Source organism: Arthrobacter sp. 05L417, assembly GCF_056397865.1.
Window position 1 is genome coordinate 169,340 of record NZ_JBFTOG010000002.1, and the last position, 113,799, is coordinate 283,138.

Sequence of the window (113,799 nt, forward strand, 5' to 3'; positions counted from 1 at the left end):
TGACCGAGCAGGTCTCCTACGTCAACGCACCCGTCATCGCCGAGCAGCGCGGCATCAACACCCGCCTGATCACGACGCCGGAAGCCGAGGACTACCGCAACGTCCTGACCATCCGCGGGGCCCTTAGCGACGGCTCCCAGATTTCCGTAGCCGGCACGCTCACCGGGCCCAAGCAGGTCCAGAAGCTCGTGGGCGTCAACGGCTACGATGTCGAAATCCCGATCAGCGAGCACTTGGTGGTTGTTTCCTACGCGGACCGTCCCGGTGTCATCGGCACCATCGGCCACATCCTGGGCATGAACAACATCAATATCGGCGGCATGCAGGTGGCCCGCCAGAGCGAAGGCGGCCAGGTCCTGGCGCTGCTCACGATCGACACTTCGGTGCCGCAGCAGGTCCTTGAAGCCATCAAGGCCGGCATCGGTGCCGACATGGTTCGTGAAGTCGACCTGGAGGACTAGCATCCGAACCGTTTGAGCTAGAAACGTGTGCCGCAGTTCACATCGGCCACATATTATTGGCCGGTCTGCCTACAATGGCTTGGTCCGAAATTCGGAACCGGCGGCAGGCCGGCCAATATCTTTTGCACGCACCCGGTGGATTCCTATTGCCTCGGCATGGTTCCAGGGACAGCAGTGTGCACACCCGCAATCCAGGACTCAGGGAGCCCTATGAACGCCGTCCAGAGGTTCATCCGAAGCCGCGTGCTTCTGTTGACCGCGGCCATTTTGATCGTCGCCATGTGTTTGTCCGTATTCATCCAGAGCCAGTCGCAGGCCGCGCTGAACCGGACAGTGGATGAGAACTCACGCGGCCTGTACGACATCCTGGTCCAGGCCAAGTCCGCGGACACCAAGGACGGCGGGGCGCTCCTCCAGCCGGACATCGCGAACGGCCAGGGCGGCATCAGCTTCCCGCAACTCGAGAAGATCCGTGGGCTGGGCGGTACGTCCGTCGCGGCGCCGATCAGCCTCGTTTCCCGGGTGACGCAGAACCTGGAAACCCCGCGGCTTGATGCCATGGATTACCTTGGCTACAACGCGGGGCTGGCTGGTGGGGCCACCGCTGGAGATCCGACCGGAACTGACTCGAAGAACTGGCCCGCGCCAGAGTCCGTCCTTCCCGCGCAGCCCAAAAAGTACCGCCTGACGGCCACTGCAGTGAGCTCCGATGGAGTGTCCCAGCAAACCCTCTTCCAGACCAGCGCTGAAGGCACGCTCGGCAAGGGGCAGGTCATAGAGCAGCAGACTGCCGGGGGCAAGAGCATCCGCATCGCCGGCCCGGCAGGGGAGACCGGCATCAAGTTCCCTGCGCCTGCCGGTGGTTCGGAACACAACCTCTTCAACCTTTCGGTGGCCCTGCCCATGGCTCCCCAGGTCACAGAGTCTGTCGTCGCCGTCGATCCGACAGCTGAACGCGCCCTCTTGGGCTCGGCCGGAGACTTCCTTGCACCGCTGCAAAAGGCTCCGCCGGCCGACACCCGCAACGCCGGTGCCATCGGTCGCTACTTCGAACAACTCTTCGCCAAGAGCCCTACGCAACAGGAACTCGAACAGGGCCCGGATTTCATGGGCGTCAAGCTCAAATACTGGGCACCCCTCATGACCCAGTACCAACAGGCAAAGCTGTCCGGCCAGATCACCGATGCCTCGCAGGCCATTCCTTTGATCGTCCGGCAGGGAACCTCATTGGATCTGAAGTATTCGGTCAAGATCCAGGAAATCGATGATTCGGGCAAGGTCGTCAACGACGTCGGCACTGTCTCGCGTTCCTTGGACAAGGACTACCTGCCGTTCGTGTCAAAGTCGCCCTTCGCCCTCGAATGGCCCGGATCCACGGACCACAGCCAGTTGCTCGGCAACACGGGCAACTTCAGCCAAGGCCTGTACCAGCCGGCCCAGTGGAGCACCGACTTCGCCGCGGCACCCAAGTACAAGGACGGCGAAACCTCCGCGAATGGAGCCGTCGGCAAGTCCGCCACACCGGGGGACTGGGTGACGGTCAACAAGCTTCCCGAGAAATCGGCTTTCGGGGCGATGGTGGACCAGAGCCAGCGCAAGCCGGTCGACGAGCGCTCGTACCGGGAGAACCTTGCCACGGGATCGAAGCCCGCTACCCCACTGCCGATGGTCTACGGGACATTTGATCCCGCCCAGGTCCAGAAAGCGGCGGGCGACGTCAACAAGCTGCCCTTGGGCGGTTATGACCCGGCCCCGATGACGCTCCAGAAGGACGCTTCGGGCAATGACACCGCGGCCAAGGGCCTCAAGCCCTCGCTGAGCGCCACGGGCTTGGTCAGCCAGTCTGCCGGTGCAATTACCGACTACTACGGCCTTGCCGCAGCGCGCGGTTACGATTCCAACGCCAACGTGATCGATGCCATCCGGGTCCGCGCCAGCGCGCCAGGCAACTGGAAGCAAGCCCAACCGGAGGTCGACAAGCTCGCGGCCCAGATCCGCGACATGGGGCTCGAAGCCACAGTGGTGGCCGGCTCCGCGCGTGAAGACGCCAACATCTTCGTGCCCGGATACTCGAAGGACGACGCCGGCAAGGAATCCGCGCTGGGCACCGTCCAGCAGTCCTGGGTTCGGCAGGATGCCGCCGATGCCGTTTCCGGCTCCCTGACAGGCACCAACATCACCCTCCTCTTCCTGACGCTGTGCGGGGCCACACTCCTGACCGGCGCTTCCACCGTCAGCTATATCCGCCAGCGACGCAGCGAGGCGGGGATCCTCCGCGCCATGGGCTGGACCCAAAGGAAGATCCGCAGTTGGGTCCTTGAGGAGTTCGGTATCGGTGCGGGGATCGTTGCCGTGGCAGGCATTGCGCTGAGCCTCCTGAGCTGGAACCTGGCTACGGTCATTGTTTCCGCATCCGTGCTGTTCATCTACTGCGCTGCCGCCTACATAGCGGCCCAGCAATTGCGGCACCGGGACGTCGTCGACCAGGAACCCCAACACGATGAACGCCTGATCGCGGTGGATTCGCCGCTGACGTTCGCGTACCGCCAACTGGTCACGCACCGTTTCAGCTCAGTGGCGCTGGCCGTGGCCGTGGGCGTCTTCGGGGCGGCCGTTGGTGCCCTGATCGCCTTGCTCATCGACATCCCGCGCGCGGCTGGAGCGAGTGCCCTCAGCGGGCTCGCCTCCGCCACCATCGCGCTGCCAAGCGTCATCCTGGCGGTCTCCGGGGTGCTCGTGGGCCTCGTGCTGACCTTGGTCACCGGTCGCTTCGAACTCCAGGCCAGGCGCGAGCAGCTCGGCACGCTGCGGGCCATGGGCTGGAACCCGGACATGCTGGGGCAGGTCAGATTCTTCGAAAATGCCTTGGTCGGAGCCGTGGCCCTGATCCTGGGCGTCCTGGGGGCGCTGGGCCTGGGCCTGTTGCTCGCTCCTTATGCCGCACTTTGGGCCGCCTTGGCCGGAGTGTTGGCCGTAATTTGCTGGATTCCCATTGCAACGAAAGTGGTCAAATGACTGACAATCTCGAACCCGATCTGACCGCGACCACGGAATCCACCGACGAGTCGTTCCAGACCCGCGCCAACACCATCGTCCGGGCAGCGGACCACGGTATGCCCCTCCAGTTGAGCAACATCACCATCCGCTACGGCGGTGACAAGGGTGGCGCAGAGCCCGTGACCGTCGTCGAGGATTTCAACCTGACCCTGCACGCCGGTGAGATGCACTGCGTCGCCGGGCGAAGCGGCTCAGGCAAGACCAGCATCCTGACGGTGGGCGCGGGACTCACGCTTCCGACGTCGGGCCGTGTCCTCTGGGAGGGCGACTCCCTCGAGAAAATGGGCGACGACGAAATCGCCGACCGCCGCCGCGCGCTGATCGGGTATGTGGACCAGGGCGGTGCCTTGATCGACGGCATGAGCGCCTTGGAGAACGTGCTGTTGCCGGCTGTTCCCGACGGCGAAGTGGAGCAGCGCACTGAAATGGCGAAGGACCTGCTGGACCTGGTGGGGCTGGGCCGGCGCATGCGCCACCGTCCGGCGCAGCTTTCCGGCGGTGAGCGCCAGCGTGTCGCCATCGCCCGCGCCCTGATCCTGGGCACCCGTGTCCTCGTGGTGGATGAGCCAACGGCCAGCCTCGACCGCACCTCGGCAAACCGCATCATCAGCATCCTGAAGGACACCACCAGTGACGGGATTGCCGTGTTGGTGGCCTCGCACGACCACGAGCTTGTCAGGCTCAGCGATACGCTGACTGAATTGAACTAGTCCCCACCGCCACCCTCGCCTCGCAAGTCCCCAGCCGCCCCCTAGCTTCGCAAGCTCAGCCAGGGAACCCGGCGGCTGTGGGCCCACAGCCAGGGAACCCGGCGGCTGTGGGCCCACGGCCAGGGAACCCTGGCGGCGTGGGCCCCGCCGATGCCTCCGGACCGGCCGTCATATGCGGCCGGTCCGGTCTTTCCATCTCCAAGAGAAGGTAACTTCGTAGAGTGACGTCTCCAGATAAACCCCCGTTCTACATCACCACCGCCATTACGTACCCGAACGGCGAGCCGCATATCGGGCATGCCTACGAGTACATCGCCACCGACGCGATGGCCCGGTTCAAGCGCCTCGACGGCTACGACGTGATGTTCCTGACCGGTACGGACGAGCACGGCATGAAGATTGCCCAGGCCGCGGAGAAGGAAGGCATCACGCCCAAGGAACTCGTGGACCGGAATGCCGAAATCTACAAGGCGGCCCACGCTGCCTTGGGCATCTCGTACGACCGCTTCATCCGCACCACTGACGCTGATCACTACGCCGCTTCGCAGGCCATCTGGAGGAAGATGGAAGCCAAGGGGGACATCTACCTGTCCAAGTACGAGGGCTGGTACTCGGTCCGCGACGAGGCTTACTACACCGAGGACGAGACCGTACTGAAGGACGACGGCGTCCGCTACTCGCGCGGTACCGACACCGAAGTGACTTGGACCGCGGAGGAGAGCTACTTCTTCCGCTTGTCCGCCTACCAGGACAAGTTGCTCGCCTTGTACGAGGAGCAGCCGGAATTCGGCGCCCCCCAGTACCGCTTCAACGAGGTCATCAGCTTCGTCAAGCAGGGCCTGCAGGACTTGTCCATCAGCCGGACGACGTTCGACTGGGGCGTTCCGGTGCCGGGGAACGACAAGCACGTCATGTACGTGTGGGTTGACGCCCTGACCAATTACCTGACGGGGGTCGGCTACCCGGATGCCGATTCGGAGGCCTTCCGTAAGTTCTGGCCCGCGGACGTCCACGTCATCGGCAAGGACATCTCCCGGTTCCATGCGATCTTCTGGCCCGCTTTCCTGATGAGCGCCGGCCTGGAATTGCCCAAGCGCGTCATGATCCACGGCTTCCTGACCAACAATGGGGTCAAGATGTCAAAGTCCCTCGGCAACGTGGTGGCTCCCAAGGATTTCGTCGAGCAGTACGGCCTGGACCAGGTGCGTTTCTTCTTCCTCCGCGAAGTGCCCTTCGGCGCCGACGGCAGCTACAACCACGAGGCGATCGTGGGCCGCATGAACGCAGACCTCGCCAACAACTTCGGCAACCTGGCACAGCGTTCGCTGTCCATGGTGGCCAAGAACTGCGAAGGCAAGGTGCCGGTCCCCGGCGAATTCTCAGCCGAGGACTCCGCGCTACTGGCCCAGGCCGGCGAACTGCTGGACGTGGCCCGCGCCGCTTTCGAGAAGCAGGAATTCAGCCGTGCCCTCGAGGCGATCTGGGCCGTGCTGGGTGACACCAACGCGTACTTCGCCGAGCAGGCCCCGTGGGTGCTGCGCAAGACCGACGTCGAGCGCATGAACACCGTCCTCTACGTCACGCTGGAGGTTGTCCGGATCGTGGCGATCCTCGCCCAGCCGGTCATGCCGACGTCGGCCGCCAAGCTGCTTGAGGTGCTGGGACAGCCGGAAGGCGAGGCCCGCCAGTTCGCGGCCATCGCCACTCCGATCGTCCCCGGCACGGAGCTCCCGGCCCCGGCCCCGGTCTTTCCGCGTTACGAGGAGCCCGCCGAGTCCTAGACGCTCGCTCACTTACACCGCCTTTTTGGCCAACGCCCGCTCACTTTTGCGGTGCGTGACACCCCCTCACCCCGCCGGGTGAGGGGGTGTTCCTTTTACCGTCCCACGACCGGTCGGTGTCCGGAGGCGGGTTCGGCCGGTCACATGAGTTCCAAGTGGTGCCCTCCCGCCAGCGAGTGGAGATCCATCCGGAGCAGGTAGCGGCCGGTACAAGGCTCACAGCTTGCCGCCTGCAAACGCGTACCTGCCACTCGCGTTAATCAGGAGATGGAAACCTAGCCTGAAAGGCAAGCGAACTGATGACACTTTCTGGGGAGTAACTGTCAAGATTCATCTCGCTGGTTGAGGTCTCCCGTACTTGTCTTTCCTGGGTCTCGAAGACGGTTACTCCGCAAAGTCTGGTCAGCTCGAACCTGATTGTGGTTGGAGGGACCGAAATGAAACGAACTATTGCCACCATGGGGGTTGTGGGCCTGGGATTGCTAGGTGCCACAGTGTCGGCGAATGCCGCACCCTCGGACAAGATCGCCATCTGCCACGCCACCCATTCGGCGTCGCACCCTTATGTAGCAGTGACCCTCAGCTTGTCGGCGCTGTCCGGTCATATCGCAGACACCGCCGACATCATTCCCGCAAACGCCGGCAGCTTTATGCCCAACGGGCAAAACCTCACTCCGGAGAACATCGCCATCCTTAACGCTGGCTGCGTCGTGGCGGGTCCGCCGGTGGCTAGCCCGCCGGTGACCACCCCGCCGACCGACCCGGTGACGAGCCCGCCGACGGACCCGGTGACGAGCCCGCCGACGGACCCGGTGACGAGCCCGCCGACGGACCCGGTGACGAGCCCGCCGACGGACCCGGTGACGAGCCCGCCGGTGGAGCAGGTGGGGCCCGTGACACCGCCGGTCGTCACGCCTGTGGTTCCACCCGTCGCTGTGCCGGCAGCGCCTGTGCCTGCAGCCGTCACTCCGGTCACGGCCGCAACCGCACCGGACCCCGCAGTGACCAACGTGGGCTACAACGTCCAGACGGCCGTTGGCGGGAAGGCGGATGCAGGTATCCCCGGATGGCTTGCCGGCCTGACTGCTCTCTTCAGCGCAGTGGCCGCGTTTGTCGTCGTGAGGAGCGGGGTTCGGGCCCGCAAGGCAGACCGCTAGGCAAACCCGGCTGGGTGCCGCAATCTGATGGGCGGCACCCAGCCACTTGCTCCACTATCTCCAGGAGTGATCATGGCCAGTCACCGCTACACGCGGCAGTCCCGCGCAGTCGGTATCCGTGGCCTGCTCATTAGTTTCAGGGATCTTCTGGTGTTGGCGGTCTGCGTCGGGGGGCTGCTTGCGTCCTGGCTGGTCTACGGCGTCTCCGGCCCCGGGAACCCGGCCGCGTTCGGCGCGGGGCCAACGGCAGGGACGTCCCTCGTAGCCGCGCCGGCCGTCCCCTCGGCTTCGCCCCGGAGTTCCGCGCCCGATTCCGTTCCGGGGAGCCGGGCGCCTTCGTCGCCTGCTCCTGCGAACAAGCCCGGGGGGAACAGGGCGGCAGTTGGCGCTCCTGCGACTGCGCCGGGAACGCCGCCTCTTCCTGCGGCGTCGGCCCCATTGCAGATTACGTACCCGGCCGTCGGCCTGGATGTGGCGGTTCACCCGCTGCGACCGGACCCCGCTGGCGGGCAGAGCATTGAGCCGCCGGAGACGATGGATGCATATTGGCTCAGTACGTTCGGAACCCCCGGAGCGGGCTCGACGAATACCACCTACGTGATCGGGCACAGTTGGGAGGGCCTCGATGCGCCCTTCAACCATCTCAGCTATGCGGCGGCCCCCGGGGATGAGCTCAAAGTCGTCACGGCAAGGGGAACGATGACATACAAAGTCGAATCCGTTACGACGTACACAAAATCGACTTTGAAAGACAGTCCCGTCTGGGCGGCGGTGCCCAACCGACTGGTCCTGATCAGTTGCTACACCCAGGATCTCTGGGGCAAAAATGTCGCCGTGGTCGCTTCACCTGTTTCCGGCAAGTAACTGCCCGCGGAGGGAAGACCCTCGACCGCTCAAATGGTGAGACGATTTTGACCAGAATGTGGATGCATTGGCAGTCTGAAAACATGAGCGCAACGCACCCCGCCGCAACGATCAACCTGGCTGTCATCCCCGGCGACGGCATTGGCCCCGAAGTCATTGCCGAAGCCCTCAAGGTCCTGGAAAAGATTGTCGCCGAAGAAGGCGTCACCCTGGAGCAGACCGAATACAAGCTCGGGGCCCAGCACTGGCTTGAAACCGGCGAAACACTCCCGGACGAGGTCCTGGCCGATCTGCGTACCCGCGATGCCATCCTGTTCGGCGCCGTCGGTGCGGCGCCGGGAGACACCCGCATTCCGTCAGGCATCATCGAACGCGAAATGCTGCTCAAGCTCCGCTTCAGCCTTGACCACTTCGTGAACCTACGGCCCTCGCGGCTTTACGGCACGGTAGGCAGCCCGCTGGCCAACCCCGGCACCATCGATTTCATCGTGGTCCGCGAAGGCACCGAGGGTCCGTACGTCGGCAACGGCGGTACGCTCCGCGGAGGGACCCCCCATGAAGTTGCCACCGAGGTGTCGCTCAACACGGCCCACGGCGTCGAGCGCGTTGTCCGTGACGCGTTCCGCCGCGCCAGCGAGCGTCCCCGCAAGCATGTCACCCTCGTCCACAAGCACAATGTCCTGGTCTTCGCAGGCCACTTGTGGAAGCGCACTGTCGAGGCCGTGGCCAAGGAATTCCCCGAGGTCACCCATGATTACCTGCACATCGACGCTGCCACCATCTTCATGGTGACCGACCCCTCCCGCTTCGACGTGATTGTCACCGACAACCTCTTCGGCGACATCATCACTGACCTCGCCGCGGCCATCACCGGCGGCATCGGTCTCGCGGCCTCGGGCAACATCAACATGGACCGCACCGCCCCCTCCATGTTCGAACCCGTCCACGGCTCCGCCCCGGACATCGCCGGACAGCAGAAAGCGGATCCAACTGCCGCCATCCTGTCCGCGGCCCTGCTGCTTGACCACCTCGGCTACACGACCGCCGCCCGCAGGATCGAAGCCGCCGTCGTCGCCGATATCGAAAGCCGCAATGGCGAGAGCCGCAGTACCGCGGCCATCGGCGACGCCATCGCTGCCGCACTTTAGGGCCTGTGCTGGCACTTTAGGGCCTGTGCCCGGGCGTAAGCTTTACTTGAATTATTTACTGCTGCCGTGGTCCGTCGCTGAACCATATCCTCCAAGAGATGGTTCGCTCTGCCAGGTAGCCGACTGGAGGAAACATGACTCAGACTGCCCACGGCGTCGAATTCAGCCAGCAGCTCTCGGAGACCCCGAAGTCTGCTGAGGAGCGTGCAGCTATCCTGGCAAACCCGGGATTTGGCGACTACTTCACCGACAACACCGTCATTGTCGACTACAGCGTTGACACAGAGGGCAAGGGCGGTTGGCACAGTGCCCGCGTCGAGGCCTACGGACCGATTTCCCTGGATCCTTCGGCGGCAGTGCTGCACTACGGCCAGGAGATCTTCGAAGGCCTCAAGGCATACCGCCACGCTGACGGCTCCGTTTGGACATTCCGTCCCGAGGCCAACGCCGCCCGCCTGAACAAGTCGGCCCGCCGCTTGGCCCTCCCGGAACTGCCCGAGGAGTACTTCCTCGGCGCCATCCGCGAACTCGTGCAGGCAGACAAGGAATGGGTTCCGTCCGGCGACGGCGAAGCCCTGTACTTGCGCCCGTTCATGATCGCCACGGAGGCGTTCCTGGGTGTCCGCGCAGCCCGCGAGGTCTCCTTCCGGGTCATCGCTTCTCCGGCAGGCAACTACTTCGGCGGCGAACTCAAGCCGGTATCCATCTGGATCTCCCGTGAATACGCGCGCGCCGGCCGAGGCGGAACAGGTGCGGCAAAGTGCGGCGGAAACTACGCAGCTTCCTTGATTGCCCAGATGGAAGCCGAGGAGAACGGCTGCAAGCAGGTCCTCTTCCTGGACCACTTCAACGACGACGCCGTCGAGGAACTCGGGGGCATGAACGTCTTCTTCGTCATGAAGGACGGCTCACTCGCCACTCCGGCGCTTACCGGAACCATCCTTGAAGGCGTGACCCGTTCTTCCGTCATCCAGGTGGCGAAGGACATGGGCCGCGAGGTTTCCGAGCGCAAGATCACCCTCGCCGAGTGGCGCGACGGCGTGGCCTCCGGCGAAATCGCCGAGGTCTTTGCCTGCGGAACCGCGGCCGTCATCACGCCCATCGGAGTACTCAAGGACAAGACCGAGTTCATCGGCTCCGAGGACGCCAAGGCAGGCAAAACCACCATGGCCATCCGCGAGCAGTTGCTCGGCATCCAGACCGGAACGGTCGAGGACAAGCACGGCTGGCTCACCCGCCTGGCCTAAGTCCCCACCGCCTCCCAAGCCTCGCAAGCTCGGCTCGGGTCCCTCGCCGGCGTGGGCCCTACCGGCTCCCAAGCCTCGCAAGCTCGGCTCGGGTCCCTCGCCGGCGTGGGCCCTGTCTTTGAGAGCGCCCGACGGCGGCCTCCCACTTTGGTGGGCGGGTCGCCGTCGCTGTTTAACCCGCGAACTCAACCCGCGAGCGGGGTGTTACCGGGGCTGGCTTGCCGGACCCGCGGTTCGATGAGCGCTTCCATCTTGGCCTGCAGATACTGCTGGCCCGCGACGGACGGGTGATCGCCATCTGGACCAATGAGGTCCGCGGCGTCGTCCATGATCCAGCCGAGGTCGATCGGATCAACGAAGTCGGCGCCCGCTTTCTGGGCAGCGGCCTTGTCCTGATCGCGGATGTTGAGCCTTTCCGCCTCGGGCGTGCTCGTGTACGACGGCGGCCCGACCACCACGATGTCGGCGTCGGGCGCGCGGGACTTGACTGAGGCAAACGCCCGTGCGGCCGCAAGCTCGGTTTCTCCGGGAGTGGTGCCCATGTCATTTTCGGAACCAAAGAACAGCACCAAGCGCGTCCCGTCCGTTACCGACGTTTCCACTTGGGAACCGAAAGTCGATCCGTTGTCGCCGACGCTGACATAGCCGCTGCCATCATGCGCGGCATTGACGATGGTCGCGTGGAACTGTTGAAAACCGGGATCGTTCTCCACCAGATTGGGCCAGGCATCGGCAGGGGAGGTGCCGTGTCCCGTGCTGAGGGAGTCTCCGATGATCACCACGGCGGGCTGGACCGGTCCCGCGGCCCGTGCTCCAGTGTCGGAGGAAGAGGCGCTGAGGACGGCAAGGACGGAAAGGCAAACGGTGGCGATCGCCGTCGTCGTCCGGAGAAGTCCATTTCCCCGGGTTTGACTCCGCAGCAATCCGATCACTCCTCCGCAACTGTCCACATGCATCCGTCCCAGTGCCTTGGCACCATGCTACGTCGTGCGCCCTCTTTGACTCTTGGCATCCGGCGTCCGTTCCCGGGTCCGGCCCCTTGGCGTGTGCCAAGATGGAGACGTGAATCCGGTCAATGACGCCTCTTTCCAGAACACCAGCCCCTTCACCCGCTCGCGGCTCGCGCCCAATCCGGGTCCGATGAGCCTCGACGGCACCAACTCGTACGTCATTGCCGCCCCGGACGCTGCTGGAGTTGTCGTCGTCGATCCCGGGCCGCGCGACGAATCGCACCTCGCGGCCTTGGCCACGAGCGGAACGGTGGAGCTCGTTCTCATCACCCATCGGCACAAGGACCACACCGAGGCCTCTGCGCGCTTCCACGAACTCACCGGCGCGCCCGTCCGCGCGGCGGATCCGGCGCACTGCCACGGCGGCGAACCGTTGCGCGGTGGCGAGGTCATCGAGGCTGCAGGCGTTGAGATCCGCGTGCTTGCCACGCCGGGCCATACCTCGGACTCAGTCTGCTTCCACCTTCCGGGCGACGGACCGGATGGCTCGGTGCTGACGGGCGATACCATCCTGGGGCGGGGCACCACCGTCCTGGACTATCCCGACGGAAGGCTGGGGGACTACCTTTCCAGCCTCGACACGCTCGAAAGCCTTGGTCCGGCAACGCTGTTGCCCGCGCACGGACCCGTCCTGCCGGCTGTGGACGCCGTGTGCCGCGAGTACAGGGCTCACCGGGAGATGCGGCTGGACCAGATCCGTGAAGCCTTGGCGCGGCTCGGCGCCCAGGCCGAGGTCCAGGCTGTCACCGATGCGGTGTATCCCGACGTCGATCCTTCCGTGCGGTGGGCAGCTGAAACTTCGGTGGCGGCCCAATTGGATTATCTGCGCGGCTAGCGGTCTCGTCCGGAGCGCGCGTAGTGCCCGCCGGCGGACGGTACGCTAGACCCCATGCGTATCGCCCGGTTTGTTGTTGATTCTGATCCCGTCTACGGCGTCGTCGAAGGTGAGCCCGGCAGTGAAGTCATCACTGTCATCCATGGCGATCCCTTCTTCAACGGCGTCGAGCGGACCTCGGTCCGCCACAAGCTGGAAGACGTGCGCCTGCTGGCACCGATCATTCCCCGCAGCAAGGTCATCGGCGTGGGACGGAACTTCGCCGAGCACGCCCGGGAACTCGGTAATGAGGTCCCACAGCATCCCCTGCTGTTCCTGAAGCCGAACACCGCCGTCGTCGGCCCCAACGATCCGATCGTGTTGCCTGAGTTCTCGGAGGAAGTTTCCTTTGAAGCGGAACTCTGCGTTGTGATTGGCCGTATTTGCAAGGACGTGCCCGAAGACCGCGTGGACGATGTCATTTTCGGTTACACCTGCGGAAACGACCTCACGGCCCGCGACGTCCAAAAGACGGACCTGCAGTGGGCGCGTGCCAAGGGTTTTGACACCTCCGCGCCGCTCGGCCCGTGGATCGAGACGGAACTCGACCCCGAGGACCTGGCTATCAAGGGCTGGCTCAATGGTGAACTCCGCCAGGACGGCAGCACGAACCAGATGATTCGCAGCGTGCGCGAGCTGGTATCGATCGTTTCGCAGGCGTTCACCCTGCTTCCTGGTGATGTCATCATGACCGGAACTCCGGCCGGCGTCGGCCTGGTCCAGGAGGGCGACCGCTACGAGATCGAGATCGAAGGCATCGGCCGCTTGTCCAACCCGGTAGTCCGCCGGTAGAGGTCTGGCGGTCCGCCCCGCGGGCCGCTTCCGGTCAAGCGGCACTGGCCGTTTCGTCTAGCGCCACGCGGTAAAGTTGGAACCACTATGACTACTGTTGCTGCGTCGAACTCTGCCGCCATTCCTGCCGTGACCGCCGAAACCCCGGTCCGCGTCCGGTTCTGCCCCTCACCCACGGGAACTCCGCACGTTGGGTTGATCCGTACGGCCCTCTTCAACTGGGCCTATGCGCGGCACACCGGTGGCAAGCTGATTTTCCGGATCGAGGACACCGACTCGGCCCGCGACAGCGAGGAAAGCTACCACCAACTGCTTGACGCGCTGAAGTGGCTCGGGATCGACTGGGACGAGGGCGTCGAGGTTGGCGGGCCGCACGAACCGTACCGCCAGTCGCAGCGCAGCGACATGTACCAGGACGTCATCGCCAAGCTCAAGGCCGGCGGTCACATCTACGAGTCGTACTCCACTCCGGAGGAGATCGAGGCGCGGCACCGCGCCGCCGGCCGGGACCCCAAGCTCGGTTACGACGGCTTTGACCGCCACGTCACCGAAGAGCAGCTCGCCCAGTACAAGGCCGAGGGCCGCAATGCGGTGTTGCGCCTGCGCATGCCGGACGAAGACCTGACCTTCAACGACCTCGTGCGGGGGGAGATCACGTTCAAGGCGGGATCCGTGCCCGACTTCGCCGTGGTCCGTGCCAACGGCGCCCCGCTGTACACACTGGTGAACCCCGTTGACGACGCACTCATGGGTATCACGCACGTCCTTCGCGGCGAAGACCTGCTCAGCTCCACTCCGCGGCAGATCGCCCTTTACCGCGCCCTGTACGCGATCGGCGTGGCCGAGTACATGCCGGAGTTCGGCCACCTTCCCTACGTCATGGGCCAGGGCAACAAGAAGCTTTCCAAGCGCGATCCGGAATCCAGCCTGTTCCTGCACCGTGAACGCGGCTTCATCCGTGAGGGTTTGCTCAATTACCTGTCCCTCCTGGGCTGGTCCCTGAGCGCCGATGAGGACATCTTCAGCGTGGAGCAGCTCGTTGCGAACTTCGATATCCACGATGTCCTGGGCAACCCTGCGCGCTTCGATATCAAGAAGGCCGAAGCCATCAACGGAACGCACGTGCGGATGCTCACGCCGGAGGATTTCCGTCAGCGGCTCGTTCCCTACCTGCGTGCTGCCGGCTTCGTGGGGGAGATCCTGACTCCGCGCCAGGAAGAGATCCTTGCCGAGGCCGCACCGCTGGTCCAGGAACGGATCGCCCTGCTGGGCGAGGCTCCGGAGATGCTTGCCTTCCTGTTCAAGAACGACGACGCGATCGACGTCGCCGACGACGCCCGCAAGGGTCTCCCGGAGAACCTGGGCGAGGTGCTGGACGCTGCGCTGGCAGCGCTGGAACCGCTCTCGGACTGGACGGCAGAAAGCATCCAGACAGCGCTCAAGCAGGCCTTGGTGGAGGATCTCGGCATCAAGCCGCGCCTTGCGTTCGGCCCCGTGCGGACGGCAATCTCCGGCCGCCGCATCTCGCCGCCGTTGTTCGAATCGATGGTCATCCTGGGCAAGGACTCCTCGCTCACCCGCTTGCGCTCTTTCTGCGGCTAGTTCAGGCACGCCGTGATCAACGCACTTCATGAGTCATTCGGCACGGTCCGGGGTGTCCTGTTCGACATCGACGACACCCTGGTGGACCTTGAGTACGCCATGACCACGGCTTTGCGTGACGTGAGCGAACACCTCCTGCCCGGCCTGGACCAGGCCGGGTGGGAGAAGTTCGGACGGATCTTCACGCACGAAACCACGCATTTCTATGACCGGTACCTCGCCGGTGAATTGACGTTCAACGAGCAGCGCCTCCTGCGTGGCCGCGCGGCCCTGGGGCATTTCGGCGTGGAACTCGGGGGAGAGGACTCCCATACCTGGCTCAATGACTATTCGCGCCTGCAGCCCAGTTATGTCAGGGCCTTCAGCGATGTCCTGCCCGTCCTCGACGCCCTGGACGCCGCGGGCATCCCGTATGGCGCCGTGAGCAACAATGTCCATGACTACCAGCGGGTGAAGCTCGACAGTGCTGGACTCGCACGGGTCTCGGTCCTCGTCGGCACGGACACCGTGGGCGTGCCCAAGCCGGACCCCGCCATTTACCTGGAAGGGGTCCGCCGCCTGGGCACTACTCCGGCTGAGACCCTTTTCGTGGGAGACAACCGCCTTCTCGATGCCGACGGCGCTAACGCCGCCGGGTTGCTGGGCGTCTGGCTGAACCGCGCCGGCGAGCTCGCCTCCGACTTTTCCGGCCGCCAAATAGACTCCTTGACGCGACTGCTCGCCTGAGCCGCAGCTACGCCTCCAGCCGGAACTTCCGCAGGAAAAAGAACGCTCCGACGGAACCGGCGCCAAGGACGCCCACAATTCCGATCGCCGTGCCGGTATCCGACTTTTCGGTTATGCTCGACGGCGACACCGCCGCAGCACCCTGATGCAGTTCCGCGGTGCCCGCGGCGATTCGCGCATTTCCGTCCGCGAGTTTGTCGGCACCGGTGGACAACTGGGCCGAGCCGGCGGCCAGTTTGGCATTTCCATCGGACAACTTGGAGGCACCGGCCGCCAATGCAGTGGAACCGTCCAAGAGGCCGGGGGAGGAAGGATCAGCGGGGCTGCCCTTGATTCCCGTCATCAACGAGTCCGTGCCCGCCGCCAAGCGCGACGTTCCGTCTGTCATGCTGGCAGTGGCCTTGAGGAGACCTGGGTGCTCAGGGTCGCCCGGTACGCCGTCCATGCCCACGCGGATCTTTGCTGTTCCATCGGCGAGCATTTGGGTTCCCAGAACCACGCCCGGGGACGCTGGATCCTGGCTGTTGAGTTTCTGGGCGAGAGTGGCGAAACCTGCCGTCAGCTTCCCGGTGCCTGCAGCCAGCTTCCCGGTGCCATCGGCGAGCCGTTCGGTGCCGCCGTGCAGTTGCGCCGCTCCGGCCGAAAGCTGGCCCGCCCCGGCTTGCAATTGCGAGGCTCCGGCGTCGAGGCGATGCGCGCCGTCGTTGAGGGCATTGATCTGCGCCTTCAGCGCCGCCAGGGGCACCACGCCCTGGACGCCATTGGCGGCGTCGGCGAGCTGCTGGAGCCCTTGGGCCAACGCAGCCGAGCCTGTTCCTTTGGTGGGATCGTCTCCGGCTCCCGGATACCCCTTGAGCTGATCGGTGCCTGCCGCGAGCCTGGCGGCGCCCGCGTCGAGTTGCGCAGCACCGGCGTCGAGCTGGGCGGCTCCGTTGTTGAGCTGGTTCGCGCCGTTGTTTAGTTGGGTGGCGCCGTCGCCGAGATTGTTTTCGGCGTCTCCGCCCGGCGTCGGAGTCAGTGCTGCGGAAAGTTGCAGGGCACCTGCCGCGAGCTTCTGCGCGCCGTCGTCCACTTTGTAGACTCCCGGCGCAAGCTTGGCGTTGACGTCATTCTGGATCTTCACGGCCCCCGTAGCGAGTTTGTCGGCGCCGTCCTTCAACTGCTGGGCGCCCGGGGCAAGTTTGCCCTGGATTCCGTTTTGGACCTTTGACGCGCCATCAGCCAGCTTGGCCGCGCCCGTCCCGGCTTCAGCGGCTCCGCCTGCAAGCCTCGCCGCGCCGTCCCTGAGCTGGCCCGCGCCCGCAGATGCCTGACCTGCGCCGTCATCCAGTTGCGCCGACCCTGCCGCGATCTTCCCAATGACCAAGGTGTAGAAACCGAGGAGCGCGATCAGCAGGAGTGCGAGTACGGCAATAGCGATTATCTGGGCACGGCTTCGTGTACTGGTCGAAATGGCAGGGTTCGGTGTCATGGGCAATTCCTCTCGATGACTTCCCGGCAGCGGCGCTGCTGCCAGGGATCCCCCCATGTGACGCAGCTAAGAGGCGACTTGGCCTGCAGCTGCGCCACGAAACAAGTGCGTGACGTTGGTTACCGATTGGTAACTTACCGAGAGTAAAGCTAAGGCCCTGCCGATTGCAAGGGTTTTTTTGTCCACGCCGGCCGATCGCCGGGGGTGCCGGCCAGGGCGATGAGGGCGTGCGCGGCCGATTTGTGTGCATCGAAAGTCTCGGGTAAAGTAATTACTCGTGCTGAGGGGCACGGAGCGAAGGTTTAGGCCTTCGAATCCGGCCTAAAAGTGCCAATGGGATATGGTGTAATTGGCAACACTACGGTTTCTGGTACCGTCATTCTAGGTTCGAGTCCTGGTATCCCAGCTCTGAATAATCCGCATATATGTGCGGGAATTTGGAGTTTCGAAACGGTTCGCCGATTTGAAACAATGCTGAATGTATGAAATACTCATTCAGCTTGAATGCCGGAAGCGGTATTCAATAAAGCAGTAAAACAAAGTACAAGGCCCCATCGTATAGCGGCCTAGTACGCCGCCCTCTCACGGCGGTAACGCGGGTTCGAATCCCGCTGGGGTCACAAAATGAATCCCCCGGAACCATCAGGTTCCGGGGGATTTTTCTTTCCCAAGGTGCGGGTGAGACGTCGGACCCCGTACCTTTCTCCCCTTGTTTGCCGCGCGAAAGCCCAGGAATGACGCGACTTGCCGTGTCGCAGGCGGTTCCCCGTGTCAAAAGGGGGGAGAACGGTACCGGGGCAGCTCAGGTGGTCTTCTGGAGGGCTTCTGCGGCGTCCCTGACCTTGATGAGCGTGCGCAGGTTCCGTGTGGTGGTGCTCGCCTTGTAGCGGGTCTTTGCGGAGAGCTTGCTGAAGGGGCTGTCCAACGTGCCTCCCGCCGGGGCGAGCCATGCCGAGGCCTCGGGACCCAGCCGGACGTGCTCGACGCCGCCCTGCCCTGGGGGGCCGAGGGCTGTGCCGGCGTCGAATAGCTCGTCCAACATGGCAGTGTCCGAGGCGAGGGTGATGTAGCTGTGCGTGGTTTTGTCGTCGGCGGGATAGGGGCAGGCTTCCACCAGTTCGGCAACGCGTTCCGCGGTCAGGACCACCACCCAGGCGTCATAGCCAAATGCTTCCCTTAAGCATTTCTCGAACTGCTCCTTGACTCCCGCCGAATCGAGCTCGCTTTGGAGCACCACGTTGCCACTGGCCAGCAGGGTTTTGACGTCGGTGAAGGGGTACGCCTTGAGGGCTGCTTTAAGGTCGGCCATCTTGATGTTGATCCCGCCCACGTTGATCCCGCGCAGGAATACGGCAAAGCTGTTCATGCGCCCACCCTACATGCGCCCGTCTACAGGAGGGGTGCCACTGCTAAGCAGGCGGGAAATGGGAAGCGCCTAGTCGTTGTTCTTGCGCAGGGCCTCGGTCAGTACCCGGGCGGCGTTGCAGACGACTTCGGCGTGGAGGCGTCCTGGCTGGCGGGTCAGGCGCTCAATGGGGCCCGAGATGGACACCGCAGCAATGACCCGGCCGGAAGGGCCGCGCACGGGTGCGGAAACCGAGGCGACTCCAGGCTCGCGTTCGCCGAGGCTCTGGGCCCAGCCCCGGCGTCGTACTCCTGCCAGGACCGTCGGCGTGAAGCGGGCGTTCTGAAGTCCGTCCAGGAGGCGGTCGTGGTCTTCCCACGCCAGCAGGATCTGGGCGGCGGAGCCGGCCTTCATGGAAAGCTGGGTGCCCACGGGAATGGTGTCGCGCAGGCCGATCGGGCGTTCGGCCGAGGCAACGCAGACGCGCCAGTCGCCCTGGCGCCGGAAGATTTGGGCGCTCTCTCCGGTGGCGTCGCGCAACTGGATCAAGACCGGGCCCGCAGAAGCGATAAGGCGGTCTTCGCCGGCCGCCGAAGCAAGCTCGACAAGGCGGCTGCCGAGGACAAAGCGGCCTTGGATGTCGCGGCTCACGAGGCGGTGATGGACGAGCGCCAGCGCCAGCCGGTGAACGGTGGGACGGGCCAGCCCTGTTGCTGCCACAAGTTGGGCCAAGGTGGTTGGCCCCGCCTCAAGTGCGTCGAGCACTTGGGCCGCTTTATCGATGACGCCGACTCCACTAGAATTGTCCATGTAATGATATTGCCGTCTCAATATCTGAGATGCAAGTTGTTTCACTGGCGCAGTTTGGATCGCTGATGTTCAGTGGAAGTAGTCAAGCCAACCGCAGTGAAGGGAGCAGGCCGTGGGAAAGACACTGGCCGAGAAAGTTTGGGATGCGCACGTGGTGCGCAAGGGCGAAGGCGAAGGAGCCAACGCCCAGCCCGATCTTCTGTTCATCGACCTGCACCTCGTGCACGAGGTGACCTCGCCGCAGGCCTTTGAGGGCTTGCGCCTGGCCGGACGCCCCTTGCGCCGTCCCGACCTCACCATCGCCACGGAGGACCACAACACGCCGACGCTGGACATCGACAAACCGATTGCCGATCTGACCAGCCGCACGCAGATCCAGACCCTGCGCAACAACTGCAAGGAGTTCGGAGTCCGCCTGCACTCGCTCGGCGACGCCGAGCAAGGCATTGTGCACGTCGTCGGCCCGCAGCTGGGCCTCACCCAGCCCGGCATGACGGTGGTCTGCGGCGATTCCCACACCTCCACGCACGGAGCGTTCGGCGCGCTGGCCATGGGCATTGGCACGTCCGAGGTGGAGCACGTCATGGCCACCCAGACGCTGTCCCTCAAGCCTTTCAAGACCATGGCCATCAACGTTGAAGGCACCTTGCGCCCGGGCGTTTCGGCAAAGGACATCATCCTGGCTGTCATCGCCAAGATCGGTACCGGCGGCGGCCAGGGCTACGTCCTGGAGTACCGTGGCTCGGCCATCCGGGCGCTCTCCATGGATGCCCGCATGACCATCTGCAACATGTCCATCGAAGCCGGTGCCCGCGCCGGCTTGGTGGCTCCGGACCAGACGACCTACGACTACATGTACGGCCGCCCGCACGCCCCGCAGGGCGAGGAGTGGGACGCCGCCGTCGAATACTGGAACACGCTGCACACCGACGACGACGCCGCTTTCGACGTCGAGGTTGATCTCGACGCCGATACCTTGGAGCCGTTCGTGACCTGGGGGACCAACCCCGGCCAGGGCATTTCGCTCAACGAAGCGGTACCGTTCCCCGGGGACTTCGGTGACGAGAACGCCAAGCTGGCTGCCGAGCGCGCACTGCAGTACATGGGCCTCGAAGCCGGCACGCCCATGAAGGACATCCGGGTGGACACGGTCTTCCTCGGATCCTGCACCAACTCCCGCATCGAGGACCTCCGTGCCGCCGCCGATGTCATCCGAGGGCGCGAAAAGGACCCCAAGGTCCGGATGCTCGTGGTCCCCGGCTCGGCACGCGTCCGCCTTGAGGCCGAAGCCGAGGGCCTGGACAAGGTGTTCAAGGAATTCGGCGCTGAATGGCGTTTCGCCGGCTGCTCCATGTGCCTGGGCATGAACCCGGACCAGCTGGAACCGGGGGAGCGCTGCGCATCCACCTCGAACCGCAACTTCGAGGGTCGCCAGGGCAAGGGCGGCCGCACCCACTTGGTGTCGCCGGTAGTCGCTGCAGCCACGGCGGTACGCGGAACGCTGAGCTCGCCTTCGGACCTGGAGCCTGCCTCTGTTTCCGCATCCACCACCACCGACGCCGCCTAGGAGGATCCCCATGGAAAAGTTCACCACCCACACCGGCATCGGTGTCCCGCTGCGCCAGAGCAATGTAGACACGGACCAGATCATTCCGGCGGTCTACCTGAAGCGGATTACCCGCACCGGTTTTGAAGACGCCCTGTTCGCCGCATGGCGCAAGGACGCATCCTTCATCCTGAACCAAGAGCCCTTCAGCGCCGGCTCCGTACTTGTAGCAGGACCCGATTTTGGTACCGGTTCCTCCCGCGAGCACGCAGTCTGGGCATTGAAGGACTACGGGTTCAAGGCCGTACTCTCCTCCCGGTTCGCCGATATTTTCCGCGGCAACTCGGGAAAGCAAGGCCTCCTGGCGGCCGAGCTTGCCCAGGACGACATCGAGCTCATCTGGAAAGTGCTCGAAAACGCGCCCGGCACCGAAGTCAAAGTGGACCTCGTGTCCAAGACCGTTGAGTGCGGTAACGTCGTGGCACCCTTCGAGATCGATGACTACACCCGTTGGCGCCTCCTGGAAGGCCTGGATGACATCGGCCTGACGCTCCAGCACGAGGAAGACATCACGGCCTACGAGGCCACAAGGCCTTCATTCAAGCCGAAAACCTTGCCGGCGCGCACCCAGTAGGGCGGCGGCACACGGCCGGAGGCTGCCTGAGTAGCTTCTGCACCTTGAAAGGACCGGCGCACCCGATGGAACGGGTGCGCCGGTCCTTTTCGTGTGCGTGCCCGTTTCGCAGGATGTGGTCATGGCCTGATCCCGGCGTTGTGCGCCCTCCATGGTCGTCGTTGGGGTTGGAATGAGGGGTTATCCATGGATCGGGAACTAACGCGGGGTCACTTACGGCCCATGCCGGGCGGCAACATGGGCCGTAAGTGACCCCGCGTCGCTGAAAGCCAGCCTTCGCCGCGCCCCGGCATTTCGAATCGGTAACGCCAGCTTTTATGCTTAGCTGGAGCCTTCGTAAGTGTGGGGGCATCAACTCGTGAGGAAACCGGTATAGATGAGTAGTGTTCTGACAATCCGCGGCGGCGTCCCTTTGACCGGCCGCGTCACCGTCAGAGGTGCCAAGAACCTTGTTCCCAAGGCCATGGTGGCTTCCCTCCTCGGCAACGAACCTTCGGTGTTGCGGAACGTCCCGGAAATCAAGGACGTGGAGGTGGTCACCAGCCTGTTGCAGCTCCATGGCGTGACTGTCGAGAAGGATCCCGTCACCGGCGATCTCACCCTGGATCCCAAGAATGCGAAGACGGCATCCAGCACGGCGATCGATGCCCACGCCGGGGACTCCCGTATCCCGATCCTGCTGTGCGGTCCGTTGATCCATGCCATCGGCGAAGCCTTCATTCCCGATCTTGGCGGCTGCAAGATCGGCGACCGGCCGATCGACTACCACTTGAACGTGCTCCGCCAGTTTGGCGCCGTCGTCGAAAAGCGCCCGGGCGGCATCCACATCTCCGCTCCCAAGGGACTCCACGGCGCGAAGATCTCGCTTCCGTACCCGTCGGTGGGAGCCACCGAGCAAGTCCTGCTGAGCGCCACGCGCGCCGAGGGCATCACCGAACTCAGCGGTGCCGCCACCGAACCCGAAATCATCGACCTCATCGCTGTGCTGCAGAAGATGGGTGCCATCATCAGCGTCCAGACCGATCGCACCATCCGGATCGAGGGCGTCCGGGACTTGGGTGGCTACGACCACCGCGCACTGGCGGACCGCAATGAATCGGCGTCGTGGGCTTCGGCCGCCTTGGTGACCCGCGGGGACATCTTCGTAGAGGGCGCTTCCCAGCGGGACATGATGACTTTCCTCAACACCTACCGCAAGGTGGGCGGCGGCATGGATATCCGCGAGGACGGTATCCGTTTCTACCACCCCGGCGGAAAGCTGAGCCCGCTCGTCCTTGAAACGGATGTGCACCCGGGCTTCATGACAGATTGGCAACAGCCTTTGGTGGTCGCCCTGACGCAGGCTGAAGGCGTGTCGATCGTCCACGAAACCGTGTACGAGAACCGCTTCGGCTTCACCGATGCCCTGACCCGCATGGGCGCAACCATCCAGGTCCACCGCGAATGCCTCGGAAGCGTGCCATGCCGCTTCGGCCAGCGCAATTTCCTGCATTCCGCCGTCGTCTCAGGACCCACCCCGCTGAGGGGCACTGACATCGACATTCCCGACCTCCGTGGCGGATTCAGCCACCTTATTGCGGCGCTCGCCGCGACCGGCACATCCAGGGTGACCGGGATCGACATCATCAACCGCGGCTACGAGCGCTTCACTGAAAAGCTCGCCGGCCTGGGCGCCGATTTCGACCTCACCGAATCCAAGTAACGGGGGAACACCTTGAAGGAATCGGCCCAGAGCCGTGCCATGTTCGCTGTTCTTGCGGGAGTGGCGCGACCGCTCATGAACATCCTCATGGCAAAGAAGTGGGAGGGGACCGAAAAGCTCCCCGCGGGTGGCTTCATTGCTGCTCCGAACCACTGCACCGAGATCGACCCCATTGTCGTGGGCCACATGCTCTACAACATGAAACGTCCTCCGCACTTCCTAGCGAAAGCGGGCCTCTTCAAGGCCCCCGTCCTGGGTAGCCTGTTGCGCGCCACGAACCAGATTCCAGTGGAGCGCTCGACGACGGGGGCGAACCGCTCGTTGCAAGCCGCCCAGGAAGTGGTGGATGCCGGGGGCGCCATCATCATCTATCCGGAGGGCACCCTGACCCGCGATCCGGATTTGTGGCCGATGAAGGGCCACACGGGAGCCGCGCGCCTGGCAATCCAGACCGGAGCTCCCGTGGTTCCCATTGCCCATTGGGGTGCCCAGGAGGTGTTCCCCCGCTATGCCAAACGCCTGCATGTCTTCCCACGCAAGACATCCCGCATCCTGGTAGGCGAACCCGTGGACCTCAGTGCTTTCCAAGGCCGGCCGCTGGACCGGGCCACCCTGGTTGAGGCGACGGACATCATCATGGACGCCATCACGGAGCTTCTTGCTACCTTGCGAGGGGAAGAACCGCCCAAGGAACGCTGGGACCCTGTTGCCCACAACCAGTCGAAGCACGGTCGCTTCCAAGCGACTGAAGAAACGTCCGGCACCAATGGCACGGACGGACAGCAGTGACCTCGGGGGACGAACTTGTGGCCGACACAGCTGTTGTCGCCGTACTTGGCGCGGGATCCTGGGGCACGACGTTCGCAAAGGTCCTGGCGGATGCTGCAATCGCCACCGGTGCGGAGCGCAGTATCCGCATTTGGGGCCGTCGGGACGAAGTGGTCGCCCAGATCAACGCGGAGCACCGCAACCCCCAGTACTTGAAGGACATCGCGCTGCCCGATTCCATCACGGCCTCGACAGATGTGGCCGAGGTCCTTGCGGGCGCCGGAATCGTGATCCTCGCCGTGCCGGCGCAGTCCCTTCGGCTTCAACTGCGCAAATGGAAACCGCTCGTGGCCCCGGGCGCCGTGGTCGTTTCCCTCATGAAGGGCCTTGAACTCGGTACGGATTCCCGCATGAGCCAGGTCATCTCCGAGGAACTCGATATTCCGCAGGAACGCGTGGCCGTTGTTTCGGGACCCAACCTGGCAATGGAGATCGCGCGCCAGGAACCGACGGCTTCCGTGGTGGCATGCAGCGACGAAGCCACCGCCGCATCGTTCGCGCTCTACTGCACCGCACCGTACTTCCGCCCCTACACGAGCAACGACGTGGTCGGCGTCGAAATCGGGGGAATCGTGAAAAACGTGATTGCCCTTGCAGTCGGAATCTGCGAGGGCAAGCAAATGGGCGACAACACCAAAGCATCGGTGATCACGCGCGGGCTTGCGGAGACCTCGCGGCTGGCCCTTGCTTTGGGTGGCGAAGCGCGCACGATGGCGGGTCTTGCCGGACTGGGAGACCTCGTGGCCACCTGTTCTTCGCCCCTGTCCCGGAACCACACCGCGGGGCGGTTGCTCGGCGAAGGCTTGACCCTTGAACAGGTCACCGAGCACATGACGCAGACGGCGGAAGGCATCAAATCCGGGTACGCTGTCTACGAACTAGCCGGAAAACTCGGTGTCGACATGCCGATCACCGCGGCCGTGGTAGCCGTCCTCGAAGGCAAACTGTCCGTTGATGAACTTGGGCCCAGACTCCTGGCCCGCTCCCTGAAGTCCGAAGGCGATTACTGACTGTGACCGAAGAATCCCTGTCCGCCGGAACTGCTGAGTCCGCCGGAACTGCCGAGTCCGCGAAGCCGGCCGAACATCGGCGCCCGCGCGTCGCCGTGCTCTTTGGCGGCCGATCCAGCGAGCACGCGGTCAGCTGCGTGACGGCGGCCGGCGTCATGGGCGCCATCGACAAGAGCAAGTACGACGTCGTCCCCATCGGGATTGCCAAGTCTGGCCAGTGGGTGATCCCGTCCGCTGACATCAGCCAATGGTCGCTGAGCGCCTCGGCCTTGCCTGAGGTGGCGCCTTCCGGGAAGACCGTAACCCTCGCTGAGGTGGGGGGAGCCCACCAGCTGATCGTCACGGCACCGAATGCGGTGCCCGAGGAACTGGGCTCCGTGGACGTCGTGTTTCCGCTCCTGCACGGCCCTTGGGGCGAAGACGGCACCATCCAGGGCCTACTGGAGCTCTCGGACACCCGCTATGTGGGAGCCGGGGTCCTCGCATCCGCCGTCGGCATGGACAAGCATTACATGAAGGTTGTTTTCGAGGCCGCCGGGCTCACCGTGGGACCGTATGTCGCCGTCACTGATCGTGAATGGATCAACGACGCCGAAGCCGTGCGCAAGCGCGTGGACCGCCTCGGCTTTCCTGTCTTCGTGAAGCCCGCCCGCGCCGGTTCCTCAATGGGGATTTCCAAAGTGGATTCGATGGATGACTTGGACGCGGCGATCGAAGAAGCACGACAGCACGACCTCAAACTGGTGATCGAAGCGGGCATTGTCGGCCGCGAAATCGAGTGCGCCGTCCTTGAAGGACGTGGCGCTGCGGCGCCGCGAACCTCCATGCCGGGGGAAATCGCCGTTGCTCCAGGCGAACACGAATTCTACGACTTCAATGCCAAATATGTGGAGGACGGCGCGGCAGCCCTTAGCTGCCCGGCCGACATTCCGGACGAGGCCATTGCGCGCGTCCGTGAGCTCGCGGCGGCTGCGTTTGATGCGGTCGGTGCCGAAGGCCTCAGCCGCGTGGACTTTTTCTACACTCCGGACGGCGAACTCATCATCAACGAGATCAACACGATGCCGGGCTTCACCCCGAAGAGCATGTATCCGCAAATGTGGGCGGCTTCCGGACTGGGTTACGCCGAGTTGATCGACGAGCTCATCTACCTGGCGCTCAACCGCAAAACCGGCCTGCGCTGACAGCCGGCTGGGGTTGACGACGTCCCCGCGCTGATAATCGGCCTGGGCTGCCTTCGCTACTTGCCCGGGGTGCTCGTCGGCAGGTTCTGCAGCAGCTCAGGCTGACCGATGCACTTGCGTACCGCCTTGATTTTCGCCGCGGCTGGCGCCAGATCGGCAAGGACCGTGGCGGAGCTGATCTTGTTCGGGTCCATGAGGATTTCGGTCGCGGGCTCGCGACCGTAGGTGGTCAGGGTCCAGACCGGGTCGCCTTCCTTGATGACCCAGTCGACGTCGTTGACAGTGACGCAGCGGTCCGTGGTGGGGCCCGGCACGTTGACGCCGCAACGCAGAATCAGGACAGACGGATCGCCCCACGCCGCCGTGGCCTGGCTGTTGGTCTTCCGCAGGGCGGCGTCGCCGATGGTGTCCGGGAGCGACACCATCATGGGTGCGCAAGCGGCGTTCGCGGCATCAGCGGCGGGCTTGACGTCGACGACGGGGGAGCAGGCCGCGAGCGTAAGAACCGAAACCGCGGCGGCCGTCAGGGAGCAAAGGGCGCGGACGTACACAGCGGCTTTCGTTTGTTGCATTGATCAAGCCTATCTCGGCTGCGGCAATCCGAGGATCGGGGAAGCGGGCGCCAAGGGACAGCCTTTGTTGTCGGCGGTTCGCGATAGCGTAGAGCTGTGTCCATTGAACAACAGACTGTCGGCGAGCTCTCCGAAGGCGAGCTCCTCGCGCGCATCTTTCCGCGCCTGAACCACAGCAACAGCGTGCTGCTCGGGCCGGGGGACGACGCCGCCGTCGTCGCCGCCCCTGATGGCCGGACCCTCATTTCCATCGACACCCAGACCCAGGACCAGGACTTTCGCCTGGAGTGGAACAACGGATACCGGACTACGGGGTATGACGTCGGCTGGAAATCGGCGGCTCAGAATCTCAGCGACATCAACGCAATGGGTGGTACCGCCGTCTCCCTCGTCGTCAGCTTGACCATGCCGCCCGGCACCCCGGTGCCGTGGGTTGAGGACTTCGCGGATGGCCTGACAGCCGGCATCGTCGGCTTGGGGGCTGGCGATTGTTCAGTTGCCGGGGGAGACCTGGGCCGTGGCCGCGAAATCGCGGTGACCGTCGCCGTCGTCGGGACAATGCATGGGCTTCCTGCTGTCTTGCGCTCCGGGGCTTGTCCTGGGGACACCTTGGCCCTTGCCGGAACTGTTGGCCGCGCCGCCGCGGGACTGGCGCTCCTTGAAAGCACCATACCCGTGGGCAATCTGAACCCTGCCCAGCGCGCACTCATGGACAGCCAGTGCCGGCCGCAGCCGCCTCTCGCCGCAGGACCGCAAGGAGCCAAGGCAGGAGCGACTGCCATGATGGACGTCTCCGACGGGCTGTTGCGCGACGGCGCCCGCCTCGCCGAAGCCAGTGGCGTCGCACTCGACCTCGATCCCATCGCGCTCAAGGCCCTCGCCACACCCTTGGAAGCTGCCTCGGCTCCTCTGGGCCTCGATCCCATGGACTGGATCCTGGGTGGGGGAGAGGACCATGGCCTGCTGGCGACATTTCCAGCAAATGTTCAGCTACCTTCCGGCTTCACTGCGATAGGCTCGATCCAGGCCGTTGCCGAAGGACAGCACAGCGGCGTCCGGATAGCGGGAATGCCCGCTGACACCGTGGGATGGGATCACTTTGCAGACTAAGATTGCCGCCAATACGCACGCCATGAAGCGGTGGCTGGGCAAAGCGGAGACGACGCTCGGGAACCACAGCGACCGTCTCAACGCCATCAACATCTTCCCGGTGGCCGACGGCGACACCGGCACCAACCTCTACCTCACCGTCCGCGCCGCCGCGGCAGCATTCGCCAGCGGTTCCACTGCGGATGAACCGGCAAACGACGTCGGTGCTGTCCTGGCCGCGGCCGGACGGGCGGCCATGGAGCAGGCCCGGGGTAACTCCGGGACACTCTTTGCCGTCTTTTTGTGCGCACTGGCTGAGCCGCTGGGCGGGCACACGCGCCTTAGCGCGCCGCTGCTTGCCGCAGCCCTGAACCGGGCCCAGATCCGGGCTTGGTCGGCCTTGAGCGAGCCGGTGCCCGGCACCATGCTCTCCGTTCTCGAAGCTGCCGCAAGGGCAGCGGGTGAGTGCGATACTGCGCACAACGGCGATGACAGCAACCAGGCCTTGGGCCTGGCGCTCGATGCCGCCGTCAATGCCGCGCTGGATGCCGTGGTGCAAACCGAGGACCAACTTGCCCCGCTGCACGCCGCCCATGTTGTGGACGCGGGCGGGGTAGGCATGTTGTTGATCCTGGACTGCCTGCGTTCGGCTGTGCTCGGCGAAGAACTCCAGGATGAGCTCCTGGACGGGCTGCACGGCTATGACCTGCAGGATCCGCATATCCACGCCGGAATGCCCGACGACGACGGCGTCGAGGTCATGTGCACTATCAGCCTTTCACCGCTGGCAGCTGCCACGCTCCGTCAGCGCTTGGACGAACTCGGCGACTCCGTGATCATGAGCCAGGTAGGCAGCGCGAGCCACGTGGGCAGCCCGGCAGGACCGGACGACGCCGGGTACGACGATGATGACGACGAGGACGCCGCAGAAGTGAGCTACCGCTGGCGCGTGCACGTTCACGTTCCGGAAGCTGAACCCGCCGTCGCTGTCATCCGCTCACTCGGGGACCCCACCGACATTTCCGTCAGCCAACTGTCGATGCCGCGCGACCCAGGCCTTCCGGCAGGCCAGCACGGGCATGAATACTGAGCTTCAGCTTCCCCTTGAGCGGAGGATCGGCAAACGCTCCGCTTCCGTCATCGAGAAGCACCTTGGCCTGGACACTGTCGGGGAGCTGCTGAACTACTTTCCCCGCCGTTACTTGAGCCGTGGGGAGCTGACGCCCATGAGCAAACTGCCGTTGGATGAAGAGGCCACCCTCATCGCCAGGGTCCTGTCCAATTCAACCCGGCAAATGCGGGCAAGGCGGGGATCGTTGACGGACGTCGTGGTCACGGACGAGGCCAGCGGTGAGCAGATTCCGGGAACGTTAAAAATCAGTTTCTTCAACGGCTTCCGCGCCCGCAGCGAACTCCAGCCGGGGCGCCGGGTGATGTTCTCCGGGAAGGTCAGCCGCTACGGCGGATCCTTGGGCATGACCAATCCGGACTTCATGCTGCTCGACGAGGACCCGGAGCTGGCCGGTTCCGTCGATCCGGAAAAGCTCGCGGCCATGCCCATTCCCGTGTACCCGGCCACCGCGAAGCTCACCAGTTGGTCCATCCACAAGGTCATCACCACGCTCCTGGACACCATCGATGTGGACAGCATCGAGGATCCGCTGCCTGCCGACATCGCGTCCCGGGAGAAATTCCTGGGAGTAGGGGATGCGTACCGGCTGATCCATTCTCCGGAAACGGCGGCGGACTGGCAGCGCGCCCGTGACCGGTTCCGCTACCAGGAAGCACTGGTTCTGCAGACTGCGCTGGCGCGGCGCCGGGCCCAGTTGGCTGCCGAGGAGGCCACCGCCCGTCGGCCCCTGCCCGAAGGGCTCCTTGCTTCCTTCGACCGGCAACTGCCATTCACGCTGACGGCAGGCCAAGCCGCGGTCGGTAAGACGCTCTCCCACGAGCTGGCACAGGACTCGCCGATGAACCGCTTGCTGCAGGGCGAGGTCGGTTCCGGAAAAACGATCGTAGCCTTGCGGGCCATGCTGCAAGTGGTGGATGCCGGCGGGCAGGCTGCACTGCTTGCACCCACGGAGGTCCTCGCGGCACAGCACTTCGATTCCATTCGGAGGACCCTGGGCCCACTGGCCCGCGACGGTTTGTTCGGGGGCGCCGGGATGCTGGGCGGGGCCGGATTGCTGGACAGCGGCCCCGGATCGGTCCAAGTCGCCTTGCTGACAGGCTCCATGCCAGCGGCCGCCCGCAAGCAAGCCATGCTGGACGCGGCCTCGGGCAACGCCGGGATCGTGATCGGCACCCATGCGCTGCTGAGTGACAAAACATCGTTCCAGGACCTGGGGCTGATCGTGGTGGACGAGCAGCACCGCTTTGGAGTGGAACAGCGCGACGCCCTGCGTGCCAAGGCCAACCGGCCGCCCCACCTCTTGGTGATGACCGCCACTCCGATTCCGCGCACCGTTGCCATGACCGTCTTCGGCGACCTCGAAACGTCCGTGCTGGACGAACTCCCTGCCGGCCGGGCGCCCATCTCCACCCACGTCGTCGGGCTCGCAGAAAATCCGGGCTGGGCGGCGAGGATCTGGAGACGCTCGCGGGAAGAGATCGACGCCGGCCACCAGGTGTACGTCGTCTGTCCCAAGATCGGAGACGACGACGACGGCGACTTCAGCCCGGGCGAAGCAGAGCCAAGCGACGCCGAACTTTCGGAAGAGGGCCCCGCGCGCGAGCTCGCCTCGGTGACAGCCGTCGTCGAAACGCTCAGCCAAGAGCCCGCCCTGCGCGGTGTCCGGGTGGAGCCCCTCCACGGACGGCAGGATCCGGCGCTCAAGTCCGAAACCATGGCCTCGTTCACCGCCAACGAGACCCAGTTGCTGGTGTCCACCACGGTCATTGAGGTGGGCGTGGACGTCCATAACGCCACGCTGATGGTGATCCTCGATGCTGACCGCTTCGGTATTTCGCAACTTCACCAGCTGCGCGGGAGGGTGGGCCGCGGCGGTCTCCCGGGGACGTGCCTTCTGGTCACGACGCTCGAACCCGGCCATCCAAGCCGCAGGCGCCTCGATGCCGTTGCTTCCACAACCGACGGCTTCGAGCTTTCCCAGGAAGACCTGAAGCTACGCCGCGAAGGCGACATCCTGGGCGCCTCCCAATCCGGCGGGCGCTCCACCCTTAAGCTGTTGCGGGTCCTGGAGCATGAGGACGTGATTGCCCGTGCCCGAACCGATGCCCAGTGGCTCGTGGCGAACGACCCCCTGCTGGAGGGCCAACAGGCCCTGGCCGCGGCAATTGACGAATATCTGAACCCCGAAAAGGAGGCGTTCCTTGAACGCGGCTGAGGAATCCACGCCGGAAGGCGCGCCCGTGTGCGGCGCCCCGGGAGTTGGCCGGTGAGCCGGATCATTGCCGGCATGGTCGGCGGCAATCCGCTGGTCAGCGTCCCGGGAAACACCACCAGGCCCACGACGGACCGCGTCAAGGAAGCCTTGTTCTCGCGGCTCGAAGCCCTCGACGCGATCGACGACGCCCGGGTTTTGGATCTTTATGCGGGTTCGGGCTCGCTAGGCATCGAAGGTGCCAGCCGGGGCGCGCGCTCGGCCGAACTCGTGGAGTTCGATGCGCGCGCCTCCGAGGTCTGCCAACGAAACGCAGACATGGCCAACCAAGTGCTCGGACGCAGGATCGTCTCGGTCCATCGTTCCAAAGTGGAGTCCTTCCTGGAACGCGCGGCGGATGAGGTCCTCTGGGACCTGGTGTTCCTGGATCCGCCGTACCCTTTGGATGAGCCTTCCCTCAAGGCTGTCCTGGCCAAGCTTGCCTTCCACCTCGATGAAGGCGCCGTGGTGGTCGTCGAGCGATCCTCACGGTCACCGGAACCGGACTGGCCGGACACCCTCGAACGGTTTGCCGACAAGAAATACGGCGAAACCAAGCTCTGGTTCGCCGAACCCGTCTAGCGCATGCTCGGCGACGCTGCGCTAGCCCGATAACCGGCGCTAGCCCGAAATCCGGTCCAGCTCCACTCCGCTCAGTACAGCCGCCGGATGCGGCCCCCGGGCCAGGAGTTCCGCTGTCCAGCCGGCTGGCCACGGCCGGCGCGTCCCCACCAGGATGATGTTGCCGGGGTACCGGCCGGCGAACATGCCGCTCTCGGCGAAGGCGGCAACGTCGGGCATCGCCCGGCGCATCGCGGCGACCTGGCTGCGCACCAGGGTCAAGGCCGCTTCGTCGCCGACATTGACGATGAGCACCCCGTCGGGCCGGAGCCGCGCCGCGGCCTCCTCATAGAACTCCTGGCAGGCGATATGCGCCGGAGCCTCGGGACCGGAGAAGATGTCCAGGATCACGACGTCGAACTCGAGTCGCGCGGGCAGTTCGGCGAGGGTTTCGCGAGCGTCGCCGATATGGGTCTCCAAGCGGGTGCCGTGCGGCATGGGCAACTTCTGCAGCACGAAATCGAGCAATTCACGTTCGAGCTCGACGGCGTGCTGTTCCGAACCGGGCCTCGTCGCCTCGATGTAGCGGGCCAGGGTCAAGGCCCCCGCGCCAAGATGAAGGGCAGTGATGGCCTGTCCGCCTGGCGCGGCCAGATCCACCACATGGCCGATCCGCCGCAGGTACTCGTAGAAGATTTCCGCAGGTTCCGCGAGATTGACATGGGATTGCTCGGCGCCGCCGATGCGCAGGATGTAGGCACCGTCGATCAGCGCGTCGGCCTCGATTGCTGCATGCTGCCCGGTGGTCCGCAGGAAGCGCCGTCCCTCGTGACTTTGGCCGGTGGACACAGTCAGAGCTTGTCCCGCAGGGTGGCCAGCCTGGCGGCCGCATCTTCCAATACTTCGGTCTTCTTGCAGAACGCGAATCGGAGAAGGCTGCGCGTCCTTTCCGCGCCTTCCGGGTGGCAAAACACCGGGACGGGGATGGCAGCCACTCCTACGAGCCCCGGCAGTCTTCGTGCCAGGTCCACGGAGTCGCTGATGCCGAGGGGCGCGGTGTCCACATTGATGAAGTATGTTCCCTGCGGCGTGTAGACATCGAAGCCGGCGGCCCGCAGTCCCTCAGCGAGGATGTCCCGCTTGTGCTGGAGAGCGGACGCGATGCCGGCGTAGAACTCATCGGGCAGGGCGAGGCCTACGGCGATTGCACTTTGGAAGGGAGTGCCGGAGCTGTAGCTGAGGAATTGCTTGACGGTTCGGATCGCCGCCACGAGGTGGGCCGGTCCGCTGAGCCAGCCGATCTTCCATCCGGTGAACGAAAACGTCTTGCCGGCCGAGGAAATCGTGACACTTCGTTCGGCTGCTCCGGGGATGCTGGCGATCGGAAGGTGCCGCACCCCGAAGGTGAGGTGCTCGTAGACCTCATCGCTGAGGATCACGGCATCGTATTTCCGGGCGAGTTCGACGATTCGTACCAACACCTCGCGAGGGAACACCGCGCCCGTGGGATTGTGCGGGTTGTTGAGGAGCACAAGCTTCGTGCGCTCGCTGAATGCCGATTCCATGGCGTCCACGTCCGGAAGGAAGTCCGGCGCCAGCAAAGGAGCGGTCACATGCTTGGCCCCGGCGAGTCCAATGATGGCGCCGTAAGAGTCATAGAAAGGCTCGAAGGTCAGCACCTCGTCGCCCGGTTCGATGAACGCGAGCAATGAGGCGGCGATGGCTTCAGTGGCCCCGGTGGTCACAATGACCTCGGTCTGCGGGTCCGGGGTCAGTCCGTAGAAGCGTTCCTGGTGCGCGGCGATGGCTTCGCGAAGTTCAGGGATGCCTTTGCCTGGTGCGTACTGGTTGGCTCCCGCCGTAATGGCTGCTTGGGCTGCTGCCTTGATTTCCGCAGGCCCGTCCTCATCCGGGAATCCCTGGCCCAGGTTGATGGCGCCGGTGGATATTGCCAGGGTGGTCATCTCTTCGAAGATGGTCACTCCGAGGCTGCCGTCGGCCGAAAGCAGGTTTGCTCCGCTGGCGGCTCGTTGCCAAGGGGCGACGGACGTGTTCTCGCTGAGAGAGGCCGGGCTCGTCACTGTGGGGTTGCCTTCCTGGGTGCTGGCATCCGGCTCGTCCGGCCCGCCGTTTCAGCCATGGTATCGCCATAGTGCCTGCGGCCCCGGATGGGGTAGGTTCGAACCATGAGACGCGCAGTGTGCCCTGGCTCCTTCGACCCCATCCACAACGGACATTTGGAAGTCATCGCAAGGGCCGCCGGCTTGTTCGACGAAGTCGTCGTCGCGGTGTCCACCAACTACGCGAAGAAGTACCGCTTCAGCCTGGAAGAACGCATGGACATGGCGCGGGAGACCCTGGCTTCGTTGCGGGGCATCATCGTGGAGCCGATGGGTGAGGGACTGCTCGCCGAATACTGCAGGCACCGGGGAATTTCGGCGATCGTGAAGGGCCTGCGTTCGTCTTCCGATTTTGACTACGAACTTCCCATGGCCACCATGAACCGCCAATTGTCCGGCGTCGAGACTGTCTTTCTTCCGGCGGAGGCCCATTACCTGCATTTGTCCTCCACGCTGATCAAGGAAATTTCCCTCCTTGGCGGCGATGTCTCCGATTTCGTGCCCAAATCGGTGCTCAAAAGGCTCCTGGCTGGCGGGTCGGCAGCGGAGTAGCCCCGCAACGGGTAAGCTGGATCGGTACCTCGGGCAGAACGCGTTGCAATTGACCCGGTTTGAGTCCGTTCACGCGTTCAGGCTAAGATGGTACGTCGGTCATATGTTCTACAGGAGTTCTCATTAAGCGAGATGCAAGTTCGCCTTTGACGCTGGACGTCAAGGACCTCGGACGTAGTCCAGGAAGCATGCGGACGCTCACGGAACATGTACCCGCGCCAAGTGACCTTGGCGTGGCACTCATTGGCGTTCAGGAAGGCTCGGATATCGAGCTCGACTTGAGGCTTGAGGCCGTACACGAAGGAATTCTGGTATCTGGAACCGTATTCGCTGAAGTCAAGGGCGAATGCGGACGATGCCTGGATCCCCTTGCGTATGACCTTGAGGTCAATGTGCAAGAACTTTTCTTCTATGAGGGCGTCGAGCTTTCGGACGAAGAAGACGATGAAGAGCAACGTCGAGTCGAGCACGATCTAATCGATCTTGAACCGGTGTTGCGGGACGCGGTTGTAACCATGCTGCCGTTCCAGCCGGTGTGCCGGGAAGACTGCCAGGGCCTCTGCTCAATATGCGGAGTGCGTCTGGAAGACGAGCCGGGGCACCACCACGAGGACCTGGATCCTCGCTGGGCTGCCCTAGCTGAACTGGCTAAGACCGACCGGCAAACTGATTAGTAAGTGCTGACTAAAAGAGAAATGAGATAGCCGTGGCTGTTCCCAAGCGGAAAATGTCTCGCGCAAATACACGCGCCCGCCGTGCCCAGTGGAAGGCAACTGCCCCCAACCTGGTCAAGACCATCGAAAACGGCCAGGTTGTTTACAGCCTGCCGCACCAGGCAAAGGTCGTAACCGACTCCGCCGGGACTGCGCTGTTCCTTGAATACAAGGGCCGCAAGGTCGCAGACGTCTAAATCCGCCACAAGGCTGACAAGGATGTCTTCAACTGAAGAGCTTCTGAAGCGTCTCGGTGTCTCCATTGACGCCGAGACGCTTCGTCTTGCTCTGACACATCGTTCATACGCGTATGAAAATGGCGGGATTCCCACCAATGAGCGCCTCGAATTCCTGGGCGACTCCATTCTGGGCTTTTCCGTGACCGATTCGCTGTACCGCGACAACCCGGCACTGCCGGAAGGCGAACTCGCCAAGCGGCGCTCCGCCGTCGTCAGCACCCGCGCCTTGGCGGGTATCGGCCGGGACCTCGGCATCGGAGAATTCATCTACCTCGGGCAGGGCGAAAGACTCACCGACGGCAAGAACAAATCTTCAATTCTCGCTGACACCATGGAAGCGCTCATTGGCGCCACCTATCTTTCCAACGACATGGAGACCGCCCGGCAACTGGTCATGCGGCTCGTTGGTCCGTTGCTGAAGGACGCCGCAGCCCTTGGGGCCGGCACCGACTGGAAGACCAGCATGCAGGAGCTTGCCGCGAGCCGTCAGCTCGGGTCCATCTACTATGCCGTCGAAGGCTCCGGTCCGGACCATGCACGCACCTTTGAGGCAGTGCTCCAGATCGGCGGCACCGCCTACGGCAAAGGCTCGGGCCACTCCAAGAAGGAAGCCGAGCAGGAAGCCGCCGCGGATGCGTGGCGCACGCTGAACAGCAAAGTCACGCTGAACAGCAAAGCCGACGCTCCAGCCGATCCTGCGCACAGCGCCTGAGTCCGCATGCCGGAACTGCCCGAAGTCGAAGTGGTCCGCCGTGGCCTGGCACGTTGGGTACGAGGCCGGACCATCACGTCCGTGGACGTCCTGGACCCCCGCTCTATCCGCCGCCATTCGCTAGGCACGGAAGACTTTATCGGCAACCTTGAGAACTCCACGGTTTTGGACGTCGTCCGCCGGGGTAAGTTCCTGTGGATGCCCCTGCGGACCGAGGAATCCCGCAGCGCCGCTGGCACCGCCGGCGACGTGTCCGCCGAGGCGATGCCCGGCGTCGCGCTGATGGCGCACCTGGGCATGAGCGGGCAACTCCTCATGCAAGACCCCGGGGTTCCCGATGAGAAGCATCTCAAAGTCCGCCTCCGGCTCAGCAGTTCCGACGGCATGCCCGAACAGCTGCGGTTTGTGGACCAACGGATCTTCGGCGGACTGTTTGTCACCTCCCTTGTACCGACGCCCGATGGCGGGCCCGGGGGCCAAGGCGAGACACCCCTCCCGGAAATTGCCGAAGAAGCCTCCCACATTGCCCGTGATCCGCTGGATCCGCACTTTTCCTTTGACGACTTTTACCGCAAGATCAAGGCCCGCAAGACCGGGCTCAAGCGTGCCCTGTTGGATCAGGGAGTTATTTCGGGGATAGGCAACATCTACGCCGATGAGGCCCTTTGGCGGGCCAAACTCCACTATGCCAAGCCGACAGACACCCTTAAGCGGTCAGATGCCGTGAGGCTCGTCGGTGCCGCCAAGGAAGTCATGAGCGACGCCCTGGCGGCTGGTGGGACGAGCTTTGATTCGCTTTACGTCAATGTCAACGGAGCGTCGGGCTACTTCGACCGTTTTTTGCATTCATACGGAAGGGCTGGTCAGCCCTGCGAACGCTGTGGCACGCCCGTCATACGCGAACCATTCATGAACCGTTCGTCGTATCTCTGCCCCAAGTGTCAGCCGAAGCCTAGAAGGAGATCACCACGAGGCTGAACGCGCGGCCGCGTCGGAGTTGCTGGATTCCACCATGCTCCCGTGGCCGCTTACCAGCACGGTCCCGGTCCGGTCTAAATGAAGTAGTCCGGCGTCAGGAAGCTTCAGTCAGGGTATGCCCGTGTCGGTCAATCCCAGGTCTGGCCGCACCAGCAGCTGCCGTCCTTGTGCTCCTGGATGACCAGAACCCGTTCCTCACCAAGCAAGATGATGTCTTCGTAGCTGAGCATAAATCCAGTTCAGCATCAGCAGCCGTTAGCCGATAGGGGACCCTTGGCATATGTGGAAAACCCGACGGGACTGCCGTGAACTAGGCAGTTGCTTCAATGAGCTCGGGTCCGTTGTTCCGGACGTAGTTCAACGCCATAGGAACTGAAGTGACCTCAAGTGCCTCCCAGACCGAGACCGCTGCACCGGTTGTAGACAAGACGGCCTCTGGAACCAGAATCCCTGAAGCGGGGAGGACCCGGACGGGTGCCATGGTCTCGCTCGCCGAAGTCTCAGTCGCCCGTGCGGTTTTGCCGCGTCGTCTCGGCGGACACTTCTGTGCCTGCGGAGAGTGAGAGTAAGGAGCCCGCCAGCGGATGCGACGACTGCAACTGACAACGCGATCCAGAGTTCGGTCATTGCGACAGCCTAACGTGATTTTCCGGTCGCTGTCCTGCGGTTCAAGCCAAGCAACTCATACAGGCTTAACCCGTTCAAACCCAGTCAAACCCTCAGAAGACGTGCAGTTGAAGCTAGGATGGCTCTTGTTCGTCGTTGCCAATCCCGACTGGAGGCTCCACCGTGGCCGAACCATGGCTGTCCGCCGATGGCATTGCCGCGCATCTGGGGATCACAAAAGACACGGTCTATACGTGGATCACCGATAAACGCATGCCAGCCCACAAGGTCGGCAGACTCTGGAAGTTCCAGGCAAGCGAGGTAGACGAGTGGGTCCGCAGCGGAGGCTCTGCAGCTTCGAGCGATGACGAGACGCCGAGCTGACGGCCGCACCTGAAGGAATACCTCTCGGCCAACGCCGAAACTACTTGCCTGAAAAACTGAAAGGGGGGCTACACATGATCGAGCAGCATGCCGAGGCGCAGCGCTATGCACTCTCATTCACCAGTGGTGCCCTCCTCATGCGTGAGGCGGCGATCATTGCGCCCATTTACTTGCATGAACGCGACTGGGCAAGAGTTCGAACGGTGGTCGCGGGGGAGAACTTGCTTCAGGCTCGTACAGTTGCCTCTGGGCTCAGGCTTGCGCGTGAGGTTATCCAACGGCTCACCGTGCTGACCGACGACGAAATCAAACTACTCAACGAGGCGACCTCGACCGAGCGCGGACACTTGATGTGGGCGGCGGCATGCCGTCGATATGACCTGATTGGTGAGTTCGCTGAGGAGATCGTTCGCGAGCGGTTCCTCTTGCTTACGCCGTCGCTCGATCTCGACGATTTCGACAGCTTCGTGCGTGGCAAGTCTTTGTGGCACACCGAGCTGTCTGAACTTACGGACTCCACGCGGCGCAAGCTGCGTTCAAACTTGTTCCGGATGCTTAACGAGGCAGGGTTGCTTTCCAACAGCGGGCAAATACAGCAGGCCATGATGTCTCAACGGGTCGCAAACACTTTGGCAGCGCGGACTCCGAATGACCTGCGATTCTTCCCAACCACCCATAATGCTGCGGGGAGGGCCCAGCCGTGACACAGACCGACCTTTCTAAAGAGGAAGAGCACTTGTTCGCCGTTCTTAGCGGCAGGCGGTTTCTCCAGATGGAGGGCCTGAGCAACGAGGTGCCGTTCTTCATTTACCCCTACGACCCTGAGGATGCACTCGCGGTCACGGGGTCGAAGAAGCGCATCAAGAACCGCCTGGCCAACAAGGGCATCGTGGTCCGAGAGGTCAACCTCTACGACCTGTCAGTGGAGATTCTCAAGGAACGCGGAGTCTGGGATCGATTGATAGCGCTCGAACCCGAACAGGAAAAGGCCGACTTCCGTGAGTTGCTCCAGGGGATGCTCGACCCGCAACTCCACATTGCGTCCGCGATCAGGGCAAAGCTCGCCGAGGGTGACTTCGACATCTTCTTCCTCACCGGCATCGGCGAAGTCTTTCCGTATGTCCGTTCGCACAACGTGCTGAACAATCTGCAGAGTGTTGTCACAGGCAAGCCGATGCTCATGTTTTTCCCCGGCCGCTACGAACAGTCCGCCACGCTCGGATCATCACTCGTACTGTTCGGACGACTCCAAGACGACCAGTACTACCGAGCCAAGAACATCTTGGAACAGGAGGTTTAACTCGATGAATCTACATGCGATCTTCGCCAAGGACGTTCAGCGCCCGATAGAAGGTGTCATCAAGGCTGACGACACCGCGCATTTGGGCACCGAGGTCGACGAATACGTCCTGACCAACGAGGCGGCAAAAGGCCTGGAACTGCTGCTTGAGGCCTACACGAACTACACCAACGCCAACGGCGTGTGGATCTCGGGCTTCTTCGGTTCCGGTAAGTCGCACCTGCTGAAGCTGCTCGCACACCTCCTCGGTGACGTGGACGACCAGGACTTCCCGCGAGCCCGCGTCTCCGAGAGCTTCCGCTCCAAGGCACAGGACGCGTTCCTCCCGGCCCTGCTGACCAAGGCCGAGAGGATCCCGGCTAAGAGCCTGCTGTTCAACATCGACCAGAAGGCCACCCTCATCACGAAGGATCAGACCGACGCCTTGCTGAAGGTGTTCGTCAAGGTCTTCGACGAGAGCCGCGGCTACTACGGCAGCCAGGGGCACGTCGCCCGGTTCGAGCGCGACCTGGACAACCGTGGCCAGTATGAAGCCTTCAAGGACGCATACTCCCGTATCTCCGGGCGCAGCTGGACGCAGGGACGTGAAGAGGGCGTCCTCGAGGAGGTCAACGTGGCCAAGGCGTACGCCGAGATCAGCGGCCACACAGACAGTACGCCCACGAACATCCTCACGAAGTACCGCAACGAGTATTCAGTCTCAATCGAGGACTTCGCCGACGAGGTGATGGCCTGGCTGGACAAGCAGGAAGACGACTTCCGGCTGAACTTCTACGTCGATGAAGTAGGCCAGTTCATCGGGTCGAACACGCACCTGATGCTCAATCTCCAGACAATCGCCGAGTCGCTGAACACCAAATGCCAGGGCCGTGCGTGGGTGTTCGTGACTTCCCAGGAGGACATGGACAAGGTCGTCGGTGACCGCACGAAGCAGCAAGGCAACGACTTCTCCAAGATTCAGGCCCGGTTCGCCACCCGTGTGAAGCTCACCAGCGCCGATGTGGAAGAGGTCATCCGTAAGCGACTGCTGGAGAAGAACGAGGCGGGCGAGGCCGCGCTGAATTCGATTTATTCAGAGCAGCACGCCAACTTCAAGACCCTGTTCGACTTCGTGGACGGGGCGAAGACGTACCGTAACTACACTGACGAGGCACACTTTGTGGGCACGTACCCGTTCGTCAGCTACCAGTTCCCGCTGTTCCAGGCGGCGATCGAAGGCATCTCCGACCACAATGTGTTCGAGGGCCGCAACAGCTCAGTTGGTGAACGCTCGATGCTCGGCGTCGTGCAGCAGGTCGCCAAGGACATCGGCGACGTCGAGGTTGGCAGGCTGGCGACCTTCGACCACATGTTCGCGGGCATCCGCGCCTCGCTGAAGTCTGCCGCGCAGCGTTCGATCGACGTGGCAGAGCGCAACCTGGACAACGAACTGGCCGTGCGGCTGCTCAAGGCGCTGTTCCTGGTGAAGTACGTCGAGGGCTTCCACGCCACCCCGCGCAACCTGACCGTACTGGTTTACGACCGTTTCGGGCTTGACCTGCCGGCCCTGGCCAAACAGGTGCAGGATGCACTGACGCTGCTGGAGACTCAGACTTACGTGCAGCGCAACGGCAACGTCTACGAATACCTGACCAACGAAGAACAGGTCATCGAGGAGGAGATCAAGAACGTCGACATCGATGCCTCGGATGTCAGCGGCCGGCTCTTCAAGATCATCTCCGGTGACGTGGTCCGCACGAGCAAGCTGCGGTACACCAAGAACGGACAGGATTTCGCCTTCGGGTACAAGCTTGACGATCAGGTGTACGGCCAGCAGCGCGAACTGACCATGCACTTCATCACGCCGGAGTACCCATTCGGCCCTGAAGAAACCCGGATGCACAGTGCCGGCAAGGACGAGCTTCGGGTCATCCTGGAGCCCGATGAGCGTGCCCTTTCGGACTTGCGCCTGCTGATTAAGACAGAGAAGTACACCAAGCGCAAGCAGACGACTTCGCTATCCGCAATTGAGGACCAGATCCTGCGCTCGAAGGCGACGCAGAACGTCGAACGCGAGAAGGAACTTATCGAGCGCATCCGCCGGGCAGTTGGCAAGGCGGACCTCGTGATCAACGCCGCCGGCGTAACCTCATCCTCCCAGGACGCCATCACGCGCGTCACCGATGGCTTCCAAGACCTCATCAGCCGCACTTACACCCAGCTCAGCCTGCTCGGCGGTGTTGCGTACAGTGAGCAGCAGGTTGTTACGTTCGCCAACCCCAACCAGTCAGGCATGATCGACGATTCGTCGCTGTCGATGCTTGCTGTACCAGGTGACGAGGTGCTTTCGTTCCTACTTCAACGCGACCGGCTCGGCGAGCAGGTAACGGTCAAGACGATCGTGGATTCATTCCAGGCCAAACCCTACGGATGGGATCTCGCCTCGATAGAGGTCGTCATCGCCTGGCTCGTTGGCAACTCGAAGATCACTGTCACCGTCGATGGAAACATACTTAAGCGGACCGAGGTAGCTGCCGTTCTGCGCAATACGCAGAAGCACTCGCATTCCGTGCTCGCCCCGCAGAAGCTCTTTGACGAGCGCAAGGTAGCGACGTTCCGCAAATTCTGCACCGACTTCTTCGACGAGGCCACCCCACCAAAGGACCCGCTGGAACTGGCACGGCACGGCAGCGAAAAGCTCGGGGCAAAGCTCGACGAGCTAAGGGCGCTGGTGATCGGATCGAAATACCCGTTCGTTGAGCAACTGGCTGCCCCCATTGCCCTGCTCGAACAGGCTGTGGGCAAATCCGACGAGTGGTACCTGACTGATTTCAGTCTTGGCGACGAATTGCTCGACGCCAAAGAGAACGTCATCGACCCTATTCAGTCGTTCCTGGGCGGCGGCCAGAAAGTTATCTACGACGACGCCACAAGGCTGCTCTCGGCTAATACAAATAACCTTGGGTATTTGCCTGCAGGAAGCGACGCAGACGTTAGACGACTCTTGGACGACCCGAACGCTTTCCGGGGCAATCGCATGACCCAGCTCAAGCAGGCAGCAGACGCCCTTGGCTCGAAGGTCGAGGATACGCTCGCCGCCCATCGCAGCACGGCCATCCAGGACATCGAGGGACGCAAGTCCGAGGTACTCGGCAGCGCCTATTACGGTAATGCCACGGAGGAAGCGCAGCAGCGGGTCATCCGTACAATCGACCAGATCATCGCCCGCTTAGGCAGTGAGCGCCAGATCGCGCTCATCCGCGAGCAGGGTAATGGTTTTGAGGAGCGGACCTATCCCGAGCTGCTCGACCAGCTCGCATCCTCTCCCCGGGCTACGGCCGGCACGGACAGCCCGGAGCCCACACCAAAGCAGACCGTCTCGGTCAAGAGGATCACCGTGCCCGGAGCCCACGGTGTGCTCGAGAACGTGGATGACGTCGACCGCTACCTCGATGCGCTCCGCGGTGCACTGCTGAACACGCTCAACGACGGAAAGAGAATCGCGCTCTGATGGAAACCGCACCGCTGAAATCGTTCGCCACATGGGCTCGCATTGCACTCATCCGCGAAGTGTCAGCCCGCATCTCCGTCGTTCTGGCATCGGAGGAGCTGCGGCAGGAGCAGCCCAACGCCGTCGCCGCCCTGAACAAGGCCGTCAACGCTGCTGGCGGCAGCGACAAGGGCCGCGACACAGTCGCGGACAAGGTCGCCTACACCTGGTTCAACCGCATCATCGCGCTGCGGTTCATGGACGCCAAAGCCTACACCGGCATCGGTGTCGTCTCCCCTGAACGGGGCCGCGAAGGAGGCCAGCCCGAGATTCTCGCAGAAGCCAAGCGCGGGAACATCGACGGTGCAGTCGTCACCAATAAGCGAACGATCGAGACCGTTACGAGCCTACTTAACGGTACGCGCCGCAGCAACGACCCACAGGGCGAGGCATACGCGCTCCTTCTCGCGGAGTACTGCCGCCATTGGAACCGCTCAATGCCATTTATGTTCGAGCGTGAAGGTGACTACACCGAACTACTTATTCCCGGGAACCTGCTCGCCGACGACTCCGTACTGGCCCGCGCCGCGAGGGTGCTCACTGAGGACGTCTGCCAGGATGTCGAAGTCATCGGCTGGCTGTACCAGTTCTATATTTCGGCCCGCAAGGATGAGGTCTTTGCCGGCTTTAAGAAGAATAAGAAAGCAACGGCGAAGGAGATTCCTGCGGCAACGCAGCTGTTCACGCCGCACTGGATTGTGAAGTACCTGGTGGAGAATTCGCTGGGCAGGTTGTGGCTGCTAAACAACCCTGGCTCCCGCTTGGCGGAACAGATGGAATATTACATTGCTCCGTTAGAGCCTGAGACGGACTTCTTGAAGATCAGAGGCCCAGAGGAATTGAGGGTTCTGGATCCGGCGTGCGGGTCTGGGCATATGCTCACTTATGCGTTTGATCTGTTGTATCTCATGTACGAAGAGTCAGGCTACGCACGTTCGGATATCCCGGGTCTGATCCTGCAGCACAACCTGTTCGGGGCGGAGATTGACCCGCGGGCAGGTGCGTTGGCGGCGTTCGCTTTGGTGATGAAGGCCCGCGGGGTGCAGAGATCCTTCTTGAGCCCGGGGAAGGGCACGGAGCCGAATGTCTGTGTCCTAGAGCCGGTGCGTTTCTCGCTTGATGAGCTGGAGACTTTGGTGTCCCGGGGTGGGGACAAACACGCCGAGAAGGCATTCTGGCAAGCTTTTGAGGACGCGGACACGTTCGGGTCCCTGATCCGCCCGAACCAGGGACTCATTGAACCGATGCGGAAGCATCTGGAGTCTATGGATGGGGCAGAAACCTTGTTCGGCGGGGATGTCTTGAACCGTGCCCGGACAGTGGTTCGGCAATCGGAGTACCTCTCGAACCGATACCAGGTGCTGGTCGCAAACCCGCCTTATATGGGGTCCGGCAACATGGGAGCAAAACTCGCCGAGTTCGCAAAACGCGAATACCCAACCTCCAAATTCGATCTCTTTGCCATGTTCATGGAACGTTCTCCAGCGCTACTCGACAAGTCCGGATATGCTGGTCTAGTAACCATGGAGTCATGGATGTATTTGACGTCATTCAGGGCGCTACGTGCTTCTATCCTGCTTAACAAGAGTTTCTGTTCAGTTACGCACATGCCGTATTCGGGCAAGGGCGGGACCCCAATGGGTATAAATTTTGGGACAGTTGCGTTTATTCTCAGAAACTACTTGGATCCCGATGCGATGGCAGATTATCAATGTATTCGGTACTTCGAAACTGATGACCTAGGTGTGCCACTATCTTTCCCCGTTGCAAATGACCGCCGCGCTGTTCGTAAAACCGCAGATTTTCAAGTAATTCCTAATCAACCCATCGCTTATTGGGCTGGGCCGGCAACGTTGAAGTCATTTCGACTTGCGTCGACTTCCATTGCTTCAATGGCTAATTCTGAAGGGAAAAACGTCACAACTGATAACGCCCGTTTTGCGCGTTTTCATTGGGAGGTTCAGCGAAGATATATCGGATCCTTTGACAAAAAGTGGCTACCGTGTGCTTTCGGTGGAGATTATCGAAAATGGTACGGAAACGTGCTAAACGTCATCGACTGGTCTACAGAAAGTCGTGAGTTTTACAGAACTGCGCCAGCCGGTAGGATTATCCGCCCTGAATTTTGGGGCTTGCCGGGCGTTACTTGGTCAAAAATCAGTTCTGGGAAGCCAAGCTTTCGACTGCTGCCCAAGGAGTATATGTACCAAGAAGTTGCCTTGCTGCAGACAGATGAACGTCATACCAGCTTGGTGCTCGGAATTCTAAACTCATCGGTTGGTAGTCACTATCTTTCGCTGCTAAGTCCCACTCTAAATACCCAGAATGAAGACGTCATATCGATACCAATTCTAAATCCGGAATTGCTAAGTCTGAGCGTCCCGCATGTGGTGCAGGAGCTCGTTGCAATATCCCGTGCGGATTGGGATCAGCGCGAGTTATCCATGGATTTTAAGATCCAGCCACTAGTAGCAGCAGCGAATGGTTCGACTTGCCTGAAAGACGCCTCCAATTTACTGGCGGAAGAACGAGAGCACTATGTCCAAAGAATGTTGACTCTCGAGACACAGCTAAACGCGACCCTCGTCGACGCGTATGGATTAGATGACGAAGTTTCCACTGCTGTTGCTCGGGCCGAGATTTCGCTAATGGCGAATGTTTCGGCGTTGGGCGGCGATACAGCGTTGCTGGGATCGCAGTCGCGTGGAATGATCGCGGACTTAATGTCGTATGCAGTCGGGTGCATGTTTGGCCGCTACAGTCTGGACACCCCGGGCCTAGTATTGGCAGATCAGGGTAATTCGTTGGCGGAGTATTTGGTGAAAGTGCCGTCGCCGTCTTTCATGCCGGATCAAGATGGTGTCCTTCCGGTTCTGTCAGACGCCTGGTTTGAAGATGACATCGCGGAACAGTTCCGAGCATTTCTCAAGGTTGCGTTTGGCGAGGATCGATTTGAGGAGAACCTGCGCTTCGTCGAGGAGACACTAGGCAAGGAGATCCGGAAGTACTTTGTACAGGACTTCTATAAAGACCATGTCCAGCGGTACAAGAAGCGTCCGATCTACTGGCTGTTCTCCAGTCCCAAGGGGTCATTCAACGCGCTGATCTACATGCACCGCTACACACCGTCGACCGCCTCAACCGTGCTCAACGAGTACCTTCGCGAGTTCAAAGCAAAGCTGGATGCCAGCCGCCAGCACCATGAGCGCCTCGCTGCAGGCACAGGGGCACCACGGGAGCAGGCCGCAGCCCAGAAAGAGGTCGACCGTCTGCGCAAGATATTGCTCGAACTCGATGAGTACGAGCACGACGTGCTGTACCCACTGGCGTCCCAGCAGGTGCAGATCGACCTCGACGACGGCGTGAAGGCGAACTACCCGAAGCTCGGTGCCGCCTTGAAGAAGATCCCCGGACTAGAGGCCGGCGATGAGTGAGACATCCGCCGTCAGGCCCCACCTGGAGCGTCGCTTTGAGACGCAGCGTGTGGTGTTCTGGCACGACCCCGAGGGTGAGTACGCCGCCGACCTCGACACGCTCGGCCTGGAGGGCGTGCAGACGGTGCGCGTCAATAATGACGAGTATGCGGTCAAGAACAAGCTGCTGCACCAGGAGCCCAAGTCGAAGTTCCTTGTCTACCGCTCGGGTCCCGTTCCGACGGGGATCGGCAATTGGCTGCTGGACCTGGAGCTGGCCTACGGAGTGTTCAAAGCAGACCGGACTTCGCTGGTCCAGCAGGAACTCGGGCTCACCGGCGACGATATTGGCGAAGTCGTGTGGGCGCATGAGAGTTTCTTTCGCGTAGCCAAGCGCGTCCAAGGCCTGAAGAGGCTATTGGACGCCGGCGACGACGCCCGGCTGCTGCAAGCCAAGATGTCAGCGGTTCTGCTCGGTCAAAGCGAGCACAGCCTGCTGGAGATCACGCGCACCCTGCTGATCGAGAACGCCGGCGGTGCGGACGCCAAGTACGGTGCCCTTGCCGAGCACTGCCTGGACGAGTTCTACTGGCAAGGCGTGGCGTCGATCTACGGCTACATGTCGCCGAGCCCAAGCATCGCCGATTTCGTTCTGTGGATGTTCCGGCAGGCCAACGCCGGCTTCAAGTCTGAACGACCGGGCGGCTTGCGCAACATCCAGCTGGACTTCGGGAGCCTTCGTTACGACCGGCGGAGTCAGGAGGCATTGACGAAGCTCGCAAGGCGCGCAGCACGAGATCTGGACTTTGCCGGCACCATCGAGGACTCAAGCTTCCGCGACCTGCTGGGCAACGACCTTTTCGAGGAGACCGACCGCAAGATCATCAGCGACCTGGCACGCGCGGTCGCTGAGCGGACAGTCACGGGCCGTGAGGTCACAGAGGTGATTCGCAGCCGTCAGAACAGCATCTGGATCGACGGGTACCGGAAGCTGTACACAGCGATCAGCTGCGCATCGGAACTCCTGACCGCGCTTAGCGCACTTAACCTGTCGATACAGTCGCTCGATGAGGGCCTGGAGCGATACGGCAGTGACTGGTTCCGCATTGATCAGCTCTACCGGCAGTTTACATTTGCAGCCCGCACAGCAGAGTTCCCTGGTCCTCTGGAGGGCCTGCGCATCCAAGTAGAGAAGTTCTACGCCAACAAGTTTCTCTACGAGCTCGGTAACGCATGGCAACAGCAGGTCGATGGTGTTGACCAATGGCGTTCCACATTGCTCCGGCCCCAAACCACGTTCTTCACCGACCATGTTGCACCCATCACGAAGGACGGCCGGCGCAAGGCCGTCGTCATCATCTCGGACGCCCTGCGCTATGAGATCGCTGACGAACTTGGCTCACGCATCCGCCAGGAAGACCGCTACGACGCGGAACTGAAAGCCATGCTCGGCGTGCTGCCCAGCTACACCCAGCTCGGCATGGCAGCACTGCTGCCACACAGCACGATCGGACACTCCAAGGACGGCGATCCCGTCCTGGCCGACGGTCAGCGTACAGACGGCACTGCGAACCGCAGCAAGATCCTCGAAGCCGTTGACGGGAAAGCGATTCAGGCCGAGAACGTCTTCTCCCTGACTCGGGACGAGCTGCGGGAGCTGTACCAGCAACATCAGGTGCTGTATGTCTATCACAACCGCATTGACGCGACGGGTGACAAGGCGGGGACCGAGCGTCAGGTCTTTGAGGCCGCCGAGGACACGCTTCGCGAACTGATTGATCTGGTCAAGCGATTGACCAACGCGAACGCGACGAACATCCTCATCACGGCGGACCACGGCTTCCTGTTCCAGGACACGGCACTCGAGGACGCCTTCTATCTATCAACGCTGCCGCAAGGTGACGACGTCAAGGTGATCAACCGCCGTTACGTCCTCGGTCACGGCTTGAAGGAAGTCCCCGCGTTCAAGACTTTCACGTCAGCTCAACTCGGCCTCGACGGAGACCTGGACGTGCAGATACCAAAGTCGATCCATCGGCTGCGGCTTCCAGGCGCAGGTTCGCGATTCGTCCACGGCGGTGCAGCCTTGCAGGAGATCGTCGTCCCGGTGTTGGCGGTCAACAAGAAGCGCAAGAGCGATGTGCGAACGGTAAACGTCAAGATCATGCCCGAGTCGGACAAGATCACGACAGGCCAGCTGGTCATCAAGTTGTTTCAGGCCGAGCCGGTGAGCGAGAAGGTTCGCCCCCTGGTGCTGCGCGCAGGGTTGTATGTCGGCGAGATTCTTATATCGAACCAGCTCTCGCTCACGTTCGACCAGGATTCGGCAGACCAGCGTGACCGCTACCAGAACGCGCACATGCTGCTCAGCCAGGACGCAAACGACTACAACAACCGTCCGGTTGAGTTCCGGCTTGAGGAACTCATCCCGGGCACCAATCAATGGCGCGGTTACGCCAAGGCGATCTACACGCTGAAGCGCTCGTTCGCCTCGGACTTCGATTTCTAAGGAGAGAGCGATTATGAGCGAAGTGAGCGAGGTCAATCCAGAGATCACCGCTGGGGTCACCACATCAGCAGATGCCATCCCGTTGCAGAGCGACCTGGACCGAAAGATCAACCAGCTCTTCCCCGGCGTTGTAGTCCGCAAGGACCTGGTAAAGGCGGTCAAGGGCAACGCCATCGTGCCCTCCTTCGTGCTGGAGTACCTGCTCGGCCAGTACGCGGCATCCGACGACGAAGCCACCATCCAAGCAGGCATCGATTCGGTGCGAAAAATTCTCGCCGACCACTACGTGAACCGAAACCAGTCAGAACTGGTGAAGTCCACGATCAAGGAGCGCGGACGCCATCGCATCATTGACAAAGTGACCGTCACGCTGAACGAGAAGGATGATGTCTACCAGGCAGAGTTCGCCAACCTTGGCATCAAGGGAGTGCTCGTCGAATCCGCGACGATCAAGGCTCACCCGAAGCTGCTTGTCGGTGGTGTTTGGTGCATCTGCGACATCGAGTACTTCCACAGTGATGACGCCCGCGTGGTGCCGTGGATACTGGGGTCAATCAAGCCCATCCAGTTGTCGAAGTTCGACTTCGAGGGTTATCTCGCGACGCGGACCGAGTTCACAACCGGCGAGTGGACTGATCTGCTCGTGCAGTCCATCGGGTTCAATCCCGAACTGTTCGGACGCCGTGCAAAGCTCATCCAGCTCGTGCGGCTCATCCCTTTCGTCGAGCGAAACTACAACCTCGTCGAACTCGGACCCAAAGGTACCGGTAAGTCGCACATTTTCTCGGAGTTCTCACCCCACGGCATGCTTATCTCGGGTGGCGAAGTCACCGTTCCGAAGCTCTTCGTCAACAACTCCAACGGCCGCATAGGGCTGGTCGGCTACTGGGATGTCGTCGCGTTCGACGAGTTCGCGGGTAAGAAGAAGCGCACCGACAAGGCGCTCGTGGACATCATGAAGAACTACATGGCGAACAAATCGTTTTCCCGCGGCGTCGAGACGCTCGGCGCGGAGGCGTCCATGGTGTTCGTCGGCAACACTTCGCACACCGTGCCCTACATGCTCAAACACTCCGACCTGTTCGACGAACTTCCCGAAAGCTACCATGACTCGGCGTACCTTGACCGCCTGCACCACTACATCCCGGGATGGGAGGTCGACACCATCCGCGGCGAGATGTTCTCCAACGGGTATGGGTTCGTTGTCGACTACATCGCCGAGGTGCTCAAGTCGATGCGTTCGGCGGACTACTCCGACCGCTACCAGTCGCACTTCACACTCTCATCGGACATTTCGACGCGAGATCGCGACGGCATCCACAAGACCTTCTCCGGGCTGATGAAAATCCTTTACCCGCACGGAGAAGCCTCGGCCGACGAGATCGAAGAGATCCTGCAGTTCGCCATCGAGGGCCGCAAGCGCGTCAAAGACCAGATCATCCGCATCGACTCAACGATGGCAAATGTAAAGTTCGGCTACCTCGACAAGGCCGGTACCTGGCACCCAGTCTCCACGCTTGAAGAGGATGAGTATCCCGCGTACTACTACCGTGAGCGTCGTGTAAGCACTGATGCAGAGGAGGCAACGGGCGATCCAACTGGACACGCCGCGACTGCGGAAGACGGTCAACCAATTGCGCCAGAGAATCTCACCGTAAAACCGCTGTTTGAGGGCCACCAGGAGTTCCAGGAGAACCAGCGCGGAGTCTCCTATGAAAATCTCTTGGTCCCGTACTTGCGCGGAGCCTCGCAGATCACCATAACTGACCCTTACATCCGGCAGTTCCACCAGGCCCGCAATCTCATGGAACTCATCGAGTGCATCGCTGCCACCAAGGATGCTGCGGACGAAGTGAATGTGCGGCTCGTTACTTCCGAGAACACCGAGGGACAAGACAAGCTCCGCAAGCAGTACGAACTACTACTGAAGGTCAAGCAAGGAGCCTCTGTCGCCGGCATAAACGTCGACATCGTCTTCGACGGAGCTATCCATGATCGGTCCATCCTCACCGACACTGGATGGAGGATCCTGCTCGGCCGCGGATTGGACATCTTTCAATACATCACGGGCGACGCCTTCGAACTTGCCACTAGGCTTCAGGAATATCGCCAAGTCAAGGCGTTTGGCATAACTTACATCCGAGATGAAGCGTGAGAAGACCCCGTTACTAATATTCCCGGCAGACCTACTCGGGCCTTGTAGCTGAGTTTTTCTCGCTCAGGACTCTTGGACTGCGACGCGATGACGTCCCGGATGAAATGCACCGTCACGAACACGAACACCAAGACCCTTGCCCGGACTGGCTCGACTGGCCGGAACAGGCAAACCTGCTGCTGGCCATCGACAGATGGGGCTATCTGGACCAGTACCAATCGATGCACCCCTCATCGCTCTTACGCCTGACCGAGTGGCCCAGGTCCTGCGGGGCGCGGACGCGGTCGTCTACGCCGCCGGGGCGAGCAGCGCGCCGACGGAGGTCGCCCGGGTCGTTGACGGCGAGGGCGTCGCCTTCACTGCCCGTGCCGCGCTGCTCGCCGCGTGTCCAGGTTCCTACTGGTCTCGGCGTTCCCCGACGCTTGGCGCGATCAGGGCATGCCGGCCTCCTTTGAGGAGTACATGAAGATCAAGAAGGCGGCCGACGTCGCCCTCGCCGCGACCAGACTCGACTGGGTTATCGTGCGGCCGGGCACCCTCACCCCCGGCCCCGGCACCGGTCGGGCGGCCCTCGGCCCGGCGATCGCCTACGGGGACGTGTCCCGCGCCGACGTCGCCGCCGTGCCGGCCGAACTGGTGCACCGGCCCGAGGTCTCGCGGCGGATCCTCGAGCTGACCGAAGGCCCCATACGGATCACCGATGCGGTCGACGCCGCGACCCGTATCTAGGAAGGAAGACTCCCGATGACTGACATGATGCGCGCCCCTGATCGCCGGACGCGGACCCGAACATAGGCTCCTCCGACACTCGACTCAAAGTGGAACTCATGGAGATGCGCGGCGAGTTATACGATGTTCACTTGGGGGTGATCTGAGATGGCGATCGACGTCCTTTTGGATGGAGAGGCCGTCCCGATTGACGAGGCGGTTTTCCGGACGCTTCTCGACAATTCTGTGGCGGGAACCTATAAGGACTATGAGAATGCGCTAGACTCACGCCGAATCAAGTTCTCCGACCTCGTGCGGCTTGCGGACAAAGGCGACATCCCATACTCACTGTTCTTCGCTCCGCTTGCGCTGGTGCAGGAGCAAGTGAAGAAGAAGACCGAGAAGTTACTCGCGGGACTTAGCAAAGACACATTCTCGATAGGGTCCCGCGCCAAGGTGGAGCTGCGGGACGTCGAACTGATCGTCAAGGACCTGATCCGAAAACAGCAACTCGTCCGGAAGCACGATAACTCGCTCCAGCGGAACAAGATTGTAGGCCTGCTCCGTGATGACCGGTCATCGGTCGAAGCCGACGCAGCACGGCTTATGGCGGCCATCGGCCTTTCTCACGAGGCAGTCCGTGCTTGCAAAAGCAAGGAGAAGGCGCTCGATCTCATGATCGACGGTCTCGAAGCCAACCAGGTCTTGGTGTCGCGAAGTGTCCAGCACTACATGCCGCAGCGCCTGACGCACGTCAAGTTCAGTGGCATGACGATCCGAGACAACAAGGTCCCGTTTATCTTTCTGGCAGGAGGAGACCACGGTGACGACCAGGAGCCTGATGGTCGGACCCTCTTTACTCTTGCGCTGATGACGGTGCTGGTAGCCCGAAGAATATTTGCTCCAATGACCTGGGACGGCGGCAACGCTCAGACGGATCCCGGGCGGGAGTACGATATCGCTGGTGCGATGCTGATGCCGCGCGAGCGGTTTGAGGCGATTGGACCCAGGTCGCTCGACGAGATGAGGATCGCGTCGGACGAGTTCAAGGTCACTCCCAGCGCCGTCGCAGTACGCGCGATGAGGCTGGGAAGGATCACTGCTGAGACAGCGACCGGCTACCTTGCGCAGTTGCGAGAGGAGTTTCGGAGCCTCCCGAAGGGCGGTCCTCGAAATCGGATTCTCCCAGAGAACGCTGTTCGCAAGTACAACGGGAAGGAGCTCAGTTTGCGAATGCTGCACGCGCTCGATAATCAGAGCATCTCACCAGGTGAGTTCTGCCGTGCAGTTTGCTTGAACCACCTCAAGCCATCCCAGATCGACGATCTCAGGCGGGCTCTCGGATGAGCGATTTCGGGCGACGCTACGTTGTCGACACGAACGCTCTCAGTCAGCTTGGGAGGCAGCGACGAGCGAGCGAGTATTTTCTGGAGAGTGCCGTCATCCCAGAGGCTGTGCTACGTGAGGCCAATGGTTTTCCAGACGTCCAATCTCTGCGCGACAACGTCCATCCGACGACGCCAAGGGTGCTTCAACTCCTGGTCGAAGTAATGGCCACAGTGCCGGACACTGACACGCGACTGGTCAACCTCTACGCCAACCTGGGCAACGCCGACCCGCTGGTCATCGCATGCGCTTTGGAGGGCCGAGAGCACGACAGCCAGTACCTCATGGCACCGGAGTGGTTCGTCGTCTCCGGCGACGAGGCAGTCCGCAACAAGGCAGAGGAGTTCGGACTGAAGGTGCTCAGCAACTCTCAGTTCGCAGCGCTCATCGACGGGGCTGGGGCCGAACAGGAAGGGTCTGGCAGCGGTGGCTGACAGATTGCAATCAGCTGCGGGATGGTTAAGGCGATGAGTCGTCCTGGCGGTGTGAGGAGGCTGGTGGGGCTTGTCCGCCCCAACCCACTGCGGACCTCCGGATCTGGCTGGATAGAAGATGTCATTGCCGACGACGAGTCAAACTAGCATCATGACAGATTCCTCCGCCAGCGGCTCAATGTTCGCTCGTCTTCTCGAACAACAGTTGACGGCTCTTGAACGGCTCTATGAAGCGTCCGAATCATTGGAAGAAGCACTCGAGAACATTACCCGGCAACGTGATGAAGCAATCGAGGAACTTCGGGGCATAGTTGCGCATCTGGATGCGTTCGATGTCATAGCGAACCTGTACTTGGTGTCGCTGCCTACCGACATTGACTCCTACGTTGAAAGTCAGCATGAGTCCTTGCCGAGCCTGACGGAGCTCGCAGCATTGCTGCTTGTCGAGCGCGGGCCGCGAGTTGTGGGTGATGTGACGCAGACTGCGGGCCAGGAGCTGGAAGATTTACATGGAAAGCTAAGAGCTCTTTTGGATCTTGAAGCCATACGCTTGCACGTTGAATTGCAGCAAGCCGATGAAGTGTTCGCCAACGAGCAGGACACGTCCGCGGATGTTATCCCGCCGCGTATCGAATCACGAATGCGTCTGTCGATCGTGTCCGCCGAGCTCTACATGCGCAACCGTCAGTACATCGACAAGGAACGGACACTGCTGGGGGAGCTGTTCTCGCCGCCTGCAATCGACACGGCCGTCCGCGAAATCCTTGGCTACGGGGTCGCGGATGTACTTGAGCTCTTCGATTCAACAGCAGACTGGCTCCAGAGGAAGCTAGTTGATTCAGGCGAAGAGGCCCGAACTTTCCTGGAAGAGCAACTGGCGGTGAGCGAGGAAGTCCGAGCGACCATTGAAGCAAGCGGGATGGAGGATGCGGAAGCTCTCGACCATCTCGTCCAGGTTGCGGTGTTCCAGCAGATAGCGGGCTTTGGGTCTTTCTCAGCTGCAGAGCTGGCTGACGAGAGCACCATGGACGCTGCCCTTTTGGTGAAGATGCTGTCTGATTTCTCCATCGACCTCGAGGTTCAGTCCGAAAACGTGGTGTCCGATTACCTTGCAGGTGACAACCTCGTAAAGAGGAAGCCTTTTGCCAGCCGCCTTGTAGACGGCGAGCGGCGCTGGATCCTGATTCAGCCCACATCCCTGCTCTATGCGATTCGTCCGGCGCTGGAGAATGCACTCAAGCGCAGCCGATCAGTCACCGAATACAGTGACCATCGTGGTGGACTCCTTGAATCGAAGGGCCTCGCGGAACTGGTCAGAGTGCTCAAACCGGATGTCGCCTACCAATCGGTTTACTACCAAGACCGTGATGAAACGCAGAAATTTGAGGGCGATGGACTGCTGTTCATCGATCGCTTCGCAATCATCGTTGAGATGAAAAGCAAACCCCTTTCCCCCGCGGCACTCAGGGGGAACCCCGGCCGGATGTTTCTGGACCTCAAGAAGATAGTCCTGGACGCAGACGAGCAGGCAAGCCGACTGCGCGCGCTCCTAAACGACGGGCAGGTATTTAGTCTCAGCCGGGCCACGCTCCTGAACTCTGAGGGGCAGCCGCATTCCCAAGTGCAGGACGTCCATATCCCTGTCGTTCCGGGGAGGGAAGTCCTCACGATCACCCTCTCGCTCGACAACCTAAACGCAGTCTCGACCGTCGTCGAGGAACTGACCCGGAGCGGACTGTTGAGTGGGCAGGATGACCCGCCCTGGATCGTAAACCAGCACGATCTGGAAATCATCACCGAGGTGCTTGGGCGCCCATCTGAGTTCATTCACTACCTTCTACGTCGCCGCAAAATGAACATGTCCGGCTCATTCCGCGCTTCGGAGGAGCTCGACTATTTCATGAGGTACCTCACCACGGGCCTCTATACCGAACCTGGACAGCCCGGGATCGCAATGCTGCCTAGCCAGACGGACAGGCTTGACGCCGGGTACGAGTACTCTCGTGGAGATAGGGCAATTGCAGCTGAGAAGCCCCAACAGCCGATCCCGGCGGGCCTGGCGGGCCTGCTTGACTCGCTCAACGAACACCGCCCCTACGGTTGGCTTTCAACCAGCATTGACCTTCTCGACCTTGACGGACCACTCCGGCAAGAAATTGGGGATCTACTCCTCACATTGCGTCGGGAGAGCCGTATGGACGGAAAGATGCACACAAAGTTTGTCGGCTTCGGCATCGCGGGACCGGGTCAGCGTCGGGGCATACTGTTCCTCAGCTTCGCTCGGGGCATCACCCGGGAGGCTGCCATCCGGGAGGCCAGCTTGCGCCTGCGACTGCGGAAACATGCCCTCCGTCTCGACTACCTGGCGGCGATCGGCGTTTGGGACTCCACTGAGACCTTTAACGTCTTCGTGTTCAACGACGAACCATGGCAGCCGAATCCCGGCCTCGATGAGCTCGCGAGACGCGCAGGATACGAGATAGCCGAACCGGCTCCTTAGGACCTTCCGGTTGAGCACGTCCTGGACGGGGGGCCGCTGGAGGCACTGGTGAAGCTACGCGGAGAGGGCCTGATTGCCGGGCTGAACACGTCCATCGCAGCAGTCTTCTGGGTTCGGAGGTCCCGGACGCGTTGAGAAAGCATTGATACTCTGGGTAGGGGAAAAGGGGGGAACACGGAAATGGGTTTTAGAAGTCTTTTTCAGCGAAAAGCCGCAACCGCAGCACGCACGAGTCCAGTTGGGGCGGCAGCTCCTGTCCCGGACGCGCCCACGTCACCGGAGCTCCAGGAGGAACTGCGGGTAGCGTGGGCAGAACTCACTGAGGCTGCCAAGGCCTCGAAAGTGACAAACTTTCACGCCTGTACGCGCACAGGCCGGCATTGGGCCGAAGACCCGGTGGCGGTCAGAGCAGTAGCAGCCGCACTCCGCGAATTCCCGGATTCCGACAGCCAGCAGACGACGTAGCGGCATGTCGCTCGTGGTCTTTACAGCTCACTGGAGCGCGGCGGATCCGACAAGTTCCGCCGTCGTAAATTACCTGCAGACTCTGTCCGTGTCGGTGATCCACTCCGCGTCCTCATGAGGCAGATGAGGCTTCGGTACGCCGGAGGATGCAGGGTGTGCGGTGCCTCTCTTCCGGCCGGAACAGAAGCCATCCATGAGAGCGAGACGAAGACCGTCCGCTGCTTGGAGTGTGCCACCGACGCTACGGAAACCATGTCCCCCGACCTGGAGCCAACTGGTGATGAGTCGTTATCCACTGAGTCCGGAATCGCTGGCTCGTCAGCCCGACGCGAATACGAGCGCCGCAAGGCGAAGGACGAGGAAAAGCTCCGCGAGAAATGGGGGCGGTTTGGAGGCCTCGCAGTCGCCCTCTCTGATGAACGGCAGCACACCAAGTCGTGGGAACGGGGCGCGGTCGGTGAGGAACGCCTCGGCGCTCGGCTGGATGCCCTGGCCGCCGATGGCCTCGCTGTCCTTCACGACCGACGCATTCCCGGCTCGAAAGCCAACATCGACCACATCGCCATCACTCGCGCTGGAATCTGGGTCATCGACGCCAAAAGGTACAAGGGGCGGCCTGAGCTGAAGATCGAGGGTGGCATCCTGCGCCCACGCGTCGAAAAGCTCCTCGTCGGCCGACGTGATAGCACGAAACTGGTCGATGGGGTGCTCAAACAGGTCGACGCCGTGCGAGACCTCGTCGGGGATGTTCCGGTCACCGGGGCGCTGTGCTTTATCGAAGCCGACTGGCCCCTGATCGGGGGCGCATTCTCGACCCATGGCGTTCATGTACTTTGGCCGAAACGGCTAGCAAAACTACTTGTAGAAATGTCAGCCGGCGACGTTGATGTTGTGGCTATGCGTGAGTCGGTAGCCTCGCGATTCAAGCCTGCTTGACGTCAGTTGCCAACGTTCCAGGCCGCTCGGAACCACACTGAGGGGATAGCTAACGGGAACGAAGTCAGGCATCAGCAAGTTTGGACTGTGGCGTACTCCGCCTACGCGCTATTGTCGCCGCTACCGAATCCGGCCTTTCCGCCGAGGGCTGCAACGGCCGCTCCAACCGCGGCGATGCCGACCGTCGCAGCAATTGTGACTAACTTCATTTGGAAGGCCTTGTGCTCGGTGTCCTTTTCAGACTCCATGTTCACTGCTTCGCGAAGCATCTCAAGGATCTTGAATCTGTCCTCGGTGCTCAGATTCTCGCGTTCCAGTTCGCGATTGAGAGTCTTGCGGTAGGAACTAAAAGCCTTATGAACCTTCTTCTGACTCTTCCAGCCGTATTTTTGCGCACTAACAGAGTGCTGCTCGACTGAGTTCATCGTCTCGTCTACCAGTGATTTGAAATTGGGAAACTGCGCAATCGCCTGAAGCGCTACTTCTTTGTTCATGTGCGGCATTTCCGCCACGAAATTGAGGAACTTGTCCTTCGAAAGATTCCGCCACGAGTCGATGTTCAGTTTCTTCTTGACATCATCTTCACTTATCAAGGTCATGTCTGCCCCCATCTTCATTATTCAAGCTCACGCCAGCTCCAACCACATGGTCCGCTAGGGTGTCGACACGCGCGAATCATAGAACAGTAAGTCACCAGTATGCCCTGAGACTTCAGTACTGAAGGTTCCGGCCGCGCATTGTCGGTACACGATATCTACCAGCTCGCCGCCACCGGTGCAGCAATCCCAGCGTCCGCGGTGCGCTGCTACGAGAAGAAATGATCACATCACACCACATCACTTCAGAAATTCGCTGCAGCCGCCCTCGAACACGGTGGGTCGTCTCTGACGGCGACTTGGCAAGTCAGCGCCCGTCAATCCCAGGTCTGGCCGCACCGGCAGCGACCTTCCTGGTGCTCCTGGATGACGAGGACCCGCGTTCCTCACCAAGCAAAATGATGTCTTCGTAACTGAGCATGAATCGAGTCCAGCATCAGCAGCCAGCCGCCGGTAGGGGCGTCTTGGCTTATGTGGAAAAACTGACAGGGAGCGGTTCGTTCCAGTGCCACAACCCGCGACCGGACCGGGCCTATCATGGGGAAGGGAGCAGCCTATTAGCCTCTTGTCGGGACACGCCATGGCACCACACAGCGAGACAAGGCGGGATGACCATATCCCTGGCAGTGCAGCATTGCGCCCAGGACACCGCATCAGGGAAATCCGCCAGGACCTCCACAACCGGCACCCTGTCCGGGCCCGATACCAGGTCATTGCTGCTCATCATTTGTTAGCCGACGGGGCACCTCTTGCGCCCCCGGCTTCGGATGAATATCAAGTGCACCTCTACATGCGGTCCCGCAGCGGGGACGTGAAGGTACGCCTTGCCGCGGCCAGGGAGGCCATAGCAACCTCGCCTTATGTCTGGGAGGACCTTGCCGCCGATGGCGTGCGGGAATGGGTAGAGCCTTCGATCGAGGACGATGCGCTGCTGACGGCCGCCCTTGTCTCCCTGGGAGCATTGAACGTCGAAGAACGTCCCTACTTTGGAAAATTCGTGGCCGAACGGACCTACGAGATGCTGATGGACGCAGAAGAGGCTTACTGGCACCGATTCTTCCGGCGGCGCTGACCCATTGCACGGCGAATCAGCGGCTCATCCCCTGGATAGTTCAGGCCGAGCACCTGGCAAAGAAGGCAGCCCTCAAGTCAGCATTGCGAAAATGGATGATGACAACTTTGTGTGTCTCAACTCGGATCTTGGGGTGCCGCGTAGAGTGTGGCCCATGGGACACAAAGAGCCGATGTCGATCGCAAAGGCGCTGCGACAGATCCAGGAGAACAAGCTCATACTTCCGGCAATCCAGCGAGAGTACGTCTGGAAACCTACCCAGATCATCCGGGTGTTCGACTCCATCATGCGCGGTTACCCGGTTGGGAGCTTCCTCTCGTGGAAGGTGCTGCCGGCGACAGTCAGCGAGTTCAAGTTCTACGGATTCATGAAGGACTACAGCGCTTTCAACAACCGCCACAACCCAGTAGTCGACATACCCACCGACCGTGAAGTCATCGCGGTCCTTGACGGTCAGCAGAGACTGACGTCACTCAATATCGGACTTCGAGGTACCTACGCCTATAAGGTCCATGGCGGCTGGGCGAACAAGCCATGGTCCTACCCGGAGCGTCGTCTCTACCTGAACCTTCTGGATGAAGCCCCCGAGAATGAGCTCGGCCTCAAGTACCACTTCCAATTCCTGACCAAAACCGACATCGACGCAGCGGCAGCCGACGAGAGCAAGTCGTGGCTCCCGGTGTCCGAGATCTTCGACGCAGCCGAACCTTCAGCAATGATGATGATTCCGGCGAAGTACGGCGTCGGGAACAACCTGAAAGCAATGGAGTTCGCATCTAAGCTCTGGGAGGCGATCCACCACAGCGCGAGCCTCCATTTCTATGAAGAAGACGTGCAGGACATTGAACGTGTCCTCGACATCTTCGTGCGAGTCAACTCCGGCGGCACCGTCCTCTCCTACAGCGACCTGCTCCTGTCCATCGCCACAGCGCAATGGGAGGGTGATGCCCGTGCCGCTGTCCATGGCCTGGTGGACTCCCTAAACCAGACGGGAAACGGGTTCAACTTCTCCCGGGACACGATCCTGAAATCGGGACTGGTGCTTGCGGACATCGGTGACATCGGGTTCAAGGTCAAAAACTTCAGCACGCCCAACATGGCCAAGCTCGAGGCCGGCTGGGATGTCATGAGTACATCCCTCCACGTTGCGGTCGGACTTCTTAGCGATTTCGGTCTGTCCGGCGGTGCACTCACCGCGGACAGCGTCCTCATACCGGTTGCGTATTACGTGCATCGCCGGAAGCTCGGACACGCATACCGTGAGTCACCTGCGTCCCGCCAAGATCGTGAAGCTCTTCGGTCATGGGTTCTGCGGTCTCTCATCGTCCGCGGTGTCTGGGGCTCTGGCCTGGACACCTTGCTTCGTGACCTGCGCGAGGTCATCAAGGCGCAGGGTGCCTCGGGGTTCCCGGTCGCAGCAATCGAACAGGCGATGGCACTTCGCGGTAAGTCGCTCGCGGTCACAGATGCCCTGGTCGACGACATCTTGACCCTGGAGTACGGGAAAGCCCGGACCTTTGCAGTGCTTGCAGCCCTGTTCCCGCATGTTGACACGCGTAACCTGTTCCACGTCGACCATGTATTCCCGGCCGCGCGGTTCAACAAGAAAGTACTGGCGCGTCTCAAGAACCCCGACGGCACACCGCTGTTCACCCCGGAGTCCATCGAGGAGCTTGTCTCAAAACGGGATCGCCTGCCGAACCTGCAGCTGCTCCCAGGGCTCGAAAACATCGGCAAGTCTGACAAAGCGCCGGACGACTGGCTTGCTGCGGAATATCCATCCCCGGATAATCGAAGCGCATTCCTCGAACGACATGCCCTGCCGTCGCCGCTACCGCACTCCGTTGACGAGTTCACCGCGTTCTTCGATCAACGGCGCGCGAATCTCACGGCTCGTATCTGGATGATGTTCAAGATCAGCGGCCCGGAACCAATCGGAGCTCCCACAGCCCCTCAGCTTGCTGACCTGGATGAGGAGCTAGCTGAAGGCGACTACGAGGATGACTGACTGACAGAAGGGGTTGAGGGCCCGTTCCGACCGCGGGACATCCGAACAGCGACGACCTCATTATGAGCCAACGGATAAGCTCGGGCTCTGACATTACACCAGGACAGGGTCGTCGTGGCCGTGCTCTGGGCCGTAGGTAGCCTGCCGTTGTCTTCAGCCTTCTTCGCGTTCTCGGAGCCGGCACGCCATCTACGAAGTAGATTCGGCCGAGTCCCACTACAATGACGCACTGATGACAAGACTTCGGCCTCAACAGAAACTGATGGATCAATGACACCTCGTCCGCGCCGCGCCTGGCAGGCGGCAGCAAAAGCCAAGCAGGAGTCCAAAGAACTAGGACAGCTACACCCCGTCGAACCAGTATCACGCCGCAGCGATGGCTCACCCAAAATAGGTCCAGGCCAGGTTTACGTGGTGAGCTCGGGAAAGGTCTTCCACCCTGCTTGGTGCAACTCAGTGGGCAATGTCTGGGACGACAACCCCAAAAGGCTGCTGGTCGTCGATGAATCGAGCGTGGGTGGTCGGACGGCATGCAAAGCCTGCGACGAACCTCTTCAGGCCTAACCTCGGTCTTGGCTTGCATCCAGACGGAAGTTCCTGACCAGGTCGACCAGTGCCGATGGACAATGGGGACATGCCAGCTGCTTCTGCCCCCCGCACCGTCCACCACCTCTACTCCACATCAGGTCACCTCCTCCCCGCGTGCGGTGTAACCCCCGGCCCCGACGGGTCCGAGTGGCACACCGGACACGACGCCGAGGTCCTGCAGGCGTTCTCCGCGCACGGATCCGCGTGCTGCTCTCTGTGTCTGGAGTTGTCCCTGTCATCTCCTGACTGACATGTGCAAGGTGGTACAGGTGGTACCTGATCTGCCATACTGGTAGAGAAAATAGGTATACGAGTGGAAATCCTGCTCAGCCCCGGCTGAGCAGATCGTCCGTCCAGGCGGGCGTGGATAGTCCAGCTTCGGCTCCCGGGCGTGGCCTGGGAACGGGGGCTCGGGGAAACAGTTCTGAACTGTGGAGCCGAGACGCTGGACCTTCCGAACACTCATTGCCTGGACACAGAGCCAGGACGACAGGACCGACCAGAAGGACGAGAAGACCATGGACATCACCAGGACCGCACAGGTGACGCGGACGAAGCTGGCCGCGACCGCTGCGGCCCTGGCATGTGCCGCGCTGGTGCTCAGCGGCTGCAGCAGCTCCGGCGGGGACGGGCGGTACTTCGCCACCTCAGAAGGACAGAACGGCGACATCGTCGTCGTGGACGGTGACCGGATCACCTACTTCGACACCGCGAGCCGCCAGGACCTCGCCTGCCACTCCATCAACTCCGTCCTCGACGACCCGAAGGCGGCCGCGGCGAAGGGCGAGCTCAAGGACGCCTACACCGTCCGCGGCACCGGCAAGATCAACGAGTCCAAGTCCTCCGTGGACTGGACCGAGGCTGGCCGCAGCACCACCGAGACCGGCTCGATCACCTTCGGCAAGGACAAGTCGACCATGGAGTTCGTCTTCTCCAACGGCGTCAACGACGTCGTGCTCGTGCCCGTCGACAGCGAGCAGGGCAAGGCCGTCAAGACCAAGTACTGCGGCTGAGGAGGCTGACCCCTTGACTGCCCCGATCGACCTGCAGCACCGGAGCCCCGTGGACCACGCGTCCGCGGGGCTCTGCCTTTTCTCTCCCGGGATGCGCCCGCGCGCCAGACAGGATGCAGGAGGTCGGACATGACGCTCATCGGACCGATCAGGTACTACAAGGAGCGGGTGGCGTACCCCAGCGACGAGCAGCTGCGTGCAGCAAGAGCCACCTGGGATTTCGACGACATCCGCCGGCCGACGGACGATGTCGACTGCACGCACATCCAGCTGATCGAAGTCTCCTGCCGCAACGCGGGGGAGCGGCGGCAGCTCGAGGAGGAGAACCTCACACGCTTCTTCGACTACATCGGCACCCGGGCCGGCTTCCGGGTGCTCACCCACCAGAAGAAGCCGGACTCGGCCACTTCGGCCTTCGTTTCGCACGAGATCGTCTACGTCATCGAGTCCCGGCCGACCAGGGGGTACGCCAAGCTCACCCTGCGCTCGGAGCTGCCGCGCAGCGGGACCGCCGATGCCGTCTCGGACATCTTCAGCGCCGAGGGAATCGACCGCATCTCGCGGATCTTCGACAAGGGCCCCCGGAGGGATTGAGGCCGGTGCTGCAGTACGACTGCCGCCCGACGGGAAAGGAAGACCCCGTGGACATCACGTCCACGGGGTCTTCCTGTGTCTGACTGGCTGGCAGTCCCGTATGAGCCCTACAGCCGTCCGCCCTTCAGGCGCAGCGCCCGGTACTCCTCGATCGTCTCCGGCGGCCGTCCGTACTTTGGCGCATGTGTCTCGACGAAATCGATCTCGGCCCAGGTGTCCCGGTGCCGGACCCGCGACCTGGCCAGCACCGCAAGCGCGGTTACTGAAACGACCACGTTGGCCAGCCACCACAAGATGGCGATGAGGACCGCCGCCTGGACCAGTCCCCGTTCAGAGGAGCCCGTCTGTGCTGCCACGGCCGCCAGGGCCGTTGAACTACCCAAAGCCATGCACCCGAGCAGGAGCCCGGCCACCCAACCCTCCGTCGGCACCCGCCGGCGCGCCAGATCAGCGGGGCTGTCGCGATGGCGGACCAGCCGCAGCGCCTCGCGCAGGAAGAACACAGCAGCCAACGCGGCCAGGCAGTTCACCGCCAGCTCGCGCGCTCCCTCGAGCCACCAGCGCCCCGAGTGCCACCAGCCCAGCGGAAACTCGTCGCGCGCCTTGCCTCGCAGATTCATCCGTTCCATCCTTTCCCCCGTGGCAGGCAAAGGGCGGCGCACCCCTTGTCGGAGTGCGCCGCCCTCATCACCAACGATCAGTTCTTCGGGTCCTCAGCCGGCTTCCTCCGCGACACGGGACCGTCCGTGCGCTTCGGAGCCGGATCCGCCGTCCGCCGCGGCTGGGCCGGAGCCGGCTGCGACGGCTTCGGGGCCGGAGCCTTCGGAGCCGGGGTGGGAGCCGAAGCCTTCGGAGCCTGAGCCGCCGGTGCCGATCGACGTCCGCTGCGTGGAGTCGGCTGGACACCCTGGCTGCCCTGAGCGCCTCCGGTAACCCGGCCACCGACACGGGGCTGGATAGGAGCAGGAGCAGGAGCAGGAGCCGGGGCCTGCGGACGCTGACCGGACTGGCCCTGCGCCTGCGCCGGAGCGCCGGTACGGGGCTGGATCGGAGCCCGGTGGACACTGCCCTGGCCGGTCGGAGCCTGGACCGGAGCCTGCGGGCTGCGGCGCTGACTGCCGCTGGCCTGCGGGATACCCGGTCCCGCCTGCACAGCACGGGAGCCGGAACCCGCGTTGGCCTGCGGCTGCTGGCCTTCGGCGGCCCGCGTGGCCCGGGTGCCCGGAATGCCCGGGACCGCTGCGACGACGGGGTTCACCTGCGCAGGTCCGCCGGTACCCGCGGTGAAGCGCGGGCCCTGGCCCGAGGAGGCCGGAGCGGCCTGCTGTCCGGTGCCGAACTGCGTCGGGGCCGACTGGCCGGCGACCGCCTTGCGGCCACCGCTGGTGGGCGCACCGCTGTCGGTGCCGCCCGCGAGCCCGTTCTGCTTCTGGCCCTGACCCTGGCCATGGCCCGGCTGCCCGGTACCAGGAGCACCCTGCGCGCCGCCGAGCCCGAAGCTCGTCTGGCCGCCGGTGGCCTGGCCGCCCCGCGAGAAGGGACCCTGGCCCGTGCTGTAGCCGAGGTTCGACAGGCCGCCCTTGCCGCTCAAGGTCTGAGCAGTCTCCTTGTCGGAGCGGGAGCTCCCCGCCTTGCCGCCCGTGAGCTGCAGAGGACCGCCCTTGTCGCCCGGCCCCTCGGGACCACCGGCGGACGGGCCGCGGCCGCCGCTGTCACCACCACCGCCGGAAACCGGACCGAGACCGGCGGGGCTGCCGCCGTCGGGGCCGGCTTCCGGACCATCGTTCGGACCGGCGGCCAGGGCCAGTGCGCCCTTCCCGGCAGCAAGCGACTTCTGCTCACCGTTCAGGCCGCCGGCGTTGGTCGACGAGCCCTTGCCACCACCGGGGGTGCCGCCGGGCTTCGTGGCCCCGCTGCCGCCGAGCTTGCCGCCGACGCCGGAGGCGAGCTTGTTACCCATGGCCATGCCCGCTCCGGCCCCGGCTCCCGCAGCCAGCGCGGGGAGCATGCCGCTCTTGTCCGGCTTCGGTGCGGTGTTGGTCTCGAGGAACTTGTCCACGAGCTTGGTGAACACCTCGTCCATCGCCTGCAGCACGACCTTGCGCACCCGCAGGAGCGCCAAGGTGATGCCGATGATCAGCAGCGAGGAGATCAGGGTCAGGATGACCACGATGATCCCGCCGAGCATGCCTGAGCCCCACAGGCCGTCCTGGGACATCCAGGCCGACACCGGTCCGGAGATGATGTCCGGGATGGAGATCAGCAGCTCCGAGACGAACTGGTAGATGAACAGCGTCACCAGCACCTCGAGGATCAGTGCGACGGAGTAGACGATCACCTTGCTGATCGCGGCGATCGCGCCCAGCGTGGCGAACGGCACCGCAGCCACGAGGCTGAAGGTGCGCTTGACCGCGCCCACCAGCATGCCGATGGCGTACCAGAAGCCGAGCAGGACCATGCTGCCCAGGACGACCCCGGCGTTCTGCCAGTACATGAACTTCGCCGGGCCCGTACCGACCTGGCTGACCGCCATGTGGTCCTCGCGGGTCAGGCCGCTGGTGACGTTGTTCGAGCTGTACATCGTCATCGAGTCGGGGCCGAAGCCGGTGTTCAGGTAGTTGTACGCCGACAGCGCCGACATGTTGCAGGAGACCGGGACGTTGTCCGCCCAGACCGAGAACCCGCAGCCGTGCTTGGTGCCCTGGGTCGAGAAGCTCGTCGTGTTCCCGCCCGGGTTCGAGGAGGTCAGGCCCTTGCCGCCGACCGCCAGCACCGGATGGTTGGTCGGGATGTAGTCCGACTCGCCGTGCCCGCCGAAGTTGTCGCTGTCACCGTAGGACTTCTTGTCGATGAACCACTCCTTCTTCACGTCGCTGTTGACCGGCAGGTTGGTGATCGCGCTCTTGATGCCCGACTCGAAGTCCGACGCCGATGTAATCTGGCCCGAGATGTAGCTGTTGAGCATGCCGAAGGTCTCGCCCACGGCGTTGAAGTCACCCGCCGGGCTGCCCTCCATGCCGACCAGGCTGTTCTTCCAGGCCGTCTCGGCATTGGTCGCACCGGGGCCCACGCTGATGTCGCGGAAGGTCGAACCGTGCGCCTGCTTGTTGATCGCCAGTGCCGTCGTGCGCACCGACATCATCGCGTTGTTGCTGGCCTGGCCGTTGTCCCAGGCGATAACGGCCTCATCGGGAACGCCGAGACGGTCGTTCATCATCCAGGCCTCGAAGTCCACGTACGTGGAGAGCACCACGCGGGTCGGGCCGGCGTGCTGGCCCAGCAGCGAGTCATCGAACTTGTCCAGGACGCCGGTGTACATCGAACCCAGCAGCGGAAGGCCCACGCCAATGAAGACGACGCGCACGACGAGCTTCTTGATCGCCGAGCCGCGGTCCATCTTCTTGAACAGCACCAGGCCAATAATCAGGAACCCGATGAAGAGCGGGACCAGCGCCTCCCAGGCGATGGACTGCAGCAGGCCGTACCAGCTTGCGATCCAGTGCTGCAGGCCCGCCAGGGCACCGCCGCCGGCCTGGCCACCGGTCATCCCGTCGGCGAGGTCCTGCTGGTGCGCGCTGTTCGTATTGCCACCGGAGTCCGCGACGCCGGCGACCGCCTGGTAGAACCACATGAAGGGGTTCAGCACCTTCAGCAGCTGGATGATGAGATAGAACAACGTGCCCACGGCCAGCGCCATCGCGTAGAGCAGCCAGATCGCGCCGCCACCGATGAGCGACAGGATCTGTCCACCGATGCCCGAGGACATCGTGTCCAGGCCAAGGTCGGCGTTGGCCGCGCCGAAGTGGGCGTAGTCCACCATGCCGGAGTAGACGTTCTTGCCGCTGCCGCTGGCTGTCGCATTCAGCGTGTCGTACCCAATGGTCTGCGTGGAGCCCGTCGCCTCGGCGAAGAGCCAGCCGACTACGTTGAAGAGGCTGAATTCGGAGTCGGCGTAGCCGAGCATGTCGCCGCCCGTCGCCGGGTCGGCGGTGATCGCCCGCCAGTCCTCGTTCATCCGATCCTCGGGCTTGTCCTTGCCTTCGGGGGAGTTCTCCTGACTGAAGTACGTCGAGGCATTCGACGCCAGCTGGTACAGCGAGTAATTGTCGCGGTCCTCGTCGTCGGCAGCGTGCGCTGACGGCGCGAACACCGTCATCAGCAGCGGCACAACCAGTGCCACGAGCAGCGACAGAGCCAGGACGCGCACCAGCCCGCCCCGGGCAGTCGCCGCGGCCCGGGCCCGCGCCGCGAGCGTGATGGTCCCGTTCATCTTTCCCTTCCTGTCTGTCGTGTCCGTGATGGCCGTCATGACTTGCCCAGCTTCCGCGGGGCGGTCCCGGCCTTCTTCATGGCCTTCCTGCGGTCGGCCCGCCCCACCTGGTCCTCAGAGCGGTCCTCCTCGGATTCGACGCTCTGGCGGGCGCTGGTGAGCTTCGCGCCGGGTGCCGGCTTGTCCTTCATCAGCTGGTCCATCCGGGCCGCCTCGTCGGCCTTGGCGGCCTCCAGACGAACCTGCCTGCGCTGGGCCTCGCGGAAGGGGTTGATCCCCAGCGCGAGGTCGAGGTGGAAGACCACGTTCGACACGTCCCGGCGGAGGTAGGTAAGGTTCTCGCCCTTGGTCGTGATGAGCTGGGCGAGGTCCGGCGGGATCTGCTGGTGCAGCTGCTTCTGGTACTCCGCCACCGTGCGGTCGCGCATCGGCCCGAAGAGCGTGTAGTCCGCGGCGTCGAACTTGTTGAAGTCCGAGTCCGCAAGCATCTTGTCGACGTCGTTGTAGCTGTAGACCACGCGGCCGCCGCGCTCGTGCATGTGGTCGAACTGGTCGCGCAGGTACTTCTTGACGCGGTCGTCAATCTGCTCGGTGCCGTGGATCACCACGGTGTCCCCGAGCCCGAGCTTGCCGACGGCGAAGCCGACGATGTTGACCAGCTGGGCCATGGCCACTCCCTTGCCGCGGCGCATCAGCCGCGAGAAGTCGTAGACCACGCGCCGGGCATCCCGGACCCCGTCCACGGCCGATGCCGTGTGGTTGTTGAACAGGTCGCCGTTCGTGCTGAGCATCGTGTTCGCGATACCGCGCAGCACGTTGTACGCGCGCAGCTGGTCGGGCTCGGTCTTGCTTGAGTTCAGCAGGGCCTTGTGGGCGGTGTCGAGGTACGAGACGAACATCTGCAGCCGCGGCACCTGCTGGTGCGGGATGTTGACCACACGCAGGCGGTGCCGCTGGTCCTTGGCGTTGTGCCGCCACATGCCCTGCTCGACGTAGAAGTCGGTCGCCGTGTCCTCCAGCGCGGAGCGGATGATCGAGCCGATTGCCCCGTCCGTGGTCTCGTAGAGCTGCTCAAACATCAGCTTGAGCTTCTCCATCTGCGCGGCGAAGACCGTCAGTTCGTCGTCCTCGTCGCCGAACAGCTCGAAGGGGTTGACGTCACCGCGGTTCAGGTCCACGCGCGAGGTCAGCCGCTCGAAGTTCGGGCCGAGCTTGTCCAGGTCCGCCCCGTCCAGCACGAGGTGGACCACTGAGCCGTTGCCGAGCATGCAGGCCTGTGAGATCTTCGAGCACCACATGTTCGAAACACGCTGGCGGTCCAGGTACTCGCTCAGGGTCGCGTCGGCCACGACAACGTGGTGCTCGTACCGGTTCACGTCCATGAGTACGGCCGAGTTGTTGACGTCGCCGACCATGTAGCCGACGTACTCGCCGCCCCGGTCGTTCAGGCCGTTAGTCACCAGCGAGTACGAACCCGCGAGCTCGGTCGAGGTGAAGTGGAAGCCCTTGCCGCGCTTCTTCTCGTTGTTCTTGAACAGGCCCGAGAGTTCCTGGCGCTGCTCGCCGGCGTACGCGGCAGCCTTGAGCGTGCCGAAGCGGTCGATGTACAGGCGCGTGACGCGGTCGACCGAGTCGTCCAGCGTCTCGAGGTCCGGAGCCTTGAGAAACAGGCGGTTGTGCACCGACAGGTAGCTCGCGCCGTCCTGGATCTCGCCGATGGTGACCTCCAGGTCAGAGGAGATCTTGGCGGCCTTGCGCTTGGAGGAGGTCGTGCCGGTCTCCTCCTGCTCGTTCGCGTCAAGGCGGTCGAGCTTCTCCGACTGCTTGGTGAACGAATCCACCCACTTCTCGTCCATCCGGCGCACCTGCTCCAGGACGACCGCGGTGACGCGCTCGTCGAGCCCGTCCGGGATCCGGTCGATGCCCCAGAACGCGGCGAAGTTGTCGTGGGCGGCGTCGTCGTGGAAGAACGCGAGCACGCACGCCACGGAACCGTCGACCTCGAAGTAGTCGGAGCGGAAGACGTACTTCTCCCGAGGCTTGAGCGCCAGCAGGTGCGGATACGAGTCGAACCGCCCCTCCAGCTTCTTCATCTCCTGGCGGCGCTGCCACCAGTTCTTCTTCGGCTCGGCCACCTCGGCCACCTCGGCCGGCTCAGCGGCGACCGCCGGCGCGGTCACCTCGGACGGCTCCGCCGTCCCGTCCGTGGCGGGATCGCCGTCGAGAGCGGCCTCCAGTTCATCCACGCCCGGCACGGCCGTCGCGTCCCCGCCCCGGGGCTTCTTCCCCGGAATGCCCAGCTGCGCGCGGGCCTTCGTCATCAGCGCCATGTCACCCTTCGTCCTTCCTTTGTTCGTCCAGCTCGGCCCGGTCAGTTCAGTGAGGCCTTGAGAGAGTGCAGGTCGTCCTCGATGCCCTGGTAGAAGACCCGCAGCATGGGCTCGGTCTCCTCGCGGTCGAGGACCGTAGCCTCCTTGATCATCAGCGCGGACCCCTCGACCTCGGACTGCAGCACCATGTGCGCCCGGCGCAGAGCGTCAGCGCTCTTGCCCTTGAGCAGCAGGTACTGGTGGATCGAGGTGAACTTGCCACCGACGTGCTGCGTGAGGATGTCATACTGCTCGTTCTGCAGCTCGATCAGGTCAGGGTCGCGTACCTCGAGGGCGTGGTTGCGGTGCTCGAGCGAGGCCACCTGGTGGTAAATCCGCTGCGGCTCCTTCGTGGTGACGAAGGCCCACTCGCAGTTCGTGTCGATCTTGCGCCAGAAGGCGTCGACCCGGTCCAGGATGCCGATGCGGTCCTCGTCGAAGAGCAGGTACGACGATGAGCCGACGACCAGGTAGACCTGCCCCTCACCGCCGTCGGAGAAGTGGATCCGGCCGTCCTCCTCGATGCCGTCGATGCCGACGATCGAGTAGAAGTCGCTCGGGTCCGAGCTGCGGCGGGTGAAGACGTTGCGTGCACGGGAGGGGGCGTACGCCAGCAGGGCGGGCACGTTCATCGCCCGCAGCTCCTTGGTCTTGGTCATGCCGCCGAAGTAGACGATCAGTGCCAGGCCCCAGATGACGAAGAGCGTGATGAACACCGGACCCGAGCTCGCCACGAAGGTCTGCGTCACCGCCCACAGCAGCGCCAGCGCGCCCCCGCCGAAGAAGAACAGCTGCTTGATGGGGGAGGGCTTGGCCGCCCAGCCGCCCTTGCTGAGCGTGATCTCGTGGTCGAGGAACGACCTGTTGAGGCTCGTCGGCACCTTGTACGACATCTTCGCCATGAATCTCTCCCTGCTGCCACCACTGATTTGTCTGCGCCTGTCCGAATGCCCTCATAGACGAGGGATACATGACTACTCTACCTTAGATAGACCTATCGAATTGAGCGTGACTGACGCAAGAATGGCACCGCCCAACGGACTCGGACGTGCGATCCGATGCCGTCGGGCGGTGCCGTGGCGTGCTGATGTACGTGGACGGGCAGTCTATCGGACTGACCTCCGAATAATCATTCAGGAACGAGTCTGCGCAACCTCAGCCGAAGGAGGGGACGAGCTTCCTCTTGCCGCCCTCGTCCTTCCAGGCCAAGGTCGCGTCGAACTTCTTTCCCTTGCTCGAGGTGAAGCCCGTACCCTTGATCGTCTTGCCCGCGGCCAGTGCCGCGAGCTGATCGTCGGTGAAGGCAACCCCGCACCAGCTCTTCGGCGGGGAGTCCAGGGAGGCTTCGAAGTCAGGCACGATCTTCTTACCCTCACCCTTCTTCTCCTCGCGGAAGAAGACCTTGCACTGGAAGCGGTTACCCTTCTTTGAGACGAAGTCGCTGGACTCGACGCCCTCGCCAGCCATGAGGCGGTCGATCTCCTCGGGCGTAAAGGTGTAGTGGCACCAGGACGCCGGCGGCAGCGCGTTGCCGCTGGCGTCGCGGCGGCCGAAGCCGAGCTTCTGGAACCCGACGAACTTCCGGCCCTTGAAGGTGCCCTCGTCAAGCTCGCCGAAGACCTCGTAGGCCTTGCCCGTGGTGCTCTTCGCCGAAAACTCGATCGTCTCCCCGGCCAGCAGCCGGGCGACCTCGTCGTCGGTGAAGCGGTGGCCGCCCCACTCACGCGCGAACACCACATCCTTGCCCGTCTTGGCCCAGGTGCCCTGCACCCGCTCCTTCCGGGTGACGGCCTCCTCCTTGAGCCCCAGTGCGGAGCGCATCGTCGCGGCGTTCTTCTGCATGGTCGCGATGTCCTCGCGCACCCAGTCGGCCACGACCGCGAGGCGCTCCTCTGCGCTCGGGCCGGTGCCCGCGGCAATCTCCTTCATATCGGCATAGACCTTCTCGGTCAGCGCCAGATCACCGATCCGGGTCCCCGGCAGGAGCCGCCAGCTCATGTCCCCGGCCTCGGCGAGGGTGAGCTTGCGGCCCTTCTCCAACAGCAGCGGGTACTTCGTCTTCGTCGAGGTCACCTCGGAGTACGTCGAGGTCCGGGTGGCACCGGTGCCCACGTCGCGCTTCTCCAGCTGCTTCATCAGCCACTTCATGCTCGGGTGCTCGGGGCGCTTGTTCGCACCCTCGAAGACGAAGGGCTCAGCGTTGGTGCCCAGGCCCTTGGCCGATTCGTTCTCGTCGCCCTCGGCGGTGTCGTCGCCGGCGTCCGGATCGAACACCGCCTTCCAGCCTGCCGACAGCGGGACGTTGGCGATGCCCACGAAGTCCGGGTAGTCCTTGACGTGGCCCTTCTGCTGCTCATAGATGTAGTCCTCGGCGATCATCGCCAGGTAGTTCTTGCCCAGCGTCTCGTAGATCAGGCGGCCGGCCTTGCCGAAGCGCTGCTCGACTTCATCCAGTGAAGCGGGCACCTTCGGGCCCGGCCGGTTCGCACCGTGCGCGCCCTGGGGCTTGACGTGCGTCTTGCGCGGCTGGCGGTGTGTCAGGAGCTTCACGTCCACACCCACGACCCCGGCAATCTTGTCCACCAGAGGCGCGAGCTCGTCGAACTGCTCGGGCGTGATCGTCACGTCGGCAGTGCGCGGGTAGCTGACGGCCTGGGCCTCGTACATGGACTGGTAGGTCGAAAGCACCAGCTGGGCCTTGATCCCCTTGCCCACCAGGAGCGAGGACAGTGCGGCCAGGTCCAGCAGCTTCGGTGGCGCGGTCTGCTTCGCCGCCTTGCCGTCGAGCACGACGGGGGAGGGGCCGTACTGGTTCGGCACCTGGTCCTTCTGGTCGAACCGCGGCTCCTCCGAGTTCGTGTACATCACGTCGTTCTCGTCACGGAACCGGTTCTGGAAGAACGGCTTCTTGACGTAGTCGTTGTACGCCTTCAGTTGGTCGCCGACGAGCTTGACCATCGCCGACTTCAACCGGCCCTGGCGCAGCACCGTGTCCTGCCCGGACTGGCGCGCCATGTTCGTGGCGATGCGGGTGAACTGCATCGAGAGCAGGTCGAACTGTGAGCGGTAACGCGCCTTGCGGTACTCGTCGAAGTCCAAGAGCGACGGAATGACCTTGCGCGCGGCGAAGGCCTTCTGCAGCGAGGCCGGAGCCTCATCAGTGAAGTACATGCGCGACCACTTGCCCGGCTTCAGCCCCAACTCGAGGAAGGCATTGACCGCGATCATGCCGCCCTCGCCCGTGGGGTCGACGTCGGTGGCGATCACGATCTCGTCGCACTTGCCCAGGGTCCGCTTCACGTCCTGGGCGACAGAGCTCGCGTTCTTGATCACCTCCAGCCTCCAGTCCAGCTGCTGAGGATCCCAGGGCAGGTTGCCCAGGTCCCAGGTCCGGTACTTCCCGGCAACGTCCGGATCCGCCACCATCCGGTGCGGATCGACGAACTCGTACAGGTGCCCCCGGGCGTGGGCGATGACGAACTGCTCCCCGTTGTACGTGCCGTTCATGCCGCCGAGGGCTGCAGCGAAGTGCCGCGCCGCGCTCGGCTTCTCGGTGAGGATCCCGACAACCATCATGACTCCCTTTCGTCGGTGACTCATAAACCAATCGACTCATAATTCAGTCACAAGCCTATCGATAGAATGAGTCGAATGGCGAGTCTAAGCGAGTCGTACAGCGAGTCGAATGGGAGCGGCGAGACCCGCGCCGGCACGCCGGTCAGAGAGGGCCTGGATCATTCACGGCGACCCCGGATCGAGGTAACGTCTATAGAGTCGCCACCCGCTCACGCCCGACCCAGGAGCACGAATCCCATGGCCCTCGACCACGCTTTCCTGCGCACACCACAGGACTTCAGCAGCATGCTCATCGAGATGCAGGAGGGCAGCTGGCCGCCGGACGAGGCAGACATAATCCGTATCGCCCAAGGGTGCTCGATGCTGATCGAGTGCATCGATGCCTGGGAGAGCGCCACGCACGGCAAGAACGTCTTCGACGTCGCCCGCGGAGAGATCTGCACGGCCGACGTACGGCGGCTCCTCGCCCAGGAGGTCTCACTGAGCTATGAGGGCGACGTCGCGGTGCTGCTGGTGCCGCCTGCGGACGAACGTGTGCGCGTGGAGATCCGCGCCGACGTCGACGAATACCAGGGCCTGCTGCGCCGTCCGGAGATGGTCCTGGATTGGGAGCAGGATGGTAAGCAGCACGAGCACTACATCTCACTCAAGCCCAAGGGCGCGCACTGGTACATGCTGTCGCAGCTGCGCGACGACATGAAGGAAGGCCGGCTCACCGTCCGGTCCTAGCTCCGCCTCAGCCGCGCCAGAGCTCGAGTCTCCCCCTGAAAAAGAAAATCAGCCCGCGCCTGGCGGCAACGGGCTGATCGTGATGGACATAAAGTAGCAAGGATGGCTGTCCATGCCTCGCTGATGCTGAACGGCGCTGATCACCGTCCGGAGGTCGGCAGCGGCCTTCAGGACCTTCCCGAGCGTCTTCAGGTTCTCCGGATGGTCTACACCGGACTCCAGCTCCCTGATCCGGATCGGACGGACCCCGGCGACCTCAGCGACCTGCTTGTGGGAGGCCTTCCCCCGGAGGCTGACCAACAGGTCCGGCAGGTCCTCGTCAAGGTCCTCGAACATGCGGAACTTCTCGGCGGTCCCCATGCGGGTATGACCCAGGTGCCAGTGGCCACAGTGTCCACAGCTGTACGAGCTCATCGAGGGATCCTCGCTGAGCCGGTGCGGGATCTCGTCCTCGCTGCGGTAGCGGCGCTTGAAGACCTTCTTCCCTTCGCGCATGGTCGTGCACTCCCGCGGGGCGTCCTCGGCCCGGGAGGCGGGGTTCGCCATCCCCGCGCACCGCGGAGCGCAGTACAGCCCGAGCAGCACCGGGTCCTGGGGACGCAGCCCCAGACTCCTGCCACACCCCTTGCACCGCTGTCTCTTCGGGAACAGCACCTCAGCCACGCCCGGCCTCCTTCATTTCTGCGTTGCCGGGCCGGTCGTCGCGGCCCTCCTCCGCCTTCTTCCTGGCGCGCCTCTCGCGTGCCGCGCCCGGATCCGGGCGCGGTAATCGGGGTCATCGCGGTACCTCTGCCGCTGCCGCTGCTTCTTGCGCTCGGCCCGCTGCGGGTCCGCGGCGATGTACCTGGCGCTGGCAGCAGCCTGGTCGGCCCGGAACTGCTGGTCCTGGCGGTACCGGCGGGAGTGGTCGCGCTTGCAGGGACGGCACACCCAGGTGCCGTCCTTTGGCCCAGTAGCCGTTGTCGGCGTCCATCGTGTGCCCGCGGGCACAGGTACGGCTGCCCGGCCGGCGCAGCGGCTTGGCCCCCCCTTCTGCATGTGCCCGGGGTTTACGCAGGCACCGCGACCACAGGCCATCCGCAGGATCTCGTCCTGCGTCAGGGACCCGAGCCCGAGCTCCTGCTGCAGGGCCTCCCAGGCGTATCGGCGCGGCGTGACTGAGGACCGGCCGTTCGACAGGCCGAAGCGGCCCGAAGCGGTCCAGACCCAGCAGCCTGTGCCGTCGAGCCTGCCCGCCTCCTTGTCGACCTTCTCCCAGAACCGCTCGGCGTCGGTCGCTGTACTCCTGTGCGTGGCGGTGCTCACCGGATCGGCCGCCCTTCCCGCTCGCGCTCGAGCTTCGCCTGCTTCTTCGTCGCCTCCCGCACCCGGTCCCGGACGAAGACCGCGTCCTTGTGGGTGATCGGAGCCTCGTGGACATTGTGCGAGCCGCGCAGGAAGTTGCTCGTGCGGTCCGCGATCGAGTACGCGAGTGCCTGCTCGATCGCCGCGCTGGTCTCCTTTACCTCACCCAGCTGCCCGTGCAGCGCGGCCAGGCCCTGGGTCTGCTCACGGCCCATCTGCTCCAGGGCTTCCATGCGCGCCGCGATGCTGCCCAGCAGCGGATCACGGGAGCGGAACAGCTGCGCCGCGCGCCGGGTGGCAGCATCGGTCGCCAGTCCAAGGTCGAGCTGGGCCAGCAGAAAGGCCGTGACCAGGCTTGCCTGGCTCAACCGCTCGGTGAACTCGCGGGCTGCCGTGTCGCCGACACCGAGCTCACGGACGGCCGCTGAGCGCAGCTGCTCCCGCAGCGCGCCGACGATGGCCTCGGGCAGGGCCCGGACGGCAGGCTGGCTCTTCACGCCGTCGAGCCGGAAGCCGCTCTGTGGCAACGACTCGCTGCCCTCGTCCCCTCCGCCGGAGCCGCCCCTGGCCGCCGCAGACTGCACGGCCTCCTGTTGGTCGGTGTGCTGGAGCGGGACGGGCGGGAGGAGGTTGGCATCTTCCGGCGGCGGCACCGGGAGGGCCGCGGGGTGCGCTTCGGCGTCCGCGTCGTCGTGCACCTGCGGCGTCGCTTCTGTGTCCACGGCGACGGCGTCGCTCTGGGCCGGGGGAGTGACGCTGCCTGCTCCCGAGCCTCCCCGCTGGCCGGCACCGGTGTCCCGGTCATGGTTCTCGGCGCTCTGCTGCGGGGCCTCATCCTTCTCCGGCGTGTCCTGCTCCGGCTCCGCCGGCTGCGCACGTTCCTGGGCCCGCTTCAGGCCCTCGCTCCCGCCGGTCCGGTACGCATCGAGGAAGGACGTGTCGACGTCCATCAGCTCGTCGGTGGACGGCATGATCTCGTTCAGCCCCTGGCTCACGTCAGCTCCCCGTTCTCCTCGTCCAGCAGATAGTTGTCGCCCCTGGTCAGCCCGAGCAGGGAATCGAAGCCCATGGTCACGACCCGCTCGAGGTTGGCGTTGTTCGTCGAAAGCGCCTTGAGCTCGTCGACGACCTGGTTGATGCGTGCGGTGAGCAGATCAGGGATGTCGAAGTCGAGATTCTCGCGCCGGATCTTCTCGGCGATCGCCTCGGCGTAGTACTCGTTGGCTGAGGGGTAGCCGCGCCGCTGCGCCCAGTACTCCGCCCGCTGCTTCTCGTCCGAGGACAGGCGGGTAAAGACCCGCTCCCTGCGGTCGCTGCCGTTCTGGTCGGTGCTCGGTCCACCGGACCTGGTCGCAGCCCGCGCAGCGGGAGGCGCAGCCTTCGGCTCGTCGACGACGGTCATGTCTCACCTCTCCTGTCATATTCGACTGATGTACGAGTTCATTCTAACGTCATTCAATTGTCTGTCACGAATGATTGAGCAATGACTTGTGACAGACCTTTCGGAGAGGTCGGGCAGAGAGGTAGAGTCATCTGCGTCACCCGGTCAGCGCCTGATCGCGTGTCCCAGGCGGCCTCGGTTCCTCGACCCCAAGGCCGGGGCCGCTGGACGTTGGTTCGCACCTCCCGTTCATGGGGAAAAGAGAAGGCCCCGACGCGCATGAAGCGCACCGGGGCCTTTATTCCTGGCTGCCGTCCCAGAGCCCAGGCCTGTCCAGTCCGCCCGGCATTTTGCTCCACGTTGCGTGCCGTTCCCGCCCGGGCGTACGATTCCATCGAACATATGTTCGAAAAGGAAGTGGACATGCAGGCCTCGCAGCCAGAACCGTTGGCGCTCGACGAGCCGCTGATACTCCCGTTTGCGCCGGAAGCCGTCGCCTGCGGCTTCCCCAGCCCTGCAGAGGGATATTGGTCCGGGGACCTTGATCTTGTCCAGCACCTGGTCCGGGACCCAACCTGCACATTCGTCTGGCGTGCAGCCGGCCATTCCATGACCGGAGCCGGAATCAATGACGGCGACCTGCTGCTCGTGGACCGGGGGATCGATCCCGTTCCGGGCAAGATCGTGATCGCCGTCGTTGACGGCGAATACACCGTCAAGCGGCTGGACGTCATCCAAGGACGTACCGTTCTCGTGGCAGAGAACCTCGACTATGCGGATATCGTTCTCCACGAACACACGGAGATGTCTGTCTGGGGTGTGGTCACATGGATTCTGTCTCCTGCGAAAATCAAACGTGGTGTCAGACCCCGCCTATAGTCTCCAGCCGTGGCAATGACGACTCTGACCCCAGCACCCGATCAAATCGCTCTCGTAGACTGCGTCTCCTTTTACGCCAACGCGGAGCGTGTCTTCGACCCCACGCTGCATGACCGGCCGACCCTTGTCCTCTCGAACAATGACGGCTGTGTGGTTGCCGCGTGCCCGCTGGTGAAGGAACTCGATCCTGACATCATGGGCAAGCCGTGGTTCAAGATCCGCGGCTGGTGCCAGGCCAAGGGCGTCGAAGCCAGGTCATCAAACTATGAGCTCTATGGCTCGCTGAGTGCACGGGTTGCCACCATTCTGGGCCGCTTCAGTGCGTGGCAGGAAGTGTATTCGATCGATGAAAGCTGGCTAAAGCCGCGGGGCGCTCCTGAAGAACTCGAATCACGAGGACAGGAGATCCGACGGACTGTCCTCCAGCTGACCGGCATTCCTGTCCGCGTCGCGATCGGTCCCACGAAGACCCTCGCCAAGGTAGCGGCTCTCGGCATCAAGAAAAACCCCGCTTTCAATGGAGTTCTCGATCTCCGGCGGTTTTCGGACGAGCAGCTTGACCGGATCCTTGACTCCCTCCATGTGACTGACCTCTGGGGCGTCGCCGGGCGTAACGGCAAGCGCCTGGCTGCGCTCGGCATCCACACGGCCAGAGAACTGCGCGACGCTGATGCCAAATGGCTCCGTAAACGGTTCTCCGTCGTCATGGAAAGAACCGTCCTGGAGCTGCGCGGGCAAAAATGCATCGAGCTGGAGACCCAGCCGCCGGCTGCCAAGGACCAGCTGATCTATTCCAGGAGCTTTTCGCGCAAGCTTACGGACCCTGACGAGATGCATCAGGTTCTGTCGATCTACGCCCAGCGGGTCTCAGCACGTCTTCGGGCCCAGGGGTCCGTCGCCGGCGTGCTCTCGGTGTGGGCTTCGACCGGCTGGGCCGACGAAGGAACCGTCCCGCATTCAGCCCACCGGGCTGTTCCGCTGGCTATGCCGACCGATGACCCGATCGCGCTTACGAAAGCTGCCAGTGCGATCCTGCCTGATCTGTTTCCGACCCACGGCATTCGCTACGCCCGTGCAGGAGTTGTGCTCACGGGACTGCGCGCGGGTGACGGCGTTCAGTTCTTACCTGTGTTCCAATCCGAATTCGAAGATCGGGGAGTAGGGAAGGTACTTGACGAGATCACGAGAAAGCTCGGCGCGCAGGCTGTGGGTGTGGGCCTGGGCGGCATGAAGACCCCGCCGGCGTGGGAGATGAAGCGCGCCATGCTCTCGAAGCGCTGCACGACGCATTGGGATGAGCTGCCGGTCGCTGTGGCCTGACGAATGACGCATGAGCCCTATGCTCAGAACCATGGAAGTTGAATTGACTATTGAAAATGCCCAGGGTGAAATGACCCACGTCACCGCCACAGGGGCGGACTACGACACCGCACTGGCCGCCGCCCAGGCAAAAATCCCGGAAGAATCCCGGGCAATCGCCATCCGCGTCCCGGACCGAGAGATGTAACCAGCCCAAATAGCGACAAGGGACACGCAGCAAGGCACGGCCCCTGATCCACTACTGCCGATCAGTTTCTCCAACCCGCACGTCGCCGAGAACACCGATGTGTGCGGCGAGATGGGAAGCGCTGACAAGCTGGCCCATCTCCAGCCAATAGTCGATGGCCGCACGCCTCGCACCGGCACTGTCCTTGCACAACCGCGCGTCCCTTACTTGAGGAGAGCTGCCAGGTGCCACAAAAACGCGGCTCTCGCCCATCTTCCATTCCTGTACCCCAAAACCGTCGCACCTATGCCCGTTGAAGCGCGCGTGCTTCTTGGCGTGCTCCGCCCCATTGAAGACCACCCATGCCGGAGTCAAAGGTAGTACACGATCCAGGAATCCCTGATGGTCGTAGGCAATGCCTCTGTTGTTCCCTTGAGCCACCGTCTTGTTCAGGTCTGTAACACCAACCCCGTACTCGAGGAGTTGGAGTTCATCCTTCGGGCGGAGGATCACGTCAGTGAGCCCAGCAAGGAACAGTCGCCGCCAAAACGAGTTCTGAATATTGGAGTAATAGTGCCCCTCCCGGGCGCTCACATTCCCGACTGCCGTGCCAACAACGACGACGTGAAGCCCCGGGGCGAGGATGTCAGATAGAACGTGCTCGGACCTGTCAGGCATAGCTACTCCTCAGATAGTGGAACAGACGTCGCCGTGAGATTTCCAAGGAAGTCCACGCCCGTGTTGAGGAATCACGGCTTATATTGAGCGACGCAAGTAGCCAAATTATGCGCTTGAAATGAGACCCAAGACCAGACAATCGCTCTCACCGTGGCGTGGGCCTTCTATGTCATACGTGCATGCAAAGCTGAAACATCACCGACGGACCATTTCCGTCGGGCCAGCACAGCACGAGGGGGATCATGACTGACATTTTTATTTCCGAGCCCAAATTCTGGTGGCGCGCCGACGCCGGGCAGATCCGTAAATTCGTACCCGTCGATCCCGATGTCGAGGACGGGCGTCAACGCTGGGACGATCGCGAGCAGATTCGCTGGGGCCTCGTGACACAAGCTGTCATCAAGGTCTCCCAGGCACTGGCCGCCAGCGAGTGGGAGCGGGACGAAGAAGACGAAGGAGCCCACGGACTGGTCCGGATCGACACTGAGGACCTGACCGCCCAGGAGAAGAAGATCGTCCAAAAGTGGTTCAGCATGGATGAACCCGTGCGCATGGATCCCTGGTTCGAACCACTGCAGAACGGCCGGCACCGCCTGTGGTCGACGCTGGACTTCTTCGGCAGTGAACCAGTTCCGATCAAGGGTGACGCCCTCGGCTATGCCAACCCGGCGGACACTGAGGTACTTGGGCAGAACTGGCAGCAGCTCTTCGTGATGAACGTCCAGGATCTCGCCGCCGTGGACTGGTTCGACACCGCTGACCCCGTCAATATCCGTTTTACCAACGCACTGAGGACTGCGGCGGGCGGACATTTCCCGGCATCGTGCTGATCCGGCTGACCCAATGAAAAGAGATCACCCCAGGAAGCATCAGCTTCCCGGGGTGCATTGTTTTCCGACCGGCCTGGCGCAGGTTTTGATGCCCGTCAGGCCTTCCTGCCCTTCGTTGTCGCACTGGCCGTGCAGTCCACGAGTGCCGAGGTGAAGTCCTTCGACTTCCAGATCTTCTTGTCCTCCTCATTCGGCAGGAAGTCCGAGATCGAGCCGGCCCCTATTGGTGCGCCGCCGGCGAGGAAGCGCAGCGTCTCCTGCGAGAACCCCGCCTGGAAGACGACGCCCGCCAGGCACTCGCCTGAGGCTGCGTATGTCTTCTTCTGATCCTCGTTCAGCGCATAGGAGGAGAACGTCGAAACCAGCCCCACGGTCAGCTGCGAGGAGGAATTGATGCTCGTGCCCTGCGGCACCGGGAACTTCGGCGTGAGATCCGGCTGCCGGGCCTGGGGGAGCTCCTGTCCCTGCTTCGGCGGCGCGTAGACCTGATCCTTGCCGTCCTTGCTGGTCGTGGCACCCGGGGCAGCGGTCGGCGGGATCACCGCGTCGACGCAAGCGTCGAACTTGTCGCGCAGCTCGGGGGAGAGCATGATCGCGGCGTCCATCGCGCTGACCTCGCGCAGGCCATTTGCCACCGCGGCGATGTCGTCGCTGCCCTTGCCCACGATGTAGGCCTGCGCGGCGTCCGAGAGCTTCTTGTCCTGGGCGGCGCGGACCAGGCACGCGCCGCCGTCGGTGCTCTTGGCCCCGGTGCCCTTGAACACGAGCCGGTCCAGCGCCTTGCCGAGGTCCTCGCTGGTCACCTTCGCCGCGCTGGTACTCGGGCTCGGCGACGGCTGCGCCGTCTCTGAGCCGGCGGAGCATCCGGCGAGCAGGCTGCCCAGCGCCGCCAGTGCGGCGGCGGACAATGCCGCCTTCCTCGTCATCGGGGTCTTCATCGCCATGGCCTCTCCTGTCGGGTCGATGTCTGCGCCGGATGGCACAGAGCCCGCATCCGACTGGTCTTCCAGTACATCTTATCCGATAGGCCAATCGAATGGTCTATTGGATGATGCGCGAAGAGCGACATAAAAGACGGCTGACAGAAGGTCTGCGCCAGGCCCTGGCAATGTCTGGTATCGCCAAGGGGCAGCTGGGCTGGGAGGGATCAACGGAGTTGATCCGGACGGGTGCTCGACGCGTCCCGAGCGCGTCACCCGGTCCCTGGGTGGGCCGGGTCGGGACGGCTTGCCGCGCCCGGACGACGCCGAGCGAGAGAGGGACTGCCAATGACCCGGACGACTGTGCCGACGGACCTGATGCCGCGCTGCCAGATCGCAGACCCGCAGGTGCAGGAGCACCTGCCGTGCCAGCACCACGAGAGCGGCGGCGTGCAGTGCGAGAACCCCGATCCGCACACGGACGATCACTGGATCTCGGAGCACACAATTTCCCACGCGCTGGCCGGAAACGGCTACGCCTGCACGGCGTTCGACCCCGCAGAGCCGGCCCGAGCCTTCCAAGGGCCTGTCCAGACCTACACCGAACAGCAGATGGTCGACGCGCTCCTGCGCTGCGCCGCGGACCGGGACAGCCTCCCGCGCAACGACTACATCCGCCGCAGACACGACGACGAACCATCCGCGCCGCTGCTGGAGCGCCGGTTCGGCTCCTGGAATGCAGCCCTGGAGAGAGCGGGCCTGAACACCACCGAGCAGCCGCTGCACTTCCAGGGCGCGACCACGAAGTGGACCGAGGAGATGATCCTCGACGCCCTGCGCGAGTGCTGGATCAAGACCGGCTCCATCGCCGTGCTCGCCTACGAGGCCTGGCGCACCGGCGGCACCGACGGCATTTGCCGGACCCATGTCCCGCCGGCGGCCACCATCCGGTTCCGGATGGGCAGCTGGTCGCGGGCCACGCAGCTCGCCGTGGGATGAGCCGGCGGCCCTGACGCGGGTGGCTGCCATCCCGCTCATCCCACTGACCGCACACAGACCGAAGGACTCCATCATGACGATCGCCCGCCCCCTCCATGACGTCATCGACGACGCACGGCCGTCGGACGCCATCGCACAGCAGATCCAACTGCAGGCCGCCGCTGCGCTCCTGCCCGAACAGGAGTGGTGCGGCGGCTGCACCCCCGGGGACGATCCGGTGCCCGATGTCGAGGGCGGCATCCCTGGCATGCCGCAGGACGTCGTCCTGCGTACGACAGAGCCGCTGCCGCTGCCCGCGGCCTGGAAGGCCGCCTGGGGCCCGGCCCCGCTCTACGACATCGCGTACCTCGCCTGTGGGCACACCGTTGCCCGCCGGGCCTCCTGACCCGGGGCAGGGATGCAGCGACGCAGCGCAGCTGCGCCGGGGGACTCATCGACTGAACCATCGACCAGCGAAGGAGCGTCCCGCTCATGCCCATGACACCACTGCAGAGCTGGGCCCTCATCGTGCTCCTCGCCGTCTTTGTGCTCGGGCTCATCTGCCTCTACGCCGAGGCCGAGGCTGCGCTCCGGCGCAGACATACAGACAAGGCGGCAGCACAGCAGCCGCAGGCCGAGGAGGCAAACAGCTCACTCGTTCCCATTCCTGTACCCACCGCCCGCCCGACCCTTCGTCTCATCCAGGGGCAGGGCCAGGGCTCCGCGAGGTCCCGTCGCGGTCCCGCCGAGGTCTACGACTGGGCCCGCCGGGGAATCTAAAGAGACTCCTTCCGGCTCCCTGGCCTCCTGCGGGGCTGGGTCAAGACTTCATGCGGCCCACCGCCGCACCACGAACAGCCCCGGGCCGTCGCGAGAAGCGCCGGACACACCGTTCCTGCCGCAGCCCGGCAACGAAGCCACGGCGGCCCGGGGTCAACAACCATTCACCTGCCCGTGCAGGCATCGAAAGCGAGAAGAACCATGGACCAGACCATCGCACCGCCCGTCATCAAGCACAGCGTCGCCGTCGACTTCGGCGTCATCGAGCTCACGGGCACCCTGCAGCACGCCGACGCCCAGCGCAGCCTCGTACTCCTGACCGAGGAGGCCCCCGAGCGCATCTCGGTGAACCTCGAGGCATATGGCCTCGTAGCCGGCCCGGGGCGAGTGTTCATCAAGGACTGGTCGGAACACACTGGCTTGGCCGAGCGCCTGCAGGAGGCGGGGCTCGTGCGCATCATGCGCTCCGTGACCGTCGGCCCGTTCGCCTCCACCGCCCACGAAGTCGAGGTGACGCTCCGATGGCCGCGGACACCCATGCGCTGAGCATCCTGAAGCTGAGCACCGGCCACCTCGAGAAGATCGAACAGCTCCAGGGACGGATGCTCGCCCTCGGCGAGGAACAGCTGGAGGTCGCGCGCCGCCAGCTCGAGGCCCAGGACCCGCAGAACGTCCTGGCCTGGCTGCAGCTGCAGCAGGCCCAAGGACAAGCACCCGAGCCGACGCTCGTGGACCTGGTCCGCCGACGGCTGCGGGTCTGAAGCAGACAGGAGGAACACGATGGACAACGTCATCGAGAGCGCCGGTGTATTCATCGCCACTCTGGCCTTCATGATCTGCGTTGCGTGGATGGGCTGGTCGCTGTTCCGGCGGCGGTTCCCGAAGCGGGACGTGCGGGTCGCGTATTTGGAGGAGGACTACCGGCGGGCCTGCGCGAGTGGCGACGTCGCCGCGGCCGACCAGATCGAAGCTGAGCTCTGGGATCTCCGGGCAGCACCGGGCTGGCCGGGGACCGGGAGGACCGGGTTCGATCAGCACAGCTGATGCGGGACCCGTAATGCAGGACAGGGCAAGGCCATCTGGGATCAACGCAGTTGATCCGGAAGGAGCACTTAGGAGCGCTCGATCAGCACAGCTGATCCGAGTCTTCATTCGAAAGATCATCGTCTGATCAGCACAGCTGATCCGGATGGGGGTCTGAGAGACAACCGAACACTTCAACTCACCATCACGCGCGGAGCAGGGACACTGCCCGCGCGTTTCGTGCACAACGAGGAGAAACACTCATGTCGAACCCCCGCAACTCCGCCACCGTCATCGGCCGCCTGACCAAGGACCCGGTTGTCTTCAACAACCAGGACGGCTCCAAGAAGGTCGCCTTCACCCTGATGGCCGACCACAACTACACCGACAGCCAGGGCAACCGCGGCGCTGACGCTGTGCCGGTCGAGGCTTTCGTGCGCGCGACCACCAACGGCATCGGCCCGTTCGCGAGCATCCACAAGGGTGACCTCGTGGCCGTGAACCTCAAGCTGCGCCAGGACCGCTACACCAAGAACGGCGTCGAGGTCTTCGAGCTCAAGGCAGTCGTCGAGGACATCACGTTCCTCGAGCCCCGCTCGGTGACCCAGGCCCGCGTGAACGAGCGCGTCGCTGCCGCCGAGGCGCAGAACCAGGCCCTGCAGACCCAGCCGGCTCCGGCTCCCGTCGCAGCCGCCGCCGCACCGCAGCCGGCCGTCGCCAGCGCCGTCCACAGCGAGGAACTGCCCTTCTCCTGAGAAGCGCACCCCGCAGCAAGCACAGCCCACAACTGAATAACAACCGAATAGGCGGGTCACGCACGCCGGCGGTCCCCGTTCGAGGAGCCTCGCGCTGCTCGGATGGGGATTTGCTTTCGCTGGCCACTATCCTGCCCTGCCCCCACTTCATCAGCCGAGAGAAGGAGTTCCGCCATGCAGATCGTCGCCGACGCGACCATCGAGGCCACCGATCATGACCATGCCCTGCGCGCAGGGCTTACCGACCTCGTCGGCTCGGCGATCACCGACCACCCCGGACCGGATGTCGAGGCCATGGTCGACGACGTCGTCACCGCCGTCATCCAGAAGCTGCGCCTGCACGCCAGCCAGGTCTTCGTCGCCGATCACGGCGGCACCCGCCCCGTAGAGCGCTTCCGCACCGTCACCGGGCGGATGGACCTGGACGATCCGGAATGAGCCTGGTCGTCCAGCTCGAGCCCGCTGCCGAGGTCCAGCCGGCTGCCGGGCTTCCCGCAGCGGCGCGGATCCTTGCCGAGGCGTATCCCCGGATCGTCGACTTCGACCCCAGCGGGATGACGATGGAAGAAGTGCACTACTTCCTCGGTGAGTCGGCTGCCGTCGCCTTCTTCCAGTTCCTGGTCCTCACCAGACGGAGCAAGGCCGCGGTCGGGATCCGGCGCTGAAAACTTCCGTGCAGAGCGGTTCGATCCCGCAGCACGCTGGTTGATCATCAGCGTGCGCCAGTGGACAACTGCACGGACCGGCCACGGAACGGGTTCGATTCCCCAGCGTTGTGGCTGATCCCCGCAGCGCGTCCCTGGAGATCTCCGTGGCTCCGGCCTACCAGCGCCCCGCGCGTCCTGTTCTGCCTTCCGGCAGCAGCGGCGTAGCGGGGCGCTGTCTTTTCGTTCAGGTTTCGTTCCTGGGCGGTGCGGAGGGGATCGGCGCAGCCGATCCGGATCTGACGACGAAGGACCACGTCCCCGTCCTGCCCACACTTCACTGGAGGTCCGCGATGTCTGGTCTTAGCTGCCCCAACGATGGCTCGCCGATGGAGTCCGACGCTCCCGCCACGGCCCGCGAACGGGCCGGCCGGAGCGGTTGCGCCTGCACCCACACCTGCCCGGAGTGCGGCTACTCCGAGATCCGCTAATCACCGCCCATCGACCGAGGAGGGGCCATGTCGACCTCCGTGCAGCACCGTCATCACCGCAACCACGACCACACCCTCACCGGCTTCCTGTCCGCCGTCGCACCGGTCTGCCAGGAGCTGAACGCCGCCGACGACGCCGACGAGCTCGAGCGCCACGTCGGCTGGGTCTCGCACTCGTGCGAGCCGGACTACCAGGTGCTCGTCGAGCTGATCGGCCCCGCGCCGGGCCTCGCCCTGCAGCTGGTCATCGACCTGGACATCGACTCGACGGTCGCCTCCGCGCAGATCGTCGGCACGGCCGATGACGAGTCGTTCACGACGGACGTCGAGGTCGGAGTCCGGTTCCTGTCCCATCTCGTCGAGCACCACCTCGCGCCAGCGGCCAGGCCGTGCGACGGCTGCACGGCTCCGGACTCCCTGCGGGCACCGACCTGGAAGTGAGTAGCGAACGGCTCCTCGTCCCTTTCCTCACAACCCTCGCCGGCTCCTTCCCGGAACCGGCCCACGGCGCTCTAGCTCAGCGGCAGAGCACTCGGCGTTCTGACTGCCCGCGGTTCGATTCCGCATCACTCCCTGGTCGGGCAGACCCAGGCAACAGGCCCGTTGCAGGGCGACGCACGAGAGGTCACGGGTTCGATCCCCGTGAGCGCCACAGACCCAGGGTCGTACAGGCCCGCGCGATCCATCAGCTGCACCAGCCAGGAGGGCACTGCCATGACCGACACCATCACCCCCGCCTTCCTCGACATCGTCAAAGACGGCGGTCCTGCGGTCCAGGAGGCTCTGTTGCGCTCGACCGAGCGCCACCGCATCCTCGGCGGCAAGAGCGCCCGGATGCTGCGCCGGGGCGACCGGGTCGCGCTGCGCGACCTGAACCCCGATCTGGATGGCGGCACAGCCGTCGTCGAGCAGGTGCGGCCCTCGGTGGGCAGCACTGTCCACGTCCTCACCGTCGGCGGTGAGGCCCATCTCGTCCGCGGCTCGCGGCTCGCGCCTCGTGCTCGTCGCCCGCGGACCTGAACAACCCTGACCAGCAAGGAAACCGCCATGTACACCGGACCCATCAGCAACGGCATGCTGCTCGGCATGACGCACAAGGGACGCAGCGCATTGATCCGCGAGCTCAGCCCGGACGTGCGCCGCAAGCTCGCACACATCGCCTCGCTCGGTGCCGAACAGGAGACCAGGAAAGCCGCAGAGCACTTCGACGCTGGCCGGCGTGTCTGGGCCGGTACCAGGCTCGACCACGCCCAGTCACTGAGCCGGCTCGCTGCTGAGCTCACGGGCGAGCCCGACGGCGTCTTCATCGTCGAACCCATCGACTCCGGATCCGTCGCGGCAGGCAACTGATCTCTCTCACTGGACCCCTGGCACCGAGCGCATCGCTCAGGGCCGGGGGTCCTGTCTTTCTCTTTCCGGAACAGCCAGCACAGCTGGCTCGGGCGTGCCCGTGGAGAAACTCGCCTGCCACCCCGGCCAGAGCGCCCGACGACCACTCCAGCAAGGAACCCCCATGAAGCGCACCCCCTCCGGATCTGTCATCGGCGGCCTCATCGCCGCCGTGCTCTGTATCGTCACGCTGACCGGCTGCGAGGACCTGCCGAAGGCCCCCGGCGTCCCGGGTACGCCGTCCACCAGCACTGCGGCAGCCCAGGACCCGGGACAGGTGTCCTCTGGCAAACCGGCGAGCGTGGAGACCAAAGTCATCCGTGTCATCGACGGCGACACCGTCGCCGTGCTGCCGGTGGCCGGCCTGCTCGAGGCGACCGACAAGCATATCGGAATCCCCGAGCACACAGTCAGGCTCCTGGGCATCGACGCGCCCGAAATGAACTATCACAAGGATGCCGAGCCCGAGTGCGGCGCTAGGGCCGCCACTGATCATCTTGGCGGCATCCTGCCGCAGGGCATGCCAGTGACCATCGAGTTCGACCCCGGGGCAGACAGAACTGACCGTTATGGCCGTTCTCTCGCCTACGTCATCACACCGGCCCACAACGACGCCGCGCGACAGGAGGTCACCGACGGCTACGCCATGCCCTGGTTCCCCAAGGGCGAGCCGGAGCCCCAGCGGATCCCCGAGTACCGCACGGCGGCTGACAACGCCGTGGCACTGCATGCCGGTGCGCACTCACAGTGCTCCTCCATCGGCCGCGGCTGAGCTGCTGCACTTACAGACTACGAACCAGGAGAACCACATGCCCATCCCTACAGCACCCTCTGAGCTGGACGAACTCCAGGTCGGCGACAAGGTCCTCGTCAAGAGGGTCCTCGACCACCCCGCCTGGATGAAGCAGGTCCCGTGCGATCCCCGCAATGGCTCCACCACGAAGTACGTCCGCGACCCGCAGGTCGTGGAGGAGCTGGGGGTGAGCAGCGTAATGGACCGCCGGGCGGTACCCGCGATCGCAGCTGCCGGCAACTGGCCGGGACGTGAGGCGCACACGCTGGTCCGCCTCCCCAACGGCTTCTGGTACGACTGCGCCACCGGCCTGCAGGACGGGTCCGGATCCACGCGCATCGAACGCATGCACTGAGCCTGAACAGAGCCCGGCACGGGGGAGAGCCCCTGGTGCCGGGCTCGTCTCTTTCCTGGCGGCTCGTCAGATCGGCACAGCCGATCCGGATCTGGACTCGAAGGAGACACCCGCTCCTTCCCGACCAGAAGGAGCAGCAAGATGAGCAACGACGACCACAAGTGCAGCCTGGCCCAGCTGGAGCGGGCGCTCGAGGTGCTCGACGGCAAGCTGAAGTGCCTGGGGCTGAACGCCCCGGTGCAGATCCGTGCGATCGGCGGCTTCGCCCTCATGAAGTACGGCATCCGTGCTGCGGACCGGGCATTCACCGTCGACATCGACAGCGTCACCGGCGATTTCGCGCCAGAGGTCACGGCGGCCATCCATGAGGTGGCCGACGAAATGAACCTGGAGCGCGACTGGATCAACAACGACAACGTGATGGACGGCGACGACGCTGAGCTCGTGGCCTCGATATACCAGGCGCGCTGGATCGACGACGACACAGCGTACGAGTGCATCAGGCTTCAGCTGGCCAGTATCCCCACGCTGACCCGCGCCAAGATCATCGCCGCGGACACCGCGGAGTTCTCCGGCCGTGCACAGGACCTGCCGGATCTCCTGGAATTGCTCCGATTCCAGGGCATCACCACCGCTGCCCGGTTCGATGCTGCTTACCCGGATCCCTACGACGAATACCCCGCCGCCCGCGAGGCCGTGCACGAGCACTTCGCTGCGGACAGGACGTTCGCCTGAAGAAGACCCCACCGTCAGAGCGCGTGCTCCGGCGGTGGGGTCTCTTTTTTGTGTCCGTGGTTTACTGCTGGCCGGAATCTTCGGAGTTACCTCCGTCGTCGATGTCCTTCAGCCGCTGTTCCAGCCGGGTTGCGTGGGCCTCTTTGACTTTCCGGTAAACCTTGACGCCACCTGCAATGACCAGACCTGCAGCCGCCAAGACCCCCGCGGCGATCAGGTCCTCTGTACGGGCATCCTGCTTGCCTGCGTGGTAGCCCTTGCCATAGACCGCGCTTCCCGCCACGAATCTCTCCCTTTGTTGAATTTTGAACTCCGCCGAAAGCCCTATCCCAGGGTGCGTGGAGGGGTTGTGCCGATGCTGCGGATCATCCGCGCTTTGCCGGCGCGGGGTTGGAACCTTCTTGTTGTTCTTCTTCATCTTCGATTCTCAGGTGCAGCCAGTGGTGGTGACAGCGGAGCTGTCACGGAGGAGTCATCGACGAAGGACGGCCTGCAGTGCAACGCCGTGCCCCACAGGATTCCGAGGAGAACCGCCATGAGCACCATCGCCGCACCCATGCAGGACGCGCTGCCGTTCGACTTCGGCTCTGATGTGCTGGTCGTCAGCGCGCCCGTCTACGACGAGCAGGCCCCCCGGGCCGACCGCGAACTGTGCCAGCGCTACGTCACCGCATGGTGCGGCACGGCGTTCACGGCGGACGGCACACGGGCAGAACGCGCCGAGACCACCTTCGCGGACTTCCAGGCGGCCGCCCGCCGTCTGGCAGAGGGCTGAGGAACCAGCGCAGCTGATCCAGGTCCGGCATCGAACAAACGACTTCATCAAACAAGAGGGGATCACCGTGTCCACTGCCACCACTTCCGAGCCCGACCTCGACGCTGAAGCTCAACGCGTTGCCGCCGTCCACCGGCTCGCCACGAGCAAGGCCTTCTACCCGGAGCTGCGGCGCGCCGAGGCTCAGGCCCGGGTCCAGCTCGCCGCCGCCGTCATAGCAATGGACGAGGTCGAGGACCGCATCGCCGCCGGCGAGAAGATCCACTCACTCTACGAGCAGGCTGCAATCGAACGGGCCAAAGACGCCTACGCCCAGGCACTGGCTGATCTCATCCGCGGCGAGTCCAGCGTTGAGGCTGACCCGTCGACTCCCAACCCATGAACCAGGAGCACTGATCACCATGTCCTTCCTCGAGAAGATCGGATTCGTCGAGACCGCCGAGCAGGAGGCCCAGCGCCTCGCGCAGTCGCCCGAGGGCTCGGCCAACCACGAACTGTCCAAGCTGCCGGTCACCATCGAGCAGTGGCCCCAGGACCTGCTCATCGAGCTGCCCTGGCACGCCACCGAGCGGGGCTCAGGCCACCGCGTCGTCGTGGTGCCCATCGAATACCGCGGCGAGGCCCGCACCGAGGGCGAGGAAGAACCCCGTCCTCGCAAGCGCCACGCCGGTTGGTGGAACTGCGCCGTCGTCGCCAGCGACCACCCCAGCTACCCGGTCGGCGGCTACCGGCTGAGCATCCCCGCTGCCGAGCTCGCCCGCGGCAAGCGGATCGAGCTCTGAGAGAACACATCCCACGACGAAAGAGCGTGAACCACCATGCCTGACACGATGCAGACCACCGGCCGCCGCGAGCGGATCCGCCGGAGTGTCGGCAGGACGCTCCTCGTCACGGGGATCGTGCTGAACGTCCTCGCCCTGCTGCCCGCGATCGCAGCCAGCGCCTGGACCGGTCACTGGACGGCGAGCGTGGTGCTCGTGGTCCTGTCCGGTGCGGTCTGGGCTGCTGGACTTCTGGGCCTGAAGACCTGGGCTGCGCGGCTACGCCGTCACAACGACACCCAGCCCAGCCAGCACCAATGACCAGTCGCCCTGCCTGATCTCACCAGAGCCCCGGCTCCTGCGCTCCGGCGCGGGGTCGGGGCTCTCGCTCTGTCTCTGAGGCGGGTCCACGCGCTGCGGGGCAGCGCCTGGTGTTTTGCAACAGCAAGAGAACCATCCCGAACAAAGGAAGAGCCATGACCACCCTGACCACGACGCGTGTCCCGCTCAAGCAAATGGACCCTGCGATGCTCGTGTTCGAACTCGAGCGGGAGATCCAACACCTCATGCCCGGCACCACGAACACGGAGCTCGTGACCCGCGCAGCTGCGAGGGCCTCGTTCCTGCACCGGAAGCAGACCCGCTTCATCAGGGGAGACATGCCTCGCGTGCCGTACATCGAGCATCCGCTGCGCGTGGCGTTGCGCCTCCTGCGCTGGGGCGTCACCGACGCTGAACTGATTGCCGCAGCACTGCTGCATGATGTCGTCGAGGACTGCAGCAAAGAGCTGCTTGCTGCTTTCGGCCAGCCGGGTGAGGATCCCCTGGGCTGCCTGGCACGGCTGTACGGCCGGCGCGCCTCGGTGCTCGTTGGGGCGGTGACCACCCCTAACGGCAGCACCTCCTACGAGGAGCACCTCACGCGGCTTGCCAACTCCGGTTCCCGGGCGCTGCTCATCAAGGCCAGCGACCTGAAGGACAACGCCGGTTCGATCCGGCACCAGCTCGGCCACGGCCAGGATTCGCGCATGTACCGCATGCTCTTCAAGTACATGCCGGCCGTCGAGATCGTCGGAGCAGGTCTGCGCCGTTCGCTCTGCTGCCCTGCGACCCAGCAGTGCACCATGGCCGCCATCGCCGCGATGGAAGATCTCAGCCACGATCTGGCAGCCCTGTCGGCCGAGCATGGCATCGACTGAACACCCCGTCGGCCTGGAATCCACCAGCACAGCAAGACCTCCCTGGCACAGCTTCAGCTGTCGCCGGCGAGGTCTCTTTTTTTGTCGCTGCCCTGCGTGCCTCTACGGTCTCGTTTCCGTGAACGGAAAATTGATGTCCCCCATAAGAAGGGTCCGAGCAGGAGTGCAAGCACTGAAAAGCCCATGAGCCCGAAAGCGAAAACCGCCGGTCGCTCTTCGTGCAGCTGCTTGAGCCGCGCGACGATGCTGGTCTTCTCGGGGCCTTCGCCAGACCCACGCTGGTCCTTCTGGGGTCCGTCGGTGGTCTCGTCGTGGTCGGTCATGGTACTGATCCCTCCGTGGGTCGGTTTGTGGTCTGTTGCTGGTCGGACGATGGTCTCTATCGGGGCCTTCTGTGGTTCCAAACAGCCCCGAGCTGAGCGGCACGACAATGTCGCCGACCATGAGCACGCTCATCGACAGCAGTGCGAGGCCGAGCACGTACGCGACCGGCAACTGCTTCTCGATGTGCCCCGGCTCTGGCCGTCTTAGCACGCGGGCCAGCCATCGCCGAATCGCCCTGAACCCCTCAACCGGAACCCTTCTGCTCCCGGTGTCATGGAACCCGGGCGCCGAATACTTCACCTACCTCGACGACTGATATGTAGGAAGTTTTGTCAATAGGCAGAGGTGAGCGGCTCCCGGCTTTGCGCGGGGGGCCGCTTCCTTTGGTGCCGTCCGGGTGTGGCGGTTGTGCTGGCGAGTCTTGTATGCGACTGGCAGTGTCAGACTGATATTCGCGGGTTGGATTACCGCATGACGATTGTTCGGCTGGGGCGTATCGCTGTCTAAGATCAAGCGTCAACGGTGTCGCCCGTTTGCTCATAGTCGCTCTCTCGAGTTAGCCCCAAAGTGCTGCCACGTCACGTCCGCCATGCGCCCGGATGGCACGTTTATCAGGCCGCGGTCATGCGTTCCCCCTGCTGCAAGGGCGCGGCCAGAGACCAGCACCAGCCGGCGAGTTCCCTGGCGATCGCGGTGTTGGCTGTGACGGGTCGTTTCTTCCGGGCTTCGAACACTTCCCATTTGTGGTGGAGCCGGTGGTTGCCTTCCAAGGCGCGGATGCGGGTGGTAGGGGCGACCAGGTCCAGTTGGCGCACCAGGCGGAGCCCGGGCCGGGAATACGGGCGCTGGTGTTGCCAGGCCGCCTCGATCAGGAGTTTGCGGGCGTACTTGCTGCCGGCCTTCGTGATCGGTCCCTGGTGCCGGGATGGGCCCGAGGAGGTCTCGCTGGGAACCAGCCCCAAATAGGAGCCGATAGAGGACCCGGTGAAGCGGGTCCAGTCGCCGATCTCCACGGCGAGTCCGAACCCGGTCGTGACCTCGATGCCACGCAGGCACCTCAACGCATCGACCACCGGCGTGTATTGGCAGTTCCTGGCAACCGCCGCGACGCGTTGGTCAATGCGCTTCAGCTGCGCTGCGAGCAGTTCGGCCTGCTCGACATCGGCCTCGTAGGTGAACTGCAGCACCGGGGAGCCAAAGTGCTGCCGGTGCAGCCAGAGCCCGTGTTCCTTGGTCCACTTTGTTTCTTTCGGATACCTGATTCCGTGCCGGAGCAGGATCGCGTTCAGACGCTGACGGGCATGGGCCAGGTCCTTTGCGGCCGCTGCCCGCAACCGGGACAGATCCCGCAGGTCTTCCTGGGCAGGGGTCGGCACCCTGATCTCGGTCACGGTGCCCAGTGCAAGCATCTCGGCCAACACGCGGGCGTCTCTTTTGTCCGTTTTGACCTTGTCGCCCGGGGCGCGCAGCAGCTTCGATGACGCCGCGACCACGCAGTCAATGCCCGCTTCCCTCAGGAGCCGGGCCAGTACGTAGCCTGTCGGCCCGGACTCGTAGACGGCCTTCACCGGTGCCTCGAAGCGGCGCATCCAGTCCAGGACCGTGGCCGGGTCCGCGGCCATGGTTGCCCGGACCAGTTCCCCCGGTGGCCGGGACCAGCGCGCATCCCACGACGTTCACCGCGTGAACATCGAGGCCAATGAACGTATGCTCAAACATAGCCGGGACCTCCCAACCCTCACATGTGGCACTACCATTCCAACCCCGACGGGGCCGTCACGGCCAAGGGATGCGCCAATGGCAACCCACGGACCTGTGAAACAGAAGGCCCCGGCCCCACAGCCGCGGCCCGCTCCCGGCCCGCCCGGATACAAGGCGGCATCACCGCCGGGTGATAGGTCCGGCCGCGCCCCCGCCCCACATGGAAACGGACCACGCGAAGCCGGCGCTGCAGGGCCGCCCGGCGACAATGGCCGCTCCTGACGGGCCGGGTGCTGAACCTGCCCCATTCATATCTCTAAGAACGGGCCAAAGCACCATGCAACCTTTCTCCCTGCGGAAAACACTTCTGATCGCCGTCGCCCTCGGCGTCCTCATCATCGTCATGGTCATCAGCGCCCTGAACAAGGCCGCCGGCCAAGATCAGGACAATGACCCGGTCGAGGGTCAGGAAAACATCCAGCCAGCCCCCGCAGCATCACTTGAACCAAACCCGGTGCAGGGCCTCCCCGAAGAGGACAGGGACCAGATCCCCCAGATCATCCGGCAGTTCGGCACCGCCTACGCCTCCCACTCCTGGCTGGACAGCGAAGCCGGCGTCTGGCTTGAAAAGACCAAGCCATTCACCACCGCCGCGTACCAGAACGCATTGGAGGCCGAGTTCGCCGGCAACGAAGACAGCCCGTCGTGGGCCGCCTTCAAAAAAGCACAAACCAAGACCGCCCCCGAAGCCATCACCACGGTCATTATCAGCGCATCGGGCGCGCGCCTAGCTGAGAGCCGCACCCGATGTCCGGCAGGACGGCAAAGCGGCCCTCAATACAGCCGGCCCTCCAGGCGCCGCAACGAGCTCGCTTCCTCGTCCACAGCGAATCCACCGACCTCGCCGACAGGATCCTGCGCCGCAGCCTCAGCAACAGGGAAAACGTCGTCGTCGAAGGAACCCTTTCCTGGTCCGGCCTTCGCGACCGCAACTTGAATAGTTCGCCAGCAACGACTACCGCAAGATCACCATCCTCGACGTCGAGGTCGACCAGCCCACAGCGATACGCCAGGCGCGGCTCAGATGGTGGGACGGCCGCCAAGAGACCATCCAAGGACTGAGCTCTCTGGGGGGTCGCTTCACCCCGCGGGAAGCCATCGACTTCCTCTACAGCCGCGGAAACCGCTACAGCGCCTGCAACACCAACGCCGTCGACTTCTTCAACGACCCACGTACCGGCATCTTTGACAGTGTCCGGCTCATCGTCGAAGACAAAACCGCCGCCACAGTGCCGTCACGAAAATACAAACTGGAGAATGGCGCACTCACCAGCGCTGCGCCACGGTACCTGGCAGAGGAGATGCCGCCGGCGGCATCTGATCCGGGATCCATGACGGATCCGTTGTCGGCTATCTTTTAGCCCGCTGTCGCGCCGCTTTTCTGGCCAACGGCCCGGTTGCCTGGGTCTAGGAAATCATGGTTGCCGAGCGAGCACGCCGGAATGGTGTGGGACAGGCTTTGATGCTTGCAGCCGAGTCGTGGGCCCAGGCGCAGGGCGCTGCTTATGTGTCGTTGGCAAGCCGTCGTGCCGGTGATTTCTATCTTGCCCTCGCGTACGAGGATGCAGCGACCTTCTTTAAGACGCCACTCAATGCCCCTTAAGGCGCCGAGCGATGGACCCACATGTGGCGGCCGATCAATGATGCCGCACTCAAAAGGACAGGGCAGCGGAGTGGTGCCCTTGGGCGGGGCGGGCAGCCCGAGACTGGCAATGGCTAGAATTCACCTGCCCTCAGTTCCAGGAACTATGAGGTCTGCCCGGAGACGTGTCTCATCGGCGGCGAAGAATTTGTCCTCCTTGGCCATCCAACGATGCCAAAGTTTCCCGTGACTTTCTCCATCTCGATCTATGCCGCGTCGCAGACGCTCATCCTTTGAAGCCTCCACCCACATCGCGAAGGCAATCTTGCGGATGCTCTCGCGTCTGGTGGACGTGACTCCTTCGATGAGCACCACCGGAGACCAGTTCATCGTTGCCCACGCTCCCACGGAATCACCGAACTCATCGCGCTCCCAATCCCTTTGCTGATAGTGGGCTGGTTGCCCGCTAAGTAGAGGGTTTCAGGATCCGTTCCTCGAACCTGGGCCGCCAGCCAGCAAGATTGTTCTAGGAAATGAAGTCATCAATTGGGATGACAGGGGCGTTTAGCAAGGGAGCCATTTCCCCGGCCAACGTGCTCTTGCCGGACCCGGAAGGCCCATCAATTCCCACGATCTTGATGCCGTGAACGGCGTGTGCACTCAGCACGGCTTTCAGGATGTTCTGCAAGGCGGCATTCACGTGATGATCCTCCGGGCTCATTGAATGTGGCTGTCAGCCGGCAATGGCGGTTGAATCACCGCCCCGCCCAGATAGCGAACCTGTATTAGTCCAGCATTGGTAGGACGGAAACCGCATGCATCGCGGTAGAAACGCTCCAGGTGGTCCTCGAAGTCAACATGCAGCCATTCGCAGCCTGCTCCCCTGGAGTGCTCCGTCTCAGCCGCCACGAGTCTTTTCCCGATGCCCTTCCGGCGCGCCCGGTGCGCCACCAAAGTGTCTTCGATGAAGGCGTGCCCCCGCCCGTCAGATTACGTTGACGAAGCCTACGAGCCCCTGATGGTAGCGCGCGGTGACCCATCCCAGGCAGAGGCGCGAGAGCCGATCAGTCCAATCGTCGTCAAAATACGCATGGTTGAAGCCTTCGGCGTGCAAATGATTGATATCTTCGTTCCGAAACGCCCCACGCCAAGTGATAGTCATGCTGAACAGCATTGCAGCGGGCAGACCCCCCGTCCCCCAAGCGTCTGGGATCCTGCTTGGCGGGCGGAGTGTGCCTTGTTGGTAGCGGCTTTCAGAGGATTCCGCATATTGCTCCTGAAGGGGTTGCGGGCGCGTCGTTAGCGGATGGAGTTGGGATGATTGGCTAAGGGGGTGACCGTGATCTTCATGTAGGGAAACATCGGAAAGCTGCTGAGAACACCATGCAGCTCGTCGTTGGTTGCGACGTCGAACACCGAGTAATTGGCGTACTCGCCGACAACCCGCCATATTGACGCAAGGCGGCCTTCCTGTTGCAGCTGCTGGGAATATTCCTTCTCCAGTCCCTGCAAACGGGCGACGTCCGCTTCTGAAAGATGCGGTGGGAACTGCACGTCCATCCGCGTCAAGAACAGCATTCTTCTTCCCTCCTTGATGGTCGAGGCTAGGACAGCCTGTATTTAGCGAGCTTGTCCTCGTCGATCTCAGCTCCCACGCCGGGAAGATCGCGAACGGAAATCGTGCCATCGCTGATCCAGAGTGGATCGGCGAGCAGGTCATCGGACATATCTAAGAAATTAGACAGTTCTCCGGCCTGGCGGCTTGTGGCCTCGTGGGCGGCACCGAACGTTACTGTCGCGAGCGAGCCGACCTGAGTATCGATCTGGTTGCCCATGGTTACGTCGATCCCAAGTCCCGTGCAGAGCCCCAGAATCTGGCTTGCCTCAGTGAAACCTGATCGTGCGGTCTTGATGCAGATGGCATTACAACCGCCGGAAAGGAGCTCCCGAGATGCGTCCCCTGCCGTGGGGACGGATTCGTCACCCACCACAGGGATAGGTGACTTGTCGACCAGGCGCCGGCGGCTCATTGCTTCCTTGGCATCACATGGCTCCTCGAGCCGGGTGAGTCCCAGGCCCTCGGTGCGGCGTAGCACCTCGAGAGCCTCGTTGGCGGTCCAGCCCCGGTTGGCGTCCAGGTAGATTTCCACATCGTCGCCGAGACCCTCGCGCAGTACGTTGCATGCCTCCACATCAAGTTTCAGCGGCCGTCGGCCCACTTTCAGCTTGAACGTGGTGATGCCGTATTCCTCGCCGAACCGCAGGGCCTCATCCAGGAGTTCGTGGGGGGGCCGGAAGCCTAGCATGTGGCTGACCCGCATCCTGTCGGTAAATCCTCCCAGGAGTCTGTGGACGGGCGTTCGGAGTGTCTTTCCGATCGCATCCCACACAGCAATATCCACCGCGCCTTTCGCAACCTGGTTGTGGATGGTCCGTCCCAGCACCGCATGGATCTGTGCCCTGTCTGTGACCTCCAGACCGATCAATTGCGGGGCGAAGGTCTTCCCTATGATCGCCCCAATAGACTCTTGGGTCTCGCCGTAGGTATACGGGCGGGGAGGTGCGTCTGCAATACCTACAACACCGTCGTCGGTGTACAGGCGTACCAGGACGTGGTCAGCATTTGCGACCTCACCGCTGGCAAACTTGAGAGGATGCCTATAGGGAATGGAGTAGGGAATCACTTCAATCCGTTCGATTTTCAACGGCACGGCACCTTTCATGTGTTGCGGGAAGGGTCATGGCAGACGGGGCACTGCTGCAGGCGCTAGGCATAGCGATGGAAATCCGCTGAAGGAGTTTCGTGATTCCGTTATCAACCCACAACACTGAAGGCCTCACGGCCAGCAGGCTGGCAGGGAATGAATTCGCCGCTTCAGAAGTGCCCCGGAGCCTTCCGGTCCGGGGCGCTTCATCTGGACCGCCGGCCTTGGCCGGGGCAGGCGCGTCAGCTGCTTACTTGGACTCACCGACGCGGGCGAGAACGTAGTCGTAGACAGCTTCCTCGCCAGCTACGCCATCGATGCGCGATTTGGGGTCGAGAATCAGTTCGGGCTTGACTGCGGAAGCGATGTCGTCGGCGTTGTGCGGGTCTCCGGGGAAGTAGAGCTGCTGGGTCACCGGCTGGAATCCGGGGGCAGAAGCCTTGATGTGGATATGGGCCGGCCGCCAGGCGTGCCACCCCGCTGCGCTGATAAGCTGTCCGCACGCTCCGTCAGTAGGGATCTGGTATGGAGCGGGACGCATGGTGTTAATGGTGAAGTGGCCTTCGTTATCCGCCTTCACCGTTGCGCGGAAGAGCCACTCCGGAAGGCCCGGTGCATACTGCGAGTAGAAACCGGCCGCATCGGCGTGCCAGATTTCAATCTGTCCGCCCTGGATCGGGTTGCCGGCGGTGTCGGTGAAGCGGCCGCTGAAACGCAGTGGCGTTCCCTCCTCATATTCCCGCATCTCGACGGTGGCGGGGGATTCGAGCACCGGAGAGTCCGGGACGTAGTAGGGGCCTTCAATGGTTCCCATGGTGCCGGGCCGGTCGTGGGAGTTGACGTCCTCCACGGTGTGTTCGAGCCACACGTCGAGGAACAGGGGCCACTCGCCGTCGGTGCCGACCTTAATCAACCACGCCTTCAGCACGTTGTATTCCTCGTACGTGACCTGGTGTTGTTTGACGATCTGATTGGCAGCCTCGATGAGGGCGCCGGCCAGCAGGTTTACGCGCTCCTTGGGCACCCCGATGCTTGCAACCTTGCCAGAGGCGGCGAAGCGCTCAGTGGCCTTTGAACCGGCCTCTACAGCAGTTCCCTCATATTCTGTACGGGTGTCGTTCTGAACTTCAGTCATGGTGATCTCCACTCATCTTTGTAGCGGGGGACGGGAAGGGCTTTCATCTGTCGTGAAGAGCCGCGGCAACGGGAGCGCGCGGACCTAGGCTTCACGTGACATCCAACCTCAGATTAGGCGGCGCATAAGGACGCAACAAATATTGATTGGCGTCCAATTATGTCAAGAGAATTACCTAAACGAACCCTTGGTCGAACCTAGGGATTTGCCTGATGTGAGAGCCATCGCCCTGAGCCAGACTGGCTCGCATACATGTTTCCTTCGGCAGGAGCCAATCGTCTTCGATACGCCGCCCGCCAACCCCAAACTCTCCATAGAAGGAGTAGGTCATGACCGAGAACCTGAGTCGCGTCCGTGAGGTCCTTGCCGACGCCGTGATCGATGACCGTGAAAACGGCGTGATCCGAGCCAAGCGTGAAATCTTCACCAATGAAGAAATCTTCGAACTCGAGATGAAGCACATCTTCGAGGGCAACTGGGTTTATTTGGCCCACGAGTCCCAGGTTCCCAGCGTGGGGGACTACTTCACCACCTACATCGGGCGAACTCCTGTCGTGATCACCCGGGACAAGGACGGTAAGGTCAACTGCATCGTCAACGCCTGCGCCCACAGAGGCGCAATGCTGTGCCGCCGCAAGACAGACAACCGCACCACCTTCACGTGTCCCTTCCACGGCTGGACGTTCAAGAACTCGGGCGAACTGCTGAAGGTCAAGGACTCCCGCAATGCCGGATACCCGGAGACCTTTAACAAGGAAGGCTCCCATGACCTCACCAAGGTCGCCCGTTTCGAGTCCTACCGCGGCTTCCTGTTCGGCTCGCTTAACGTCGATGTTCTCCCGCTCGAAGAACATTTGGGAGATGCCACCAAAGTCATCGACTCGATCGTCGACCAGTCACCCGAAGGGCTTGAGGTCCTGCGGGGTTCCTCCACCTACACTTACGACGGGAACTGGAAGGTGCAAGCCGAAAACGGCGCCGACGGCTACCACGTCACCGCTGTCCACTGGAACTATGCAGCCACCACGGCACGCCGGAGCGCCGGCGACTCAGCCAACAAGACCAAGGCCATGGACGCCGGCAAGTGGGGCAAGGTCAAGGGCGGATTCTACTCCTATGACCATGGGCACCTGCTCCTCTGGCAGGAATGGACCAACCCCCAGGACCGCCCCCTGTGGGACCGCCGTGACGAACTCGTCGAAAAGTACAGCGAGGAAATGGCGAACTTCATGATCAACATCTCCCGCAACCTTTGCCTATACCCGAATGTCTACATCATGGACCAATTCTCCTCGCAGATCCGGCACTTCCGTCCCATCTCCGCTGACCAGACCGAGGTGACGATCTACTGCATCGCCCCCAAGGGCGAATCCCAGGAAAGCCGGTCCAAGCGCATCCGTCAGTACGAGGACTTCTTTAACGCCACCGGCATGGCCACTCCCGATGACCTCGAAGAGTTCCGCTCCTGCAACAAGACCTATTGGGCCACCAGCGCCCCGTGGAACGACATGACCCGCGGCTCCACCCACGAGATCCAGGGCCCGGACGAGCAGGCACAGGCGTTGGGCATGACCCGGGTCATCGCCTCAGGTTTGCGTACCGAAGACGAAGGTCTGTACCCCATACAGCACGGGTACTGGAAGGAAGTCATGGACCGTGCCCTGGCGGAGGAAGAGGAGCGTTCGGCGCTGGAATCCGTACCAGTCACCGCCTGACCGAACCAACGGAACCAGAGAGAGCTGCAAAACCCATGACAAGCCTTACCACCCCCGCCACCTCATTCAAGACCGCCGAGCAAATCGCCAACCTCGAAACAGTGCGTGCCTTCCTTTACAAGGAGGCCCGTCTGTTGGACGACCGCCAGTTCGATGAGTGGCTGCAGTGCTATCACCCGGACTCTGAGTTCTGGATGCCGGCTTGGGACGTAGATGACCGCCTCACGGAAGATCCCCAGAACGAAATATCACTCATCTACTACGACAACCGCGGCGGAATTGAAGACCGCGTGTTTCGCATCAAGACCGACCGCTCGTCGGCCACATCGCTGCCGGAACCGAGGACTGGACACAACATCACCGACATCGAGATTATCGAACACCACGGCGACCAGGTGAAGGTCCGCTTCAACTGGTTCACCCTGTACTTTCGCTACAACAGCACAGACATGTACTTCGGTACGAGCTTTTACACGATCGATCTCTCCGGCCGCGAACCGGTGATCCTCAAAAAGAAAGTCGTCCTGAAGAACGACTACATCCACCACGTGGTGGATGTCTACATGATCTGACGGTTCGCACCTGTCGGCCGTGTTCGCTAGAGGTCACGGCCTGAAGTGTCCGGCAGGACATGACCTCATACGAGACAACAGCACTAACTTTCGGGGATCGTGAAGACGCGATTCCCAACCAGGAGGAAATCATGGGGTATCAGGTAGCCCTCAGCTTCGAGGACGGCATCACCAAGGTCATCAAGGTCGGCGACTACGAGACCGTCCTGGACGCAGCGTACAAGGCGCGCATCAACATTCCGTCGGACTGCCGTGACGGTGCCTGCGGCATCTGTAAGGCTTTCTGTGACTCGGGCTCCTTCGACCCGGGCGACTTCATTAACGACGCGATGACGGAGGAGGAACTCGAGAAGGGCTACCTGCTCACCTGCCAGGCGGTCCCGGAGTCGGACCTCGCCCTTCAAATTCCGGCGACCTCGGAGTCCGCAAAGACCTCCGCGGCCACGTTCACCTCCACTCTCGTTGAGCTCGACAAACACTCGGAGTCCACGATCTCCTTTGCACTGGAGGTCCAGAACCGGGATGCCCTGGCGTTCCTGCCCGGACAATATGTAAACATCAAGGTCCCGGGCGCTAAGGCCGAGCGCTCGTACTCCTTCAGCAACGGGCCCGACGCCGAGAAGGCATCCTTCATGGTGCGCATTACGCCACAGGGCGCAATGTCGGAGTACCTCCGTGAACGGGCTGCTGTTGGGGACACCATCGAGTTCACGGGCCCATATGGTTCATTCTTCCTGCGCGACCCCAAGCGTCCCCTGCTGCTGCTCGCAGGCGGAACGGGTCTCGCCCCGCTGCTGGCAATCCTGGAGAAGCTATCCCAGAATCCGCCCTTCACCCCGGTGCACCTGATCTACGGTGTCACTCGGGAAGCCGACATCGTCGGGCTTCACTGGCTGCGCGCCTACGAGGCCAAGCTGCCGGACTTCACTTGGGACTACATCGCTTCCGAGCCGGGCACCTCGGCGCCTCACACCGGCTATGTCACCCAAATCATCGAGCCCGCCCACCTCAACGATGGCGATGTCGACGTCTACCTCTGCGGGCCACCGCCCATGGTGAACGCTGTCTCCAAATGGCTGGACAGCGAAGACATCCATCCTGCCAACTTCTACTTCGAACGCTTCGCCCCGAAGGAGAGCACCGGGGGCGATGCCGAGACCGGTGCCCCGGCCCCAGCGGAGAAGATCCAGGCCGCCGGCGACACTATCAGCCAGGCTGAGGCCGTCTCATCACTTGAGACCGGCTGGCTGGATTTCCGCAAGGAAGACTGCTTTGCGCAGCTGGATGCCCGTATGGGTCTGGAACTCGCCGTCAGCGAGCTGCTACTGGGACGCCTCAGTGAGGAGCAGCTGCGTCAGTTCCGGCGCCTCGCCGAAGCCACCACGCGCTCTGTCAGTGCAGGGACCGTCCAGGATCCGGAGGAGTTTGCGCGGACAAACGAAGAGTTCCACGAATATCTCTTCATGGTCTGCAATAACCCAACCCTGCTCGAGTCCTACCGCAGACTTGACGTCCACGCGCAGATGGCGGCCACGTTCGAAACCGGAACCCGGATCTTCGAGCGGGTCACGCGAGACCACCTTGACCTCGTGGACGCTTTTGAACGCGAGGACAAGTCACGGGTCCGTGAACTGATCACGGGCCACGCGCAGGCAGCCAAGGAAACGATGGCCGGAGCGATCGACGCCAAGACGGCGGTTTACTGATGGCAGCGCCATACGCTGGACAGTTCGTCACCCCTGGCCGGTATGCCGGCAAGATTGCCGTGGTGACGGGGTCAGCCCAGGGAATCGGCCAGAAGGTTGCACAGCGCATTGCAGCAGAGGGGGGCGCCGTCGTTCTGGTGGACAGGGCCGAACTGGTCCATGAAGTGGCCCGGGAAATCGGGGAGGCAGCACAAAGCTCCGGTTCGGGCGGCTCAGCCACGTCCGTGACGGCCGATCTGGGAACCTTCGCCGGCGCGCGGAACGCGGTGGATGCAGCGCTGGGCACGCACGGCCGTGTGGACGTTCTGGTCAACAACGTCGGGGGCACCATCTGGGCACGGCCCTATGAAGAATACGACGAGGAAAAGATTGAAAAGGAAATCCGCCGGTCGCTCTTTCCCACTCTTTGGAGCTGCCGAGCCGTGCTGCCCTCCATGCTGGATCAAGGCTCCGGCACGATCGTCAATGTCTCGTCGGTGGCGACCCGCGGCCTGCATCGTGTCCCGTATGCCGCGGCCAAGGGGGGAATCAACGCGCTGACCCAGTCGCTGGCCATGGAGGTGGCCGGCCGCGGCGTCCGCGTGGTCGCGACAGCTCCGGGCGGCACCGAGGCGCCACCGAGGAAGGTTAAGCGGGGGCCCGAGGCTGAATCCACGACCGAGCAGGGCTGGTACCAGACCATCGTGGACCAGACCGTAGAGTCTTCCTTCATGAAGCGGTACGGCACGCTTGATGAACAGGCTGCGCCGATCGTCTTCATGGCATCCGACGAGGCTTCCTATGTAACGGGAAGCATCCTTCCGGTGGCTGGCGGAGACCTCGGTTGAGTCGGCTGTGATTCGAAAAGTCCGGAGGGATCATGCTGCGCTCGACTAAGCTTGCCAGCATGATCCCCGGCTCCCAGCAAGGCACCACAGAGGAGGATCTGTCACTCCTGGGCCGGGGGGAGGTTTACCAAGAGCTGCTGGAGACGCTGCGCACAGTACGTAAGGGCACGGTACGAACAGTTGTGCTCAGCGGTCTGCAGGGCTCGGGAAAAACCGCTCTTATCGACCGCTTCCTGGAGTATTGCCGCTCAGCTGCCCGCGGCGTACGCGTGCTGACGGCAACCGGAGACGAATGGGAGTCGCAGTTCCCTTTGGCTGGCTACTCCCAGCTGATGGCCACTCCGCCGCTGCGATCCACTACCGAAGACTTGGCGCTTCCGGTCCGACTGCCTGATTCCCCGGACTCTCTCACCTCCGCTCAGGTGGCCAAGCATGCAGCAACCTTCATGGCTCATCTCGAAGGGCTTCAAGGCCACGGGTCGGTGGTCGTCGCTGTCGATGACGTTCAGAACCTTGACGCAGACACCCTGCACATCCTCGTTTTCGCCATGCGGCGGCTGCGCGACAAACGAATCCTCTTTGTTGTCACGCTGGATCCCGCGCACAGCCAGTCTGTTCCTGCTGGTGTCTTGGCGTTCTTCACAGGGCATCAGGTGTCCCCGTTGCCGCTCGAGCCGCTGTCGACCCAGGAGGTCCAAAACCTCGCCCGGCGTCGCTTCGGCATAGATTTGAGCGCTACAGCAGCCCACGGCATCGTCCAGCATACTGGCGGATTGCCACAGCCTGTCGTTGAACTCCTGGACGAGCTTCCCCCTGAAACATGGCAGTCGTGGTTTTCGTCCCTGCCGCCGAGCTCCCGTGTCCGGGCCCGGGTACGAAGCCTTCTCCATGGTGCTTCCACTGACTTGATCGCCGTTGCCGAGGCCGCATCAGTACTCAGGGGAAGTTCCGGGATTGCAGAAGTCGCCCATGTCAGCGGCGTCGAGGCCGTGATTGATGCCTTGGACGAGGGCCACCGGGCTGGATTGCTCGGCCTGTCGGTGGAGCAGGCGCGCTCGGTCGTGACGTTCTTTGAGGCAGGCACAACCGATTCCGTTTATGAGCAGATAGTCCCGAGCCGGCGCATCGAACTTCACCGCAGGGCTGCAGAGATCGTTCAGGTTGAGGGTGACCGTTTAGGCCACAGGGTGTCTGTGAGCCCAGGTCCCGATGAAAATCTGGCGTCCGAACTGGAAGAGTACGCCCGCCGACAGGCTCTTGTCGGTGCGTGGCGGGACGTAGCGACTGCGCTGTTTTCAGCGTCACGGCTTTCAAATGACATCCGTACAGGTAATGACCGGCTGCTCAGGGCGGTGGACGCGTTGGTGGGCTCCGGCAACATGGCCCAGGCACAGATGTGGGCCGCTGCCGTGGATGCCATGCCCCCCTCGCCGTTGCGTTCCTCCGTTCTTGGATATCTTTCGACTGCATCAGGGCAGAATCAAAGTGCGCAGGCCCAGCTGGAGATGGCGTGGAAAACCAGCAATCCTGAACGGGACCCGGCGGCGGCCGCGCAAGTGGCACAACGCCTCGTGGTCCATGGAGTGGCCTCGTGGGACGGGCCCCTTATGACCCGCTGGGCTGAGCGCGCCATGTCGCTGACGAAACCTGGTACACCGGCATATATTGAATCGGAGGCCATATACGGGTTGGGCCTCTACGCCCAGGGGCGCCTGTCCGAGGCGGAGGAGTCTTACCGAGAGGCTTTCGAGCACGCCTCAGAAAACGCCCAGAAGCAGCGCGTCCAGATAGGCGCCGGCTGGCTTGCCCTTCGCTTGGATGACGCTGAGACAGCGCAGGTTCATTTCGAAGCCGCTGCACCAACCGAATTCCGCGGCGGCTCGTTGCGGATCTCCTTGTGGGCGGAGGCCTGGTTGGCCCGGACCCACCTGGTACTCGGCAACTGGGACGCCGCTGCCGCGACTGTGGCCCGAGGTTCAGTTCGCCTCGAGGCCTCGAGGATGTCCTTGGTCCGCCCCTTGCTGTACTGGACTGCGGCTGAACTATGGTCAATGCGCGGCGATTGGGACCGGGCGAGATACTACGTTTCCCAGGCATCGGTGCAGCCGGGAACGTACCGAGCCATGCAGGTACCGGCCAGCCTGGCACGCGCCCGCTTCCATGAGGCAAGGGCGGACTATGAGAGCGCCCTATCGGTGTTGCAGCCGCTGACGGAGCTGGACCCCTGGACGAAAAACCATGTCTCCTTCTGGCCGTGGCAGGACACATTCGTCAATGCCCTTGTCATGACCGACCAGTTGGACAGGGCTGATTCATTTCTGACTGAATTCGAGCAAGTGCGGCGAGAACGGGCGGTGCCGTCAGATTTGGCCCGCATGGCCTGGGCGCGGGGCCGCCTGGTGGCGGCGCAGGGTCACCCTGAGAGCGCCCGGGAACACTTCGAGACGGCCTTGGCGCACCTGCGTGGGTTGAACCGGCCGTACCTCCGTGCACGGGTGAGCTTCGCCTACGGGCAGAGTATGCGGCGAGCCGGAAAAAGACGTTTGGCATCGTCTGTGCTGCGTGTCGCAAGGGATCTGTACGATTCATTGGGTGCTGTGACATATGTGGACCGGTGTGACCGCGAGCTGAAGGCAACGGGCCTTGATGCCGGGAATGTGCCGGATCCGTCTGACGCTGTCCTCGCTGCGGTCGCGCGGCCGCAGACCCAGCTCACGGCGCAGGAGCAGGCAGTGGCTGAACTCGTCGCGGCCGGAACGACCAACAAGGAAGCTGCCCGTAGCCTGTTCATTGCTGAGAAGACCGTGCAGTATCACCTGACCCGCATCTACGGAAAGCTCGGAATCCGGTCCAGAAGTGAGCTGGCCGCAAGGTTCCGGGCACCGGAATGACCGCTGAACGTAAAGTTCGATTCATTCCGCAGTGAGAGGGCGACGGTAAGGGTTCTCCCTCATTCCAACGGCTATCGGTTGCCGTGGCCACGGTCGGTGGACAGAGGCCGGGGACGGGACGTCGTGACGGCAACTACGGTATCGAGGAAGCTTTGGAAGAGCGCTGACCTGTCCTCGCTCCGCCATGCGACCGCCAGCTCCACGTCGGGAGCTTTCTCGATATCGCAGTACACCACGCCCTCGAGCTGCAGGGCGCGGATGCTGGCCGGCATGAGCGCAACTCCACCACCGGCTGCAACATAGGAGAGCATCATGGACGTCTCACTGAGCACTTGGGTGATACGTGGCTGGAAGCCCGCCTGACGGCAGACGCTGACCGTTGTCCGGTGCAACACCGAATCGGGCGGGTAGGCAATGAAGTCCTGGTCCTGCAGCTCGTTCATGGCCACCGGCCTGCCGGCCGCCAGCGCACTGAACGCCGGCAACGCGACTATCAGTGGCTCACGCGACAGAACACGAAAATCAATCCCAGGGGCAGCGATCGGCGGGCGCAGGAGCGCCACATCCAACGTGCCCTCGCGCAACCCGTTCTCCATGGCCGGAGTAAGCATTTCACCGTGCATGTGCAGCGAAAGCCCCGGCAGGGCCTGCTTGGCGCTTCGAACAATGGAAGGCATGACGCCGTACGTTGCCGAGCCCGAGAATCCGACGCGGAGCACCCCCGCGGCGCCATGCCCCACCTGATAGACGTCTGCTCGGAGGGTCCCGACTGCGTTGACGATCTGCCGGCCCCTGTCCAGCAGTTCCTGGCCTGCCGCTGTGAGCTCCACCCGGCGCGTGGTCCGGTTCAGGAGGCGCACACCCAGCTGCTCCTCCAACTGACGGATTTGCTGGGACAGGGGTGGCTGGGCCATGTGCAGCCGCTTCGCCGCACGCCCAAAGTGCCGTTCTTCAGCTACGGCGATGAAGTAGTTCAACTGGCGAATTTCCATGACCTCGGCCGTTCCCCTGTCCCACATGGCTGACCTCAGCGGCAAGTATTCCAATCAAAGCACTGTAATGGGGCCGGATTAAGACAGCTGCAATACTTATCGGAACCGAATCCTCCTTGACCACGCGGTTATTTGGATGCTGCGGGCCTTGTTTCAGGGCCTCACCCGGGAGCGCTGCCTGCGTCGTCATCTTTTCTGGTTTAGGGGGGCCGTTACGGCCGGCGCCTTGCGCAGGTTTCGATGATTTCCCCGCCCCTCCGTTCGGCTTCTTCAAATTTCCGCTGATACTGGGCAGAGGCCTCGTAACAGCACGCGCGGCGTGGCGGTTCTTCCGGTGTGTTCTGACTGCGCTAAGCCTGTTGAATAACCAGCCGCCAACTTTTGGGTGCTCTTCGGAGAGTGTCGCCTCACGCCGCAGGACCGCTGCCCGCTCTTCGAATGGAGCTTCAGCACCATGCCATCTACGCTGCTTCGCTTAGCGCTTGCAGGCTTGGTCGATGTCGGTTGCGGAAGCGCGGCCGATCGTTCCCAGCGACTCTCCGGTTGCAGGTTCAAGAACGGTTTGATTAGTGGCGATTTCGAAATCCCAAGCTCCCTCGAAGATCCTTGCCTGCCAAATGGAGGAATCATGACTGATGCCTTGGCGGTGCCACAACCATAAACGCTGATCGTGGACATATCTGTCCTTTGTAGATCGTTTTGGGTCTACGACTCGAACTGAGTGTGGATTTCGATAAGGGCCGGTTTCTGGCTTTCGAGGGCCTTGAGCAGTGCGGCGCGGAGAGCCTCCCGGGTACTTACGGACTCCGCTGCCACGCCGTAACCACTGGCGATCTGTGCGAAGTCCAAGCCAGGAACGTCGAGCCCGGGGGTTTCGCCCGTTCCCAACAGCTTGGAGAAGCCCCTCAGAGCTCCGTAGGTCCCGTTTTTCATGATGAGGAAAATGCAGGGGATATTGCACTGGGCTGCGGTCCACAGAGCCGTGATGCCGTAATTCGCAGAGCCGTCACCAATGATGCCAATCACCTGCCGGTCCTTATGCGCGAGTTGCGCTCCTACCGTGGCAGGGAGGCCAAAGCCAAGCCCGCCGGAGGCGGGGAAGAAGTAGCTGCCTTGGTGCTTCAGGTCCATTTGCTTCCAGAAAGCAGCGGACGTTGACGTGGATTCCTTGACGTAGACAGTGTCATCCGGCGCCGTAATCCGCAGTTCCTCGAAAACAGCCTCCGGGTGGATGGCATCGAAAGTGCTTGCTGTAGGTGCGGCGAAGTCTGACAGTTCGGGCAACTGCTGCCTGCTGGTCTGCTCGACACTTTCAGACAAAGTTTGCAGCGTTCCCCGCACGGATGCCACGTACGAGTTGCCCATGGGTGCCCTGGCGGCCTCCTCTGCGTCACTTGTCACATGGAGGATACGGGTGCCGTCCTTGAGGTACGCGCCCGGGGCATACTGGTGGTACCGGAACACCGGTGCGCCGACGACAAGAACAAGGTCATGGTCGTGCAGTATTTCCGAGATACTATTGATAGCTGCCGGAAGGACCCCCCGGAAGCTGCGGTGGCGTGTTGGGAACGGGCAGCGGGACGCCGACGGCGCGATCCATACCGGTGCTGCGAGCTTGTCTGCCAGCGTAACGGCGAAATCGTTGGCATAGTCTGCGTCAACTTCGGGCCCGAGGACGATCGCAGGGTTGGTGGCCGAGTTCAACTCTTCGACAATTTCTCGGGCTTGGTCCGCCCTAAGTGCTTGCGCCGAGACAGTGGTCCGTCCGGCAAGATGACGTGCTTCCGTGGGCGAGGTTTTGTCCCAGTCGTCATAAGGAATGGAGACGTACACCGGCCCCTTTGCCGGCAGCTGTGAAATATGGATCGCTTGGCTGATGGTCCGGGGTACGTCTTCTGCGCACAACGGCTCTGCGCTCCACTTCACAAGCGGCTGTGGCAGGGAGGGCGCGTCCATGTTGGCCAACATGGCCTCCAGCCCCACCATTGATCGGACTTGCTGGCCTGCTGTGATAACCAAGGGTGAGTGAGAATATACTGCATTGGTCAGTCCACCCATGGCATTGCCGGAGCCCGAGGCGGCGTGGAGGTTTACGAAGGCAGGATTGCCTGAGGCTTGCGCAAATCCGTCCGCCATGGCAATCACTGCACCTTCGTGCAGGCCAAGAATGTACTGAAAGTCGTCGGGGAAGTCCTGCAGGAACGGGAGCTCATTGGAGCCGGGGTTGCCGAAGACCGTGGTCAGGTTGTTCTGGCGGAGGATCTCTATCGTTTCTGCTCGGATGGTTCGCGTCACCGATCGACTCATTTCTTAGTTGATGATATGTACCACTTTGTTTAAGGCTAGAAATCCCACCGCCATTTAGCCAATAGATATTTGCCGGTCCGCCATAGACTATATCTATGCCACCAGTAACGCCTTCCGAGAATTATGACCTGAACCTCATGCGGACATTTGTGCACATCTATGAGACGGGAAGTGTTAGTCGGGCGGCAGAACAGCTGTTCATCAGCCAACCTTCTGTCAGCTACGCCTTGGGCAAGCTCCGACGCATCTTCAGGGATGAACTTTTCCTCAGGGGATCGGACGGGTTGGCACCGACAAGTGTGGCGACGGCGATCTACCCCCAGTTGCGCCATTCCCTGGAGCTGATGAACGAGGCGGTGCATGGCGTGACGGTGTTCGAACCGAAAACCTCAAATCGTAACTTTAGGCTGTTGCTCACGGATATCGGAGAACTTGCACTGCTTCCGGCCGTTCTTGCACGGATTCAGGACCTGGCACCTTTTGTCTCCCTCGAGGTTCACCCTTTGGTATATGGGACGGTACGGGAGGACCTCACTCAAGGGAGGGCTGACGCGGCAATCTGTACGCCACGTATAGATGCACCCGGTCTGGTCCGGGATCAGCTTCTGGTGCAGCCCTATTGGGGCATTTGCTCGGTCTCGCATCCACGTATAGGAGCTGAACCAACTGTGGACGAATTCCTGGCGGAACGGCGGGTGATGGTCAGCGATCAGCTCGGCCACGAGCACATTCAGCAGCGGCTTCGGGAGCTCAACTACGACCAGATTCCGGCGGTCATGCTCCCCCACTTCTCCGCTATGCCTCACATCTTGGGTACCACGGACTATCTGGGCATCGTCCCGGAGGTAGTTGCGCAGATTTTCTCTGCAGAGGGCCCGGTGAAGATGTTTAAGTTGCCATTTTCGGTTGCCAAGGGAAAGGTGGCCTTGTATACCTACCGTCGGCCCGGTCCAATACCCGCTCTAGAGTGGTTGCGCAAGATTATCCGTGACGCCCTTCAGGAGTCTTCCGGGGAGGGGTAATGCGGCGAGTGGGCGATGTTCGGCAGGGGCACGTTCTCCCCACAGTCCCTTTCATGGTCGTATGAGCGCCCAGCCGCTATCTACTCCGGTTAGACACTCGTGGAAGATGTCCAGTCCAGGAGGACGATCGCGACACCAACCTTTTCAACAACGGGGGACGCGCTGTATCAGCCCCGTCGGTAATAACAGGGCCCATCAACTCTATGCAACGTCTCCCATTGCCGTGCTCCGCGGCGTCAGCGCGGAACCCCTCCTAATCACGACACTGTAATCCTCTGCCTCTACCGCAACTCCTCAGACTAATGGTCGGGGAGAGGCAGCGTGGATGTAAGAGGCCGCCGCCAGCTACTACCCAACAGCAGTATGTCGGTGGCCGTCGAAAAGCGAGGCATAGTGACGGCGGCGGAACTCAGCCGTCGATTTATTGTTCAGTCGACTGTGGAGCACGTCTAACCAGTGCTTGGCTCTGCCATCTGGAGCGCCTCATCACCAGTAGGTTTTCCCCGTCCCGGATCCTACCAGGAAGGGAGGGAAGGCAGAGGCCCTGCAGCTTCGATCTTTTCCTCATTGCCCCGGGCTAACCATTCGAGTAGCCCAGCGCGGTCGGAGGAAACATGCAGGGTTCCGTCGCCGACCACCCACTGGTCGCGTTCCTCTGTCACCAGGGTCATGCCCGGTGCTCCCTTAGCGTTCAGCGCCCGCACAACAGCTTCGATGGCGTTAAGCACGGAATCGGGATCTGCTTCCTCTATCGTCCAGGCGGTATCAAGATCGTGGTGGTGAACGACAATTTCGGCAATTCTCAAGGCCACGATAGACGTCGCTGGTATCTGCGTGCCGTACAAGTGGACCTCTTCGACGACAAGATCACCTGTCAGCCTCTGGGCCTGCTCAGCGAAGTATTGTGCGAACTCAAGCACATGACCAAGCAGTTCCTTTCTTGGCAGGGCGGCTAGTTCGGAAATCTCGTGAGCGCGCGCCGCGGCCGTGACATAAGGCTGCTGCTCCTCGCCAGTGGTTGCCCAATCGATGAGTTTGACCAGGGCGCGCCCGTTCGAGGCGATATGGGCTATGACGCTAGCCCGGGTCCGTCCCCCACATAGTTAAGCAGCGGTCATTTCTTCGTCGGACAAAGACTCGACGGTGGCCATAAACGTCTCAGTCTCCCGACCGAGGCGGGACAGATCCGAGTGCAGTTGCGCAGGGTTGATCATCTAGGCACCTTCTCCGTATATATGGCCCGTAAACGGTGATACGGGGAACACTGATTCGTGCCAAAACCGTACCGATTGTGACTATCGGGGTCCTCAGGCAGCCCTCGGCAGGAGGAATTGCCCTGCCATGGCACGAGCGGTGCGCCATGGCAGGGAGAGTGCAACACGTCTCAGAGGCGCTTGACGCCCACCGTGTGATCTGTGGTGAACTCAGCAATTGCCCAGTCGCCGTTGAACCGACCGAGACCGGAGTTGCCTTCGCCGCCGAATGGGACATGGGATTCGTCGTGAACGGGCATTTCGTTGATGTGAGTCATCCCGGCCTTAATACCCAGGGCGAACTGCACGCCTCGGTCGAGGTCCTGCGTGAAGACAGAGCTCGAAAGACCGAATTCACTGGCGTTGGCCAGTTCCAGGGCATGTGCCTCGTTGTCAGCCTTAATTACCCCCACCAAGGGTCCGAAGATCTCCTCACGCGCGATTTCCATGTCGGCGGTAACGTCAGCGAAGACGTGCGGGGGCACGACCCTGCCCTGGATCTGACCCTCGAGAACGGTACGCGCACCTTCTGCCTTTGCCCCAGCGATTTTAGCTTTCAGCGCCTCAAGCTGGCTGTCATTAATTACCGGTCCCACCAGAGTCTGGGTAGAGGCAGGGTCACCAGCGGGAACGCTTGAGGCGGCGGCGGTGAACCGGGCAAGGAACTCGTCGTAAAGGGGCGCCTCAACGATGATGCGGTTGACGGCCATGCAGATCTGTCCTTGGTGGAGGAACTTGCCCAGAACCGCAGCTTCCACTGCCGCAGAGAGATCTGCATCAGCGAGAACAACCA

The 113,799-nt window shown here is 63.0% G+C and carries 111 protein-coding genes, 3 tRNA genes and 1 pseudogene (2 of these 115 only partly in view); 82 read left to right on the forward strand and 33 right to left on the reverse strand.

Translation table 11 applies throughout. The features are described from left to right. From serA to AC1DJW_RS02750, 8 genes are all read left to right on the forward strand, one after another. Positions 1-461, forward strand: partial view of a phosphoglycerate dehydrogenase gene (gene serA, locus AC1DJW_RS02715; protein WP_390278961.1) — the 3' portion only. 1,135 nt of this gene lie to the left of the window's left edge; the window shows 461 of its 1,596 coding nt (coding positions 1,136-1,596); the start codon falls outside the window, past its left edge; it ends in the stop codon at positions 459-461. A gap of 210 nt (positions 462-671) precedes the next feature. Further along, positions 672-3,476 (forward strand): ABC transporter permease, encoded by a 2,805-nt coding sequence (locus tag AC1DJW_RS02720; RefSeq protein WP_390278959.1) that lies wholly within the window; start codon positions 672-674, stop codon positions 3,474-3,476. Beyond that, positions 3,473-4,228 (forward strand): ABC transporter ATP-binding protein, encoded by a 756-nt coding sequence (locus AC1DJW_RS02725; protein WP_078108578.1) that lies wholly within the window; start codon positions 3,473-3,475, stop codon positions 4,226-4,228. Before AC1DJW_RS02720 ends, AC1DJW_RS02725 begins: the two co-directional genes overlap by 4 nt. Positions 4,229-4,449: 221 nt before the next feature. Beyond that, positions 4,450-6,009 (forward strand): methionine--tRNA ligase, encoded by a 1,560-nt coding sequence (gene metG / locus AC1DJW_RS02730; RefSeq protein ID WP_476900629.1) that lies wholly within the window; start codon positions 4,450-4,452, stop codon positions 6,007-6,009. Between the two features lie 437 nt (positions 6,010-6,446). Then, positions 6,447-7,166, forward strand: coding sequence for a hypothetical protein (locus AC1DJW_RS02735; protein WP_476900630.1), 720 nt, complete (start codon positions 6,447-6,449; stop codon positions 7,164-7,166). A gap of 72 nt (positions 7,167-7,238) precedes the next feature. Beyond that, on the forward strand, positions 7,239-8,030 hold the full coding sequence (locus tag AC1DJW_RS02740) for a class F sortase (RefSeq protein ID WP_476900631.1): 792 nt from the start codon (positions 7,239-7,241) through the stop codon (positions 8,028-8,030). Between the two features lie 83 nt (positions 8,031-8,113). Then, positions 8,114-9,178, forward strand: a complete 1,065-nt coding sequence (locus AC1DJW_RS02745) for a 3-isopropylmalate dehydrogenase (RefSeq protein ID WP_390283151.1) — start codon at positions 8,114-8,116, stop codon at positions 9,176-9,178. A 134-nt stretch (positions 9,179-9,312) separates the two neighbouring features. Continuing rightward, positions 9,313-10,425, forward strand: coding sequence for a branched-chain amino acid aminotransferase (locus tag AC1DJW_RS02750; RefSeq protein WP_284751156.1), 1,113 nt, complete (start codon positions 9,313-9,315; stop codon positions 10,423-10,425). Positions 10,426-10,610: 185 nt separating this feature from the next. On the opposite strand, the gene AC1DJW_RS02755 is transcribed toward AC1DJW_RS02750, so the two are convergent. Then, complete coding sequence (locus AC1DJW_RS02755; RefSeq protein ID WP_459341982.1) at positions 10,611-11,348, reverse strand: SGNH/GDSL hydrolase family protein; 738 nt, start codon at positions 11,346-11,348, stop codon at positions 10,611-10,613. 139 nt (positions 11,349-11,487) lie between these two features. On the opposite strand from AC1DJW_RS02755, the gene AC1DJW_RS02760 reads away from it, so the two are divergent. The 4 genes from AC1DJW_RS02760 to AC1DJW_RS02775 all read left to right on the forward strand — a co-directional run bounded on the left by AC1DJW_RS02760 (position 11,488) and on the right by AC1DJW_RS02775 (position 15,429). Beyond that, positions 11,488-12,270, forward strand: coding sequence for an MBL fold metallo-hydrolase (locus AC1DJW_RS02760; protein WP_476900632.1), 783 nt, complete (start codon positions 11,488-11,490; stop codon positions 12,268-12,270). 54 nt (positions 12,271-12,324) lie between these two features. Further along, a complete protein-coding gene (locus tag AC1DJW_RS02765) occupies positions 12,325-13,101 on the forward strand; it encodes a fumarylacetoacetate hydrolase family protein (RefSeq protein WP_241707477.1) in 777 nt (258 codons plus the stop codon). An 87-nt stretch (positions 13,102-13,188) separates the two neighbouring features. Next, entirely contained in the window at positions 13,189-14,703 is a 1,515-nt protein-coding gene (gltX, locus tag AC1DJW_RS02770) for a glutamate--tRNA ligase (protein WP_476900633.1), read from the forward strand. 12 nt (positions 14,704-14,715) lie between these two features. Continuing rightward, positions 14,716-15,429 (forward strand): HAD family hydrolase, encoded by a 714-nt coding sequence (locus AC1DJW_RS02775; protein ID WP_284751152.1) that lies wholly within the window; start codon positions 14,716-14,718, stop codon positions 15,427-15,429. Between the two features lie 7 nt (positions 15,430-15,436). Here the strand turns inward: AC1DJW_RS02775 and AC1DJW_RS02780 are convergent, their stop codons facing one another. After that, positions 15,437-16,900, reverse strand: a complete 1,464-nt coding sequence (locus tag AC1DJW_RS02780; RefSeq protein ID WP_390283141.1) for a hypothetical protein — start codon at positions 16,898-16,900, stop codon at positions 15,437-15,439. A 334-nt stretch (positions 16,901-17,234) separates the two neighbouring features. Between AC1DJW_RS02780 and AC1DJW_RS02785 the strand changes: the two genes are divergently transcribed. Further along, positions 17,235-17,306 (forward strand) — tRNA-Gln (locus AC1DJW_RS02785). A 141-nt stretch (positions 17,307-17,447) separates the two neighbouring features. Beyond that, positions 17,448-17,520 (forward strand) — tRNA-Glu (locus tag AC1DJW_RS02790). 182 nt (positions 17,521-17,702) lie between these two features. Here AC1DJW_RS02790 and AC1DJW_RS02795 read toward each other — a convergent pair. Continuing rightward, entirely contained in the window at positions 17,703-18,266 is a 564-nt protein-coding gene (locus AC1DJW_RS02795) for a DUF1697 domain-containing protein (protein ID WP_284751150.1), read from the reverse strand. Between the two features lie 69 nt (positions 18,267-18,335). Then, positions 18,336-19,055, reverse strand: coding sequence for an IclR family transcriptional regulator (locus tag AC1DJW_RS02800; protein ID WP_028264661.1), 720 nt, complete (start codon positions 19,053-19,055; stop codon positions 18,336-18,338). A 112-nt stretch (positions 19,056-19,167) separates the two neighbouring features. On the opposite strand from AC1DJW_RS02800, the gene leuC reads away from it, so the two are divergent. The 6 genes from leuC (at position 19,168) to AC1DJW_RS02830 (ending at position 25,959) form a co-directional block, all read left to right on the forward strand. Next, entirely contained in the window at positions 19,168-20,622 is a 1,455-nt protein-coding gene (gene leuC / locus AC1DJW_RS02805) for a 3-isopropylmalate dehydratase large subunit (protein ID WP_284751149.1), read from the forward strand. Positions 20,623-20,632: 10 nt separating this feature from the next. Then, positions 20,633-21,235: a 3-isopropylmalate dehydratase small subunit gene (gene leuD, locus AC1DJW_RS02810; protein WP_459341979.1), complete on the forward strand. Its 603-nt coding sequence runs from the start codon at positions 20,633-20,635 to the stop codon at positions 21,233-21,235. 376 nt (positions 21,236-21,611) lie between these two features. Then, positions 21,612-22,937 carry a UDP-N-acetylglucosamine 1-carboxyvinyltransferase gene (murA, locus tag AC1DJW_RS02815; protein ID WP_284751147.1) on the forward strand — a complete coding sequence of 442 codons (1,326 nt, stop codon included), beginning with the start codon at positions 21,612-21,614 and terminating at the stop codon, positions 22,935-22,937. 12 nt (positions 22,938-22,949) lie between these two features. After that, positions 22,950-23,726, forward strand: a complete 777-nt coding sequence (locus tag AC1DJW_RS02820) for a lysophospholipid acyltransferase family protein (protein ID WP_284751146.1) — start codon at positions 22,950-22,952, stop codon at positions 23,724-23,726. Between the two features lie 17 nt (positions 23,727-23,743). Continuing rightward, positions 23,744-24,775, forward strand: coding sequence for an NAD(P)H-dependent glycerol-3-phosphate dehydrogenase (locus AC1DJW_RS02825; RefSeq protein ID WP_284751145.1), 1,032 nt, complete (start codon positions 23,744-23,746; stop codon positions 24,773-24,775). 17 nt (positions 24,776-24,792) lie between these two features. Further along, positions 24,793-25,959 carry a D-alanine--D-alanine ligase family protein gene (locus AC1DJW_RS02830; protein ID WP_476900713.1) on the forward strand — a complete coding sequence of 389 codons (1,167 nt, stop codon included), beginning with the start codon at positions 24,793-24,795 and terminating at the stop codon, positions 25,957-25,959. Positions 25,960-26,015: 56 nt separating this feature from the next. On the opposite strand, the gene AC1DJW_RS02835 is transcribed toward AC1DJW_RS02830, so the two are convergent. Beyond that, positions 26,016-26,531, reverse strand: a complete 516-nt coding sequence (locus tag AC1DJW_RS02835) for a DUF3515 family protein (RefSeq protein WP_284751143.1) — start codon at positions 26,529-26,531, stop codon at positions 26,016-26,018. A gap of 96 nt (positions 26,532-26,627) precedes the next feature. Between AC1DJW_RS02835 and thiL the strand changes: the two genes are divergently transcribed. From thiL to rsmD, 4 genes are read left to right on the forward strand one after another with little or no spacing between them, the layout of a single operon-like run. After that, entirely contained in the window at positions 26,628-27,641 is a 1,014-nt protein-coding gene (gene thiL / locus AC1DJW_RS02840) for a thiamine-phosphate kinase (protein WP_284751142.1), read from the forward strand. Between the two features lie 22 nt (positions 27,642-27,663). Beyond that, a complete protein-coding gene (locus tag AC1DJW_RS02845; protein WP_476900714.1) occupies positions 27,664-28,710 on the forward strand; it encodes a DAK2 domain-containing protein in 1,047 nt (348 codons plus the stop codon). Beyond that, positions 28,700-30,967: an ATP-dependent DNA helicase RecG gene (locus AC1DJW_RS02850; RefSeq protein WP_476900634.1), complete on the forward strand. Its 2,268-nt coding sequence runs from the start codon at positions 28,700-28,702 to the stop codon at positions 30,965-30,967. Before AC1DJW_RS02845 ends, AC1DJW_RS02850 begins: the two co-directional genes overlap by 11 nt. Before the next feature lie 51 nt (positions 30,968-31,018). After that, positions 31,019-31,585 (forward strand): 16S rRNA (guanine(966)-N(2))-methyltransferase RsmD, encoded by a 567-nt coding sequence (gene rsmD, locus AC1DJW_RS02855; protein WP_459341976.1) that lies wholly within the window; start codon positions 31,019-31,021, stop codon positions 31,583-31,585. Between the two features lie 39 nt (positions 31,586-31,624). Here the strand turns inward: rsmD and AC1DJW_RS02860 are convergent, their stop codons facing one another. Together AC1DJW_RS02860 and AC1DJW_RS02865 are read right to left on the reverse strand one after the other, a co-directional pair. Further along, entirely contained in the window at positions 31,625-32,413 is a 789-nt protein-coding gene (locus tag AC1DJW_RS02860) for a spermidine synthase (RefSeq protein WP_459341975.1), read from the reverse strand. 2 nt (positions 32,414-32,415) lie between these two features. Next, on the reverse strand, positions 32,416-33,645 hold the full coding sequence (locus AC1DJW_RS02865; RefSeq protein ID WP_476900635.1) for an aminotransferase class I/II-fold pyridoxal phosphate-dependent enzyme: 1,230 nt from the start codon (positions 33,643-33,645) through the stop codon (positions 32,416-32,418). A 105-nt stretch (positions 33,646-33,750) separates the two neighbouring features. Between AC1DJW_RS02865 and coaD the strand changes: the two genes are divergently transcribed. From coaD to mutM, 5 genes are all read left to right on the forward strand, one after another. Beyond that, complete coding sequence (coaD, locus tag AC1DJW_RS02870; RefSeq protein WP_236811552.1) at positions 33,751-34,236, forward strand: pantetheine-phosphate adenylyltransferase; 486 nt, start codon at positions 33,751-33,753, stop codon at positions 34,234-34,236. A 146-nt stretch (positions 34,237-34,382) separates the two neighbouring features. Then, positions 34,383-34,910, forward strand: coding sequence for a YceD family protein (locus AC1DJW_RS02875; protein WP_059387665.1), 528 nt, complete (start codon positions 34,383-34,385; stop codon positions 34,908-34,910). A 32-nt stretch (positions 34,911-34,942) separates the two neighbouring features. Further along, the gene (gene rpmF / locus AC1DJW_RS02880; RefSeq protein ID WP_028264646.1) at positions 34,943-35,146 is read left to right on the forward strand and encodes a 50S ribosomal protein L32; all 204 of its coding nucleotides are present in this window, start codon (positions 34,943-34,945) and stop codon (positions 35,144-35,146) included. Between the two features lie 22 nt (positions 35,147-35,168). After that, positions 35,169-35,900, forward strand: a complete 732-nt coding sequence (rnc, locus tag AC1DJW_RS02885; RefSeq protein WP_284751137.1) for a ribonuclease III — start codon at positions 35,169-35,171, stop codon at positions 35,898-35,900. A 6-nt stretch (positions 35,901-35,906) separates the two neighbouring features. Continuing rightward, the gene (gene mutM / locus AC1DJW_RS02890; protein WP_476900636.1) at positions 35,907-36,878 is read left to right on the forward strand and encodes a bifunctional DNA-formamidopyrimidine glycosylase/DNA-(apurinic or apyrimidinic site) lyase; all 972 of its coding nucleotides are present in this window, start codon (positions 35,907-35,909) and stop codon (positions 36,876-36,878) included. 310 nt (positions 36,879-37,188) lie between these two features. Here the strand turns inward: mutM and AC1DJW_RS02895 are convergent, their stop codons facing one another. After that, positions 37,189-37,359 carry a hypothetical protein gene (locus AC1DJW_RS02895; protein ID WP_476900637.1) on the reverse strand — a complete coding sequence of 57 codons (171 nt, stop codon included), beginning with the start codon at positions 37,357-37,359 and terminating at the stop codon, positions 37,189-37,191. A gap of 281 nt (positions 37,360-37,640) precedes the next feature. Between AC1DJW_RS02895 and AC1DJW_RS02900 the strand changes: the two genes are divergently transcribed. The 12 genes from AC1DJW_RS02900 (at position 37,641) to AC1DJW_RS02955 (ending at position 57,203) form a co-directional block, all read left to right on the forward strand. Further along, complete coding sequence (locus AC1DJW_RS02900; protein ID WP_476900638.1) at positions 37,641-37,868, forward strand: helix-turn-helix domain-containing protein; 228 nt, start codon at positions 37,641-37,643, stop codon at positions 37,866-37,868. Between the two features lie 74 nt (positions 37,869-37,942). Further along, a complete protein-coding gene (locus AC1DJW_RS02905; protein ID WP_476900639.1) occupies positions 37,943-38,572 on the forward strand; it encodes a DUF1819 family protein in 630 nt (209 codons plus the stop codon). Continuing rightward, positions 38,569-39,168: a DUF1788 domain-containing protein gene (locus AC1DJW_RS02910; protein ID WP_476900640.1), complete on the forward strand. Its 600-nt coding sequence runs from the start codon at positions 38,569-38,571 to the stop codon at positions 39,166-39,168. The genes AC1DJW_RS02905 and AC1DJW_RS02910 overlap by 4 nt, the downstream gene beginning before the upstream one ends. A gap of 4 nt (positions 39,169-39,172) precedes the next feature. Further along, complete coding sequence (gene brxC, locus AC1DJW_RS02915; RefSeq protein ID WP_476900641.1) at positions 39,173-42,658, forward strand: BREX system P-loop protein BrxC; 3,486 nt, start codon at positions 39,173-39,175, stop codon at positions 42,656-42,658. Continuing rightward, complete coding sequence (gene pglX, locus AC1DJW_RS02920) at positions 42,658-46,131, forward strand: BREX-1 system adenine-specific DNA-methyltransferase PglX (RefSeq protein WP_476900642.1); 3,474 nt, start codon at positions 42,658-42,660, stop codon at positions 46,129-46,131. The genes brxC and pglX overlap by 1 nt, the downstream gene beginning before the upstream one ends. Then, positions 46,124-48,619 (forward strand): BREX-1 system phosphatase PglZ type A, encoded by a 2,496-nt coding sequence (gene pglZ / locus AC1DJW_RS02925; RefSeq protein WP_476900643.1) that lies wholly within the window; start codon positions 46,124-46,126, stop codon positions 48,617-48,619. Before pglX ends, pglZ begins: the two co-directional genes overlap by 8 nt. Positions 48,620-48,632: 13 nt before the next feature. Further along, positions 48,633-50,774 (forward strand): BREX system Lon protease-like protein BrxL, encoded by a 2,142-nt coding sequence (brxL, locus tag AC1DJW_RS02930; RefSeq protein ID WP_476900644.1) that lies wholly within the window; start codon positions 48,633-48,635, stop codon positions 50,772-50,774. A 384-nt stretch (positions 50,775-51,158) separates the two neighbouring features. Beyond that, positions 51,159-51,503, forward strand: a complete 345-nt coding sequence (locus tag AC1DJW_RS02935; RefSeq protein ID WP_476900645.1) for an NAD(P)H-binding protein — start codon at positions 51,159-51,161, stop codon at positions 51,501-51,503. A 147-nt stretch (positions 51,504-51,650) separates the two neighbouring features. Next, positions 51,651-52,829 carry an ImmA/IrrE family metallo-endopeptidase gene (locus tag AC1DJW_RS02940; RefSeq protein WP_476900646.1) on the forward strand — a complete coding sequence of 393 codons (1,179 nt, stop codon included), beginning with the start codon at positions 51,651-51,653 and terminating at the stop codon, positions 52,827-52,829. Next, positions 52,826-53,302 (forward strand): PIN domain-containing protein, encoded by a 477-nt coding sequence (locus AC1DJW_RS02945; protein WP_476900647.1) that lies wholly within the window; start codon positions 52,826-52,828, stop codon positions 53,300-53,302. The genes AC1DJW_RS02940 and AC1DJW_RS02945 overlap by 4 nt, the downstream gene beginning before the upstream one ends. A gap of 244 nt (positions 53,303-53,546) precedes the next feature. Continuing rightward, complete coding sequence (locus AC1DJW_RS02950; protein WP_476900648.1) at positions 53,547-55,802, forward strand: hypothetical protein; 2,256 nt, start codon at positions 53,547-53,549, stop codon at positions 55,800-55,802. Between the two features lie 717 nt (positions 55,803-56,519). Beyond that, positions 56,520-57,203, forward strand: coding sequence for a nuclease-related domain-containing protein (locus tag AC1DJW_RS02955; RefSeq protein WP_476900715.1), 684 nt, complete (start codon positions 56,520-56,522; stop codon positions 57,201-57,203). A gap of 101 nt (positions 57,204-57,304) precedes the next feature. On the opposite strand, the gene AC1DJW_RS02960 is transcribed toward AC1DJW_RS02955, so the two are convergent. Further along, positions 57,305-57,814, reverse strand: a complete 510-nt coding sequence (locus AC1DJW_RS02960; protein ID WP_476900649.1) for a hypothetical protein — start codon at positions 57,812-57,814, stop codon at positions 57,305-57,307. Positions 57,815-58,379: 565 nt separating this feature from the next. On the opposite strand from AC1DJW_RS02960, the gene AC1DJW_RS02965 reads away from it, so the two are divergent. The 5 genes from AC1DJW_RS02965 to AC1DJW_RS02985 all read left to right on the forward strand — a co-directional run bounded on the left by AC1DJW_RS02965 (position 58,380) and on the right by AC1DJW_RS02985 (position 63,074). Beyond that, the gene (locus AC1DJW_RS02965) at positions 58,380-58,871 is read left to right on the forward strand and encodes a hypothetical protein (protein ID WP_476900650.1); all 492 of its coding nucleotides are present in this window, start codon (positions 58,380-58,382) and stop codon (positions 58,869-58,871) included. 154 nt (positions 58,872-59,025) lie between these two features. Further along, on the forward strand, positions 59,026-60,879 hold the full coding sequence (locus AC1DJW_RS02970; RefSeq protein WP_476900651.1) for a DUF262 domain-containing protein: 1,854 nt from the start codon (positions 59,026-59,028) through the stop codon (positions 60,877-60,879). 634 nt (positions 60,880-61,513) lie between these two features. After that, positions 61,514-61,717: a hypothetical protein gene (locus AC1DJW_RS02975; protein ID WP_476900652.1), complete on the forward strand. Its 204-nt coding sequence runs from the start codon at positions 61,514-61,516 to the stop codon at positions 61,715-61,717. Positions 61,718-61,898: 181 nt separating this feature from the next. Then, the gene (locus AC1DJW_RS02980; RefSeq protein WP_476900653.1) at positions 61,899-62,480 is read left to right on the forward strand and encodes a hypothetical protein; all 582 of its coding nucleotides are present in this window, start codon (positions 61,899-61,901) and stop codon (positions 62,478-62,480) included. Between the two features lie 129 nt (positions 62,481-62,609). Then, a complete protein-coding gene (locus AC1DJW_RS02985) occupies positions 62,610-63,074 on the forward strand; it encodes a hypothetical protein (protein WP_476900654.1) in 465 nt (154 codons plus the stop codon). Positions 63,075-63,181: 107 nt separating this feature from the next. On the opposite strand, the gene AC1DJW_RS02990 is transcribed toward AC1DJW_RS02985, so the two are convergent. The 5 genes from AC1DJW_RS02990 to AC1DJW_RS03010 all read right to left on the reverse strand — a co-directional run bounded on the left by AC1DJW_RS02990 (position 63,182) and on the right by AC1DJW_RS03010 (position 73,289). Further along, complete coding sequence (locus tag AC1DJW_RS02990) at positions 63,182-63,694, reverse strand: hypothetical protein (RefSeq protein WP_071416349.1); 513 nt, start codon at positions 63,692-63,694, stop codon at positions 63,182-63,184. A gap of 77 nt (positions 63,695-63,771) precedes the next feature. Continuing rightward, complete coding sequence (locus tag AC1DJW_RS02995) at positions 63,772-67,344, reverse strand: mediator complex subunit 15 domain-containing protein (protein WP_476900655.1); 3,573 nt, start codon at positions 67,342-67,344, stop codon at positions 63,772-63,774. 35 nt (positions 67,345-67,379) lie between these two features. Then, positions 67,380-69,674 carry a hypothetical protein gene (locus tag AC1DJW_RS03000; protein ID WP_476900656.1) on the reverse strand — a complete coding sequence of 765 codons (2,295 nt, stop codon included), beginning with the start codon at positions 69,672-69,674 and terminating at the stop codon, positions 67,380-67,382. Between the two features lie 41 nt (positions 69,675-69,715). Further along, complete coding sequence (locus tag AC1DJW_RS03005) at positions 69,716-70,615, reverse strand: hypothetical protein (RefSeq protein WP_476900657.1); 900 nt, start codon at positions 70,613-70,615, stop codon at positions 69,716-69,718. A 253-nt stretch (positions 70,616-70,868) separates the two neighbouring features. Continuing rightward, positions 70,869-73,289: a type IA DNA topoisomerase gene (locus AC1DJW_RS03010; protein ID WP_476900658.1), complete on the reverse strand. Its 2,421-nt coding sequence runs from the start codon at positions 73,287-73,289 to the stop codon at positions 70,869-70,871. A gap of 237 nt (positions 73,290-73,526) precedes the next feature. Between AC1DJW_RS03010 and AC1DJW_RS03015 the strand changes: the two genes are divergently transcribed. Continuing rightward, positions 73,527-74,018: a hypothetical protein gene (locus tag AC1DJW_RS03015; RefSeq protein ID WP_056387674.1), complete on the forward strand. Its 492-nt coding sequence runs from the start codon at positions 73,527-73,529 to the stop codon at positions 74,016-74,018. 48 nt (positions 74,019-74,066) lie between these two features. Here the strand turns inward: AC1DJW_RS03015 and AC1DJW_RS03020 are convergent, their stop codons facing one another. The 4 genes from AC1DJW_RS03020 to AC1DJW_RS03035 all read right to left on the reverse strand — a co-directional run bounded on the left by AC1DJW_RS03020 (position 74,067) and on the right by AC1DJW_RS03035 (position 76,764). Then, positions 74,067-74,564 carry a hypothetical protein gene (locus AC1DJW_RS03020; RefSeq protein ID WP_476900659.1) on the reverse strand — a complete coding sequence of 166 codons (498 nt, stop codon included), beginning with the start codon at positions 74,562-74,564 and terminating at the stop codon, positions 74,067-74,069. Between the two features lie 129 nt (positions 74,565-74,693). Next, positions 74,694-75,323: a hypothetical protein gene (locus AC1DJW_RS03025; protein WP_476900660.1), complete on the reverse strand. Its 630-nt coding sequence runs from the start codon at positions 75,321-75,323 to the stop codon at positions 74,694-74,696. Beyond that, complete coding sequence (locus tag AC1DJW_RS03030; protein ID WP_476900661.1) at positions 75,320-76,357, reverse strand: hypothetical protein; 1,038 nt, start codon at positions 76,355-76,357, stop codon at positions 75,320-75,322. The genes AC1DJW_RS03025 and AC1DJW_RS03030 overlap by 4 nt, the downstream gene beginning before the upstream one ends. Then, a complete protein-coding gene (locus AC1DJW_RS03035; protein ID WP_056387660.1) occupies positions 76,354-76,764 on the reverse strand; it encodes a hypothetical protein in 411 nt (136 codons plus the stop codon). The genes AC1DJW_RS03030 and AC1DJW_RS03035 overlap by 4 nt, the downstream gene beginning before the upstream one ends. Positions 76,765-77,145: 381 nt before the next feature. On the opposite strand from AC1DJW_RS03035, the gene AC1DJW_RS03040 reads away from it, so the two are divergent. The 3 genes from AC1DJW_RS03040 to AC1DJW_RS03050 are packed head-to-tail and all read left to right on the forward strand — an operon-like array spanning position 77,146 to position 79,129. Continuing rightward, positions 77,146-77,622, forward strand: coding sequence for a LexA family protein (locus AC1DJW_RS03040; RefSeq protein WP_235009458.1), 477 nt, complete (start codon positions 77,146-77,148; stop codon positions 77,620-77,622). A 15-nt stretch (positions 77,623-77,637) separates the two neighbouring features. Continuing rightward, positions 77,638-78,942, forward strand: a complete 1,305-nt coding sequence (locus AC1DJW_RS03045) for a Y-family DNA polymerase (RefSeq protein WP_476900716.1) — start codon at positions 77,638-77,640, stop codon at positions 78,940-78,942. Positions 78,943-78,985: 43 nt separating this feature from the next. Further along, entirely contained in the window at positions 78,986-79,129 is a 144-nt protein-coding gene (locus AC1DJW_RS03050; RefSeq protein ID WP_476900662.1) for a hypothetical protein, read from the forward strand. A 51-nt stretch (positions 79,130-79,180) separates the two neighbouring features. Here the strand turns inward: AC1DJW_RS03050 and AC1DJW_RS03055 are convergent, their stop codons facing one another. Continuing rightward, positions 79,181-79,786, reverse strand: coding sequence for a mismatch-specific DNA-glycosylase (locus AC1DJW_RS03055; RefSeq protein WP_476900663.1), 606 nt, complete (start codon positions 79,784-79,786; stop codon positions 79,181-79,183). A gap of 242 nt (positions 79,787-80,028) precedes the next feature. On the opposite strand from AC1DJW_RS03055, the gene AC1DJW_RS03060 reads away from it, so the two are divergent. Next, a complete protein-coding gene (locus AC1DJW_RS03060; protein WP_476900664.1) occupies positions 80,029-80,616 on the forward strand; it encodes a hypothetical protein in 588 nt (195 codons plus the stop codon). A 95-nt stretch (positions 80,617-80,711) separates the two neighbouring features. On the opposite strand, the gene AC1DJW_RS03065 is transcribed toward AC1DJW_RS03060, so the two are convergent. Then, positions 80,712-81,560 (reverse strand): hypothetical protein, encoded by an 849-nt coding sequence (locus AC1DJW_RS03065; protein ID WP_476900665.1) that lies wholly within the window; start codon positions 81,558-81,560, stop codon positions 80,712-80,714. Between the two features lie 324 nt (positions 81,561-81,884). Between AC1DJW_RS03065 and AC1DJW_RS03070 the strand changes: the two genes are divergently transcribed. The 17 genes from AC1DJW_RS03070 to AC1DJW_RS03150 all read left to right on the forward strand — a co-directional run bounded on the left by AC1DJW_RS03070 (position 81,885) and on the right by AC1DJW_RS03150 (position 89,479). Further along, on the forward strand, positions 81,885-82,535 hold the full coding sequence (locus AC1DJW_RS03070; RefSeq protein WP_476900666.1) for a homing endonuclease associated repeat-containing protein: 651 nt from the start codon (positions 81,885-81,887) through the stop codon (positions 82,533-82,535). Between the two features lie 73 nt (positions 82,536-82,608). Beyond that, positions 82,609-82,920: a hypothetical protein gene (locus tag AC1DJW_RS03075; protein WP_056387641.1), complete on the forward strand. Its 312-nt coding sequence runs from the start codon at positions 82,609-82,611 to the stop codon at positions 82,918-82,920. 86 nt (positions 82,921-83,006) lie between these two features. Then, positions 83,007-83,294: a hypothetical protein gene (locus AC1DJW_RS03080; RefSeq protein WP_476900667.1), complete on the forward strand. Its 288-nt coding sequence runs from the start codon at positions 83,007-83,009 to the stop codon at positions 83,292-83,294. Positions 83,295-83,495: 201 nt separating this feature from the next. Continuing rightward, the gene (locus tag AC1DJW_RS03085) at positions 83,496-83,840 is read left to right on the forward strand and encodes a hypothetical protein (RefSeq protein ID WP_476900668.1); all 345 of its coding nucleotides are present in this window, start codon (positions 83,496-83,498) and stop codon (positions 83,838-83,840) included. Next, the gene (locus AC1DJW_RS03090) at positions 83,816-84,055 is read left to right on the forward strand and encodes a hypothetical protein (protein ID WP_476900669.1); all 240 of its coding nucleotides are present in this window, start codon (positions 83,816-83,818) and stop codon (positions 84,053-84,055) included. The genes AC1DJW_RS03085 and AC1DJW_RS03090 overlap by 25 nt, the downstream gene beginning before the upstream one ends. A 19-nt stretch (positions 84,056-84,074) precedes the next feature. Next, positions 84,075-84,338 (forward strand): hypothetical protein, encoded by a 264-nt coding sequence (locus AC1DJW_RS03095; RefSeq protein ID WP_476900670.1) that lies wholly within the window; start codon positions 84,075-84,077, stop codon positions 84,336-84,338. A gap of 242 nt (positions 84,339-84,580) precedes the next feature. Next, positions 84,581-85,072: a single-stranded DNA-binding protein gene (locus AC1DJW_RS03100; protein WP_021473537.1), complete on the forward strand. Its 492-nt coding sequence runs from the start codon at positions 84,581-84,583 to the stop codon at positions 85,070-85,072. Positions 85,073-85,246: 174 nt separating this feature from the next. Continuing rightward, positions 85,247-85,510: a hypothetical protein gene (locus AC1DJW_RS03105; RefSeq protein WP_476900671.1), complete on the forward strand. Its 264-nt coding sequence runs from the start codon at positions 85,247-85,249 to the stop codon at positions 85,508-85,510. Further along, positions 85,507-85,737 (forward strand): hypothetical protein, encoded by a 231-nt coding sequence (locus AC1DJW_RS03110; protein ID WP_476900672.1) that lies wholly within the window; start codon positions 85,507-85,509, stop codon positions 85,735-85,737. Before AC1DJW_RS03105 ends, AC1DJW_RS03110 begins: the two co-directional genes overlap by 4 nt. Before the next feature lie 110 nt (positions 85,738-85,847). Beyond that, the gene (locus tag AC1DJW_RS03115; RefSeq protein ID WP_476900673.1) at positions 85,848-86,207 is read left to right on the forward strand and encodes a hypothetical protein; all 360 of its coding nucleotides are present in this window, start codon (positions 85,848-85,850) and stop codon (positions 86,205-86,207) included. A 39-nt stretch (positions 86,208-86,246) separates the two neighbouring features. Next, positions 86,247-86,648: a hypothetical protein gene (locus AC1DJW_RS03120; protein ID WP_476900674.1), complete on the forward strand. Its 402-nt coding sequence runs from the start codon at positions 86,247-86,249 to the stop codon at positions 86,646-86,648. 65 nt (positions 86,649-86,713) lie between these two features. After that, positions 86,714-86,859: transfer RNA gene (locus tag AC1DJW_RS03125), tRNA-OTHER, on the forward strand. Positions 86,860-86,921: 62 nt separating this feature from the next. Then, positions 86,922-87,227, forward strand: a complete 306-nt coding sequence (locus tag AC1DJW_RS03130) for a hypothetical protein (protein ID WP_476900675.1) — start codon at positions 86,922-86,924, stop codon at positions 87,225-87,227. Positions 87,228-87,254: 27 nt separating this feature from the next. Beyond that, entirely contained in the window at positions 87,255-87,557 is a 303-nt protein-coding gene (locus AC1DJW_RS03135) for a hypothetical protein (RefSeq protein ID WP_142938842.1), read from the forward strand. Between the two features lie 163 nt (positions 87,558-87,720). Next, positions 87,721-88,368, forward strand: a complete 648-nt coding sequence (locus tag AC1DJW_RS03140) for a thermonuclease family protein (RefSeq protein WP_476900676.1) — start codon at positions 87,721-87,723, stop codon at positions 88,366-88,368. Between the two features lie 37 nt (positions 88,369-88,405). Continuing rightward, the gene (locus tag AC1DJW_RS03145; RefSeq protein WP_071416399.1) at positions 88,406-88,744 is read left to right on the forward strand and encodes a hypothetical protein; all 339 of its coding nucleotides are present in this window, start codon (positions 88,406-88,408) and stop codon (positions 88,742-88,744) included. 141 nt (positions 88,745-88,885) lie between these two features. Next, positions 88,886-89,479, forward strand: a complete 594-nt coding sequence (locus tag AC1DJW_RS03150; protein ID WP_476900677.1) for a hypothetical protein — start codon at positions 88,886-88,888, stop codon at positions 89,477-89,479. 61 nt (positions 89,480-89,540) lie between these two features. Here the strand turns inward: AC1DJW_RS03150 and AC1DJW_RS03155 are convergent, their stop codons facing one another. Further along, positions 89,541-89,762, reverse strand: coding sequence for a hypothetical protein (locus AC1DJW_RS03155; protein ID WP_056387604.1), 222 nt, complete (start codon positions 89,760-89,762; stop codon positions 89,541-89,543). Between the two features lie 252 nt (positions 89,763-90,014). On the opposite strand from AC1DJW_RS03155, the gene AC1DJW_RS03160 reads away from it, so the two are divergent. The 5 genes from AC1DJW_RS03160 to AC1DJW_RS03180 all read left to right on the forward strand — a co-directional run bounded on the left by AC1DJW_RS03160 (position 90,015) and on the right by AC1DJW_RS03180 (position 92,214). Continuing rightward, the gene (locus tag AC1DJW_RS03160; RefSeq protein ID WP_476900678.1) at positions 90,015-90,254 is read left to right on the forward strand and encodes a hypothetical protein; all 240 of its coding nucleotides are present in this window, start codon (positions 90,015-90,017) and stop codon (positions 90,252-90,254) included. Positions 90,255-90,321: 67 nt separating this feature from the next. Further along, entirely contained in the window at positions 90,322-90,636 is a 315-nt protein-coding gene (locus AC1DJW_RS03165; RefSeq protein WP_476900679.1) for a hypothetical protein, read from the forward strand. A gap of 19 nt (positions 90,637-90,655) precedes the next feature. Next, a complete protein-coding gene (locus AC1DJW_RS03170) occupies positions 90,656-91,036 on the forward strand; it encodes a hypothetical protein (RefSeq protein WP_021473549.1) in 381 nt (126 codons plus the stop codon). A 36-nt stretch (positions 91,037-91,072) separates the two neighbouring features. Continuing rightward, on the forward strand, positions 91,073-91,336 hold the full coding sequence (locus AC1DJW_RS03175; RefSeq protein ID WP_476900680.1) for a hypothetical protein: 264 nt from the start codon (positions 91,073-91,075) through the stop codon (positions 91,334-91,336). Positions 91,337-91,491: 155 nt separating this feature from the next. After that, positions 91,492-92,214 (forward strand): HD domain-containing protein, encoded by a 723-nt coding sequence (locus AC1DJW_RS03180; RefSeq protein WP_476900681.1) that lies wholly within the window; start codon positions 91,492-91,494, stop codon positions 92,212-92,214. 53 nt (positions 92,215-92,267) lie between these two features. On the opposite strand, the gene AC1DJW_RS03185 is transcribed toward AC1DJW_RS03180, so the two are convergent. Beyond that, the gene (locus tag AC1DJW_RS03185; protein ID WP_476900682.1) at positions 92,268-92,537 is read right to left on the reverse strand and encodes a hypothetical protein; all 270 of its coding nucleotides are present in this window, start codon (positions 92,535-92,537) and stop codon (positions 92,268-92,270) included. A gap of 119 nt (positions 92,538-92,656) precedes the next feature. Here AC1DJW_RS03185 and AC1DJW_RS03190 point away from each other — a divergent pair, with 119 nt between their 5' ends. Beyond that, positions 92,657-92,854 (forward strand): hypothetical protein, encoded by a 198-nt coding sequence (locus AC1DJW_RS03190; protein WP_476900683.1) that lies wholly within the window; start codon positions 92,657-92,659, stop codon positions 92,852-92,854. 295 nt (positions 92,855-93,149) lie between these two features. Here the strand turns inward: AC1DJW_RS03190 and AC1DJW_RS03195 are convergent, their stop codons facing one another. After that, on the reverse strand, positions 93,150-94,160 hold the full coding sequence (locus AC1DJW_RS03195) for an IS110 family RNA-guided transposase (protein ID WP_476900684.1): 1,011 nt from the start codon (positions 94,158-94,160) through the stop codon (positions 93,150-93,152). A 416-nt stretch (positions 94,161-94,576) separates the two neighbouring features. On the opposite strand from AC1DJW_RS03195, the gene AC1DJW_RS03200 reads away from it, so the two are divergent. Further along, the gene (locus AC1DJW_RS03200) at positions 94,577-95,236 is read left to right on the forward strand and encodes a hypothetical protein (protein WP_476900685.1); all 660 of its coding nucleotides are present in this window, start codon (positions 94,577-94,579) and stop codon (positions 95,234-95,236) included. A gap of 189 nt (positions 95,237-95,425) precedes the next feature. Here the strand turns inward: AC1DJW_RS03200 and AC1DJW_RS03205 are convergent, their stop codons facing one another. Continuing rightward, positions 95,426-95,632: a hypothetical protein gene (locus tag AC1DJW_RS03205; protein ID WP_476900686.1), complete on the reverse strand. Its 207-nt coding sequence runs from the start codon at positions 95,630-95,632 to the stop codon at positions 95,426-95,428. A gap of 84 nt (positions 95,633-95,716) precedes the next feature. On the opposite strand from AC1DJW_RS03205, the gene AC1DJW_RS03210 reads away from it, so the two are divergent. Then, a complete protein-coding gene (locus AC1DJW_RS03210; RefSeq protein ID WP_476900687.1) occupies positions 95,717-95,902 on the forward strand; it encodes a GNAT family N-acetyltransferase in 186 nt (61 codons plus the stop codon). Between the two features lie 505 nt (positions 95,903-96,407). On the opposite strand, the gene AC1DJW_RS03215 is transcribed toward AC1DJW_RS03210, so the two are convergent. From AC1DJW_RS03215 to catA, 5 genes are all read right to left on the reverse strand, one after another. Further along, positions 96,408-96,602, reverse strand: a complete 195-nt coding sequence (locus AC1DJW_RS03215; protein WP_476900688.1) for a hypothetical protein — start codon at positions 96,600-96,602, stop codon at positions 96,408-96,410. After that, positions 96,599-96,832 (reverse strand): GNAT family N-acetyltransferase, encoded by a 234-nt coding sequence (locus AC1DJW_RS03220; protein ID WP_476900689.1) that lies wholly within the window; start codon positions 96,830-96,832, stop codon positions 96,599-96,601. The genes AC1DJW_RS03215 and AC1DJW_RS03220 overlap by 4 nt, the downstream gene beginning before the upstream one ends. A gap of 348 nt (positions 96,833-97,180) precedes the next feature. After that, positions 97,181-97,459, reverse strand: coding sequence for a muconolactone Delta-isomerase (gene catC / locus AC1DJW_RS03225; RefSeq protein ID WP_476900690.1), 279 nt, complete (start codon positions 97,457-97,459; stop codon positions 97,181-97,183). Between the two features lie 26 nt (positions 97,460-97,485). Next, positions 97,486-98,586 carry an enolase C-terminal domain-like protein gene (locus AC1DJW_RS03230; protein ID WP_476900717.1) on the reverse strand — a complete coding sequence of 367 codons (1,101 nt, stop codon included), beginning with the start codon at positions 98,584-98,586 and terminating at the stop codon, positions 97,486-97,488. A 250-nt stretch (positions 98,587-98,836) separates the two neighbouring features. Next, entirely contained in the window at positions 98,837-99,721 is an 885-nt protein-coding gene (catA, locus tag AC1DJW_RS03235; RefSeq protein WP_476900691.1) for a catechol 1,2-dioxygenase, read from the reverse strand. Between the two features lie 329 nt (positions 99,722-100,050). On the opposite strand from catA, the gene benA reads away from it, so the two are divergent. The 5 genes from benA (at position 100,051) to AC1DJW_RS03260 (ending at position 107,432) form a co-directional block, all read left to right on the forward strand. Next, the gene (benA, locus tag AC1DJW_RS03240) at positions 100,051-101,436 is read left to right on the forward strand and encodes a benzoate 1,2-dioxygenase large subunit (protein WP_476900692.1); all 1,386 of its coding nucleotides are present in this window, start codon (positions 100,051-100,053) and stop codon (positions 101,434-101,436) included. Between the two features lie 35 nt (positions 101,437-101,471). Next, positions 101,472-102,008, forward strand: coding sequence for a benzoate 1,2-dioxygenase small subunit (benB, locus tag AC1DJW_RS03245; protein WP_476900693.1), 537 nt, complete (start codon positions 101,472-101,474; stop codon positions 102,006-102,008). 131 nt (positions 102,009-102,139) lie between these two features. Beyond that, positions 102,140-103,714, forward strand: coding sequence for a benzoate 1,2-dioxygenase electron transfer component BenC (gene benC, locus AC1DJW_RS03250; protein WP_476900694.1), 1,575 nt, complete (start codon positions 102,140-102,142; stop codon positions 103,712-103,714). Then, positions 103,714-104,541 carry a 1,6-dihydroxycyclohexa-2,4-diene-1-carboxylate dehydrogenase gene (locus tag AC1DJW_RS03255; RefSeq protein ID WP_476900695.1) on the forward strand — a complete coding sequence of 276 codons (828 nt, stop codon included), beginning with the start codon at positions 103,714-103,716 and terminating at the stop codon, positions 104,539-104,541. The genes benC and AC1DJW_RS03255 overlap by 1 nt, the downstream gene beginning before the upstream one ends. Before the next feature lie 32 nt (positions 104,542-104,573). Continuing rightward, the gene (locus tag AC1DJW_RS03260; protein WP_476900696.1) at positions 104,574-107,432 is read left to right on the forward strand and encodes a helix-turn-helix transcriptional regulator; all 2,859 of its coding nucleotides are present in this window, start codon (positions 104,574-104,576) and stop codon (positions 107,430-107,432) included. Between the two features lie 71 nt (positions 107,433-107,503). On the opposite strand, the gene AC1DJW_RS03265 is transcribed toward AC1DJW_RS03260, so the two are convergent. Both AC1DJW_RS03265 and mdlC read right to left on the reverse strand, forming a co-directional pair. Beyond that, complete coding sequence (locus AC1DJW_RS03265) at positions 107,504-108,424, reverse strand: LysR substrate-binding domain-containing protein (RefSeq protein WP_476900718.1); 921 nt, start codon at positions 108,422-108,424, stop codon at positions 107,504-107,506. Between the two features lie 705 nt (positions 108,425-109,129). Beyond that, positions 109,130-110,719 carry a benzoylformate decarboxylase gene (gene mdlC, locus AC1DJW_RS03270; RefSeq protein ID WP_476900697.1) on the reverse strand — a complete coding sequence of 530 codons (1,590 nt, stop codon included), beginning with the start codon at positions 110,717-110,719 and terminating at the stop codon, positions 109,130-109,132. Positions 110,720-110,826: 107 nt separating this feature from the next. On the opposite strand from mdlC, the gene AC1DJW_RS03275 reads away from it, so the two are divergent. Continuing rightward, entirely contained in the window at positions 110,827-111,753 is a 927-nt protein-coding gene (locus AC1DJW_RS03275; RefSeq protein ID WP_476900698.1) for a LysR family transcriptional regulator, read from the forward strand. 515 nt (positions 111,754-112,268) lie between these two features. On the opposite strand, the pseudogene AC1DJW_RS03280 reads toward AC1DJW_RS03275, so the two are convergent. Together AC1DJW_RS03280 and AC1DJW_RS03285 are read right to left on the reverse strand one after the other, a co-directional pair. Then, positions 112,269-112,841, reverse strand: a pseudogene (locus tag AC1DJW_RS03280) (maleylpyruvate isomerase N-terminal domain-containing protein); the annotation flags it as partial. A 296-nt stretch (positions 112,842-113,137) separates the two neighbouring features. Continuing rightward, positions 113,138-113,799 carry the final stretch of an aldehyde dehydrogenase family protein gene (locus AC1DJW_RS03285; protein ID WP_476900699.1) on the reverse strand. Its footprint extends 814 nt past the window's final position, so 662 of the gene's 1,476 nt are visible here — the last part of the coding sequence; its start codon lies off the right edge, out of view; it ends in the stop codon at positions 113,138-113,140.

Excerpts from the sequence above, each read along its gene's own strand:
- AC1DJW_RS02720 (WP_390278959.1), top strand. The coding sequence starts at position 672 with ATGAACGCCGTCCAGAGGTTCATCCGAAGCCGCGTGCTTCTGTTGACC.
- AC1DJW_RS02725 (WP_078108578.1), top strand. The coding sequence starts at position 3,473 with ATGACTGACAATCTCGAACCCGATCTGACCGCGACCACGGAATCCACC.
- AC1DJW_RS02735 (WP_476900630.1), top strand. The coding sequence starts at position 6,447 with ATGAAACGAACTATTGCCACCATGGGGGTTGTGGGCCTGGGATTGCTA.
- AC1DJW_RS02740 (WP_476900631.1), top strand. The coding sequence starts at position 7,239 with ATGGCCAGTCACCGCTACACGCGGCAGTCCCGCGCAGTCGGTATCCGT.
- AC1DJW_RS02745 (WP_390283151.1), top strand. The coding sequence starts at position 8,114 with ATGAGCGCAACGCACCCCGCCGCAACGATCAACCTGGCTGTCATCCCC.
- AC1DJW_RS02750 (WP_284751156.1), top strand. The coding sequence starts at position 9,313 with ATGACTCAGACTGCCCACGGCGTCGAATTCAGCCAGCAGCTCTCGGAG.
- AC1DJW_RS02765 (WP_241707477.1), top strand. The coding sequence starts at position 12,325 with ATGCGTATCGCCCGGTTTGTTGTTGATTCTGATCCCGTCTACGGCGTC.
- gltX (WP_476900633.1), top strand. The coding sequence starts at position 13,189 with ATGACTACTGTTGCTGCGTCGAACTCTGCCGCCATTCCTGCCGTGACC.
- AC1DJW_RS02780 (WP_390283141.1), bottom strand. The coding sequence starts at position 16,900 with ATGACACCGAACCCTGCCATTTCGACCAGTACACGAAGCCGTGCCCAG.
- AC1DJW_RS02795 (WP_284751150.1), bottom strand. The coding sequence starts at position 18,266 with ATGAACAGCTTTGCCGTATTCCTGCGCGGGATCAACGTGGGCGGGATC.
- AC1DJW_RS02800 (WP_028264661.1), bottom strand. The coding sequence starts at position 19,055 with ATGGACAATTCTAGTGGAGTCGGCGTCATCGATAAAGCGGCCCAAGTG.
- leuD (WP_459341979.1), top strand. The coding sequence starts at position 20,633 with ATGGAAAAGTTCACCACCCACACCGGCATCGGTGTCCCGCTGCGCCAG.
- murA (WP_284751147.1), top strand. The coding sequence starts at position 21,612 with ATGAGTAGTGTTCTGACAATCCGCGGCGGCGTCCCTTTGACCGGCCGC.
- AC1DJW_RS02835 (WP_284751143.1), bottom strand. The coding sequence starts at position 26,531 with ATGCAACAAACGAAAGCCGCTGTGTACGTCCGCGCCCTTTGCTCCCTG.
- AC1DJW_RS02845 (WP_476900714.1), top strand. The coding sequence starts at position 27,664 with ATGAAGCGGTGGCTGGGCAAAGCGGAGACGACGCTCGGGAACCACAGC.
- AC1DJW_RS02850 (WP_476900634.1), top strand. The coding sequence starts at position 28,700 with ATGAATACTGAGCTTCAGCTTCCCCTTGAGCGGAGGATCGGCAAACGC.
- coaD (WP_236811552.1), top strand. The coding sequence starts at position 33,751 with ATGAGACGCGCAGTGTGCCCTGGCTCCTTCGACCCCATCCACAACGGA.
- rnc (WP_284751137.1), top strand. The coding sequence starts at position 35,169 with ATGTCTTCAACTGAAGAGCTTCTGAAGCGTCTCGGTGTCTCCATTGAC.
- mutM (WP_476900636.1), top strand. The coding sequence starts at position 35,907 with ATGCCGGAACTGCCCGAAGTCGAAGTGGTCCGCCGTGGCCTGGCACGT.
- AC1DJW_RS02895 (WP_476900637.1), bottom strand. The coding sequence starts at position 37,359 with ATGGCACCCGTCCGGGTCCTCCCCGCTTCAGGGATTCTGGTTCCAGAG.
- AC1DJW_RS02905 (WP_476900639.1), top strand. The coding sequence starts at position 37,943 with ATGATCGAGCAGCATGCCGAGGCGCAGCGCTATGCACTCTCATTCACC.
- brxC (WP_476900641.1), top strand. The coding sequence starts at position 39,173 with ATGAATCTACATGCGATCTTCGCCAAGGACGTTCAGCGCCCGATAGAA.
- pglX (WP_476900642.1), top strand. The coding sequence starts at position 42,658 with ATGGAAACCGCACCGCTGAAATCGTTCGCCACATGGGCTCGCATTGCA.
- pglZ (WP_476900643.1), top strand. The coding sequence starts at position 46,124 with ATGAGTGAGACATCCGCCGTCAGGCCCCACCTGGAGCGTCGCTTTGAG.
- brxL (WP_476900644.1), top strand. The coding sequence starts at position 48,633 with ATGAGCGAAGTGAGCGAGGTCAATCCAGAGATCACCGCTGGGGTCACC.
- AC1DJW_RS02940 (WP_476900646.1), top strand. The coding sequence starts at position 51,651 with ATGGCGATCGACGTCCTTTTGGATGGAGAGGCCGTCCCGATTGACGAG.
- AC1DJW_RS02945 (WP_476900647.1), top strand. The coding sequence starts at position 52,826 with ATGAGCGATTTCGGGCGACGCTACGTTGTCGACACGAACGCTCTCAGT.
- AC1DJW_RS02955 (WP_476900715.1), top strand. The coding sequence starts at position 56,520 with ATGTCCCCCGACCTGGAGCCAACTGGTGATGAGTCGTTATCCACTGAG.
- AC1DJW_RS02960 (WP_476900649.1), bottom strand. The coding sequence starts at position 57,814 with ATGGGGGCAGACATGACCTTGATAAGTGAAGATGATGTCAAGAAGAAA.
- AC1DJW_RS02965 (WP_476900650.1), top strand. The coding sequence starts at position 58,380 with ATGGCACCACACAGCGAGACAAGGCGGGATGACCATATCCCTGGCAGT.
- AC1DJW_RS02970 (WP_476900651.1), top strand. The coding sequence starts at position 59,026 with ATGGGACACAAAGAGCCGATGTCGATCGCAAAGGCGCTGCGACAGATC.
- AC1DJW_RS02975 (WP_476900652.1), top strand. The coding sequence starts at position 61,514 with ATGCCAGCTGCTTCTGCCCCCCGCACCGTCCACCACCTCTACTCCACA.
- AC1DJW_RS02985 (WP_476900654.1), top strand. The coding sequence starts at position 62,610 with ATGACGCTCATCGGACCGATCAGGTACTACAAGGAGCGGGTGGCGTAC.
- AC1DJW_RS02990 (WP_071416349.1), bottom strand. The coding sequence starts at position 63,694 with ATGAATCTGCGAGGCAAGGCGCGCGACGAGTTTCCGCTGGGCTGGTGG.
- AC1DJW_RS02995 (WP_476900655.1), bottom strand. The coding sequence starts at position 67,344 with ATGAACGGGACCATCACGCTCGCGGCGCGGGCCCGGGCCGCGGCGACT.
- AC1DJW_RS03000 (WP_476900656.1), bottom strand. The coding sequence starts at position 69,674 with ATGGCGCTGATGACGAAGGCCCGCGCGCAGCTGGGCATTCCGGGGAAG.
- AC1DJW_RS03005 (WP_476900657.1), bottom strand. The coding sequence starts at position 70,615 with ATGGCGAAGATGTCGTACAAGGTGCCGACGAGCCTCAACAGGTCGTTC.
- AC1DJW_RS03010 (WP_476900658.1), bottom strand. The coding sequence starts at position 73,289 with ATGATGGTTGTCGGGATCCTCACCGAGAAGCCGAGCGCGGCGCGGCAC.
- AC1DJW_RS03015 (WP_056387674.1), top strand. The coding sequence starts at position 73,527 with ATGGCCCTCGACCACGCTTTCCTGCGCACACCACAGGACTTCAGCAGC.
- AC1DJW_RS03020 (WP_476900659.1), bottom strand. The coding sequence starts at position 74,564 with ATGGCGAACCCCGCCTCCCGGGCCGAGGACGCCCCGCGGGAGTGCACG.
- AC1DJW_RS03035 (WP_056387660.1), bottom strand. The coding sequence starts at position 76,764 with ATGACCGTCGTCGACGAGCCGAAGGCTGCGCCTCCCGCTGCGCGGGCT.
- AC1DJW_RS03040 (WP_235009458.1), top strand. The coding sequence starts at position 77,146 with ATGTTCGAAAAGGAAGTGGACATGCAGGCCTCGCAGCCAGAACCGTTG.
- AC1DJW_RS03045 (WP_476900716.1), top strand. The coding sequence starts at position 77,638 with ATGACGACTCTGACCCCAGCACCCGATCAAATCGCTCTCGTAGACTGC.
- AC1DJW_RS03055 (WP_476900663.1), bottom strand. The coding sequence starts at position 79,786 with ATGCCTGACAGGTCCGAGCACGTTCTATCTGACATCCTCGCCCCGGGG.
- AC1DJW_RS03060 (WP_476900664.1), top strand. The coding sequence starts at position 80,029 with ATGACTGACATTTTTATTTCCGAGCCCAAATTCTGGTGGCGCGCCGAC.
- AC1DJW_RS03065 (WP_476900665.1), bottom strand. The coding sequence starts at position 81,560 with ATGGCGATGAAGACCCCGATGACGAGGAAGGCGGCATTGTCCGCCGCC.
- AC1DJW_RS03070 (WP_476900666.1), top strand. The coding sequence starts at position 81,885 with ATGACCCGGACGACTGTGCCGACGGACCTGATGCCGCGCTGCCAGATC.
- AC1DJW_RS03075 (WP_056387641.1), top strand. The coding sequence starts at position 82,609 with ATGACGATCGCCCGCCCCCTCCATGACGTCATCGACGACGCACGGCCG.
- AC1DJW_RS03080 (WP_476900667.1), top strand. The coding sequence starts at position 83,007 with ATGCCCATGACACCACTGCAGAGCTGGGCCCTCATCGTGCTCCTCGCC.
- AC1DJW_RS03085 (WP_476900668.1), top strand. The coding sequence starts at position 83,496 with ATGGACCAGACCATCGCACCGCCCGTCATCAAGCACAGCGTCGCCGTC.
- AC1DJW_RS03090 (WP_476900669.1), top strand. The coding sequence starts at position 83,816 with ATGGCCGCGGACACCCATGCGCTGAGCATCCTGAAGCTGAGCACCGGC.
- AC1DJW_RS03095 (WP_476900670.1), top strand. The coding sequence starts at position 84,075 with ATGGACAACGTCATCGAGAGCGCCGGTGTATTCATCGCCACTCTGGCC.
- AC1DJW_RS03100 (WP_021473537.1), top strand. The coding sequence starts at position 84,581 with ATGTCGAACCCCCGCAACTCCGCCACCGTCATCGGCCGCCTGACCAAG.
- AC1DJW_RS03105 (WP_476900671.1), top strand. The coding sequence starts at position 85,247 with ATGCAGATCGTCGCCGACGCGACCATCGAGGCCACCGATCATGACCAT.
- AC1DJW_RS03110 (WP_476900672.1), top strand. The coding sequence starts at position 85,507 with ATGAGCCTGGTCGTCCAGCTCGAGCCCGCTGCCGAGGTCCAGCCGGCT.
- AC1DJW_RS03130 (WP_476900675.1), top strand. The coding sequence starts at position 86,922 with ATGACCGACACCATCACCCCCGCCTTCCTCGACATCGTCAAAGACGGC.
- AC1DJW_RS03135 (WP_142938842.1), top strand. The coding sequence starts at position 87,255 with ATGTACACCGGACCCATCAGCAACGGCATGCTGCTCGGCATGACGCAC.
- AC1DJW_RS03140 (WP_476900676.1), top strand. The coding sequence starts at position 87,721 with ATGAAGCGCACCCCCTCCGGATCTGTCATCGGCGGCCTCATCGCCGCC.
- AC1DJW_RS03145 (WP_071416399.1), top strand. The coding sequence starts at position 88,406 with ATGCCCATCCCTACAGCACCCTCTGAGCTGGACGAACTCCAGGTCGGC.
- AC1DJW_RS03150 (WP_476900677.1), top strand. The coding sequence starts at position 88,886 with ATGAGCAACGACGACCACAAGTGCAGCCTGGCCCAGCTGGAGCGGGCG.
- AC1DJW_RS03160 (WP_476900678.1), top strand. The coding sequence starts at position 90,015 with ATGAGCACCATCGCCGCACCCATGCAGGACGCGCTGCCGTTCGACTTC.
- AC1DJW_RS03170 (WP_021473549.1), top strand. The coding sequence starts at position 90,656 with ATGTCCTTCCTCGAGAAGATCGGATTCGTCGAGACCGCCGAGCAGGAG.
- AC1DJW_RS03175 (WP_476900680.1), top strand. The coding sequence starts at position 91,073 with ATGCCTGACACGATGCAGACCACCGGCCGCCGCGAGCGGATCCGCCGG.
- AC1DJW_RS03180 (WP_476900681.1), top strand. The coding sequence starts at position 91,492 with ATGACCACCCTGACCACGACGCGTGTCCCGCTCAAGCAAATGGACCCT.
- AC1DJW_RS03185 (WP_476900682.1), bottom strand. The coding sequence starts at position 92,537 with ATGACCGACCACGACGAGACCACCGACGGACCCCAGAAGGACCAGCGT.
- AC1DJW_RS03190 (WP_476900683.1), top strand. The coding sequence starts at position 92,657 with ATGAGCACGCTCATCGACAGCAGTGCGAGGCCGAGCACGTACGCGACC.
- AC1DJW_RS03195 (WP_476900684.1), bottom strand. The coding sequence starts at position 94,160 with ATGGCCGCGGACCCGGCCACGGTCCTGGACTGGATGCGCCGCTTCGAG.
- AC1DJW_RS03200 (WP_476900685.1), top strand. The coding sequence starts at position 94,577 with ATGCAACCTTTCTCCCTGCGGAAAACACTTCTGATCGCCGTCGCCCTC.
- AC1DJW_RS03205 (WP_476900686.1), bottom strand. The coding sequence starts at position 95,632 with ATGGATCCCGGATCAGATGCCGCCGGCGGCATCTCCTCTGCCAGGTAC.
- AC1DJW_RS03210 (WP_476900687.1), top strand. The coding sequence starts at position 95,717 with ATGGTTGCCGAGCGAGCACGCCGGAATGGTGTGGGACAGGCTTTGATG.
- AC1DJW_RS03215 (WP_476900688.1), bottom strand. The coding sequence starts at position 96,602 with ATGAGCCCGGAGGATCATCACGTGAATGCCGCCTTGCAGAACATCCTG.
- catC (WP_476900690.1), bottom strand. The coding sequence starts at position 97,459 with ATGCTGTTCTTGACGCGGATGGACGTGCAGTTCCCACCGCATCTTTCA.
- catA (WP_476900691.1), bottom strand. The coding sequence starts at position 99,721 with ATGACTGAAGTTCAGAACGACACCCGTACAGAATATGAGGGAACTGCT.
- benA (WP_476900692.1), top strand. The coding sequence starts at position 100,051 with ATGACCGAGAACCTGAGTCGCGTCCGTGAGGTCCTTGCCGACGCCGTG.
- benB (WP_476900693.1), top strand. The coding sequence starts at position 101,472 with ATGACAAGCCTTACCACCCCCGCCACCTCATTCAAGACCGCCGAGCAA.
- benC (WP_476900694.1), top strand. The coding sequence starts at position 102,140 with ATGGGGTATCAGGTAGCCCTCAGCTTCGAGGACGGCATCACCAAGGTC.
- AC1DJW_RS03255 (WP_476900695.1), top strand. The coding sequence starts at position 103,714 with ATGGCAGCGCCATACGCTGGACAGTTCGTCACCCCTGGCCGGTATGCC.
- AC1DJW_RS03260 (WP_476900696.1), top strand. The coding sequence starts at position 104,574 with ATGCTGCGCTCGACTAAGCTTGCCAGCATGATCCCCGGCTCCCAGCAA.
- AC1DJW_RS03265 (WP_476900718.1), bottom strand. The coding sequence starts at position 108,424 with ATGGAAATTCGCCAGTTGAACTACTTCATCGCCGTAGCTGAAGAACGG.
- AC1DJW_RS03275 (WP_476900698.1), top strand. The coding sequence starts at position 110,827 with ATGCCACCAGTAACGCCTTCCGAGAATTATGACCTGAACCTCATGCGG.